We start from the raw sequence: 108,800 nt of genomic DNA, 5'->3' as shown, positions 1-108,800 counted from the left end.
CAGGCCGCGCCCGGTGCGCTCGAACAGCACCACGCCCAGCTGGGATTCCAGCTCTGCAATGTGGCGGCCAATGGTGGGCTGGCTGGCGTTGAGCACCCGGGCCGCGCCCAGCAGGCTGCCCTGGTCGAGCGCTGCGAGAAAGGACTGCACCAGGCTCCAGTCAAAGGTTTGATTCATGGCGATAGCGTGCCTGCAATGGGTCAGCAGCGGGGCGGTTGGTGATATTCATATTTGCATTGCTGTTATGAATGCTTAGCCAATTGTGTAACGGTGGCTGTGTTTTCACAATCGCTCCATCCCTTGTGAATGGAGCCCTGACATGACCACCCGCCCCCGTTTTTCACCCCGCACAGACAACCCATCCACCGTGTTGATCCTGGGCGCCCGGGGCCGACTAGGCCTGGCGGCGACCCGTGCCTTTGCGCAGGCAGGCTGGCAGGTGCTGGCCCAGGTACGCCCTGGTGCGCAGGGCGCAACATTGCCCGCCATTCCGGGCGTGTGGTGGATGCCCGTGGCGGTGGAGGACACCGCCGCGCTGGCAACCCAGGCGCAAGGCGCGCAGGTGGTTGTGCATGCGCTCAACCCCGCCTACACCCACAAGGCCTGGCGCGAGCAGGCCCCTGCGCTGATGGAGGCGGCCATTGCCATCACCCGCCAGTTGCGCGCCACGCTCATGCTGCCCGGCAACGTCTACAACTTTGGCGAAGGCATGCCGCCAGTGCTGCGGGAAGACTCGCCGCAGGCCGCCACAGGCTTCAAGGGCCGCATGCGGGTGCAACTGGAACAGCGCCTGCAGGCCGCCACCCAAGGGGGCGACCTGTGCGCCGTGGTGCTGCGCGCCGGGGATTTCTTTGGCAGTGGCACCGGCAGTTGGCTGGACCAGGCCATCGCCAAAGACCTGCCCCGGGGCCGCATCACCTGGCCCGGCCCGCTGGATGTGGCCACGCCCTGGGCTTACCTGCCGGACCTGGCCCGCAGCTTTGTGCGCGTGGCGCAAGAGCGTGACCGGCTGGCCGCGTTCGAGAGCCTGCATTTCGCTGGCCACCACGTCACTGCGCAGCAGTGGCTCCACAGCTTCACAGCCATTGCGGCAGAGCAGGGTTGGTTGCCCGAAACGGGCGGGTTGCGGTTGGGCCAGTTGCCATGGCCGCTGCTGCGCGTGGTGGGGCTGGTGGCCCCCACATTCGCTGCGCTGGCCGACATGCGCTACCTGTGGCGCACGCCCCACCGGCTGGACAACACCCGCCTGCGCGCGCTCATCGGCGACGAGCCCCACACCCCCTTCGACCAGGCCGTGCGCCAGGCGCTGGTCGATGTGGGACTGGTCCAGTCGCAGATGCCCCGCGCCGCACTGGCATGACCAAACAACCTTTGAACTACCGGAGCCTTCTCATGAACCGTCGCAACTTCATCCGTTTGGCAGGGGGTGGCACCATCGCCGCCACCACAGGCACGCTGGTCGCCTGTGGCGCCGTGGGCTCGCACTATCCCGCCGAGGCGGTGGAGGCCTGGAAGGGGCCGGTGGGCGAGACCGACGCGCGCCGCCGCGCCGTGGCCTACGCCATCACCGCGCCCAACCCGCACAACCTGCAGCCCTGGCTGGTGGACCTGCGCGAGGAGGGCGTGATCACCCTGCGCACCGACCGCGAGAGGGTGCTGCACCACACCGACCCGCTGGGGCGCCAGATACTCATCGGCCATGGCGCCTTTCTGGAGCTGCTGGTGATGGCGCTGGCCCAGCAGGGCGTGGTCAGCGAGGTGCTGTTGTGGCCACAGGGCGAGCTGCCCACGGCGCTGAAGGACTGGGACGACCGCCCCGTGGCGCGCATTACCCTCAAGCCTGGTGGCACGCCCGACCCGCTGTTCGCGCAGGTGCTGCTGCGCCGCACGCCCAAGACGGATTTCGATACCACCCGTGCCATTGCGCCCGAGCTGCTGGCCCGGTTGCTGGGCAGTGCCCCGGCTGGAGCCCCGCTCAGCGTCGGCGGCACCGTCAGCGCCGATCAGTTGCCTGCACTGCGCACGCTGTGCTGGGAGTCGGCCAAGGTCGAGCTGCTCACGCCGCGCACGATGATGGAAAGCATCCACCTCACCCGCGTCGGCCCGAGCGAAATCCTGCAGCACCGCGACGGTATCTCGATCAACTCGCCCTTTGTGCGCGCGGTGTCGGCCCTGGGCCTGTTCGACCGCTCTGCCCCGCCCGCCGAGGGCAGCGCGGCATACAAAAATGCCATGGGCCGTTTTGAAGGCCACAGCCGCACGGCCATGGGTTTTGTGTGGATCACCGGCCCCAATACGCGCAGCGACCAGATCCACACCGGGCGCCTGTATGTGCGCCAGCAGCTGCAAGCCACCGCGCTGGGTGTGGGCATGCACCCCATGAGCCAGGCCGTGCAGGAGTTTGCCGAAATGGCCCCGCACTTCGAGCGCGTGCACCAGCTGGTGCTGGGCCAGCCCGCGCCGCGCACACCACAAGACCCCACCGTGCAGATGTTCTGCCGCATTGGCTACCCGCAGGGCGAGGTGCCTGCCACGCCACGCAGGCCGATCGCGCGTTTTGTGCGGACTTGAGTCCGAGGAGGGCAGCCCCTGCGCAGGGGGCTGATGCAGATCAAACCCCGGCCACAAGCCGCCGTGCTTTGCCGGCTCTTCACACACCGTTCAGGTGGCGTTCATCGCGGTTTTCTATATTTGCTGCATTGCAACAAGTAGTGGGGCGGGTGATGTGGAAGAAGGTTTTGGGGGGCTCCCTGGCACTGGCGGCAGGGGTATGGCTAGCGGCACTGTGGGTGCCCCAGCCTGCGCCGCCTGCGTGGGGCGATGTCTGGTGGTGGCGCAACCAGTTGATCCTGCTCACCGGGGTGGCGGCCTGGGCGCTGATGTCGCTGATCATGGTGCTGGCCGTGCGGCCCGTATGGCTGGAAAAGCCGCTGAATGGCCTGGACAAAAGCTACCGCCTGCACAAGTGGGCGGGCATCGGCGCGATTGTGCTGGCGCTGCTGCACTACGGGCTGCAGCTGTCGCGCAGCCTGCTGGCAGCCTGGGTGGGCCGCCCGGTGCGCACGCCGCGCGCGGACTGGTGGCTCAACACCTTCCGCCACCTGGCCGAAGAGATGGGGGAGTGGGCCGTGTGGTTCCTCGCGGCCATGCTGGTCATCACGCTGTGGCAGCGGTTCCCGTACCACGTGTGGCGCTACCTGCACAAGCTGCTAGCCGTGGTGTACCTGGTGTTGGCCTTCCATTCCGTGGTGCTCACGCCGCCTGCCTGGTGGCAACAGCCTGCAGGCGTGCTGGTGGGGGTGTGCACGCTGGTGGGGGTGTTGTGCGCCGTGCGCTCGCTGGCCGGGGCCATTGGGCGCAGCCGCCGCCATGTGGCCCGTGTGGTGAGCGTGTTGCCACAGGGGGCTGGGGTGCTGGAAGTGACCTGCCAGGTCAGCCCCGCTAGTGGCTGGAAGCATGCGGCCGGTCAGTTTGCGTTTGTCACCTTTGGCCGTGCCGAGGGGGCGCACCCCTTCACTCTGCTCAATGCTGACCAGGGTGACGGCACACTGCGGTTTGCGATCAAGGCGCTGGGCGATCACACGGGGCAGTTGCCTTTACAAGTGCAGCCGGGTCAGCCGGTGGACATCGAGGGGCCCTATGGCTGCTTCGACTTTCGCAGCGACAGCGCGCCCGAGCAGGTGTGGGTGGCCGCTGGCATTGGCGCCACGCCGTTCATGGCTTGGCTGGAGTCGATGCAGTCCACGCCCGCGATGGCGCCCCAGGTGCACCTGCACTATTGCGTGCGCCATACCGGTGAGGCCGTTTTTGCCGAGCGTATGGCCGCCCTGTGCGCCCGCTTGCCCAGCGTGACGCTGGAGATTCACTACAGCGACGATGCAGGGCCCGTGACACCGGCAGCACTGCTGGCGGGCACCAGCCAGGCGGCGAGTGTGTGGTTCTGCGGGCCGCAAGGTTTTGCCGAGGCGGTTCGCCAGGGCATGCAGCAGCTGGGGCGCTCGCCTGCGCGCTTTCACCAGGAGCTGTTCCAGATGCGCTGAGGCGGGTTGCGCCCCGGCATCGTGCTACGTGGCGCTGGAGCGGTCCGTGGGCACCAGGTACTCGCGCACCAGCGCCCGCGCGCGGTGCAGGCGGCTTTTGGCCGCCTCACGCGTCACGCCCAGCCGCTGCGCCATTTCCTCAATGGTCAGCTCCTCGAAGTCGCGCATCAGCAAGGCCTCGCGGTAGATGGGCGGCAGCGAGTCAATCGCCAGTGCCAGGTCGTGGCGCAGTTCGTGGTCGGGCCGGTGCGACCAGGCGAGGTTGTCCTCCACCTGCGCCAGCGGCTCGGCCTTGAGCCAGGCCAGCATGGGCTGCATGCACAGCCGCTGCACGATGCGCACCACCCACCCGCCAAACGCCGCTACCTCGCGCAGCGCGCCCACGCGGCGGTACACGATGATGAGAGCCTCCTGCACCACGTCGTCCGTCGCCGTGGTGGCGGCGCAGTGGCGCAGCGCATAGCGGCGGATGTCGGGGCGGGTGAGGCGCAGCAGCTGCTCCATGGCCACGGCGTCGCCACTGCGCGCTGCGGGCAGCAGTTGGGCCACGGTGGGCGCTGGGGTGGTGGCGGCCATAGCAGGTCACTCGACAGGCTTGCGACCCACCATGGCGCAGGCGGGGCAGTAGCCAAAGGCGCCGCTCAGGATGCTGCCAACGCCCGAGGCGGCCAGTGCCAGGCCCAGGGGCGATGCGGACAGCCACCACAAGCCTGCAGCGATGAGGGCCACGCCCCCCACAACGCGCAACAGGCTTTCGGGGCGGGTGATGTTCTTGCGGTACAGCATGGTGAAAAGCTCCTGGATGGGGTGAAGGAGGGGCCAGCACAGGGCGCCTCCACCACCAAGAGCGCCGGGTTTCGCAAAAGGATTCATGGTTCGCGAAAAAAAGTCGCAGCCGGTCACTGCTGCCCGTTACCGGAAATGGTCAAACGAGGCGTAGCGGTGCTCCACGGGCTGGCCCTGCGCACCCACCAACTGCAGGCCGGGCTCGGCCAGCACCGTGCCAATGCGCGTGACGGGTGTGCCGCTGGCTTGCGACGCTGCAGCCACCGCGTCACGTCGGGCGGGCGGGGCCGTGAAGGCCAGCTCGTAGTCATCGCCACCTGCCAATGTGCATTGGTGGACTAGTTCAGCATCAAATTGGCTGCTAGCGCTTGATGAATAAGCGCTAGTAGCTATCATTTTTGAAGTGATGTGTGTGTTGATGCTCGCCCCGACGCCCGAGGCCTTGAGGATGTGCGACAGGTCGCCCAGCAGCCCGTCGCTCACATCCATGGCACTGCTGGCCACACCGCGCAGGGCAAGGCCCAGAGCCACGCGCGGGGTGGGGCGCTCCAGCCGCTGGCGCGCGTGGGCCAGCATGTCGGCGGGCAGGGCGATGTGGCCCAGCAGGGCTTCCAGTGCCAGCCGGGCGTCGCCGAGGGTGCCGCTCACATAAATGTCGTCGCCAGGCCGGGCGCCACTGCGCAGCAGGGCCTGGCCGGGGGGCACCTCGCCAAACACCGTGATGCAGATATTGAGCGGGCCCTGCGTGGTGTCGCCCCCCACCAGCTCGCAGCCGTGGGCATCGGCCAGCGCCAGCAGCCCGCGCGAGAAGCCCGCGAGCCAGGCTTCATCCACCCTGGGCAACGACAAGGCCAGGGTGAACGCCAGCGGGCGCGCACCACAGGCCGCCAGGTCCGACAGATTCACGGCCAGCGCCTTGTGGCCCAGGGCTTCGGGGTCCACGTCCGCAAAGAAGTGGCGGCCCTCCACCAGCATGTCGCTGGAGACGGCCAGCTGCATGCCGGGCGTGGGGCGCAGCAGTGCGCAGTCGTCGCCCACGCCCAGCGCAGCCTTGTGGATGGGGCGCGTGAAGTAGCGGGCGATCAGGTCGAACTCACCCATGGCGTCGCTCGGTGGTCCAAGAAAAGGTCAAAGGCATCAGGTACTGCTTTCTGTCTGAGAAAACCACGCTGCCCAGTGGTCGATGCAGGCCTGGATCTTGGGCAACCGGTGCCTGCGGGTGAGGGTGATGGCGTGGATGGGGCTGGGTTGCAGGTCCACGCAGTCGGCCAACACCGGTGCCAGCAGGCCCTGGCGCACCAGGGGCCCTGCAACCACCGTGGCCAGACGCGCAATGCCCAGGCCCTGCAGCGCCAAACGCGCGGTGATGGCCGTGCTGCCCGAGCGCCAGTGGCCCTCGGCCACCAGCACGTAGGGCTCTTCGTTGATTTGGAAGGGCCAGTGATTCAAAAACGCCACCGCGCTGTTGGTGATGAGCCGGTGCTGGCGCAGATCGTCGGGGTGCTGGGGCATGCCGTGCGCTTGCAGGTAGCCGGGTGTGGCGTACAGGGCGCGGGCCAGCGTGCCCAGCGGGCGCGCCACCACGGTGTCGGTCAGTGGCGTGCCTGTGCGGATGGCAATGTCGATGCCATCGCGCGCCATGTCGGCCATGCGGTCGTCCACCACCAGTTCCACGCGCAGTTGCGGGTGTTTTTGCTGCAGGCTGTCAAAGCTGGGGATCAGCAGGTGCTCGGCCACCACCGAGCTGGAGGCCACACGCACCCAGCCGCTGGGCTGGCTGCTTTGCTGGGCGAACTCGCCTTCGAGCTCGTCGAGTGCACCGGTGATGCGGCGGCAGTAGTCCAGAAAGGTCTGCCCCTCGGCCGTCATCGTGAGCCCGTGCGTGCTGCGGTGGACCAGCCGCGCGCCGCAGGATTGCTCGATGCGCGCCAGCGCGCGCGAGACTTGGCTCACTGGGGCATCGCGCTCGCGCGCCACGGCCGACAGCGAGCCCAAGTCGGCCACGCGGGCAAACAGGTGCATGTCTTCAAAGCGGATGTCGCGCATCGGGCAATGGTAACGGCGGGGCTTTGCAGTCCGCGCAAAGCCGTCTTGCACCACCGGCCGTTTCCGCCGCGCCCTGTGCTGCCTACAGTGGCTCCACCCCGAAAGGAATGCCATGAGTCCGTATCTGCCTCCCGACTTGCACCCCGACGACTACCAGCGCCTGCGCGATGCCGCCAAGTGTCACGCTCTGCAGTTGCGCCAGGAGGCGATCCGCGAAGCCCATGCCTGGGTGGCCCGGGGGCTTGTGCGCCTGACCCGACGGGTTCTTCATGCAATGCGGACCCCATACGCACCCTCCCACCTATCCACCCTGGAAGCGAATACGCCATGCCCACCCTTGTCCTGAAACTGACCCCGCTGCAAAACCCCGAGCGCTACGAGGCGCTGGCCAGTGCGCTGACGGACCTCACGGTCCAGCTATTGGGCAAACGCCGCGAGGTGACCGCCGTGGTCATCGACGACCTGCCTGCCGCGCGCTGGCACATCGGCGGTGCGCCCGTGGCGCAACCCACGGCCCTGCTGGAGATCAGCATCACGCAGGGCACGAACACCGAGGAGGAGAAGGCCGCTTTCATCGCCGCCGCGTTTGCCGAGTTGCAGCGCCAGCTGGCGGGTGATGGCGCGCTGGCTGCGGCCAGCTATGTGGTGGTGCGGGAGCTGCCAGCCAGCGACTGGGGCTATGGCGGGCGTACGCAGCAAGCGCGCAGATTGGCGCTGACTGCGTGAGCTGGCGAGCGCGTGAGGCGACCGGCTCGGGGCGTGCGGATCAGGCCGCTGCGCCGCGAAAGCGCTGTGCCGCCTGGCGGCTCACCTCGGCCAGTAGCTGCTCTTCACTTTGGCGCTGGCGCAGCCAGCGGGCATCGTTCTGCCCCGCCTCGACCTCGGTGCGCAGCATGTGCATGGCGCTCGACGCGCCCTGCACGGCCGCATGGCCAGCGATCTTGTCCATGGTGCGCAGGATGTGCTCGCGCAGCGGCATGTGGTCCCCCGTGGCCGGGTCCACATACACCGCGTCCATGCCAAAGCGGCAGGCCTGAAAGCGGTTGTAGGTGTACACGAGGTAGTCGTCCTCTTCGGGCATGAAGGGCTGGTCGGCCAGGAACCACGCGCCCAGCGACTGCACATAGCCCGCGAGGGCCGCAGCACGCTCGATGGTGAGCGGCGTGTCGAACACGCGGATCTCGATGGTGCCGAACTCGGGCTTGGGGCGGATGTCCCAGTAGAAGTCCTTCATGCTCTTGACCACGCCCGTGCGGGTCATCTTGTTGAAGTAGGTGGTGAAGTCGTCCCAGGTCAGCGCCATGGGGGCACGGCCCGACAAGGGGAACGCAAATACCGAGTTGAGCCGCGCCGAGTCAAACGCCGTGTCCTGCCCTTGTACATAGGGGCTGGACGCGGACAGCGCAATGAAATGCGGGATGTAGCGCGACATGCGGTGCAGCATCAGCAGCGCGGCATCCGCATCAGGGCAGCCGATATGCACATGCTGGCCGAAGATGGTGAACTGCTTGGACAGGTAGCCGTATAGCTCCGACAGCTCGCGAAAACGGGGCTTGTCGTAGATGCGGCGCTCGTGCCACTGCTGGAAGGGGTGCGTGCCACCGCCCACCACGGCAATGTTGAGCTTGTCGGCGCTTTTGACCAGCGCATCGCGGATGGGCGTGAGCTGGCCCAGCACCTCGCTGGCCGAGTGGCAGATGCCGGTGGAGATCTCGATCATGCTGTTCGTCATCTCGGGCACCACGCTGCCGGGCAGCGGGGTTTTCTTCATGAGGCGCAGCATGTCCTCGGCGTAGGGCGCCAGGTCGTAGTCGTTGGTGTTGACCAACTGGAGCTCCAGCTCGACGCCCAGCGTCAGCGGCTCGGAATGGTTGAAGGCTTCAAGACTCACGGCTGTTCTCTCCGTTGTTGCTGCGGGTCAGGGGCGCCCAGGGCTTGGAGCTTTCGCCCGCACGGTAAATGGCCACGGTGGCGATGACGGCGCCGAACACCTCCATCAGCAAGATGGCGGGCAGCGCCACACCGGCGATCACATGGCCGGTGGAAGGCGATGCAAGTACAAACTGCGAGGCAATCAGCAGGGCGATGGACGACATCGGCGTCATCGCGCAGCCCACCCACAGCGCCTGCTTCCAGCTGGCGCCGCTGCCCACATTGCCCAGCGCCACGCCCGTGGCCTTGGCCAGCAGGCGCACGGCGATCAGGGCCAGCACCACGCCAGCCACCGGCGCACTCCAGTCGGCCTGTGCCGCCACGGTGGACACCAGCACGAACATCAGCATGGTGAGCAGGGACGATGCATTGCCCAGCTGCCGTGGCCACGCCCAGGGGCGGGGGTTGAGCTGCTTGAGCAGCATGCCCCCCAGCAGTGCGGCCAGCGGCGCCGAGCCACCCATGTGCGCGGCCACCGCCGTGCCTGCAGCCACCAGGGCCAGAAACAGCATGGAGGTGTTTTCGCTGGTGGGGCTCATGAAGCGCAGCGCCATGCGCAGCGCCAGAGCCAGCACGGCGGCCACCACAATCGAAACGCCCAGCACCACCACCACGGGCGACACGGCCTCCAGCACCGTGAGGCTCTGGCGGTTGATGAGTTCTGCCTTCGCGCTGCCCAGCGTCAACGCATACAGCGTGGAGAGTGTGGTGAGCACAATGGCGCGTTCGGTCACCGGGCCGGCGGCGCGGGTGTCGGCCACTACGCGGGTCAGCACGGCAGGAGATGCCGCCAGTGCCACCAGGGCCAGCGGGCCCGCCGCCTGGGTGGGTAGCTGCAGCCACACCAGCACCCAGTACACGGCAAAGTAGGTCAGCATCGATTCGGCAATGCTCTGCACCAGCACCATGGGGTTGTGGCGGAACCAGCGCAGCGGGATGCGGCCGCCACATTCAAACAGCACGATGGCCACGCCCAGCTCCAGCAGGAACAGGCCAATGCCCTGCAGTGGCCAGACAGCGCCGCCAAAGCCCGCAAGGCCTGCCGCCGTGCCCACCAGCGAATAGCCCACGACCTTGGGCAGGCCGGTGTGGCGTTGGGTGAGATAGCCTGCCATGGCGGCCACCGCTAGCAGCAGTGACCATTGCACTGTGGGCAGCCCGGCCGAGGGGCGCAGCCACTGCGCCCAGAAGCTCAGGATTTCATTCATGTCATTGGACCTCAGCGTCAGACGGGCGCAGCCCGTCGGTGTGGAGACTCCGGCACACGGGCCGTCCGCAGGCGGGACGGGGTCGGCCGGAGCGTTGGTGCACCGAATTTACAGGCAGAAACACTCTGCCCGTGTAGGACAGAGGCGGCGGTTGCCGTTTCAACCCTGTGCCGGTGTGTGCACCGGGTGGTGCCGCTCGGGTACAAAAAAGCTCAGGGGCGCGGAGCGCAAGCGGGCGCGGATCGCTGCATAAATGCGCGCGCGGTCCACGCCGCTCACGTTCTGCGCGCGCAGCGCCAGACTGAAGGCCAGGTAAAAGCTCACCGACACATTCAGAGCGCCCAAAAACGGCAGCGATGCCATCGCCCACCAGAAGGTGGGCAACTGCAGCACTTGCAGGCCCAACGTAGCGCTGGCGGCGGCCATCTGGCCCGTGGACAGCGTGACGTGTCGCACATCCAGGCCCAGCCCAAAAAACGCTGCAAAAGCAGGCACCAGCCCCAGCATGAAGCCCAGAGAGATGTTGGCCGCAAAGCCCGACAGGTTCTCGCGCAGGAACCGAGCCCAGCGCGCAGCGCGCGCGGCACCCAGCAGCCCGGTGATGCGCGGGTTGTAGTGCAGGGCCGAGTCCATGCGGTGCAGCACAAACCAGTTCTCCGTCCAGCCCGCGATGATGCTGGACGCAAACAGCAGCACCCCGGTAAAGGCAGCAAAGAACAGCGAAGGCCCCAGCAGGTGCAGGGACTCGAACACATGCACGGCCTGCTTCTCGCTGATGGCCGGGCCGCCTGTGGCCAGCGCAATCAGTGCGGCCAGCGCCAGCACGGCCGGGAACACCACCAGCACGTTGCCCAGCACCGCAGCCACCTGCGAGCGCACCAGGTGGGTGATTTCGTCCACGAACGACTCGATGGCATCGCCAGCGCCCAGCTCCTTGAGCTTGGCCGCCATGGCGGGTGCCGTCATGGCGGGCTGTTTGGTGGCCACCGTGAAGTGCAGCAACTGGATCAACACAAAGCTCACGGCGTAGTTGATGCCCGCCATGAACCCGCCCCAGAAGGCCGACAACGCCAGCGCGTACAGGCCAAACTTGATCAGCGTGGTGAAGGCCATCAGCGCACCGCCCCCGGCCGCCTTGCGCAGCATGGAGTGGTATTCGGCGCTGGTGCGGGTGATGTAGTGCTCACCCGTCTCGGCGCTGCGCTCGGCCACCTTGGCCGCCAGCAGCGACGAGTTGGACGCCAGCAGCGCACGCAGGCTGCGCCGCTCCTGCCCCACCATCACCAACTGCGCCATGAGTTGCGCGGCTGTGGCGGCGGGCTGTGCCGACAGCAGGCAGTCGAGCAGCACCCGCACCCGCAAAATGCGCTCGCGCAGCTGCCGCAGGCGGAACACCAGCCCCACCGAGATACCGTTGTCCTCAAAATGGGTGTACACGGTGGCGGCCGCAGCGCGACACGACTCCAGCCGTTCGCGCAGGCGTTGGGCGGTTTCGTTGAGCCGGTCGGGGGTGCGCAGTGCGTGCAGCACTTCCACACGCAAGCTCTCCACATCGCGGATGAGCGCGTGGAAGGGCTGGGCCTCGCGTGCGGACTCGCTCATGCGCAGCCGCAGTTCGGGCGCGAAGCCGGTCGAGAGAATCTGCCCCGCGCAGTAGGTGATGGCGTCGAGCAAGGCTCTGTGCCAGCGTGTGGCGCCACCAGGGCTTTCGTCAGTGCCGTCCTGGGTCAGCAGCATCACCAGCCGGTTCAGGGTGACTTCGTCCAGTGCCGCGAGCCATTGGGCATCAAAGGCGCTGGGCAGGGCCAGCATGAAGAGCTCAGACGCGTCAATGGTCTCGGGGCTGCCCGGCAGCAGCTTGGTGCGCAGGCGCTCAGCGATCTCGCTCACCAGTGCAGTGCGGGGGGCAAAGCCAAAGTCGGCGAGCAACGTGGTGATATCCACCTGGTCCACCAACGTGGCCCACCAAGCCTGCAGCCGCTGTTGGATGTCGGGCCGTGCCGCGACCGCATCGATGAAAAGCTGCACCCGGCCCACGGCGGCGGACGCCGAGTCGCGCTCACCGCGCACCCAGTCCAGCAGGTGGATGAGCCACAGATGCCGATGTGCCAACGCAGCGGCCGGGTCCAGTGTCGCCAGCAGGCTGGCCAGGTCGGTATGGGCGCGGTTTTTCATCGCCGGGCCACCCCAAGATGAAAAACGGCCCCCTTGGGAGGCCGCGACCACACCAAGTGGGGGGCGCAGGGGCAATGGTTTTTCAATGCAGCACCCGACCGCTCAAAGGTTCGCCCGATGGGCCGTGGCTGATGGCCTCCAGCACGAACAGGGGCACCGGGGTGTTGAAGGGCTCGCCATCTTCGGCCACGCAATGGAAGGTGCCGTGCATGGTGCCACTGGAGGTGCGCAGCCGACAGCCGCTGGTGTACTGAAACGACTCCCCGGGCTTGAGCAGGGGCTGCTGACCGACCACGCCCAGGCCTTTGACCTCTTCGGTATGGCCGCGCGCATCGCTGATGATCCAGTGGCGCGAGATCAGCTGGGCGGGCGCGTCACCCGCGTTGGTCACGGTGATGGTGTAGGCGAAGCTGAACACCCCGGTGTCCGGCGCAGACTGCTCGGGCAGGTATTCGGGCAGCACTTCCACATCAAACTGGTACTTTGGCATGGGCCGCATGGTAACCGTGCCGCCCCATGGGTGGGCAACTCCCGGGTGTCAAAAACCCAGTGGTTCTGCGCTTTGCGACAATCGGGGGATGAGCCGCACCTTTCAAATCGCCCCCTCGATCCTCTCTGCCGACTTTGCCCGCCTGGGCGAAGAAGTGCGCAACGTCATTGCCGCTGGCGCGGACTGGATCCACTTCGACGTGATGGACAACCATTACGTGCCCAACCTCACTTTCGGCCCCATGGTGTGCCAGGCCTTGAAGCCCCATGCCAAAACGCCTGCGGGTGTGGCCGTGCCCATCGACGTGCACCTGATGATTCAGCCGGTGGACGCCCTGGCCGCTGCGTTTGCCGACGCGGGCGCGGACTACATCAGCTTCCATCCCGACGCCTCGGGCCATGTGCACCGCAGCATCCAGGCCATCCGCTCCAAGGGCGTCAAGCCTGGCCTGGTGTTCAACCCGGCCGCGCCGCTGGATGTGCTGGACTGGGTGATTGACGACATTGACCTCATCCTCATCATGAGCGTGAACCCCGGCTTTGGCGGCCAGAGCTTCATCGACTCGGCCCTGCGCAAGATCGAAGCCGTGCGTAAGCGCATCGACGCCTCGGGCAAGGACATCCGCCTGGAAGTGGACGGCGGCATCAAGGCCGACAACATTCGCCGCGTTGCCGATGCGGGCGCTGACACCTTTGTGGCGGGCAGCGCGATATTTGGCAAGCCTGATTACAAGGGCGTGATCGACGCCATGCGGGTGCAGTTGGCGGCTTGAGGGCTGCTTGAGGGCGGGATGGCCCACCACTGCCGGTGGGGCTACCCCAGCCGCTGAAACGTCAACACAAACGCTACGCCGCCCTCGGTGTTACGGGCGTTGATGGTGCCGCCCATCTTGGCCATGTAGGTCTTGGCCACAAACAGGCCCTGGCCCCGGTGTTCGCCCTCGCCCAGCGGGGTGGGGCTATCCGGGTCTGACACGCCCAACTCAAAAATCCGCTCCAGCAGGTCTTCGGCAATGGTCGAGCCCTGGTTGTGCAGCGTGGCGCTGGCGGTGGACTCTGACGCCGTGAGCGTCAGCGTGATCGGGCTGCCCGTAGGGCGGTAGCGGTCGGCATTGCGCAAGATGTGGGTCACCACGTCTTCGAGCGCAAACTCGTCGGCCCGCACGATGACCGGGCCGGTGTGGCCAGTGCTTGGTGCGTACACCACATCCAGAATGCCCGCAAAGTGCGCGTTGTCGGCCACGTTGCGCAAGAAGGCATCCAGGTCCAGCCGCCCCTCGGGCACATCGGCGGCCTGCAGTGCCTCGGCGGGCGATGCCGTGCCATACAGCACATGGATGGCCTGCTGCATGCGCTGCACATAGCGGTGGCCGGGGTCTTGTGGGCCGTTCAGCGCCATCAGCGACTGCAGGGGCGACATGATCTCGTGCCCTACGGCGTGCCACATGTCGCGCTCTTGCTGGGCGCGCAGTTGCTCGCGCTGCAGGTCGTCCTTCACGCGCTGCAGCAGGTCGGCCAGGCCCCCGGCCAGAATGCCCAGCTCGTCTGAGCCGCGCAGGTCCGACACATCCAGGTCGCCCAGCCGGGGTCCGGTGTGGCCGGGCTGCACGTTGTACGACACCGCAGCGGCGCGGCGGGTGAGGGCCGTCACGCGGCGGATCAGGCCCACCTCCACCACCAGCCAGGCCAGCGCAATGGCGCCCAGCATGGCGCCCAGGTACCACGACAGGCGCGTGGCCACAGCGGCCAGGCCTTGTTCCACGCCGCGCAGGTGGCCGGTGAAGTTCACCACGTAGTTGCCGGTGGGCGTGTCCAGAATGTCCAGGGCCGTGGGGGCGGCGGGCGTGGCTGCTGCCGGGCCCACGCCTGCGGCCTCTAGTGGCAGCCAGCGGATCAGGCGCAGCAGCCAGGGCGCTGACGGCTCTGCTTGCACGTCCAAACCTTTGAGGGTGATGGCGCTGGCCTCGTCACTGCCCAGCTTGCGGATCTGCACACGCTCGCCCGGCAACAGGCTGCGCGCGAGGTCGCCCAGCGATGCGGCCAGTTGCGCGCCGGGCGCGTCGCTGTCAAACAGCGCTGGGGTGTCTTCGCCCGGTGCCAGCATCTCTACCCGCACGCGCATCTGCCCCAAGTCCTCCGGCGGCCAGACCAGGCGCTCGTCTTTGCGGAACAGGGCCTCGCGGAACAGCTCGACGGGCAGTCGGATGGAGTAGTGGGTGCGGCGCAGGCAGTCCGGGGTGGTGACGGTGGTGGCCTCGCCAGCGGGCGAACTGGCCGATGGGGGTGGCAGGTCGCGGCACTGGCCGTTTTGCCACAGCCAGCCGCGAAAGTCGCGCACCGGCCGCGCGCGGGCGTCGAGCTGCGGCGTGCCGTTGTCCACAAACCCCGTCAGGCGCCCGCGCACCGCCGTGCTGCCTTGCGGCGGCATGGCCTCGTACGGCGCAATCCAGCGGTAGGTGGTGCCGCGCATGTCCAGGCTGATGCGCGCACGGTGTGATTCTGCAGGCACCAGCGCACCGCGCTCGCGGGGCGTCAGCTCGCCCGCATAAAAGCTGCCCACCAGGTAGATGAAGCCGCCCGCATAGGGGTTGTTGCCAATCGCGGCGCAGACCGAGGCGCCGTCGGGGTACTGCACCGAACAGCCCGCCATCTCTACCGCCTGCTGCGATTTTTGCGGGTCGTCAAAGTCGATGGCGGCGTAGGGCAGCAGCAGCGGCGCCAGCGGCGTCACGCTCTGGCCCAGGTGGCTGGCATTGAGCAGCGCCAACTGGCCCGAGGGGTGGCGCAGCCGCGCCATGACCTCGGCCTGGCTGCGCACAAAACCGTGCTGGTAGGCCTGCCAGGCGCGCTCCTTTTCGTCCTTGAGCACCACCACGCTCAGCGCCACCGTGGCCAGTGCCAGCAGCACGAACACCCCGCGCACCAGAATGCGCAGGCGGAACGCGGGCAAGCCCAGGCGGGGCATTTCCAGACGCGATATTTCAAGTGCGGGGTGCAGTAGGCGTTTCACTCCATTCCTCTCGCGTGAAAGTACCGTGCAGGGCTGCCAAAACTGGCGTGGCCCAGGCCAGGGCCGCCGCGCAAGGGCCGCCCCGCCGCGCTGGCGGCGTCCCCCTGCCCGCATCGCGCAGCAATGCGAGAGCGGGGGGAAGGCCCGCAGGGCCTCAGGGGGGTGTTCACCTTCCCGTCCAGCGGAAGCCGCGCATGGGCACGTTCTCTATTCCCTCAAACCCAGGATCGACTTCGCGCAGCGCCTCGCGGATGGTGCTCACATGCTTGCGCACGTTGTCACGGTTGCGGCCGCTTTTCACCACCTCGAACAGTTCGTCATACGACACCACCTCGCCACTGCGCTGGTGCAGCGTGGCCAGGATGCGCTGGGCCGTGAGCGGCAGGTTGATGCGCTCGCCGCGCCAGGTGGGGGTGCGCTGCCACAGCGGGTCCAGCACCAGCGCATCGCCCACCGGGGCGGGGGCTGCGCTGGCTGGGGTCTGTGCCTGCGTGGTGCGCAGGATGTCGAGAAAAGTCTCGATGAAATCGGCCTCTTCAAACGTGGTTTTCTGCAGGTAGTCCCACGCGTCCAGCGCCTTCATGATGCTGCGGTAAATGGCCGCAGGCATGGCCGACACCACCAGCACCGGCGTGCCCTGGCGCAGCTTGTTGATGGCGTTGATGAGGGCCACGCCCGCATGGCGCTCGCGGCCTAACTCGATGTCGAGCACCACCGCGTCGTAGTGCTCGCGGGCCAGCGCGGCCTCGGCCTCGTCGCGGGTGAACCACTGGTCGATGACGATGCCGCTCTTCGCACTGCGTATCCACCCGGCCAATTGGTTGCTGGTGGGCAGGTCGTCTTCGATCACGGCAATGCGGGTCATGGGCAGGGCGGGCAGTAAAGGGTGGGCAGATTATCCCGGTGGCCGGTTCTGGCCGGTGTGAGTTTTTCTTCCGGGGCCGGAAGGTTCGTGCGGGCGGTGTGAGCGCATTGGGGGCCGCGCTGCATTGTTGCTTCCGGGGTAGATCCGAACAATCGGTCCTCAATGAGCCAGCCACAGCGGCGGCTCAGAAGCGACAACAACATCGAACCAACCCGAGAGAGAAACACCATGAAAGCCACCTGGAACCGCATCGTGCAGACCCTGAAGGGCCGCTCGTCCACTCCGTTGCCCGAAGCGGGTACAGAACCCGTGCTGGATGCTGAATCGCAAAGCCCTGTGGCAGCCGAGGCACGCGGTGCTGATGCCCCTCGCCTGAACTGGGCCTACCTGCTGCCCACCGCCCGCACCGTGCGCTGGTTGGCCGTTGGCACCGTGGTGGTAGCCGCAGGCTTGATGGTGTATCGCAACCCCCCGGTGCAACACCTGGCGCAAGGTGATTTGGGTGTGCGCCTGAACCAGTTCACCGGTGCGGTGAGCCTGTGGCGCGATGGCAGCGTGTGGGTGGTGCCCGGCCTGCACACGGTGCGCGTGTTCTCGCTGCGCGATCAGAGCTACCGCCCCGAAGCCATGCGCCAGGCCACGGGCAGCGCACCGCTGCAGTCGGTGGAAGGCCTGTCGCTGGGGCTGGACCTGAGCGTGCGCTACGCCCTGGACCCCAACTCTCCCGCCGTCAAGGCCGGCAACCTGCCCGACAACGTGGGTGTCGACATCGTGGAGCCCGCCGTGCAGGGCCTGGTCTACAAGGTGTTTGCCCGCTACACGGTGCGCGAAATTTTTTCGTCCAAGCGCGCCGAGATTGCGCAAATCATCGAAACCGAACTCCGTACCCGTCTGGCTGCGGATGGTGTCACGCTGCGCAGCCTGCAGATCGGCAAGGTGGACCTGCCCGCCGAGTACCGCCGGGGCATGGACAGCCTGCTGGCCGAAGAGCTGGCGTCCGAAAAAATGCGCTACACGCTGGAGCTGAAAGACAAGCGTGTGCGTGAAACCGAGCTGGACGCCAACGCCGACAAGGTGCGCCGCGAAGTGGCCGCCGAGGCTGCTGCCCGCGAGCAGGTCATCGCCGCCAAGGCCCAGGAAGAAGCCATGAAGCATGTGCTGCCCTTCAAGCAGCGCCAGATCGAGCAGCGCCAGCTCGAAGCTGAAGCTGAACGTGTAGCCCGCGTCAAAGCCGCTGAAGGCAGCGCCCAGGCCCGCCGTATCGAAGCCAACGGCGAGGCCGACGCCCGCCAGAAACTGGCCGAAGCCGAGGCCTACCGCATGGACCGCGTGGGCAAAGTCAATGCCGAGCAAATGGCCCGCGAAGGTGCACTGGTGACCAAACACCCGCTGCTCATCCAGAAGACGCTGGCCGACAAGCTGTCGGACAAGATCCAGGTCATCATCGCGCCCCCGCCCACCAATGGCGACTTCATCGGTGCCGCGCTGCTGGGCGGCAACCGCAACGCCCAGGCCGGGGCCGCACAGGCAGCAGCCGTGGCCGACGACGCCATCACCACCCAAGCCGTGGAGCAGTGAACATGAACGCCACCTTCGCAACTTTGTTGGCAGCCGTGGCCAGCGCTGCAGTGACCGTGGCGGCTGAGGCCGCCCCCCAGCCATTGCCCGGCGCCCAGGGCAGCGCCATCGTGGTGCAAGACCAGGCCAGCCTGCGCGCCGCCCCGCGTGACGGCGCGCAGCAGCAAGCCAGCCTGTGGCAGGGCGAGGTGCTGGAAGTGCGTGGCGAGCGCCTCGACTATTTGCAGGTGTGGGACCACAAGCGCGAGCGCGGTGGCTTCATCCGCGCCAGCGACGTGCGTCGCGTGGCCCTGACCGAGGCCGAAGGCCCCGCGCTGCTGGCCGTGATGCGCTTTGTGCAAGACACGCCGGGCGCCGAGGCGCTGGGCATTGGCCTCACCGCAGCCTATCTGCAAGCCGCGCCCGCCAAGGCTCTGGCGGGTGTGGAGGGCTCCCAGGCTTTCGATGCCCTCGGCACCTTTGCCGACCGGCTGGCACGCCGTGCCTCGGTGGCCGTGCCGGGCAAGACCTCGGGCGCCACGCTGTCGGCTCACCTGGATGTGGCCAATGGCTACGGCGTGCGTTTTGCCACCTACGAGGTCGAAGGCCGTATGCAGGTCTGCTACGAGGGCGAGGCCTTTCGCCGCCTGCTGGCCATGCCCTTGGCCGATGCCGAGCAGCGCGCCCGTGCCGTCCTGGCGCTGACCCGTCCCGAGTGCATCAATCCCGATTTGCCCGCGCACGAACGCGCCAAGGTCACCACCTGGCAAGCCGAGGTGCTGGAGCGCGTGGACGTGGCGGGCCTGCCCGGCTACCTGCGCAACCGGGTGCAGATGCGCCGCGCCAGCGTGTGGGGCGCCGCAGCCTTTCAGCAGGCGCGCAAGAGCGCGGCCGACCCAGCGGTGGCCGCTGCCGCCGCACGCGCCTTGACGGAATTCACCGGCGTGAGCAAGCCCGACTTGTCCGACGAAGACCAGAGTGCCTACAACGACGCCGCCATGCGTGTGAGTGCCGTGCGCTGGGCGCTGGTACCGGCCGCGGCGCCCGCTGCATCTGCCGCCAGCACCCGCCCCACGCTACTCACCGAGCCCGGTGCTCCCGGCGAAACCTGCGTGTTGCTGGTGGACGCGCAACACAGCGCCAAGACCCCGCTGCTGCGCCGCTGTACCTATGGCGTGGTGTGGGTGGCATCGGCCAGCACCAACCGCGAAGGCACCGCTGTGGCCCTGGCCGTGCAGCCCCTGGAAGGCTGGCGCGAGCTGTGGGTGCTGCGCAAGACCGAAGGCGGCTGGCTGGCCGACGTGCTGCCACCCGCTGCTGCCACCCCCGAAACCGGCGTGGCCGAATGGGCGGGCTGGGTGCCCGGCGGCCAGCAGATGCTGGTGGCGCGCGAAACCCGGGGCCAGGGCCGCTACCGCAAGAGTTTTGAGGTGGTGCGGCTGGAGGGCCTGACCACCGAGCGCGTGACGGGCGATGTGTCGGCTCTGCCCCTGTTTCAGCGTTGGCAAGACCCGGCCTGGAAGCGGCAGACGCTGAGCCTGCGTTGAGTGAGGCACGGTGGGGCCGAGGAGGGCTTGATGGGTTCCGTAAACTTGGCCCCTCTTCGTCGTCCCTGAATGCCCGCGCCATGCCCCTCGCCGCTACCCCTTTGTTGTCCACGTTGCTGACTCGCGTGGACGCCGCCATCATCGACCTGGACGGCACCATGGTGGACACCATGGGGGACTTCAACGAGGCGCTCAACCGCATGCTGCGTGAACTGGCGCTGCCATCCATCGCAGCCCAGACGATCGAGCACATGGTGGGCAAGGGCTCGGAGCATTTGCTGCGTTCAGTGCTCCAACATGTGCTGGCGCAGGTAAATTATGCCTCTGTTGCTACTGAAATTGAAGCGTTGTATCCATTGGCCTGGGCCAGCTACCAGCGCCACTATCTGGCCGTCAATGGCCAGTACGCCGGGGTGTATGACGGTGTGCTGGCGGGGCTCCAGGCGCTGCAGGCCCGGGGTTTGCGGCTCGCCTGCCTGACCAACAAGCCCCGGGACTTTGCACTGCCCCTGTTGCAGTCCAAGGGGCTCGGCGGGTATTTCGAGAAAGTCTTCGGCGGCGACTCGTTCGAGCGCAAGAAGCCCGACCCGCTGCCGCTGCTCAAGACCTGCGAAGCCTTGGGCACGGACCCCGCGCGCACGCTGATGGTGGGCGACTCCAGCAACGATGCGCAGGCGGCGCGGGCCGCAGGGTGCCCTGTGGTGCTGGTCACCTATGGCTACAACCACGGCCAGCCTGTGCGGGCTGTCGATGCCGATGGTTTTGTGGATTCGCTCGCGCAGTTGGTGTAGCAGTCAGGCTGTCCGCCGACAGCCGTGCCCCCATCAGACCGTGAGCTGGCGTGGAGCCACGCTGCGGTAGTCCAGTCGGGATGCGCTGGGGGCACCGTTGCGCACATTCGCGGGGGCGGCGTTGCCAGGGTGTTCCGCCTGGCCCGACAGGCGGAACACCGCCACGGCGTCCACCAGCTGTCCGGCCTGGGTCTTGAGGCTGTCGGCGGCGGCGGCGCTTTGCTCCACCAGGGCGGCGTTCTGCTGGGTGGCCTGGTCCATCTGGGTGATCGCCTCGCCAACTTGCGAGACGCCCTGACTTTGTTCGCCGCTGGCGGCGCTGATCTCTCCCATGATGTCGGTCACGCGGCGGATGGCGCTGACCACTTCGGTCATCGTGGTGCCCGCCTTGTCCACCAGCGCCGTGCCGCGCTCCACACGCTCCACGCTGGTATCGATCAGGCCCTTGATCTCCTTAGCGGCCTCGGCACTGCGCTGGGCCAGGTTGCGCACCTCACCGGCCACCACGGCAAAGCCCCGGCCCTGCTCGCCCGCACGGGCGGCCTCCACGGCGGCGTTCAGCGCCAGGATGTTGGTCTGGAAGGCGATGCCGTCGATCACGCTGATGATGTCGGCGATCTTGCGGCTGCTGTCGTTGATACCCTTCATGGTGTCCACCACCTCGGCCACCACGTCGCCGCCCTGCTGGGCCACGGTGGATGCACTCATGGCCAACTGGTTGGCGGTGCGGGCGTTGTCGGCGTTCTGGCGCACGGTGGAGCCCAGCTCCTCCATGGACGCGGCGGTTTCTTCCAGCGCGCTGGCCTGCTGTTCAGTGCGGGCACTCAGGTCGTTGTTGCCCGATGCAATCTCAGCGCTGGCCGTGGCCACGCCCTCGGCGCTGTAGCGCACGTTGCCCACGATGGTGGCCAGGCGTGACTGCATGGTGGACAACGCCTGCAGCAGCTGGCCGGTTTCGTCGTTGCCGCTGGCGGCGATGGGGTGGGTCAGGTCACCGTCGGCAATGCTTTCTGCGGCCTGCTGGCCCTGCTGCAAGGGGCGCACGATGGAGCGGGTGACTGTCAGGCCCATCAATGCCCCCAGCGCCACAGCGACCAGCGTGCCCACGCCCAGCAGCACCTGGCTGGCCTTGGCCAGCGTGGATGTGTCCGCCTGGCTTTCGGCCAGTTGGGCGGCCATGGTCTTGCGCAGATCGTCGAGCGACTTCAGGTACTGGTCGGCCAGCGGGCGCAGGTCCTTGTCCACCAGGGTTGGCACGTTGGGTTCGCCACCACGGTGCAGTTCGCGGATTTCGGTGAGCTTGTCGTTGTACGCCTTGCGGGCCGCTGCAATGGCGGTGAGAAGGCCTTTTGCCTGATCGCTTTGCACCAGTGCCTCAATGCGCTTGACCTTGGCCTCCATGCCCGTGGCCGTGGCTTGGGTGTCGGCTGTGAGCTTATCCATGTAGTCGCGGTCGATGGCCTTGAGGAAGGCCTCCGTGCGCACCCAGTTCAGGCGGATGTCCGACGCCCAGTCTTCCACCAGCGTCTGTTGCTCTATTTCTTGTGTGGCCACACGTTCGCTGGCGTTTTGCAGGTTGGCAATGCGCCACATGCCGGTGGCGGCGATGAGGGCGGTAATGAGCAGGATGGCGCCAAAGGATGCGCCCAGGCGCAGGCCGACGGAGAGGTGGCTGAGTTTCATGGTGGTGTCTGGCGCGAAAGATGTCTGGGGACAGAAGAGGGGCGCGTTACAGACGGCTCGTTGCGTGGCGCGGGTAGCGCGAAAAGCTCGGTTCAGCCGTGGCCTTGCATGCTGTGGGTGGCGCGCAGTGCAAGGTTCGTTGTTGCGTCAAGAAAAAAGCGAGGAATGAAAAGCTGGGGGCAATGGGAAGGACGGTATGGGGTCGGCAAAGGCTACTCCCCGGTAGGAGACGCGTCTGTCGGGCGTGCGACAGCGCGGAGCCGGGGTGCGTCGCGGTTTGCCCTGCGCTCGGAATCAGGCGGGTTTGCCCAGCAGGGCGTCCTTGAGCTTCCAGTCCGCCGGCGCATTGCCCAGCCAGATGCCCAGCAGGGCGTTGAAGAACTCGGGTTCCTTGAACGGCTCTCCCTGCGGCTTGCCCTTGACGGTGATCACGGTGCCCGTGCCGGGAATCCAGTCGATCTGGAACTGGTCGCCCGCCACCAGCTTCTTGTGGTCCGAGAAGATCTGGCTCATGCGCAGCACACCGGGGATGAGCTTGGAGAACGCCGCGCGGTCCATGTTGTCCTCCATGCCGCGCGAGAACAGCTTGCCCAGCTCGGTGGAATCGATATCGCGCAGCATGGTGATGCTCATGCGCTTGGGGCCCTTCTGGGCCGCGATGTCGGCGAGTGTGCCGACTTTCTTTTCGAGATAAAGCCCTGCTGTGTACACCTTGAACACTGCCTTGTAGCGCACCCCTGCGCCGTTGAGCTGCAGGGTGCTGCCGCTCAGGCTGGCGGTTTCTTCGTATTTCACGTCGGCCACGGTAATGGGCTGGGCAATGGCACTGGCTGCCAACAAGCAGGCTCCGGCCATCACAGCGCATCGCGTCAGGAATTTCATGCGCAGCTCCTAAAAAAGAACGGTCGTTCGTTTCAAATTGTTGCAGCGCTCCTGTCGGGCCGCAACAGGGTTTTCGAGTGGTTGTGTGACCTCGTGCCGGATCGCTGGCACCGGGCTGCCAAAAAAGCTTTGCTACACTTTGCCCTATGTTCATTCATCACGTGTTCATCACAGGTTGCAGCGACCGGGGAGCCTGGCCCTGGCGTCAGCCTGTCCTTTTGAACGCCTGATGGCACCTGGGCAAACGCCCCAGCGTGCACCCGTGGCCTCTACCCCGATGCGGTGAGGCCGATTGAATGGACCGCAGCGCCCCTTTTTGTCATTGCACAGGGACACGCGCTGCGACAGCTGGGAGCCCTCCCCGTGATCACAGAACTTGAATTCAAAAGCCTGGCCAGCGAAGGCTACAACCGCATTCCGCTCATGGTCGAGGCCTTTGCGGACCTGGAAACCCCGCTCTCGCTCTACCTGAAGCTGGCGCACACCAAGGACGGCGGCAAGCACAGCTTTCTGCTCGAATCCGTGGTGGGCGGTGAGCGCTTCGGGCGCTACAGCTTCATCGGCCTGCCCGCGCGCACCCTGCTGCGCGCCAGCGGCTTTGGCTCTAAGGCCAAGACCGAGGTCGTGACCGACGGCCAGGTGGTAGAGACCGCGCAAGGCAACCCGCTCGACTTCATCGAGGCCTACCAAAAACGCTTCAAGGTGGCACTGCGCCCCGGCCTGCCGCGCTTTTGTGGTGGCCTGGCGGGCTACTTTGGCTACGACGCGGTGCGCTACATCGAAAAGAAGCTGGAGACCACCTGCCCACCCGACACGCTGGGTTGCCCCGACATCCTGCTGCTGCAGTGCGAGGAGCTGGCCGTCATCGACAACCTCTCGGGCAAGCTCTACCTCATTGTGTACGCCGACCCGGCCCAGCCCGAGGCGTACGCCAAGGCCAAGAAGCGCCTGCGCGAGTTGAAAGACCAGCTCAAGTATTCGGTGAGCGCCCCCGTGGTCAAGGCCACCGAAAGCCACCCCGCCCAGCGCGACTTTGCCAAGGCCGACTACCTGGCCGCCGTGGACCGCGCCAAGGAGCTGATTGCCGCCGGTGACTTTATGCAGGTGCAGGTCGGTCAACGCATCCACAAGCGCTACACCGAAAGCCCCCTCTCCCTGTACCGCGCGCTGCGTTCGCTGAACCCTTCGCCGTACATGTACTTCTACGACTTTGGCGACTTCCATGTGGTGGGCGCCAGCCCCGAGATCCTGGTGCGCCAGGAAAAGACCGAAGAGGGCACCAAGGTCACCATCCGCCCCCTGGCCGGAACCCGCCCGCGTGGCGCCACGCCCGAGAAGGACAAGGCCACCGAGGTCGAGCTCATCAACGACCCCAAGGAGCGCGCTGAGCACGTGATGCTGATCGACCTGGCGCGCAACGACATCGGCCGCATCGCCAAAACCGGCACCGTGAAGGTGACCGAGGCCTTTGCGGTGGAGCGCTACAGCCACGTGATGCACATCGTGAGCAACGTGGAAGGCATCCTGCACGACGGCATGACCAGCATGGACGTGCTCAAGGCCACGTTCCCCGCAGGCACGCTGACCGGTGCGCCCAAGGTGCACGCCATGGAACTGATTGATCAGCTCGAACCCACCAAGCGCGGCCTGTACGGCGGCGCCTGTGGTTACTTGAGCTACGCGGGTGACATGGATGTGGCCATTGCGATCCGTACCGGCATCATCAAGAACGGCACGCTCTATGTGCAGGCCGCCGCTGGCGTGGTGGCCGATTCGGTGCCCGAGCTGGAGTGGAAGGAGACCGAACACAAGGCCCGCGCCCTGCTGCGCGCCGCCGAGCTGGTCGAGGAGGGGCTGGAATGACAACCCGTGACCCCAAGGCCATTGCCAAAGTGAAGGCCTGCACCACCATGCAGGACGTGCGCCGCGAAGTGAACGCGCTGGACGACGTGCTGGTGCCCCTGCTGGTGGAGCGCGTGGGCTACATGACCCAGGCCGCCCGCATCAAGCAAGGTGTGGAACAGGTGCGCGATGAAGCGCGCATCGAAGCCATCGTGGCCCGCGTGCGTGAGCGCGCCCAGGCCGAAGGCGGCGACGCCGATGTGATGGAAGCCATCTACCGCAGCCTCATGGAAGCCTGCATTGCCTATGAACACCGCGAGTTCGCCCGTCTGCGCGAGCCCGCCCTTGCCGGGAGCGCCGCATGACAAAACTCTTGATGGTCGATAACTACGACAGCTTCACCTACAACATCGTCCAGTATTTTGGTGAACTGGGCGCCGATGTGGCCGTGTTCCGCAACGACGAGATCACCGTGGCGGAGATCGAGGCGCGACTGACTGCAGGCCAACTTGATCGTCTGGTCATCTCGCCCGGCCCTTGTTCACCGGCAGAGGCAGGTATCTCGGTGGCAGCGATTCAGCACTTTGCGGGCAAGTTGCCCATCCTGGGTGTGTGCCTGGGCCATCAGGCCATTGGTGCTGCGTTTGGCGGCAACATCATCCGCGCGCAGGAGCTGATGCACGGCAAGACCAGCGTCATCACCACCACGCAAAAGGGTGTGTTTGCGGGTTTGCCCGAGCAATTCACCGTCAACCGCTACCACTCGCTGGCCATCGAACGTGCCACTTGCCCTGATGTGTTGGAAGTGACGGCCTGGACGGAAGACGGCGAGATCATGGGCGTGCGCCACAAGACGCTGGCGATTGAGGGCGTGCAGTTCCACCCTGAAAGCATCCTTACCGAACACGGCCACGCCATGCTGAAGAACTTTCTGGAGCAGCGCGCATGAACTTCATCGACAGCCACCAACTGGTGATGTTCATCGCCGCAGGCTGGCTGCTGAATCTCACACCCGGGCCTGATGTGCTCTACATCGTGACCAACGCACTCAAGTCCGGCACACGTGCGGGCATCGTGGCGGGGCTGGGCATTACGGCCGGTTGTTTTGTGCACATCTTTGCGGCCGCTGTGGGCGTGGGCGCGCTCTTGGCCGCATCGGCTACGGCGTTCACCGTGCTCAAGTGGATCGGCGCGGCGTACCTGATGTGGATGGGCGTGCGCATGCTGCTGTCCAAGCCCGGCGCTGACGGGGGCAACAGTGCTGCCCTGGCGGCTGCGCAGGCGACCCCTGCGCAGCACACGCCGCTGCGCAAGGTGTTTCTGGGCGGCTTCTGGACCAATGTGCTCAACCCCAAGGTCGCCATCTTCTTTCTGGCCTTTGTGCCGCAGTTCATCGCGCCGGGTGCGGACAACAAGGCGCTGGCCTTTGTGCTGCTGGGCGTGCTGTTCAATGTGAACGCCATCCCCGTCAACGTGGGCTGGGCGCTGGCCGCGTCGTGGATGGCGCGGCGCGCCACGGTCATTCAGCGCAGCATGCACTGGCTGGACCGCGTGGCGGGTGCCATGTTCATCGGCTTCGGACTCAAGCTGGCCTTTACTGATCAACCGGCGGCTTGAACGCCACCCTAGGAGACACCGTTATGCCCATCACCCCCCAGGAAGCGCTGCAGCGCACCATCGAGCACCGCGAAATTTTCCACGACGAGATGCTGCACCTGATGCGGCTCATCATGCAGGGCGAACTCTCGCCGGTCATGACCGCATCCATCCTCACCGGCCTGCGCGTGAAGAAGGAAACCATCGGCGAGATCACCGCCGCCGCGCAGGTGATGCGCGAGTTCAGCACCAAGGTGCACGTCAAGGACGCGACCCACATGGTGGACATCGTGGGCACGGGCGGCGACGGTGCCAACACCTTCAACATCTCCACCTGCTCGATGTTCGTGGCCGCAGCAGCGGGCGCCAAGGTCAGCAAACATGGCGGACGCGGTGTGTCGAGCAAGAGCGGCAGTGCTGATGTGATGGAGGCCCTGGGCATCCACATCAACCTCAAGCCCGAGCAGATCGCCCAGTGCATTGCTGAAGTCGGCATCGGCTTCATGTTTGCGCCCAATCACCACCCCGCCATGAAGAACGTGGCCCCGGTGCGCAAGGAGCTGGGCGTGCGCACCATCTTCAACATCCTGGGCCCGCTCACCAACCCGGCGGGCGCACCCAACATCCTGATGGGCGTGTTCCACCCCGACCTCGTGGGCATCCAGGTGCGCGCGTTGCAGCGCCTGGGCGCTGAGCACGCGCTGGTGGTCTACGGCCGCGACGGCATGGACGAAGTCAGCCTGGGCGCTGCCACGCTGGTGGGCGAGCTGAAGAACGGCCAGATCACCGAATACGAAATCCACCCCGAAGACTTCGGCCTCCCCATGGCGAGCAACCGCGCGCTCAAGGTCGAAACGCCCGAGCAATCGCGCGAGATGCTGATCGGCGTGCTCAAGGGCGAGCCCGGCGCCGCGCAGGACATCGTCTGCTTGAACGCGGGTGTGGCGCTGTACGCGGCCAATGTGGTCGATTCCATCCCCGGCGGCATTGCCAAGGCACGTGCTGCCATTGCCTCTGGTGCCGCGCTGGCCAAGCTGGAGCAGATGGTCACGCGTACGCACGCGCTGGCCACGTAAGTGTTTTGAGCCTCTCGCGAGCCGCAGCTTGACCTATATGGCGTCCATACCCCGACAACGCAGTCTTGCGGGGTGGGTCGCAGCGATCGAGCAGCAGCCCAAAGTGTGGTTGCCCTTGAGCCTGGGAGGAATCAGCCTCCCTGACCTGACAACCCTCATCTCTTTCTCCGGCTTCGCTGTGCTGGTTCTCCTGGCCGTGCTATTGATGACTTTTGACGTGCGGGCTGAGAATCTCTGGTTAGTTTTTTGGTCGGTGGGTATGGTTGCGACCGTTTGTATGACGGTGATGCTACGGCGGAAATTTATCCGCAGGAAGTCGCAAGGGTGGGTCCTCGATTTTCATCAGCGTACGCTGACGCCTGTGGGCATGAATGAACAAAGCACGATCAAACTGGAGTCTGTTCACAGTCTTAGTTGGGCAATCTTGGACACAAGCGATACGAACGAAGTCTGGTTTAGCCTCGTACTGCATCGGGAGCCCACGGATGTCGATGTGACCTTGACTCAGGTTGCGGTGCAACGAGGATCTCGGCGAGAAACGGCATTGACCGACAGATGTTTGGACCGGTTGATTGGGCGTCTGGGGCTAAGGTATCCGAGTTCCTCGCGGATGAAACGAGCCTCTGCAAGACTATTTGGAGCCTGAATATCTTGCTCTTCAGGTCACGATGTAAGTGTCGGTTCGGCACAGTTTGTATTTCTATTTGAAGGTTCCCTATGAGCGACATCCTCAACAAGATCGTGGCCGTCAAACACGAAGAAGTGGCCGCTGCCAAAAAGCGCCTGCCGCTACCCGCCATGCGCGCCGATGCCGAGAGCCGCGTGCTCACGCGCGACTTTGAAGGCGCACTGCGGGCCAAGATCGCCAAGGGCCAGGCGGCAGTGATTGCCGAGATCAAGAAGGCCAGCCCCAGCAAGGGCGTGCTGCGCGCCGACTTCGAGCCCGCCGACATCGCCCAAAGCTACATGGAAGGCGACGGCAAGGTCAGCGCTGCCTGCCTGTCAGTGCTGACCGACCGGCAGTTCTTTCAGGGCCAGCCCGACTATCTGAAACAAGCCCGCGCCAGCACGTTGCTGCCTGTGCTGCGCAAGGATTTCATGGTGGACGCGTACCAGATCTACGAATCGCGCGCCATGGGCGCCGATGCCATCTTGCTGATTGCGGCCAGCCTGGACGACGCCCAGATGGCCGACTTCGAGGCCATTGCCCGTGGCCTGGACATGGCGGTGCTGGTGGAGGTGCATGACCGCCCCGAACTGGAGCGGGCGCTGAAGCTCAAGACCCCGCTGGTCGGCATCAACAACCGCAACCTGCGCACGTTCGAGGTGACGCTGGACACGACGCTCTCCATGTTGAAGGACGTACCGCCAGACCGTTTGCTGGTCACCGAGTCCGGCATCCTCAAGCCCCAGGACGTGAAGACCATGCGCGATGCGGGTGTGCACGCCTTCCTGGTGGGCGAGGCCTTCATGCGGGCGGATGACCCAGGCCTGGCGCTGGCCAAGTTGTTTGCTTGAGGTTGTTGTCGCTATTGTTTTTATAGCTGTTGGCGCTTATCCATAAAGCGCTTGAGGCCATTTTTGCCATGAATTTATCGGTTCAGCCCTCCACCCAGCTCCAAAGCGCCAACCCCGCCGACTGGCCTGTGGCGCCCGGCTGGCAGCCTTTGGTGGACGCCTTTTTTGACGGTGCCCGTGGGCAGGCGTTGCTCGCGTTCTTGCAAACACGGCTGCAGGCGGGCACGGCGATTTTTCCGCCCCAGCCGCTGCGCGCGCTGGAGCTGACGCCACCTGAGGATGTGCGCGTGGTCATCCTGGGGCAGGACCCATACCACGGTCGGGGCCAGGCCGAGGGGTTGGCGTTTTCGGTGGCGCCGGGCGTGCGCCTGCCGCCCTCGCTGCAGAACATCTTCAAGGAAATGCAGCGCGACCTGGGGGTGGCCTTCCCACCGTTTCCGAACCCAGGCGGCAGCCTGACCAAGTGGGCGAAAAACGGGGTGCTGCTGCTCAACACCGGCCTCACGGTAGAAGAAGGCCAGGCCGCCAGCCATGCGGGCAAGGGGTGGGAGGAGCTGACCGACGCCGTCATCCGCCATGTGGCTGAAGGCCCACGCCCGGTGGTGTTCATGCTTTGGGGCTCGCACGCACAGTCCAAACGCGCCTGGATTCCGTCAGACCGGGGGCACCTGGTGCTCACGTCCAACCACCCATCGCCGCTGTCGGCGCTGCGCCCGCCCGTGCCTTTCATTGGCAACGGGCATTTCAGCCAGGCGCGGGATTTCCGCCAGCAGCACGGCTACTGAGCGGCCTTCCCTTCACCCGAGCCCTGGCAGTTGCTCCTTGAGCAACTCCAGAAACGCCTGCGCCGCCACCGGCAGGCTGCGCCCCGCCAGGGTCTGGATCTCGATGTCGCGCAGGTCCATGCCGGGGTCGCTGATGGGCAGGGCCACGATGGTGCGGTCGGCCACCATGTGGCGCACTGCGATTTCGCTGGCCACCGACAGGCCACCCCCCAGTTGCACAAAGTTGACCACCGTCTTGGCATGGTTGCTGATGAGCACGGCCGTGAGCTGCAGGCCCTGGCGGCTGCAGACGATGTCGATCATCTGGCGCACCGTGGTTTCGGCGGGGGGCAGGGCCAGTGGGTACTCGGCCATCTGTGCCAGGGTCACGCTGTCTGCGTTGGCCAGCGGGTGGCCGGGCGGCAGCAGGGCCAGCACCGGTGCGCTCTGGCGGTAGGCCACCTCGATGTCCTTGTGCGGCGCGCGGCTGAAGCACAGGCCGATGTCGGCCGCGCCACTGCGCACGGCATCGGGCACCTGGGCTGTGGGCCGTGCGATCACGCTGAACTGCACGCCCACATGGGTGCGCTGGAATTCAACACACAGGCGCGGCACCAGTTCGTTGGCAAACGCGTCGGACGTGGCCAGCCGCACCTGCCCGGCGCGCAGGCCCTGCAATGCGCCGATCTCGCCCAGGGCGCGTTCGGCGTCCAGCACCGTGCGGCGCGCGTGCACGGCCAAAATCTCTCCCGCCGCCGTCAGCACCATGCCGCGCGGGTGGCGCTCGAACAGCGGCGTGCCCAGCTGGGCCTCCAGCCCCGCGATCTGGCGGCTCAGCGCCGAGGCGGCCACATGCAGCCGGGCCGATGCCTCGGTGAGCGAGCCGCTCTGCGCCACTTCCAGAAAGTAGCGCAGGGTGGTGTCTTGCAGCAGGTCAGGGCGCATGCGGGTGGTTCTGAGGGGGAAGCACTCAGTATCCTTCGGTTTGCCGCTATGGCAAAGCAGATTGCCAAAATGCTGGTGGTCAAGCAAGGCACAGATTCCTAAGATGGCCCCACTCTCTGTGGTTCGATTTCTTTGCTGGAGTGCTGTGTATGCGTCTACTTTCGTGGGGCCGTGGTGTCTGGGGCTTGGCCAGCCTGCTGGTGGTGGCGTCTGCCGCGCATGCGCAAGCCAACTGGCCTGACCGCCCCGTGCGGGTGATCGTGCCCTTCCCGGCCAGTGGCGCGACCGACCTGGTGGCCCGCGTGGTCACGCAGCGTGTGGCGGCCGACCTGGGGCAGCAGCTGGTGGTGGACAACAAGCCTGGCGCGGGCGGCACCCTGGGCACGGCCGAGGCGGCCAAAGCCCAGGCCGACGGCTACACCCTGCTGCTGACGACCAGCAGCACACACGCCATCTCGCCCCACCTGATGCCCAAGCTGGCCTACGACCCGCGCAAGGACTTCACCCCCGTGGCCCATGTGGCTGACGCACCCAGCGTGCTGCTGGTCACCAACTCGCTGCCGGTCAAGACCGTGGGCGAACTCATCGCCTACGCCAAGGCCCACCCTGGCAAGCTCAACTACGCCACCAGCGGCAACGGCACCATCGTGCACCTGAACACCGCCGCCTTCAGCGCCCAGGCGGGGGTGGAGATGACCCACATCCCCTACAAGGGCACGGCGCTGGCCATTCCAGACCTGATCGCCGGGCAGACGCATGTGCTGTTCGACTCCCTGCCCACCGGCATGCCCCACGCCAAGGCCGGCCGCCTGCGCGCCCTGGCCGTGACCAGCGAAAAGCGCAGCACGCTGGCGCCCGAGTTGCCCACGCTGGCCGAATCCGGCCTGCCCGGTTATTCGTCGGTGACCTGGTTCGGCGTGTACCTGCCTGCCGGGGCGCCGCCCGCGCTGGTCGAGAAGGTGCACAAGGCCTTCGCCAAGGCTGTGCAGGCGCCCGAAGTGGCCGAGAGCCTGGCCAAGCTGGGCGTGGAGCCCGCCGCGCCGCGCACGCCCGCGCAGTTCGCTGCGATGGTGCAGGCTGACAGCAACCGTTGGGCCACCGTGATCCGTCAACACAAGATAAGCATTGAATAATCCCCTTTGAGGCGCTGCGCGCCTTCTCCCCGCTCTCACACCGCTGCGCGATGCGGGCGAGGGGACGACGCCCTCGGTGCGGGGCGGCCCTTCCTCGGCGTCACTCGCTTTGCGCCGCGCCGGTGTCATACAGCCCGCCCTGTGCGGGGCAACAGAGTCAGAACGCCATGAATACCCCATCCCTCGACTGGTCCCTTCCTTATTCTTCGCACCGCAGTGCGGTCATGGGCCGCAACGTGGTCTCCACCTCGCAGCCGCTGGCCGCGCAGGCGGGCCTGCGCATGCTGCTGGCTGGCGGCAATGCGGTGGACGCTGCCCTGGCGGCCGCCATGGCGCTCACGGTGGTCGAGCCCACGGGCTGCGGCCTGGGTAGCGATGGGTTTGCCATCGTGTGGGACGGCAAGGAACTGCACGGCCTCAATGCCTCGGGGCGCTCGCCAGCGGCCTGGACGCCGGAGTATTTTGAAAAGCTGGGCGGCATCCCCGAAACGGGCTGGAACGCCGTCACCGTGCCAGGCGCTGTGTCGGCCTGGGTGGCACTGTCCAAGCGCTTGGGCAAGCTGCCGTTTGCGCAGCTGGCCCAGCCAGCCATCGACTACGCGCGCAACGGTTTTCCGGTGTCGCCCACCATTGCCCGCCTCTGGGCGTTGGGCGCGGCCAAGCTGGGGGCGCAGCCTGGGTTTGCCGAATGTTTCATGCCGAATGGTCGTGTTCCCCAGGCGGGGGAGATCTTCCGCAGCGAAGCCCACGCCCGCACGCTGGAGCTGATCGCCGAGACCGAGGGCGAGGCCTTCTACCGGGGCGTGATCGCCGAGCGCATCGTGGAGCATTCGCAGGCGAATGGCGGCGCCATGACGCTGCCCGATCTGGCCGGGCACCAGGCCGATTGGGTGGGCACCATTCACCAGCGCTTTGGTGATTCGGTGGTCCATGAGATCCCGCCCAACGGTCAGGGCATTGCAGCACTGATGGCGCTGGGCATGCTCGACGCGCATGGCATCGGGGCGCACCCGGTGGACGATGTGGAGACGGTGCACGCCAGCATCGAGGCCATGAAGCTCGCGTTTGCCGACCTGCACCAATACAACGCCGACATCGACGCCATGCAGGTGGCGCCGCGTGACCTGCTCGACGCCGACTACCTGCGCGGCCGCGCTGCCCTCATCGACCGCGAGCACGCGGGCGACCCAGGGCACGGCGCTCCCCGCCCTGGTGGCACGGTGTACCTGGCGGCGGCAGATAGCCAGGGCATGATGGTGTCGTTCATCCAGTCCAACTACATGGGCTTTGGTTCGGGTGTGGTGGTGCCGGGCACCGGCATCAGCCTGCAGAACCGGGGCCATGGCTTCAACCTCACGCCCGGCCACGCCAATCAGGTGGCGCCGCGCAAGCGCCCCTCGCACACCATCATCCCGGCCTTTGCCATGCATGCCGACGGCACGCCGCAGATGGCGTTCGGCGTGATGGGCGGCCCCATGCAAAGCCAGGGCCATACCCAGATGGCGCTGCGCGTGCTGCGCTACGGCCAGAACCCGCAGGCCGCTGCCGACGCGCCGCGCTGGCGCGTGACAGGCGGCAAGGGCGTGGCCGTGGAGTCGGGCTTCGACCCCGCCGTGATCGCCGCGCTGCGCGCGCGCGGGCACGAGGTGACGGTGGAAGAAGGCAACGGCGTGTTCGCCTTTGGCGGTGCTCAACTGGTGCTGCGCAATGGCAACAGCTACATCGCTGGCTCCGACCCGCGCAAGGATGGGCACGCGGTGGCGTTCTGACGAACGTTGGGCTCCGCGCCCTTTGTTGGGTTGAATTGCTATAAATTAAATAGCTATTAAGGCATGTTGTATAAGCGCTTCTGACTGTTTTGGCTCTTAACGTGTCTCGCGCACGGTCAGCCACGCGCTGGCCGCGCCGCTGAGCACGATGGCGGCAATGCCCGCCAGCGACCACGCGTCGGGCACGTGGCGGTACACCAGCCAGCCCGCCAGCATCGCAAAGCCGATCTGCGAATACAAAAACGGCGCAATCGTCACGGGTGTGGTGCGCGCATAAGCGTTGAGCAGCAGCATGTGGCCCACCGCGCTCGACAGGCCCATGGTGAACATGCCCACCCACAGCCATGGGTCGGTGATGGACTGCCACACAAACGGCACCCCCAGCGACACCAGCGCCGTGGCGATCCAGCTGGTGTAGAGCTGGGTGGTGGCGGGGCTCTCGTGCCCGGCCATCTTGCTGCTGATGACTTGGTAACCCGTGCCCGAGGCCAGCAGGCACAGCGGCCACAGCAGAGCCCAGGTGAAGGCGTCGCTGCCTGGGCGGATGATGGCCAGCGTGCCCGTGAGGCCCATCGCCACCAGCAGCCAGCGCCAGGCGCTCACACGCTGGTGCAGCCACAGCGCGGCCACCACCGTCACGCACAGCGGCGTGGTCGCCACCACGGCCGTGAACTCGGGCAGTGGCATGTGCATGATGCTGATGAAGCCAAACAGGCTGGTGGCCGTGAACAGCGCCCCGCGCAGGGCCTGAAAGCGCGGCTGTGTGGTGCGCAGTGCGGTCAGCCCCTCGCGGTGCAGCACAAAGGCCGTGGTCAGCACCGACTGGAACAGGTAGCGCATCCACAGCGCCATCAGCAGCGGCACGCCCACGCTCACCAGCTTGGTGGCGGTGTCCAGCAGCGCAAAACAGGCGCAGGCCACCACGGTCAGCACGATGCCCACCAGGGCTGAGCGCCGCCGGGTGCGGCGGGCCTGCAGGTCGTCGGCGGCGAGGGGCGGGGGGCTCACGGTGTGCTGCGCGCGCGCTCCAGCAGCATCGCGTCGCCATAGCTGAAGAATCGGTACTGCTGCGCCATCGCGTGGCGGTACAGGCCCATGATGTGGGCGTAGCCCGCGAAGGCGCTCACCAGCATCATCAGCGTGCTCTTGGGCAGGTGGAAGTTGGTGATCAGCACATCCACCACCTGGAAGCCAAAGCCCGGGGTGATGAAGATGTTGGTGTCGCCCGTGGCCTGGCCGGTTCTGGCCCAGGATTCGAGCGTGCGCACGGTGGTGGTGCCCACGGCCACCACGCGGCCACCGCGCTGGCGGCAGCGCTCCAGCGCGGCCAGCGTGGCCAGGGGCACTTCGTACCACTCGCTGTGCATCTGGTGCTCGGCCAGGTTTTCGGTCTTGCAGGGCTGGAAGGTGCCAGCGCCCACATGCAGGGTGACGCTGGCGCGCTCGATGCCGCGCGCGGCCAGGTCGGCCAACACGCCTTCGTCAAAGTGCAGTGCGGCGGTGGGGGCGGCCACGGCGCCGGGCGCGCGTGCGAACACCGTCTGGTAGCGCTGGCTGTCCTCGGCCTCGTCGGGGTCGTGGTCGGTGTTCTGGTGGCGTTCGATGTAGGGCGGCAGCGGCAGGTGGCCGTGGCGGTCCATCAGCGCCCAGGGCGATTCGCCTGCCGGGCCGTGCAACGCAAAGCGGAACAGCGGGCCGTCCTCGGTGGGCCAGCGGCCGAGCAGCTGCGCGTCAAAGCCCCCTGCCTTGCGGCCCCCGGCCATGTGCACCACGCTGCCGGGCAGGGGCTTTTTGCTGACCTTCATGTGGGCCACGACTTCGTTGCCGGGGTTGCCGGCCTCGGCGGGCAGCACGCGCTCGATCAGCAGCTCCAGCTTGCCGCCGCTGGCCTTCTCGCCAAAGATGCGCGCCTTGACCACGCGCGTGTCGTTGAACACCAGCAGGTCACCCGCGCGCAGCAGGCCGGGCAGCTCGCGAAAGATGCGGTCCACGGGCTGCATGGCGCGGCCGTCGAGCAGGCGCGAGGCGCTGCGCTCGGGGGCAGGGTGCTGGGCAATGAGTTCGGGGGGCAGCGAGAAGTCGAAGTCGCTGAGGGTGAACACGCGGGGTGTTGCGGGCGCACTGGCTGCGCCGCTGGAGAGATCAGTCATCGTGCTTGAGGGCCGAACGGGCCCGTGCCAAGGTAAAAATTGCGGAAGGCGCGATTGTCCCACGGGGCTGCGCGCCCTGCAGACTCCTGGGACTATGGCTGGGTTGTGAACGCCACGGGCTCTGGCACGCCGTGCACCAGCCGCTGCACGTCATCGGCCTGGGCCAGCGTGGTGCCCGGGTGCAGCAAGGCCGCAGCACCGGCTGCCACGCCCCAGCGCAGTGCCTCGGCAGGGGCATCGCCCCGGTCCAGCGCCCACACCAAGGCGGCCAGAAAACAGTCGCCCGCGCCTGTGGTGCCGGTGGTGGCGGGCACGTTGAGGGCTGGCGACTGCCACACGCCCTCGCGCGTGGCCAGCACGGCGCCTTGTTCACCCAGTGACAGAGCCACCGTCTCGGCCGCGCCGCTGTGAACCAACGACTGGGCGGCGGCGCACCAGTCGGCTGCGTGCTCCAGGGGCTGTTGCATCACATCGCGCAGCTCGCGCAGGCTGGGCTTGACCAGGGCCACACCGGCCTGCAGCGCGGCCGCCAGCGGCGGGCCCGACGTGTCGATGGCCACGCGCATGTTCCGCCCGCGCAGGGCCTGTGCCAGTTGGGCGTAGAAGTTGTCGGGTGTGCCTGGTGGCAGGCTGCCACTGGCAATGAGCCAGCGCGGCGGCGGGGTGTATGCCGTCAGTGCATCCAGGCAGGCCTGCCACTCGTTGGCTAGCAATGTGGGGCCGGGCAGCACAAACCGAAATTCCTGGCCCGTGCTGGTCTCGACCACCGAGAAGTTCTCGCGCGTGTCGCCCGCAATGCCCTGCAACCGCGTGGGTACGCCCTCATGGGCCAGCAACTGCTGCACCTGCGCGCCCGCCGCGCCACCCATCAATGCCCAGGCCAACACATCGGCGCCCAGCCGGTGCAGCACACGGGCCACGTTGATGCCACCACCACCCGCAAACCGCTGCACCGGGCCGCAGCGCAGCTTGTGGGTGGGCGCAATGTGGTCGGTGGTGGTTGCCAGGTCGAGGGCGGGGTTCAGCGTCAGGGTGATCAGTGCCGACATGGACTACCAGACTTTGTCAGTAAAGCCTGACCACAGTTCGTTCAGGTCTGGAAAGTGCCACTTCTCAGGGTCTTCGCGCGCCACGATTTTTTCATTGCAGTCCGGGGCGGCCAGATTCACCATCTCGGGCGGGATGCGCAGGTCGGACTTGGTCGAGAAGAACACCTTGACCATGGGAGTGGTGAGCGCCGTGGCGGACTGCTCCGTCACCACGCCAATGCGCCCCGAGGTCAGCCGCACCAGCGAGCCCACGGGGTAGATACCGATGCTTTTGACAAAGGCTTGGAAGATGCGGGCGTCAAAGTGGTCCTTGGTCCACTCGGCCATGCGGCGCAGCGACTCGGCCGGGTCCCAGCCGCGTTTGTAGGGCCGGTCGGAGGTGATGGCGTCGTACACGTCGCAGACGGCCGTCATGCGGGCGATCACGCTGATGCCTTCGCCCTGCAGCTTGTCGGGGTAGCCCGAGCCGTCCACCTTTTCATGGTGGTGCAGGCAGGCGTCCAGCACCGCATCAGGCACGTTGCCGCCCTCCTTGAGCATGTGGTAGCCCTCCACGGGGTGGCTGCGCACCACGGCGAACTCCTGGTCGGTGAGCTTGCCGGGCTTGTTGAGCACGGCCAGCGGGATGGCGGCCTTGCCCAGGTCGTGCAGCAGGCCCGCCATGCCGGCGAGCCGCTGCTGGTCTTCCTTGAGCTTGAGCTGCTTGGCCAGCGCCACCATGAGCGCGCACACGGCCACCGAATGCATGTAGGTGTAGTCGTCGGCGGTTTTGAGCCGCGCCAGGCTGATGAGCGCGCCGGGGTTGCGGGTGACGGAGTCCGAAATCTCCTCCACCAGGCTCTGTGCGCCTGCCGAGTCCACCGCGCGGCCCATGCGCGCTTCGTTGAACATGGAGACCACCGCCTCCTTGGACTTCACGCAGATGGCGGCAGCCATCTTGAGCTCGCTGTGCATGTCCGCCGGTCTGCGGTCCCGCTTGGGGGGCGGTGGGGGCGGCGGTAGCTTCACCTTGACGGGCGGCAGGTCCTCCAGGCGGCTGAAGTCGGTCTCGATCTGCGCATCGACTTCTTCGCGCGACATCGACGCGGTGCCCACGGCCACATCCAGGCCCTTGTCGGTGTCGATCCAGATTTCCTGGATGGCTGTGGCCTGAATGCGTTCCAAGTCCTTGGGGTCCTTGAGCAGGAACTTGGCCTTCCAGAAGGGGTGGTCCATCCACGAGCCGCAAAACTCGTGCAGGTACATGCCCAGGGTAAGGTGTTGGATGTGGATGCGTTTGAGCATGGCGATAACCCGGGACTCGAAAACACGCCGTGTTCAGGCGTTAGTGTTGGTAACCATGGTAGCCTTTTCGGGCTGCGATCTGCGCTCGTTTTCCCTAGCAATTTGCTCCACATGCCCGCCGCCACCCCTGCACCGACCAAAACCACTGCGCTCGCGGCCGCCCCGGCAGCGCGCAGCCAGGGCGCAGCCTCGGTGGCACAAAAGGCGCTGCAGAAACTGGGGCTGCGCCGCGACATCGACCTGGCCCTGCACCTGCCCCTGCGCTATGAGGATGAAACCCGCATCACCCCGCTGGCCAATGCACGCGACGGGCAGATGGTGCAGATCGAAGCCACGGTGATGGCCAGCGAGATTCAGCTACGCCCGCGTCGCCAGTTGCTGGTGCAGGTGCAGGACGACACGGGCAGCTGCGAGCTGCGCTTTTTCAGCTTCTACCCCTCGCACCAGAAGACCCTGGCGGTGGGGGCGCGCCTGCGCATCCGGGGCGAGGTCAAGGGCGGCTTCTGGGGCCGGCAGATGCTGCACCCGGCGTTTCGCGTGGCCGGGGGCGAGTTGCCTGCGGCACTGACGCCGGTGTACCCCACGACGGCGGGGCTGCCTCAGCCTTACCTGCGCCGTGCCGTGGTCAGTGCGCTGATGCGGGTGGATCTGTCAGACACCCTGCCACCCGGCGCGGAGCCGCCGCTGGCGCGGTTTTATGGCCCGAATGGCCTGCAGCGCTTATTCAGCTTGCGCGAGGCGCTCACTTTTTTGCACCACCCTACGCCCGATGTGGCGCTTTCCACGCTGGAGGACCACAGCCACCCCGCTTGGCAGCGCCTGAAGGCTGAGGAGCTGTTGGCCCAGCAGCTATCGCAGCAGCAGTCGCGGCGCGAACGCGACATGCTGCGCGCGCCGGTGCTGCGGCCCCGGCACGGCGCCGACGGTGCCTTGCCGCTGCATGAGCAGTTGCTGGCCGTGCTGCCGTTTGACCTGACCGCCGCCCAGCGCCGTGTGGGCGAGGAAATCGCAGCCGACCTGGCCCGCCAGGTGCCCATGCACCGCCTGCTGCAGGGCGATGTCGGGTCGGGCAAAACCGTGGTGTCGGCTCTGGCTGCTTGCCTGGCCATGGACGCGGGCTGGCAGTGCGCGCTGATGGCGCCCACCGAAATCCTGGCTGAGCAACATTTCGCCAAGATGATCGGCTGGCTCGAACCCTTGCTGGCCGCACGCGGCCGCAAAGTGGCCTGGCTGGTGGGTGGGCAGAAGAAGAAAGACCGCACCGCCATGCTGGCGCTGGTGGCCAGCGGCGAGGCCGCGCTGGTGGTGGGCACCCACGCCGTGATCCAGGAGCAGGTGCAGTTCAAGAACCTGGCGCTGGCCATCATCGACGAGCAGCACCGCTTTGGTGTGGCGCAGCGGCTGGCGCTGCGGCAAAAGCTCGCCGCCCATGGCATGGAGCCGCACATGCTCATGATGAGCGCCACGCCCATCCCGCGCACCCTGGCCATGAGCTACTACGCCGACCTGGATGTGTCCGTCATCGACGAGCTGCCCCCGGGCCGCACGCCCATCGTCACCAAGCTCATCGCCGACAGCCGCAAGGACGAGGTCATCGCACGCATCGGCGCGCAGGTGGAGGCCGGGCGGCAGGTGTACTGGGTGTGCCCGCTGATCGAAGAGAGCGAGGCGCTGGACCTGAGTAACGCCACCGCCACGCATGCCGATCTGAGCGAAGCCTTGCCGGGCTGCATGGTCGGCCTGCTGCACTCGCGCATGCCCACCGCCGAGAAGAAGGCGGTGATGGCGCTGTTCACCAGCGGCCAGATGGGCGTGCTGGTCAGCACCACCGTGATTGAAGTGGGGGTGGACGTGCCCAATGCCTCGCTCATGGTCATCGAACATGCCGAGCGGTTTGGCCTTTCCCAACTGCACCAGCTGCGCGGCCGGGTGGGGCGGGGTGCGGCGGCCTCGGCGTGTGTGCTGCTGTATGCCACCAACGACAGCGGCCGCGTGGGCGAAACCGCCAAGGAGCGCCTGCGCGCCATGGCCGAAACCAACGACGGCTTCGAGATCGCCCGGCGCGACCTGGAGATTCGCGGTCCCGGTGAGTTTCTGGGTGCCCGCCAGTCGGGCGATGCATTGCTGCGATTTGCCGACCTGGCGACCGACACGCATCTGCTCGAATGGGCGCGCGAACTGGCGCCGCAGATGCTGGACCGCTATCCTGAACTGGCGGCGAAACATGTGGCGCGCTGGTTGGGAGGAAAATCGGACTATCTCAAGGCATGAGACGCTCAGACCCACACTGACGTGGCCCGCAGGAACACACCATGACCCTCACCGAACTCAAGTACATCGTTGCGGTGGCCCGCGAGAAGCACTTTGGCCATGCGGCCGATGCCTGCTATGTGTCGCAACCCACACTCTCTGTGGCCATCAAGAAGCTGGAAGAAGAGCTGGACGTGAAGCTGTTCGAGCGCAGCGCGGGCGAGGTGACGGTGACGCCGCTGGGCGAAGACATCGTGCGCCAGGCGCAAAGCGTGCTGGAACAGGCAGCGGCCATCAAGGAAATCGCCAAGCGCGGCAAGGACCCGCTGGCCGGGCCGCTCACGCTGGGCGTGATCTACACCATTGGCCCTTATTTGTTGCCCGAGCTGGTGCGCCAGTCCATCACGCGCACGCCGCAAATGCCGCTGATGCTGCAGGAGAACTTCACCGTCAAGCTGCTGGAGATGCTGCGCACCGGCGAGATCGACTGCGCCATCCTGGCCGAGCCCTTCCCCGACACCGGCCTGGCCATGGCGCCGCTGTATGACGAGCCCTTCATGGCGGCTGTGCCCAGCACGCATCCGCTGGCGGCCAAGAAGTCGGTCACGGCCGCCGAGTTGAAAAACGAAACCATGCTGCTGCTGGGCGCGGGCCACTGCTTTCGCGACCATGTGCTGGAGGTCTGCCCCGAGTTTGCGCGTTTTGCGAGCAATGCCGAGGGCATCCGCAAGTCGTTCGAGGGCTCGTCGCTGGAGACCATCAAGCACATGGTGGCGGCTGGCATGGGGGTGACGCTGGTGCCACGCCTGTCGGTGCCGCGCGATGCGCTGCTCACGGTGTCGCGCCGCCGCAAGAGCGACGAGACCTACATCCGTTACCTGCCCATCCGCGAAGAGGACGGCGGCCCGCCACCCATGCGCCGCGTGGTGCTGGCCTGGCGCCGCAGCTTCACGCGCTACGAGGCCATTGCGGCCCTGCGCAATGCCATCTATGCGTGTGAGCTGCCAGGCGTGACACGGCTGTCCTGACCGGGCCGTCGGGCATCGATTGGCCACCGGGAATCGGCGCTACACTCCCGCCGCCCCTGCGCAGGTCCACCCGGCCTGGGCAGGCCATGCTCCACGGCGCCCTCTGCCCATCGGCGGTCGGTGCCTTTGCCCCCACAAGAGGTTCCTATGAAAATGCTTTGGCTCACCGCCACGCTGGTTGCCGCCCTGACGGCGTGCTCTACCCCCACCACCCCACCCGCAGCCCAGACGCTGAAGAAGCCTGCGCTCGACCGCATTGCAGCGGCGCCTGCCGCCGCTGCCGCAGTGGACTTCCGCCAGTTCCTGGCGCTGGCCGCACAGATGCAGCCGCAGTTGCAGACCGCCGTGTCGGCTTATCTGGCCCACAAGCCCTTGGCGGGTGATGACCTAGTCAATATCAGCCGCTTGCTGGGCCTGCACAACCGCTTGCGCAACCAGGCGGCGGTGATCGCCGCCACGGCGAAGATGGTGGCCATTCCCACGGTGCGCGCCGACAAGGTGCCACCGCACGAAGACAAACACATCATCGCCTTCGGTGCCTTGGTCGAAGGGATGGCCAAGGACTTTGGCCTGCAATACCGCAACGTGGACAACCGCATCTTTGAAGTGAAGTTGCCCGGCAGCGGCCCCGAAGAGTTCGGCATCCTGACCCACGCCGACGTGGTGCCCGTGGTGGCCGACGAATGGGTGCTGGACGACGGCACCAAGCTCGACCCCTTCAAGCTGACCCGCGTGGGTGGCAACCTGTACGGCAGGGGCTCCATTGACGACAAGGGCTCCATCGCCACCGTGCTGTACGCCATGAAGGCGGTGAAGGAAAGCGGTCTGCCGCTGGCCCGCACCATCCGCCTCATGATCGAGACCACCGAAGAAACCGGTGGTGACGCGATGAAGTACTACCGTGCCAAGACGTCGCTGCCTGAGTACAACATCGTGCTCGACAGCAAATACCCCGCCGTGGTGGCTGAGAAGGGGTCTGGCGCGCTGCGCACCACCTTCGCCCTGGGTGCCGCAGCTGGTAGCCAGCCCACCATCGTGGCCATGGCTGGCGCCGCATCGGCCAATGCTGTGCCCCAGACAGCCACGGCCCGCCTGCGTGGCGGCAATGCCGACGCCACCGCCCGCCAGCTCAGCGCTGCCAAGGACGCCTTTATCGGCAAATACACCGGCCAGGGCGGCAAGTTCAGCATCGATGTGGCGCGTGAAGGCGCAGACGTGCTGGTCAAGGTCACGGGCGTCTCGGCCCACGGCTCGCGCCCTGAAGAAGGCGTGAACCCGCTGCCGCGTCTGGCGCTGTTCCTGCAGCAATCGGGCATTTCGGTGGCGGCCAATGGCTATGCCCAGGCAGCGAAATACATCGCTGACCTGTATGGCGTGGACTACCTGGGCCGCACCATCGGCCTGGCCTACAGCGACGACTTCATGGGCCCGCTGACCATGTCGCCCAACCTGATCCGTGAGAAAGACGGCAAGGTCGATGTGCTGGTGAACGTGCGCATGCCCCGTGGCAACACGCCCGAGGCCCTGGCCAAGGCCACCACCGAACGCATCAAGGCCTGGGGCACCCAGGCTGGCGTGGCGGTCGAGGTGGAGCACAACCAAGGCAACTGGATGGCCCGCGACCCCAAGGGCGCCTGGCTGGCCACGCTGCTCAACACCTTTGGCGACACCACGGGCTTGCCTGCGCAGCCTGTGCCCACCGCTGGCAGCACCACGGCCAAGCTGATGCCCAACGCCATCAACTTTGGTCCCGCCATGCCCGGCAAAAAGTACACGGCCCACAACGCCAAGGAGTTCAAGGAAGTGGTGGACCTGGACGCGGACATGCAGATGTTCACCGAGATGCTGGTGCGCATCGGCAACCTGCCGCAAATGCAGTGAGCCTGCGGGTGGGGGCCACCCGTGTGTTTTCTGGGCTCCGGTTCTTGATCCAGGTGCAAGACATCGGCATCGGCTGACAGGCGATGCCGATGTCTTGAGCTACAGTGGCTAAGGACTCCGCGCGCAGCGCTCATACGGGCCAGCCAGCGCGGGGCGTTTCATGTTTCAGCACGGAAGGACCCCCATGGCCAAAGCTCCTGGCAAAGCCGCAACCGGCAAAACCTCTGCCCCCAGCATCAACATCGGCATCAGCGACAAGGATCGCGCTGCCATCGCCCAGGGCCTGTCGCGCCTGCTGGCCGACACGTACACCCTGTACCTCACCACCCACAACTTCCACTGGAACGTGACGGGCCCCATGTTCAACACGCTGCACACCATGTTCATGGCGCAGTACACCGAGCTGTGGAACGCGGTGGACCCGATTGCCGAGCGCATCCGTTCTCTGGGCCATGTGGCGCCCGGCTCGTATGCCGAGTTTGGCAAGCTGGCGACGGTGCCCGACGCGCCCGCCAAGCCGCCCAAGGCGCTGGACATGGTGCGTGTGCTGGTCGAAGGCCACGAGGCCGTGGCCCGTACTGCGCGCAGCCTGTTTCCTCTGGCCGACAAGGCCAGCGACGAGCCCACGGCCGACCTGCTGACCCAGCGCCTGACGGTGCACGAGCAGACAGCGTGGATGCTGCGCTCGCTGCTCGAAGAGTAAACACTCACCGCGAGGTGAACCCAACGCCCGGTGGCTGCAAGGCCCCGGGCGTTTTTCTTGCCGGGCCTGCATCTGGGAAAATTCCGCCCCATGACCGCTACCACCACAGCTTCCCGCAGCCGCTTTTCGCTCTACCTCGATCTGATCCGCTGGGACCGCCCCGCCGGCTGGCTGGTGTGCCTGTGGCCCACGCTCAGTGCTCTGTGGATTGCGGCCGACGGGTTTCCGGGCTGGCACCTGCTGTTGGTGTTTGTGCTGGGCACCTTCCTCATGCGCAGCGCAGGCTGCTGCGTGAACGACGTGGCCGACCGCGACTTTGACAAACACGTCAAGCGCACGGCGCAGCGCCCGGTCACGACCGGTGCGGTGTCGGTGAAAGAGGCGCTGGGCCTGGGGGTGGTGCTCGCGCTCGTGTCGTTTGGCCTGGTGCTCACCACCAACACCGCCGCCATTGCCTGGTCGGTGCCCGCCGTGCTGGTGGCCATTGCCTACCCGTTCACCAAACGCATCATTTCCATGCCCCAGGCGGTGCTGGGTATTGCGTTCAACTTCGGCATCGTCATTGCGTTTGCCGCCGTGCAGGGCCAGGTGCCTGCGGTGGCCTGGTGGATGTGGCTGGGCAACATGTTCTGGGTGCTGGCCTATGACACTGAATACGCCATGGTGGACCGCGACGACGACCTGAAGATCGGCATCAAAACCTCGGCCATCACCCTCGGGCGGTTGGATGTGGCCGCCATCACGGCCTTTTATCTGCTTTTTTTGGGTATTTGGGCTGTGGCGCTACAACCATATGCATTGGGTGCTATTTTTTATATAGCGTTGGCAGTGGCGCTGGCCCAGGCCGTGTGGCACTTCACACTGATCCGCACCCGCACCCGCGAGGGTTGCTTCAAGGCGTTTCGCATCAACCACTGGCTGGGTGCCACGGTGTTTGCGGGTATAGCGGGCAGCTACCTGGTGCGGTCGATACTCACAAATTGATAGCTTCTAGTGCTTGATGGATAAGCGCTGAGGGCCCAAAAGGCTTGAAATATTGTTCACGACCCCGGGTGGAGTCGTGAACCGGGGCCAAAGGCAGGGGGTCAGGCGCCGAACTCGTTCCCGAGTTCGTTGGCGCGCTTTTCGGCGGCGCGCATGGCGGCCTCGAACGCCTGCGACACGCCGCTGGCCTCCATCGACTGCAGGGCCGCATAGGTGGTGCCGCCCTTGGACGTGACGCGTTCGCGCAGCACGGCTGGGGGCTCGTCGGAGCGGCGGGCCAGCTCCGAGGCGCCCACAAACGTACCCACGGCCAGCTGGTGCGCCTGCTGCTCGGACAGGCCCATGCCCACCCCCGCACGCGTCATGGCTTCGAGGAAATAGAACACATAGGCCGGGCCCGAGCCCGAGAGGGCGGTGACGGCGTCGAGCTGGGTTTCGCTATCGACCCACAGGAACTCGCCCGTGGACGCCATGATGGCTTCCACACTCTGGCGCTCGGCGCTGGTCACGGCGGGGCGCGCGTAGATCGCGCTCATGCCCTTGCCCACCAGCGCGGGCGTGTTGGGCATGGTGCGCACGATGCGCTCGGTACCCAGCCACTGGGCAATGCTGTCCGAGCGGATGCCGGCGGCCACGCTCAGGTGCAGGGCCTGCTGCGTGTGGGCCTTGGCCTGTGCGGCGGCGTCCTTGAATGTCTGGGGCTTGACCGCCCAGACCACGATGCTGGCGCGCTGCAGCGTGGGGCCCGCCTCGGGTTGCGCCGTGAGGCCAAAGTTCTTGAGCAGCGCCTCGCGTGTGGGGGCATAGGGCTCGACCACTTCGATCTGGCTGGCCGGGTGGCCCTGGTGGATCAGTCCACCAATGATGGCGCTGGCCATGTTGCCGCCGCCGATGAAGGCGATGGTGGGGAGGGAGGAGTTTGCTGTGGCTGGAGCGGGGGAGGTCATTTTGCGGGCAGGCTGGAAAGGGAGAGCTGATGGTAGCGCCGCTAGACCTATGAGTTGCTCGAAGACTCGTGCAACTGGCGCGGCCAAAGCCAGTGCTCCCGCGCAAGGGCCGCCCCGCCGCGCTGGGAGCGTCCCCCTCCGCGAGCAAAGCGAAGCAGAGAGGGGGAAGGCGCGCAGCGCCTCAGGGGGAGCTACTCAGCTACTGTTTGCCGCACCGCGTGTTCCCAGTGGGCCATCAGCTCCTGCGCGCGGGCGCTGCTCAGCGTGGGCACAAAACGGCGGTCGGCACGCCACAGGTGGGAGAGCTCGCTGGTGCTGGCGTACACGCCGCTCGACAGCCCCGCCAGGTAGGCAGCGCCCAGCGCCGTGGTTTCGATGACGGCGGGGCGCACCACCGGGATGCCCAGCAGGTCGGCCTGAAACTGCATCAGCAGATCGTTGATACAGGCGCCGCCATCCACGCGCAGTTCGCTGACCGGGGCGCCACCTGCGGCCACGGCATCGCGGCTCATGGCCAGCAGCAGGGCGGCGCTTTGGTACGCAATGCTCTCCAGCGCCGCGCGGGCGATGTGGCCCAGCGTGGTGCCGCGCGTGAGGCCCGTGATGGTGCCGCGCGAGTCGGGCTTCCAGTACGGGGCGCCCAGGCCGGTGAAGGCGGGCACCATCATCACGCCGCCCGAGTCGGGCACGCTTTGCGCCAGCGACTCGACCTCGTTGCTGGTGGAGATGGCCCGCAGACCATCGCGCAGCCACTGCACCACGGCCCCGCCGACAAAGACGCTGCCTTCCATGGCGAACTCGGGCTGTGCCGTGGCCTGCGCTGCACTGGTGGTGAGCAGGCCGTTCTGCGAGGTTTGGAACGTGCCGCCCGTGTGCATCAGCATGAAGCAGCCCGTGCCATAGGTGTTCTTGGCCATACCGGCGGTAAAGCACGCCTGGCCGAACAGCGCGCTTTGCTGGTCGCCCGCCACACCGCCGATGCGGATGCTGTGGCCGAGCAGGTCGGCCGCCGTGTCGCCAAAGTGGGCGGCCGAGGGCAGTACCTCGGGCAGCAGCGCCTTGGGGATGCGCAGCAACGCCAGCAGCTCATCGTCCCACTGGTTGGTATGCACATTGAACAGCATGGTGCGCGAGGCATTGCTCACATCCGTCACATGCACCTGGCCGTGGGTGAGCTTCCACATCAGCCAGCTGTCCACCGTGCCAAAGGCCAGCTCGCCGCGCTCGGCTGCGTCGCGCGCACCGGGCACGTGGTCCAGCATCCATTGCAGCTTGGTGCCCGAGAAGTAGGCGTCCACCAGCAAGCCCGTCTTGGCCTGGATGGTGGCGGCATGGCCCTGTTCGCGCAGCTGGGCGCAGGCGGGCTCGGCGCGCCTGTCTTGCCACACGATGGCGTGGTGCACTGGCTGGCCGGTTTGGCGGTTCCACAGCACGGTGGTCTCGCGCTGGTTGGTGATGCCCACGGCGCGTATGGCGCTGGCCGAGATACCTGCCTTGGCCAACGCATCGCGCGCGGTGGCGAGCTGGGTGCGCCAGATATCCAGCGGGTCGTGCTCCACCCAGCCGGGCTGGGGGTAGATCTGTGGCAATTCGAGCTGCGCCTGCGCCACGATGTGGCCGCCTTCGTCAAAAACGATGCTGCGGGAGCTGGAGGTGCCTTGGTCGAGGGCGAGCAGGTAGGTCATGAGGGCAAAGGATAGGGGAAGCTACGCAGCGACCGTGCAGATGACTTCAGCATCTTGCAACAGCGCCGGGAAGGGTTCTGGTGGCGGTGCATCGGTGAACAGGCGGTCGATCTGCGCCAGCGTGGCCAGTTGCACCATGGCCGGGCGGTTGAACTTGCTGTGGTCGGCCGCCAGCCAGACCTCGCGCGACTGCTCGATGATGGTTTGCGCCACCTTCACTTCGCGGTAGTCGAAGTCGCGCAGCGATCCATCGGGCTCGATGCCCGAGATGCCGATGAGCGCAATGTCCACCTTGAACTGGCGGATGAAGTCCACAGCGGCTTCGCCCACGATGCCCCGGTCGCGGGCACGCACCACGCCACCAGCCACGATCACCTCGCACTCGGGGTTGCCGCTCAGGATGGCCGCCACGTTCAGGTTGTTGGTGATCACGCGCAGGCCCCGGTGGTGCAGCAGCGCCTTGGCAATGGCTTCGGTGGTGGTGCCGATGTTCAGGATCAGCGAGCAGTCGTTGGGCACTTGTTCGGCCACGGCACGCGCAATGCGCGCCTTGCCTTCGGCATGCAGGGTCTCTCGCTGGGTGTGGGCCAGGTTCTCCACGGTGGAGCTGGGCACGCGCACGCCACCATGAAAGCGCGTGAGCAGGCCGGACTCTGCCAGGCGCTGCACATCACGGCGCACGGTCTGCAGGGTCACGCCCAGGGTGTCTGCCAGTTGTTCCACCGTGGCGGACTTGCGCGCGCGGACTTCTTCGAGAAGCAGCAGTTGTCGGGGGTTCGTATTCACGCGAATCAATCGGCTTATGGGGTGGAGATACTTTAAATCGAACAAAAAGGAACCTGTTAAGGGTAAACCTTGATTCAATACGATCAAAAAAGAACAAAAATGAACGAAATCGAAAACGAGAGGGCCTGCTGTGTCTGATGAGGCGGCAGCGCCCCATTCATCAGGCCCTCGGGCGACAAAGAAAGGTTGCGTGATGCAGCTGGCATTGGACAGCATCAGCAAGAAGGTGGGGGCGCAGACCTGGCTGTATGACATGAGCCTGGCGCTCCAGAGTGGCGCCGTCACGGTGCTGCTGGGCGCCACGCAGGCGGGCAAGACCAGCCTCATGCGCATCATGGCCGGGCTGGATACGCCCACCTCGGGCACCGTCAAGGTCGATGGCGTGGATGTGACCGGCATGCCCGTGCGCGACCGCAATGTGGCCATGGTGTACCAGCAATTCATCAACTACCCCTCGATGAAGGTGGCGGCCAACATTGCGTCGCCCCTGAAGCTGCGCGGCGAAAAGAACATCGACGCCCGGGTGCGCGAGATCGCCAGCCGTTTGCACATCGACATGTTTCTGGACCGCTACCCGGCCGAACTTTCGGGCGGGCAGCAGCAGCGCGTGGCACTGGCCCGTGCCTTGGCCAAGGGCGCGCCGCTGATGTTGCTGGACGAACCCCTGGTGAACCTGGACTACAAGCTGCGCGAAGAGCTGCGCGAGGAACTGACCCAGCTGTTTGCAGCCGGTCAGTCCACCGTGGTCTATGCCACCACCGAGCCGGGCGAGGCGCTGCTGCTGGGCGGCTACACCGCTGTGCTCGACGAAGGTCAGTTGCTGCAGTACGGCCCCACGGCCGAGGTGTTCCATGCGCCCAACTCGCTGCGTGTGGCGCGTGCCTTCAGCGACCCGCCCATGAATCTCATTGCCGCATCGGCGGTCCCAGGGGGTGTGCGCTTGGAGGGCGACGCAGAACTGGCCGTGCCCCTGTCCCAAGGTGTGGCCACGGCGGCAGGGCTCACGGTGGGTGTGCGCGCCAGTGCGCTGCGCGTGGTGGCGCGCCCGGGCGACATCAGCGTGGGCGGAGTGGTCGAGCTGGCTGAAATTTCGGGCTCGGACACCTTTGTGCACGCGGCCACGCCCTGGGGCGACCTGGTGGCGCAGTTGACCGGGGTGCATTACTTTGAACTGGGCACGCCCATCACGCTGCACCTGGACCCGGCCCAGGCCTATGTGTTTGGTGCTGACGGCCGACTGGCATGGGCGCCCGCGCGCCCGAACGCTGTACAAGGAGGGCGTTGAGATGGCCCGCATCAGTCTGGACTTGGCGCATTCGTACAAGCCGAACCCGCAGCAGGACAGCGACTACGCGCTGCTGCCCCTGAAGATGGAGTTCGAGGATGGCGGTGCCTATGCGTTGCTGGGCCCCTCGGGCTGCGGCAAGACGACCATGCTCAACATCATGTCGGGGCTGCTCGTGCCCTCGCACGGCAAGGTGCTGTTTGATGGCCGCGACGTGACCCGTGCCAGCCCGCAGGAGCGCAACATTGCGCAGGTGTTTCAGTTCCCGGTGATCTACGACACCATGACGGTGGCCGAGAATCTGGCGTTTCCGCTGAAGAACCGCAAGGTGCCCGAGGCGCAAATCAAGCAGCGCGTGGGCGTGATTGCCGAGATGCTGGAGATGAGCCATCAGCTGAACCTGCGGGCCGCAGGGCTGTCGGCAGACCAGAAACAGAAGATTTCACTGGGCCGTGGCCTGGTGCGCGCCGATGTGGCGGCGGTGCTGTTCGACGAGCCGCTCACGGTGATCGACCCGCACCTCAAGTGGCAACTGCGGCGCAAGCTCAAGCAGATCCACCACGAGCTCAAGCTCACGCTGATCTATGTGACCCACGACCAGGTGGAGGCGCTGACCTTTGCCGACCAGGTGGTGGTGATGACGCGTGGCAAGGCGGTGCAGGTGGGCTCGGCCGACGCGCTGTTCGAGCGGCCCGCACACACCTTCGTGGGGCACTTCATTGGCTCGCCAGGCATGAACTTTCTGCCCGCCCAGAGCGATGGTGCCACTTTGTCGGTGGCCGGCCACCGCCTGGCCGCGCCGGTAGACCGTGCCCTGCCAAAAGGTGCGTTGCAAGTGGGTGTACGACCCGAGTACCTGGCCCTGGCCGAGCCCAACCGTGCAGGCGCGCTGCCTTGCACGGTGTCGCAGGTGCAGGACATCGGCACCTACCTGATGCTGACTGCCAAGGTGGGCGAACACACGCTCAAGGCGCGCTTCAGCCCGGAAACACGGCTTCCTTCTGCAGGGGATGCCGTCTGGTTGCAGGTGCTTGGTGAGCACACCTGCTTCTATCAAAACGAGGAGCTGCTGGCATGAGCACCACCACCAAACCCGTGAACCAGAAGGCCTGGTTCCTGATCCTGCCGGTCATCATCTGCGTGGCCTTCTCGGCCATCCTGCCGCTGATGACCGTGGTGAATTATTCGGTGCAAGACATCATCAGCCCCGAGCGCCGCGTGTTTGTGGGCACCGAGTGGTTCGCCGCCGTGATGCGCGATGAAGAGCTGCACGCCGCGCTGTTGCGTCAGATCACCTTCTCGTTGGCCGTGCTGGCGGTGGAAATTCCGCTGGGTATCCTGCTGGCGCTGTCCATGCCTGCACAGGGCTGGAAGTCGTCTGCCGTGCTGGTGGTGGTGGCGCTGTCGCTGCTGATCCCCTGGAACGTGGTGGGCACCATCTGGCAGATCTATGGCCGGGCCGACATCGGCCTGATGGGCCGCATGCTGCAGGAGATGGGCATTGAATACAGCTACACCGGCAACGCCACGCAGGCGTGGCTGACGGTGCTGCTGATGGATGTGTGGCACTGGACGCCGCTGGTGGCGCTGCTGGCCTTTGCCGGGCTGCGCTCCATCCCCGATGCGTACTACCAGGCGGCCCGCATCGACGGTGCGAGCAAGTTGGCGGTGTTCCGCTATATCCAGCTGCCCAAGATGCGCGGTGTGCTGATGATTGCGGTGCTGCTGCGCTTCATGGACAGCTTCATGATCTACACCGAGCCCTTTGTGCTCACAGGCGGCGGGCCGGGCAATGCGACCACCTTCCTCAGCCAGTACCTCACCACCAAGGCCGTGGGCCAGTTCGACCTGGGCCCTGCCGCAGCGTTCTCGCTGATCTATTTCTTCATCATCTTGCTGCTGTGTTTCATCCTCTACAACTGGATGCAGCGCGTGGGCACCGTCAGCGACGAAGGGGCTGGCCATGAATGAAAAACGCTTCCAAAAACGCACGCTGTTCCTGATTGCGTACCTGCTGTTTGCGCTGTTGCCCATCTACTGGATGGTCAACATGAGTTTCAAGACGAACGAAGAAATCCTGTCGAGCTTCTCGTTCTTTCCGCAGCACTTCACCTGGGCCAACTACAAGACCATCTTCACCGATGCGTCCTGGTACTCGGGCTACATCAACAGCCTGATCTACGTGGCCATCAACACGGTGATCTCGCTCACCGTGGCCTTGCCTGCAGCCTACGCGTTCAGCCGCTACCAGTTCATGGGCGACAAGCATGTGTTCTTCTGGCTGCTGACCAACCGCATGACGCCACCGGCCGTGTTCCTGCTGCCGTTCTTTCAGCTCTACACCACCGTGGGGCTCATGGACACGCACATCGCCGTGGCGCTGGCGCATCTGTTGTTCAACGTGCCGCTGGCGGTGTGGATTCTGGAAGGCTTCATGAGCGGCATTCCCCGTGAGATCGACGAGACGGCCTACATCGACGGCTACAGCTTTCCGCGCTTTTTCATGACCATCTTCCTGCCGCTCATCAAGGCGGGCGTGGGCGTGGCGGCGTTCTTCTGCTTCATGTTCAGCTGGGTGGAGCTGCTACTGGCCCGCACGCTGACCAGCGTGAATGCCAAGCCCATCGTGGCCACCATGACGCGCACCGTGAGTGCCTCGGGCATGGACTGGGCGACGCTGGCGGCTGCCGGGGTGCTGACCATCGTGCCCGGCGCCATCGTGATCTGGTTTGTGCGCCACTACATCGCCAAGGGTTTCGCGATGGGCCGTGTTTGAGGAGCTTGCAACATGTTTGACTGGATGGCCTGGACGCTGCCCGTGGCGGTGTTCTTCATTTGTATCGTGCTCATGCTGATCGGCATGACGGTGTGGGAGATCCAATCTCCCACGACGATGCGCAAGGGCTTTTTGCCGCTGGAGACTACGCGCGGCGATCGGCTGTTTATCGGCCTGCTGTCAGCGGCCTATGTGAATCTGATTTTTGTGGGCATCAGCGGCAAGTTGGCCCAGTGGTTCAGCTTGCAGGGCGATCCGTCGATCTGGATCAGCTTTGTGCTGTCGATGGCCCTGCTGGCGCTCATCCTGCGCAAGGGGTGAGGTGCCCGCAGGCAGTCTTGATTTCAATGGTTCCCGTCACGCGGCTCAACCCTTCCCCGGAGCCGCGTGACCCTTGCATCCAAAGGGGAGATGACTATGAGGAGACAGGCACTATGAAGACGCGGTACACAGCGCTGGCATTGGCAGTGGCGGTCATGACGGGTCAGGCCGCCATGGCGGGCGAGGCGGAGGCCAAAAAATGGGTCGACACCGAGTTCCAGCCCTCCACGCTGAGCAAAGACCAGCAGATGGCCGAGATGAAGTGGTTCATGGACGCGGCCAAGAAATTGCAGGCCAAGGGTGTGAAAGAAATTTCGGTAGTGTCCGAAACCATCACCACCCACGAATACGAATCCAAGACCCTCGCCAAGGCGTTTGAAGAAATCACCGGCATCAAGGTCAAGCACGACCTGATCCAAGAGGGTGATGTGGTCGAGAAACTGCAGACGTCCATGCAGTCGGGCAAGTCCATCTATGACGGCTGGATCTCGGATTCGGACCTGATCGGTACGCACTACCGCTACGGCAAGATCATGAACCTGACCGACTATATGGGCGGTGCAGGCAAGGAGTGGACCAACCCCGGCATCGACATCAAGGACTACATCGGCACCAAGTTCACGACCGGTCCGGACGGCAAGCTGTACCAGCTGCCCGACCAGCAGTTCGCCAACCTGTACTGGTTCCGTGCCGACCTGTTCGACCGCAAGGACATCAAGGACAAGTTCAAGGCCAAGTACGGCTATGACCTGGGCGTGCCGCTGAACTGGAGCGCCTATGAAGACATCGCTGAGTTCTTCACCAACGACGTGAAGAACATCGACGGCAAGCCGATCTATGGCCACATGGACTACGGCAAGAAGGATCCGTCGCTGGGCTGGCGCTTCACCGATGCCTGGCTGTCCATGGCGGGTACAGCCGACATCGGCGCGCCCAATGGCCTGCCGATTGACGAATGGGGCATCCGCGTGGCCGACGACAAGTGCACGCCCGTGGGCGCCAGCGTGGCCCGTGGCGGTGCGACCAACTCGCCCGCAGCCGTCTACGCCCTCACCAAGTACGTGGACTGGATGAAGAAATACGCGCCCAAGGAAGCCACGGGCATGACCTTTGGCGAGGCCGGCCCCGTGCCCGCCCAGGGCCAGATCGCGCAGCAGATCTTCTGGTACACCGCCTTCACGGCCGATATGACCAAGCCCGGCCTGCCCGTGGTGAATGCCGACGGCACGCCCAAGTGGCGCATGGCGCCCGGCCCGAACGGCCCGTACTGGAAGCAAGGCATGCAAAACGGCTACCAGGACGTGGGCAGCTGGACCTTCTTCAAGGACCACGACGCCAACAAGACGGCTGCCGCCTGGCTCTACGCACAGTTCGTGACGGCCAAGACCACGTCGCTGAAGAAGACCATGGTGGGCCTGACGCCGATCCGCGAGTCGGACATCCAGTCCAAGGCCATGACCGACATGGCGCCCAAGCTGGGTGGTCTGGTGGAGTTCTACCGCAGCCCTGCCCGTGTGGCGTGGTCGCCCACTGGCACCAATGTGCCTGACTACCCCAAGCTGGCCCAGCTCTGGTGGAAGAACGTAGCCCAGGCCGTGACGGGTGAAAAGACGCCCCAAGGCGCCATGGACACCCTGGCTGACGAGATGGACCAGGTGATGGCACGTCTGGAGCGTGCGGGCATGGCCCATTGCGCACCCAAGTTGAACCCCAAGAGCGACCCTGCCAAGTGGCTGAGCGACAAGCAGGCGCCCTGGGCCAAGCTGGCCAATGAGAAGCCAAAGGGCCAGACGATTGCCTACAACACGCTGCTGCAGGCATGGAAGGACGGCAAGACGCGCTGATCCACAGATCAAGGTGTTGCTGTAACCACCATTGATCGGCAGCCAGGGCTCACAAGGTCTCTGGCTGCCTTTTTTGCTCCATACCGTTCTCGGCACCTGCGCGGCCGCAGAGCGGGTTTTCACCCCGGGAGTGTCGGGAATTCAAGGGTAAACCCTTGGTCTTCCACTCCGCCCATGGACAATCACCCCATGACCATTGCCACCGCTCCCCTTCCCACACGGCGCGCCGACCTCCTGGCCCGCCTCGCCCAGCCGCACCACTATGACCTCGCCGTGATCGGCGGGGGCGCGACGGGTCTGGGGGTGGCGCTGGATGCTGCGGCGCGTGGCTTCAGCGTGGTCTTGGTGGATTCACACGACTTCGCTAAAGGGACTTCGTCCCGCGCCACCAAGCTGGTGCATGGCGGGGTGCGTTACCTAGCACAGGGCAACATTGCGCTGGTGCGCGAGGCGCTGCATGAGCGCACCACGCTGCTGCACAATGCGCCCCATCTGGCGCAACCTCTGCCCTTCGTGATGCCGTCGTACCGTTTCTGGGAGACCCCCTTTTATGGCATCGGACTCATGATGTACGACGCGCTCGCAGGCAAAGCCGGCCTGGGCGCCACAGAATTTCTGGGGCGCGAACGCACCCTGCAATGCCTGCCAACCGCCCGCACTGAGGGCCTCAAGGGGGGCGTCAAATATTGGGACGGGCAGTTTGATGACGCCCGTCTGGCCTTGGCGCTGGCCCGTACGGCTGCCAGCCTGGGCGCTTTGGTTGTCAATTACTGCCCTGCCCGGTCGCTGGTTCACGAGGCCGGCAAGGTCGTGGGGTTTGTCTGTGAAGACACGGACAGTGGCCAGCAGTTCACGGTGCGTGCCCGGTCGGTGGTGAATGCCACGGGCGTGTGGGTGGACACCCTGCGCCAGATGGACGGCGAAGCCATTGGGAGGCCCGTCAAGCCCATGGTGGCGCCCAGCCAGGGCGTGCACATTGTGGTGGACCGGGAGTTCCTTCCGTCCGACCACGCGCTGATGGTGCCCAAGACCGCCGATGGCCGCGTGTTGTTTGCGGTGCCATGGCTCGGCAAGCTCATTTTGGGGACCACCGACAGCCCGCGCCAGGATGTGGTTCGTGAGCCCGAGCCCTTCCGGGAGGAGGTGCGATTCATCCTGGAGGAGTCCGCGCGTTACCTGACCCGCGCGCCCCGCGTCGAGGACATCCGCAGTATCTGGGTGGGCTTGCGTCCGTTGGTCAAGCCGCAGGACGACGATGGCGACAACACCAAGAAGATCAGTCGGGAGCACACCGTATTGGCCAGCCGCAGTGGCCTGATCACCGTGACCGGTGGCAAATGGACCACCTACCGGGCGATGGCCGAAGATGTGTTGCAAAAATGCTTCACCACGGGGCTGCTGCCTGAAAAACCAGCTGGTGTGACCAACCATCTGCCGCTGGTGGGAACTCCCCAGGAGCCTGTGCAGCACCGCATTAGCGATGCCCAGGGACTGCACTCCTACGGCAGTGAAGCGGCCGCTGTGCAGGCAACGCCAGGAGCACAGGCGGATCTGGGCGGTGGCCTGACGGAGGCTATGGTGCGCTTTGCGGCACGCTACGAATATGCCTGCACGGTGGAAGACGTGCTGGCGCGACGCTCGCGCCTGCTGTTTCTGGATGCCCGCAAGGCCATAGAGTTGGCGCCGGTCGTCGCTGGCATCCTGCGCGAGGAGCTGGGGGGCGACCCGCAACTGGAGGTCTTTCTGGTCCTGGCGCAACAGTATCTGCATGTGCCTGAGTGACACGCACTTGACTTTCCAAAAGTCCTTTGCAATAATCGAGGGCTTCGCGTTTCCTACGTGAAGTTTCTGCCCAGCGGGAAGTGCTGCAAATGGTTTGCGGTGCGGACGACGGGCCCAAGACTGACTGGCTGATCTGCGGCCCTTGAGAAGTTCTCTGGGGCTGTTGTCTTCTGGTGCAAGTTGGGAATATTGAAATGATCCAGACAGAATCTCGGTTAGAGGTTGCCGACAATACCGGCGCCAAGTCCGTCCTTTGCATTAAGGTGCTGGGTGGCTCGAAGCGTCGCTATGCAAGCGTTGGCGACATCATCAAGGTGAGCATCAAAGAAGCCGCTCCACGTGGCCGCGTCAAAAAAGGCGAGGTTTACAGTGCAGTGGTGGTTCGCACGGCGAAGGGTATTCGTCGCGGCGATGGTTCGCTCGTTAAATTCGATGGCAACGCCGCAGTGTTGCTGAATGCAAAGTTGGAGCCTATCGGCACCCGCATCTTTGGACCCGTGACGCGTGAACTGCGTACCGAGAAGTTCATGAAGATCGTGTCCCTGGCTCCTGAAGTTCTCTAAGGACGCGCCATGAACAAGATTCGCAAGGGCGACGAAGTCATCGTGCTGACCGGCCGTGACAAGGGCAAGCGCGGCACGGTGTCGCTGCGCAAGGATGACTCCCATCTGGTCATCGACGGTATCAATCTGGTCAAGAAGCACGCCAAGCCGAACCCCATGAAGGGTACGACCGGCGGCATCATCGAAAAGGCCATGCCGATTCACCAGTCCAACGTGGCCATCTTCAATGCCGCTACCGGCAAGGCTGATCGCGTGGGCATCAAGGTGCAGGCTGACGGCACGCGTGTCCGCGTGTTCAAGTCCAGCGGCGCTGAAATCAAGGCGGCCTAAGGGGTAAACATGGCACGACTCCAAGAAATTTACCGCGACAAGATCGCTCCCGAGCTGACCAAACAGTTCGGTTACACCTCGCCGATGCAGGTTCCTCGTCTGACCAAGATCACCCTGAACATGGGCGTGAGCGAGGCAGTCTCGGACAAGAAGGTGATGGATAACGCCGTGGCCGACCTGACCAAGATTGCTGGTCAGAAGCCTGTGGTGACCAAGGCCAAGAAGGCTATCGCTGGTTTCAAGATCCGCGAAGGCCAGGCTATTGGTTGCATGGTCACGCTGCGTGGCGTGCAGATGTATGAGTTCCTGGACCGTTTCGTGACCGTGGCTCTGCCCCGCGTTCGTGACTTCCGTGGTATCTCTGGTCGCGCCTTTGATGGCCGTGGCAACTACAACATCGGCGTCAAAGAACAGATCATCTTCCCTGAAATTGAGTACGACAAGGTTGACGCCCTGCGCGGTCTCAATATCAGCATCACCACAACGGCCAAGTCCGACGAAGAAGCCAAGGCGCTTCTCGCTGGTTTCCGTTTCCCGTTCAAGAACTGAGGCGAAGCATGGCTAAAGTAGCTTTGATCCAGCGCGAACTGAAGCGCGAAAAACTGGCAGCCAAGTACGCAACCAAGTATGCGGAACTGAAGGCAATCGCTGGCGATGCCAAGCGCAGCGACGAAGAGCGTGATGCAGCCCGCCTTGGCCTGCAAAAGCTCCCGCGCAACGCCAACCCCACGCGTCAACGCAACCGTTGCGAAATCACCGGTCGTCCACGTGGCACCTTCCGTCAATTCGGTCTGGCTCGCGCCAAGATCCGCGAACTGGCTTTCAATGGCGACATCCCCGGTGTCACCAAGGCCAGCTGGTAAGCAGGCAGGAGAGATTAAACATGAGCATGAGTGATCCCATCGCTGACTTGCTGACCCGCATCCGTAATGCACAGATGGTCTCCAAGGCCACGGTTCTGGTGCCTTCTTCCAAAGTGAAGATTGCCATCGCCCAGGTGCTGAAGGACGAAGGTTATATCGACGGCTTCCAGGTCAAGACCGAAGCTGGCAAGTCCGAACTCGAAATTGCCCTGAAGTATTACGCAGGCCGTCCCGTGATTGAGCGCATCGAGCGCGTCAGCCGCCCTGGTCTGCGTGTGTACAAAGGCCGTGATTCCATTCCACAAGTCATGAACGGTCTGGGTGTGGCAATTGTCACGACGCCCAAGGGCGTGATGACCGATCGCAAGGCGCGCGCTACCGGTGTCGGTGGCGAAGTGCTCTGCTATGTGGCCTAACCCGCGGCATTGAGGAGAAACTGAAATGTCCCGAGTAGGAAAAATGCCCGTGACCATCCCCGCAGGTGTGGATGTGTCCGTGAAAAGCGACCAGATCTCTGTCAAGGGTTCTGGTGGTACTCTGTCGCTGGCGCAAAACGCGCTGGTGAAAGTGTCAAGCACTGAAGGCAAGCTCAGCTTTGAGCCTGCCAATGATTCCCGCGAAGCCAATGCCATGAGTGGCACGATTCGCCAGTTGGTCAACAACATGGTGGTCGGCGTCAGCAAGGGCTTTGAGAAGAAGCTGAGTTTGGTCGGTGTGGGTTACAAGGCTGCTGCCTCTGGCTCCAAGCTGAACCTGGCTGTCGGTTATTCGCACCCGGTCAATATCGATATGCCTGCCGGCATCACGGTGGCTACCCCTACCCCCACTGAAGTGGTGATCAAGGGTGCCGACCGTCAGCGTGTTGGCCAGATCGCTGCTGAGATCCGTGCTGTTCGTCCACCCGAGCCCTACAAGGGCAAGGGCATCCGCTACGCGGACGAAAAGATCACGATCAAAGAGACCAAGAAGAAATAAGGAGCTGCAACATGTTGACCAAGAAAGAGCAGCGTCTTCGTCGTTCGCGTCAGACCCGCATCCGCATTGCACAGCAAGGCGTGGCGCGTCTCACCGTGAACCGTACGAACCTCCATATCTACGCCAGTGTGATCTCCGGCGACGGCAGCAAGGTGCTGGCAAGCGCTTCGACGGCAGAAGCCGATGTGCGCAAGTCGCTCGGCGGTTCGGGCAAGGGTGGCAATGCCGCTGCAGCCCAGATCATCGGCAAGCGTATCGCTGAAAAGGCGAAAGCTGCAGGTGTCGAGAAGGTTGCATTTGATCGCGCAGGCTTTGCCTACCACGGTCGCGTTAAGGCTCTGGCCGACGCAGCCCGTGAAGCCGGCCTGCAGTTCTAAGCGGAGCGGAATAAAAAATGGCTAAATTTCAACCCAAAGTGCAGAACGAAGGTCAAGACGACGGTCTGCGCGAAAAAATGATCGCGGTCAACCGCGTGACCAAAGTCGTGAAGGGCGGCCGTATTCTCGGCTTCGCCGCACTGACTGTGGTTGGCGACGGTGATGGCCGCGTGGGCATGGGTAAGGGCAAGTCCAAGGAAGTGCCTGCTGCCGTGCAAAAAGCGATGGAAGAAGCCCGCCGCAACATGGTCAAGGTGTCCTTGAAGAACGGCACCATCTATCACAACGTAACCGGCCATCACGGCGCGGCTGTGGTGATGATGGCACCGGCTCCCAAGGGTACCGGTATCATTGCCGGTGGTCCGATGCGCGCAGTCTTTGAAGTGCTGGGTGTGACCGACATTGTGGCCAAGAGCCACGGTTCGTCCAATCCCTACAACATGGTCCGTGCTACCTTTGACGCGCTCGTCAATTCGACGACTCCGTCGAACGTGGCGGCCAAGCGCGGCAAGACGGTCGAAGACATCTTCGCCTGAACCGGAGCCTGAATATGACAACGCAACAAACCGTCAAGATTCAACTGGTGCGTAGCCCGATCGGCACCAAGGAATCGCACCGCGCCACCGTTCGTGGCCTGGGTCTGCGCAAGCTGAACAGCGTCAGCGAATTGAAGGATTCGCCCGAAGTTCGCGGCATGATTAACAAGATCAGCTACCTGGTCAAAATCGTCTGAGAGATAGATCATGGAACTCAATAGCATCAAGCCCGCAGACGGCGCCAAGCATGCCAAGCGCCGCGTAGGCCGTGGTATCGGCTCCGGCCTGGGCAAGACCGCTGGCCGTGGTCACAAGGGCCAAAAGTCCCGTTCTGGTGGCTACCACAAGGTGGGCTTCGAGGGCGGTCAAATGCCTCTGCAACGTCGCTTGCCCAAGCGCGGCTTCAAGTCGCACCTGCTCAAGTTCAATGCGGAAGTCACGCTGACGGCGCTGGACCAACTCGGTTTGGCCGAAGTGGACGTGCTGGCATTGAAGCAAGCCGGTCTGGTGGGTGAGCTGGCCAAGGTGGTCAAGGTCATCAAGAGCGGCTCCCTTAGCAAGGCAGTCAAGCTGTCTGGCGTGGGTGCTACGGCTGGTGCCAAGGCGGCCATCGAAGCTGCTGGCGGCAGCGTCGCCTGAGTGTGGCACTGAAGGAAGGCATCTGTGGCTACTAGCGCGGCTCAAATTGCAAAGACCGGAAAATTCGGCGACCTGCGTCGGCGTCTGGTTTTTCTGTTGCTGGCGCTGGTCGTATACCGTATCGGGGCTCATATCCCTGTGCCTGGTATCGATCCAGCCCAACTTCAGCAGCTGTTCAGTGGCCAGCAGGGTGGCATCCTGAACCTGTTCAACATGTTCTCGGGTGGTGCGCTGTCGCGTTTCACGGTGTTCGCTCTGGGGATCATGCCGTACATCTCGGCATCGATCATCATGCAGCTGATGACCTACGTGCTGCCCGCTTTTGAGCAGTTGAAGAAAGAAGGCGAAGCTGGTCGCAGGAAGATCACTCAATACACCCGCTATGGAACCTTGGGCTTGGCCTTGTTCCAGTCTCTGGGTATCGCAGTGGCTCTCGAAAGCTCTGCCGGTCTAGTGCTGAGCCCTGGTTTCGGCTTTCGCCTGACCGCAGTGGTCAGCCTGACGGCTGGCACCATGTTTCTGATGTGGCTGGGTGAGCAGATCACTGAGCGTGGTCTGGGTAATGGGATCTCGATCCTGATCTTCGGCGGTATCGCTGCCGGGTTGCCTAGTTCGATCGGGGGCCTTCTGGAGCTGGTCCGTACTGGCGCCATGAGCATCCTTGCCGCCATCTTCATCGTCATCGTGGTGGGTCTGGTGACTTACTTCGTGGTGTTCGTGGAGCGTGGTCAGCGCAAGATCTTGGTGAATTACGCACGGCGACAAGTCGGCAACAAGGTGTACGGCGGCCAATCGTCGCACTTGCCTCTGAAGCTGAACATGGCCGGTGTGATTCCTCCGATCTTCGCATCGTCGATCATCTTGCTGCCTGCTACCGTTGTGAACTGGTTTAGTGCCGGTGAATCGATGCGTTGGCTCAAGGACATCTCGGGTGCATTGACCCCGGGTCAGCCGATCTACGTGATGTTCTACGCTGCTGCGATCATCTTCTTCTGCTTTTTCTATACGGCGCTGGTGTTCAATAGCCGCGAGACCGCAGATAACCTGAAGAAGAGTGGTGCGTTCATCCCAGGCATTCGTCCAGGTGAGCAAACTGCGCGCTACATCGACAAGATCCTGGTTCGCCTGACCTTGGCCGGTGCTGTGTATATCACCTTTGTGTGTCTGCTGCCAGAGTTTCTGATCCTGAAGTACAACGTACCGTTTTACTTTGGCGGAACCTCTCTGCTGATCATTGTGGTGGTGACCATGGACTTCATGGCCCAGGTTCAGAACTACATGATGTCGCAACAGTATGAATCGCTGCTCAAGAAGGCAAACTTCAAAGGCAGTGCAGCCGGGTAACGGAATAAAGGCAGCGCCCAGCGCTGCCTGCAAAGAGTTGGATATCGGTTGAGTTGGCGCCCCACGATTTTTCGCGGGCACAAATTGTGTTCCGTGCGAAACAGCCGGGACGGATGGAAAAGTTTTAGGAGAATGCAATGAGAGTTTCGGCTTCGGTCAAAAAAATCTGCCGCAACTGCAAGATCATCCGCCGCAAGGGTGTGGTGCGCGTGATCTGCACGGATCTGCGTCACAAGCAGCGCCAAGGTTGATTGGAAAGTATTAGAGGACGCATATGGCACGTATCGCTGGCATTAACATTCCGCCGCACAAGCACGCGGAAATCGGTTTGACCGCCATTTTTGGCATTGGTCGCACCCGCGCTCGCAAGATCTGCGAAGCAACTGGTATCGCTTACTCCAAGAAGATCAAGGATCTGACGGATGGCGATCTAGAAAAAATTCGCGAGCAAATCGAGCAGTTCACCATTGAAGGTGACCTGCGCCGCGAAACCACGATGAACATCAAGCGTTTGATGGACATCGGCTGCTATCGTGGCTTCCGCCATCGCCGCGGTCTGCCAATGCGTGGTCAGCGCACCCGTACCAATGCTCGCACTCGCAAGGGTCCGCGCAAGGGTGCAGCTGCACTGAAGAAATAAAGATTGAAAGATCATCATGGCTAAGTCTCCTGCCAATAACGCAGCTCAGCGCGTTCGCAAGAAGGTCCGGAAGAACGTTTCGGACGGCATTGCACACGTGCACGCCTCGTTCAACAACACCATCATCACGATCACCGATCGCCAGGGCAACGCCCTGTCGTGGGCTTCGTCCGGTGGCCAAGGTTTCAAGGGCTCGCGTAAGTCCACCCCATTCGCAGCCCAGGTGGCTTCGGAAGTGGCTGGCCGCGCTGCCATCGATCAAGGTATCAAGAATCTTGACGTTGAGATCAAGGGCCCAGGTCCTGGTCGCGAATCGTCGGTGCGCGCACTGGGCGCACTGGGCATCCGCATCACATCGATCTCCGATGTGACTCCGGTGCCGCACAACGGTTGCCGCCCTCAAAAGCGCCGTCGTATCTAATCTCTCTAAGCCCACCGCCGCCTGTGAACGCGAAAGCGCCTCAGGCGGCTCCCGCAATGGTTTGCGGTAGATGACACAAAGGAAGCTCAAGTGGCACGTTACCTCGGCCCCAAGGCCAAACTCTCCCGCCGTGAAGGCACGGACCTGTTCCTGAAGAGCGCACGCCGCTCGATCGCCGACAAGTCCAAGTTCGATTCCAAGCCTGGTCAGCACGGCCGCACCTCGGGTGCCCGTACCTCTGACTACGGTCTGCAACTGCGTGAAAAGCAGAAGGTCAAGCGCATGTACGGCGTGCTGGAAAAGCAATTCCGCCGTTACTTCGAAGCCGCTGAAGGCAAGAAGGGCAACACCGGCGCCAACCTGCTGTTCCTGCTGGAATCCCGTCTCGACAACGTCGTGTACCGCATGGGTTTCGGTTCGACCCGCGCTGAAGCACGCCAGCTGGTGTCGCACAAGGCGATTACCGTGAACGGCAAGTCCGTGAACATCGCTTCGTACCTCGTGAAGACGGGTGACGTGGTTGCAGTGCGCGAAAAGTCCAAGAAGCAAAATCGCGTGGTGGAAGCCCTGCAACTGGCCGCACAAGTGGGTATGCCTGCCTGGGTGGAAGTGAATGCCGAGAAGGCTGAAGGCATCTTCAAGAAGGTGCCAGACCGTGATGAGTTTGGCGCCGACATCAACGAATCCCTGATCGTTGAGTTGTACTCGCGCTAATCGCTCGGTACATATTTCGAGAAAACCGTCCCTGAACCGCGAGGCATCGCGGTTTAGGCGCTTCACCAGCCTTACCGGTGTAACGAGCTGGGGGTATTGAGAGGAAGTCTGAATGCAAACCAATTTGCTGAAACCCAAGGCGATCAATGTCGAGCAGCTTGGCCACAATCGTGCCAAGGTCGCACTGGAGCCGTTCGAGCGTGGGTACGGCCACACGCTGGGCAATGCCATTCGGCGCGTCCTGCTCTCGTCCATGGTGGGTTACGCAGCGACGGAAGTCACGATAGCAGGGGTGCTGCACGAGTATTCGTCCATTGACGGCGTTCAAGAAGACGTAGTCAACATTCTGTTGAATCTCAAGGGTGTGGTGTTCAAGCTCCACAACCGTGACGAAGTGACGTTGAGCCTGCGCAAGGATGGCGAGGGCGTAGTCACTGCCCGTGACATCCAGACCCCTCACGACGTGGAAATCGTCAACCCTGATCATGTGATTGCCAACCTTTCGGCAGGCGGCAAGCTGGACATGCAGATCAAGGTCGAGAAGGGCCGCGGCTATGTACCTGGTAGCCTGCGCCGCTATGCTGACGAATCGACCAAGTCGATTGGCCGCATTGTGCTGGACGCATCGTTCTCCCCAGTGAAGCGCGTGAGCTACACCGTGGAAAGCGCTCGCGTGGAGCAGCGTACCGACTTGGACAAGCTGGTTGTTGAAATCGAGACCAACGGTGCGATCACCGCTGAAGATGCAGTGCGCGCCTCCGCCAAGATTTTGGTGGAACAACTGGCTGTGTTTGCACAGCTGGAAGGTGGCGAGTTGGCTGCGTTTGACGCACCGGCAGGCCCACGCGGCAACGCCACATTCGATCCAATCCTGCTGCGCCCAGTGGACGAGTTGGAGTTGACCGTGCGTTCCGCCAACTGCTTGAAGGCTGAGAACATTTACTACATCGGTGATCTGATTCAGCGCACCGAGAACGAGTTGCTCAAGACGCCTAATCTGGGTCGCAAGTCGCTCAACGAGATCAAGGAAGTGCTCGCATCGCGTGGTCTCACGCTGGGCATGAAGCTTGAGAACTGGCCGCCAGCTGGCCTGGACAAGCGCTAAGCAAACGTTATAATCATGGGCTCCCCGAAAAGGGGACCCATTTTTCAGTCCTCCGCAAGGGGGACTTTTTTGTTCCCTGTTGTGGGGGACAGTGCCTCGAGTAGTACCTGATACGGCTGCCCGATCTAATTACATAGACAGTAGAAGGAAAGCACCATGCGCCACGGACACGGCCTCCGCAAACTCAACCGCACCAGCTCGCACCGCCTCGCGATGCTGCAGAACATGATGAACTCGCTCATCGAGCATGAAGTCATCAAGACCACGGTTCCTAAGGCCAAGGAACTGCGCCGCGTGATCGAGCCCATGATCACCCTGGCCAAGGAAGATTCCGTCGCCAACCGCCGCCTGGCATTCAATCGCCTGCGCGACCGTGACAGCGTGACCAAGCTGTTCAACGATCTGGGCCCCCGTTTCAAGGTGCGTCCTGGCGGCTACACCCGTATTCTGAAGATGGGCTTCCGCGTGGGTGACAATGCGCCCATGGCTCTGGTCGAATTGGTCGATCGTGCTGCAGAAACCGAAAATAATTCGGCAGCAGCTGAATAATAGGGTATAATTTATTTCTTACCGCGCGATGGAGCAGTCTGGTAGCTCGTTGGGCTCATAACCCAAAGGTCGGAGGTTCAAATCCTTCTCGCGCAACCAAAACATAGCAAAACTTGCTAAAGCGAAAAGCCCACTTTTTAGTGGGCTTTTTTGTTTGTGCATTGTGCTTGATCCTCCGTGGGAGGCGGGCCTGCCCGGCGGCAATTGGTTCGTCCTGCGCAAGGCAGTGTCACACCACGGCGGGCTTCATTCGGTGCGCAAACAGGTCCGCCTTGGCGGCCTTGGTGATGGCGACCACACAGGGGTGTGTGATCCGCCTTTCGATGGAGATCGCAAAAAACTCCTCCACCAGGTCTGAGGACCGTCCAATGATCTCCACCCCAAACTGCGCGGTCGTCTCCTCATCGAGCACGGACGGGGATGTGAAGATGCCGCGGCCTTCTCTGCCAAATGCGTTCATCAGCGCGCTGTCGTCGAACTCACCAACCAGACGGGGCTGCAGGTGGTGCTTGTTCAGCCAGTGGTCGAGTTGCTGGCGTACGGACGACATAGGTCCCTGAATCAGCATCGGGGCGCCGTGCAGGCATTGTGGAAACGGTCCTTCCAGCTGAGCTCTCAATGCGGGAGCACACAGAAAACTCATACCGCTGGTTCCCAAGGGGTGGTTGAACGCCTTGACGCCAATTTTTTTGGACACGGGTTCGTCGGCCAGCACAAGGTCCAGCCGATGCAGGCTCAGCTGCGCAATCAGTTCGGGAAACTTGCCTTCGTGGCAGATCATGTGCACGCGCGGGGCCATGCCCAGCGCGGGCTCCAGAAGGTGGTAGGCCACAGACTTGGCAATCGAGTCGGCCACGCCGACCCGGAACTCCAGCGGCTTCTCCTGCCCGCGCGCCAGCCGGATGGACTTTTCCAGTTCGTCCCCCAGCGCAAAAATTTGCTCTGCATACCCCAGGGCAATGCGGCCTTCGCTGGTCAGCTCCAGGCCCCGCCCCCGCTTGCGGAACAGGTTGTGGCCCAGCCATTCTTCCAACTGCTTGATCTGGCCCGACAGGGTTTGCGGGGTGGTGTTGAGCTGCTCACCCGCACGCATCACGCCGCCAGCCTTGGCCACCGTCCAGAAATAACGCAGGTGCTTGAAATTCATGGCGCCCTCAACACTTCGAGTAAATCGAAGAATAAAACTCGATAAAACGAATATACGCGAAGTGTGAATCTCTCTACATTGACGTTTGGCGGCTTCCGTGGCGATCTACGCCCCGGCCTGGAGCTGCCTGTGTTTGCAAGGAGTAGCAACGATGCGTATCACGACCCGAGGACAGCTGGCGGTGTCCGCCATGACCGACCTGGCCCTGCGCCAGAAGATGCGGCCCGTGCCCTTGTCCACCATCAGCGCGCGGCAGGGGATTTCTCTGTCTTACCTTGAACAGCTGTTCAGCGCCCTGCGCCGTGCCGGCCTGGTGGACAGCACTCGGGGGCCCGGCGGTGGCTACACGCTGGCGCGGCGCGCAGACCAGGTATCGGTGGCAGAAATCATCCTGGCGGTGGAGAACCTCAAGGCCGACGAACTGCAGAATCTGGGGCCCAGCCAGGCTGCTCAGGTCAAATCTATGACGGGGGAGCTGTGGACCAGCTTCAACTCCCGGGTGATGGAATACCTGCAGTCGGTGACGTTGCAGGATCTGGTCACTCAGGCGCTGGAGCAGGGCACCGTTGTGGAAGACACGGCGCCCGTTGCGCGGACCAAGCTGCCTCTCGCGCCAAAGCCCCGCCCGCTGATGGCACGGGTCAATGTGCCCAATTCGGTGTTTGCTCTGGGGTCCATGCCGATCCTGCAGCGCCGCTGAACCGGTAGCCGCGGTAGCGGGGTGGGGCTGAGCGCTGGCCGACGGTGCCACCGCATGCCATTGCCGTGGCGTGCGGCCTGAGTCCTTTGTTCGTGCCTACAACTGGTGCGCCAGCTGCTTGATCCCCCGGATCAGCATCTCCACCGAGATGGCGACCAGGATCAGGCCCATCAGGCGTTCAAATGCCATCACCACGCGTTCGCCCACCAGGCGCTGGATGCGTTCGGCCATCAGCAGCACCACGGCGCACACAGCCATGGTGACGCACAGTGCGCCCACCCATTCCCAGCGGCGTTCCGGCGCCTGGGCCACCAGCAGCATGACGGTGGCCAGTGCCGAGGGGCCGGCCAGCGCCGGAATGGCGAGCGGCACGATCAATGGCTCGCCCGGCAGCTCCGCCTGCGGTCCGTCCGCCGAGGGAAAGATCATGCGCAGCGCGATCAAAAACAACACCACCGCGCCTGCAATCTGTAGCGACAGATCGCTCAGATTCATCACCCGCAGAAACTCTGCGCCGAAGAACAGGAACACCAGCAGCAGCGCAAACGCGATCAACACCTCGCGCAGGATCACCCGCGCCCTGCGCTCAGGGGGCACGCCACGGAGGGCGTTGGCGAAGATGGGGATGTTGCCCAGCGGATCGGTGATCAGCAAAAGCAGGATGGTGGCGGACGCGAAGGTGTAGCTCACGCTGCGTACACCGTGTCCAGAGAGCGAAAGCCCTTGATCTCGATCGGATTGCCACTGGGGTCGTGGAAGAACATCGTCCACTGCTCGCCGGGCTGGCCTTCAAAACGCACTTGTGGTGCTAGTACAAAGGCGGTGTCGGCGGCTTTGAGCCGCGCGGCCAGTGCGTGCCAGTCGGGCAGTTCCAGAATGGCTCCGAAGTGCGGCATGGGCACCAGGTGGTCGCCCACATGCCCGGTGCGGGCGCTGGCAAACGGGGTGCCCAGGTGCAACGAGATCTGGTGGCCAAAAAAATCGAAGTCCACCCAGGTGTCGGTGCTTCGGCCTTCCTGGCAGCCCAGCACACCGCCGTAAAAGCGGCGGGCGGCATCCAGGTCGGTGACGTGAAAAGCGAGGTGAAAGAGGCTGCGCATCCCGCAAAGGATAGCAGCCAGGGCCACGCGGGGGATACCGCCTGGGGGATGTCAGACGACCGATGGATCGGCCGCCATGTTGTCAAACTTCTTGAAATACTGGCGCGCCATGGCCACCAGCTGGGCGTCGGTCGGGTGGTCGGCCGCTACGGAGTCGACCACCACGCCCGCCACGGCGGCATGGTGCTTGGCCGTCCAGTCGCGGAACTGGTTGCGCACCAGGCCCGGACCGGCCAGCAGCACCTCGCGGGTGTGGGCCAGAGCCTGGGCCACGTCGGCAAAAAACGGTGTGAGGTCGTCGGCCTTGCCCTGGTGCTTGTGGTGGCTGCGCGACTTGATGCGCTGGGCTTCGGCGTGTTCGCGGTCGAACATCACCACATGGGCTTCGGATTGGTCCATCCAGACAACGGCGTGAAAAGTGCTCATGAATCGGCTTTCTTGAAGTAGTGACAAAAACGGGAAGAGAAGTGGACTGAATGCGCGAACCTGCTCACGCAGCCCGCCGGTGGTGCTCGACCTTTTCCTGGCAGTGCACGCAGCGTGCAGCCTCGGGGGTAGCGTGTAGGCGCGCTGCGGTGATGTGGGTGCCACAGTCCATGCACTCGCCATAAGTGCCCGCTTCGATGCGGGCCAGGGCGGCTTCGACGGCCGCCAGGTGCGCGGTCTCGCGTTCGTCGAGGGCGAATTCCAACTCACGCTCGGTGGCGACCTGGGCGCGCGGGTCTTCGGGCCGTCCGAAGTGGTCGGCGGCGGCCTCGGCGCGGCCGATGACACCACCGCGCTGTGCGGCCAGTTGTGCCCGCAGCTCGGATTGCTGGGCCAGCAACTGCTGGCGGAACGGTGCGGCTTGGGTCTTGTCCATGCGGGGTCTCCTCGGGGTGATCGGATACCTGCATGGTGCGCCTGCGCGCGATGCCCTGGGTTGACCAGGGTCAAGGGATGGCGTGCGGTGTGCCCGCTACCTATCCTGGGAGGGCTCAGCGCTTGGGCGGGCGGGCGAGCATCTCTGCGGTGTTGGTCTTGCGATCGGCGTTCACGCGCTGCACATGGGGGCGCTCGGCCATGCGGGCCAGGTACTCGCGCACGGGCAGGTCGGCCAGATAGTCGCGGCCATAGATGATCTTGGTGGCCGAGCTGACCAGCGGCAGGTGCACGATGGCCGTGCAGTCGGCCATCGTGAAGGTGTCGCCACCCACGTAGGGGCTGAATTGGGCCAATTGGCCGAAAGCGGCGATGTTCTTCTCCAGTTGCGCGCCCACCTTTTCCTTGGCGGTTTCGCTCACCGTGCCGCCAAAGAACGCCTGCGGGTACAGGTTGCGCGCCACCAGCTCCAGATGCAGTTCCAGAAAGGTGATCAGCTCGCGCACCTTGGCGGCCTGGTAGGGGTCGGCGGGGATCAGCGCGGGCTCGGTGTGGGCCGCCTCGATGTAGTCGGCGATCACGGCCGATTCGCACAGCGCCCCTTGCGGCGTGCGCAGGTAGGGCACCTTGCCCAGCGGGCTGGCGCTGCGGTCGGTCTCGCCCACCCAGGCCAGTTCTTCGGTGAAGGGCAGGCCTTTTTCGAGCAGAGCGAGTTTGACCTTGTTGTAGTAGTTGCTGGCTGAAAAGCCGCAGAGTGTCAGCATGGTGATGTCTCCAATGTGGGGGGTAAAAGCAGCACGCATCCTAGGTGCGGGCGGGGGCGCAGTCCGTCGCGCAGATGACCCCGGTCAAGGAGCGCGCACCTAGGCCCCCTACAATCCGCAGCTATGCCATCCCTGCAAACCATCCGCAGCCTTCGCTGGCTCGCTCGCCTTGTGCTGGCGTGGTTTGTGTTGTCCATGGGGGTGGCCGTGGCGTCGCCCCTGGTACACCCGCAGGCGATGGAGCTGATCTGCTCGGGCTCGGGCGCCATCAAGGTGCTGGTCAAGAGCGACGACGGCGCCAAGGAGCTGTCCAGCCACACGCTGGATTGCCCGCTGTGCGCGCATGTGGGCGCTCCCCCTCCCGCATCGCAGGCCCAGCTGCCTGTGGTCCACCCCCTGGCGCATGCTCTGCGCCCCATCCCCGCCGCGCACATTGCTGCGCGCACCGCCGCGCCGCTGCCGCCGCGCGGGCCCCCTGCGTTCTCCTGATTTTGCTATTTATTTGATAGCTGTTCGCGCTTGATGGATAAGCGCTAGCAGCCTATTTGGCTTGAAATTCAGGAGTTCCCATGCGCAAAAGCCGCATGGCGCTGGCCGTGGCCAGTGCCTTTCCCCTCGCACTCTGCGCGGGTGTTTCCGCGTTCGCCCAGACCGCCGACAGTGCCAACGCCCCCGTCAAGGAGCTGGGCGTGGTCACCATCACCGGCGGCCAGCCCACCTCGCTGCCCACGCAGATCCCCACCACCATCGAGGGCGTGACGCGCGAGCAGATCGAGCATTCGATCAACGCGACCGACAGCGAAGACGCCCTCAAGTACCTGCCCAGCCTGCTGGTGCGCAAGCGCTACATCGGCGACTACAACCACGCCGTGCTGTCCACCCGCGCCTCGGGCACGGGCAACCCGGCGCGGTCCATGGTGTTTGCCGACGGCATTTTGCTGAGCAACTACCTGGGCAACGGCCCCACCAATGCGCCACGCTGGATGCTGGTCACGCCCGAGGAGATCGAGCGGGTGGACGTGCTCTACGGCCCATTCTCTGCCGCCTATGCAGGCAACTCGGTGGGCGCGGTGGTGGACTACGTCACCCGCATGCCGACAAAGTTTGAGGCCCACGGGCAGGTCAGCTATCAGCACCAGCCCTTTGACCTGTACAACACCAACGGCACCTACGGGGGCAAGCAGGTCAGCGCCTCAGTGGGTAATAAGAACGGTGACTGGTCGTGGTTCCTCAACTTCAACAAGACCGACAACGAAGGCCAGCCGCTCACCTTCCCCACGCGCCTCGCGTCTGCAGGTACCGTGGGCAATGCGGGGACGCCGGTATCGGGCGCCGTGCTGGGCAACAACCGCAGCAACCAGCCTTGGTACTTGCTGGGCACGGCTACGCAGTACCACACGCAGCAAGACCACATCAAGGCCAAGATCGCCTACGACTTCTCGCCCACCGTGCGGGCCGCCTACACCTTTGGCTGGTGGCACAACGAATCTGAAGGGCGGCCCACCAGCTACCTGCGCGATGCCAATGGCAACGCGGTGTACAGCGGCACGGTCAACATCAATGGTCGCTCGTTTGCGCTCGCGCCTACGGACTTCAATGTTTCCAACGAAGACCTCACGCATTTCATGCACGGCCTGTCGGTCAAGAGCCGCACCCAAGGCACGTTCGACTGGGAGGTGGCAGCCAGCCTGTATGACTACCAGACCGACACCCTGCGTGCCGCCACCGTGGCGCTGCCTGCCGCTTTGAATGGTGGCGTAGGCCGCATCGTCAACAGCAAGGGCACGGGCTGGAACACCCTGGCCGCCAAAGGCACCTGGCGGCCCGATGGGTTGCAGGGCGCGCACATTGTGGACTTTGGCCTGCAGCGCGACAGCTACCAGCTGCGCACCGTGGAGAACGCCACGACGAACTGGATCAACGGCGCAGCAGGTGCCCGCAACCAGGCCTTCAACGGTGACACCCAACTGCTGGGTCTGTGGGCGCAAGACACCTGGAAGATCGCGCCCCTATGGAAGGCAGTGCTGGGCGCCCGCGCCGAACGCTGGAGCGCCAGCAACGGCCAGACCGGCAACGCCACCACCACGGTGAACCACCCCGAACGCAACGAAACCTACGTCTCGCCCAAGGCTGCCGTGGCCTACCAGGCCAGCGACCTGTGGGTGCTCAAGGCCTCCACCGGCCGCGCCGTGCGCATGCCCACCGTGGCCGAGCTGTACCAGGGTGGCATCAACGGCAGTGGCACGCTCATCAACAACGACCCCAATCTGAAACCCGAGAAGAGCTGGACCACCGAGCTGACCGCCGAGCGGGACATGGGCAACGGGCTGCTGCGCCTCACGGCCTTCTTTGAGCGCACCAAAGACGCGCTGTACTCGCAGACCAATGTGCTCGTCACCCCCAATGTGACCAACGTGCAGAACGTGGATGCGATCCGCACCAAGGGCATCGAGCTGGCTTACCAGGCCACCAACGTTTTTGTGCGTGGACTGGATTTGGGCTGCAGCCTGACCTGGACGGATTCCAAGATCACGAAGAACGACAAGTTCCCCGCCAGCGTGGGCAAATGGCAGCCGCGCATCCCCGAGTGGCGCGCCAGCGCCGTGGCCACGTACCGGCCTGACGACAAGTGGTCATACACCCTGGGCGCACGCTACAGCGGCAAGCAGTACAGCACGCTGGACAACACCGATGTGAACGGTTTTGCCTACCAGGGCGCCAGCCGCTACTTCACCACCGACGTGCGCGTGCGCTACCAGATCACCAAGCAGGTGAGCGCTGCAGTCGGCATCGACAACCTCAACAACTACCAGTTCTGGAACTTCCACCCCTACCCACAGCGCAGCTACATGGCGGAACTAAAGATAACCCCCTGAGCGGCTTCGCCGCATCCCCCAAGGGGGACGCCTCCAGCGGCCCGGCAAAGCCGGTTCCGCGGTGGCACTCGCCTCGGGCGCGCCAGTGTTGAAGGCAATGAATCGTTGAAACAAAAGGTCTGAATATGAAGTTGGATACTGTGAAAAATATAGCTGTTACCGCTTTTCTGATGAGCGCTGGAAGTCTTTTTGGCTCTGCATCCGCTCACGTGGTTCTCGAATACCAGGTAGCCCCGGCGGGCGCCAGCTACAAGGCGAGCTTCAAGGTCGGCCACGGCTGCGGCGCGTCGCCCACGCGGCAGGTCGTGGTGGACATCCCGGCCGGCATGCGCGGTGCGCGCCCCATGCCCAAGCCGGGTTGGACGCTGGATGTGCAGCGCGACAAGCTGGCCCAGCCCTACATCAGCCACGGCCGCAGCATCACCGAAGACGTGGTGCGCATCACCTGGACGGCCAAGACGCCCGAAGACATGCTGCAGAGCGCCCACTACGACGAGTTTGTGCTTGTCGCCCAGGCGCCAGAGCAGGCCGGCACCGTGTACTGGCCGGTGCGCCAGGTCTGCGCCGAGGGCCGCAACGACTGGACCGAGGTGCCCACGGCGGGCCAGCAGCTGTCGGACCTGAAGTCCCCTGCGGCAGCGCTGGAGATTCTGCCCACCGGTGGCGCTGCTGCCCACAATCATTGACAGTCGGGCCTACGGGCCTGCTCTCACTTCCGCTTATCTTGCCAACCGAAAGACATTCATCATGAAAAAACTGCTTCACACCGCCACTCTGGTTTCCACACTGGCCGCAGCACTGGTCAGCACCCCCACATGGGCGCAGACCGCTGCCGTCAAGGTTGAAGGCGCCTGGGCGCGCGCCAGTGTGCAGGGCCAGAAGGCCACAGGCGCGTTCATGCGCCTCACCGCCAAGGACGGCGCTCGCCTGGTGCGCGCCGAGTCGCCCGCCGCAGGCATCACCGAAGTGCACGAGATGAAGATGGAAGGCGACATCATGAAGATGCGCGCCGTGCCCACGCTGGACCTGCCCGCAGGCAAGACGGTGGAACTCAAGCCCGGTGGCTACCACGTCATGCTGCTGGACCTGAAGGCTCCGCTGGCCAAGGACAGCTCGGTGCCCATCACCCTGGTGTTCCAGGACGCCAAGGGCGTGGAAAGCAAGCTCCACCTCACGGTGCCCGTGGGCACCGCAGCCCCGGGTGGCGCCATGGCAGGCGGCATGATGGATGGGCATAAACACTGAGGACCGCCCCGCCGCAGCGCCTTCGCGGGCGCAACGCATTGGAGTAAGCTGTGACCCCACCACAGACCCACCTCTTGCGGAGCGGCCATGAGCGACACATCCAACTTCGGTTTCGGCAAATTCGTCCCCGGTTTTGACTTTTTGCAAAGCCTGGCCAAGGGGGCGTCCAGCAGCATTCCGCAGTTGCCCAACCTCAGCAACTGGGTGGCGCCCACCATCAGCGTCGAAGAGCTGGAAAAGCGTATCGACGAACTCAAGGCCGTGCAGTTCTGGCTGGAGCAGAACTCGCGCGCGCTGGCCGCCACCATCCAGGCGCTGGAGGTGCAGAAGATGACCCTGGCCACGCTCAAGGGCATGAACTTCAGCATGGGCGACGTGGCCAACGCCTTCAAGCTCAAGACCGCCGACACGGTGATGAGCGGCGTGCAGAAAGCCGCAGACACCGTGACCGGCGCCGCTGAGGCCGTGGCCGGTGCTGCTGCCCGTGTGACGGGCCGCGCCAGCGCCGCTGAGGAGCCCGAGGACGAAGCCGCCGACGCAGAGCCCGCCGCTCAACCCGCCAAAGGCAAAGCCAAGGGCAAGGCAACGGCGGCAGATGAGCCTGCCGTGGTGGACCCGATGCAATGGTGGGGTGCGCTCACCAGCCAGTTCCAGCAGATCGCCACCAATGCCATGAAGGACGCGGCCAAGCAGACCGCCATCGACACCACCAAGAACATGGCCACGGGCCTGGCCAAGGAGGCCCTGAAAACGGCGACCGGCATGGCCAGCCAGTTCGCGGCCAAAGGCATGCAGACCATGCAGGGCGGTGCCAAGCGCGCCGCAGCCTCGGGTGCTACCGCTAAGAAGGCCCCTGCAACCAAGAAGCCTGCGGCCCGCAAGGCCGCTGCCAAGCCCGCCGCCAAAAAAGCCAGCAGCACCCGCAGCCCCGCAGCCCGCAAGCGAGCGGGCTGACGCCCACGCGGGCGGGTGTGGCAACCCGCAGGTGGCGCAACACGCGCCCACCACCGCCTTGGCATGGAGATCACCACCATGAAACTATTTCCCACTGGCCACGCCACCCACCCGCAGTGGCGCATGGCTGCCGCGCTGGTGCTGGCGCAGTTGCGCGCCCAGATGGCGCTGCCCGACTACGCATCGGCACCCACCCTGGGCCTGCTCTACATCACCGACCACTACGCCAATGAGGCCCAGGCGCTTCTTGACTACCTGAGCGGCGAACTGCCCGAGGTGACCGACTGGAGCGGCACCGTGGGCGTGGGGGTGTCGGCCAACAACGCCGAATACTTTGACGAGCCTGCGCTGTCGGTGATGCTGCTGGATGTGCCCGCCGACCAGTACCGCGTGTTTTCTGGCGTGGCGCCGCTGCCCGCCCATGCGCCCCACGCCGGTGATGGCTTTGTGGCCCATACGGCGCTGGTGCACGCCGACGGCCACACGCCAGAACTGGCCGAACTGCTGACCGAGATGGCTGCACGCACCGACACCGGCTACTTGTTTGGAGGCCTCTCCGCCAGCCGCACGGCCAGCGTGCAGTTTGCCGTGGGCGGCGACGGCAACATGGCCGGGCAGGGCGGTGCCAGCGGGGTGTTTGACGGGGGCCTCTCGGGCGTGGCGTTTGGTGCTGGCGTGTCGCTGGTGTCGCGTGTCACGCAAGGCTGCCAGCCTGTGGGCGCGTTGCACACCATCACGGCCGCACAGGACAACGTGGTGCTGGCGCTCGACGGCGAGCCTGCGCTGGATGTACTGCTCGATACGCTGCAGGTGTCGCTGGACAATGGCGACCCCCAGCCTGCCCTGCGCAAGGTGCGCGCCACGCTGGCCGGGCTGGTCAGCGCGGGCGAGCAGCCGCAGGGCCAGCGCCGCACGGGCCACTTTGGCACCGACACGCGCGTGCGCCACATTCTGGGGTTGGACGGATCCCGCCGAGGCGTGGCCCTGGCCGACCATGTGGAGCCCGGCATGCACCTGGCGTTTTGCCAGCGCAACGTGGCGGCCGCGCGGGCCGACCTCATGCGCATCTGCGCCGAGATCCGTGAGGAGCTATCGCCCGAAGAGCTGGAGCCCGCGCCGATGGTGTCGTCCGACACCCAGGGCGACCTGGCCGCCGCACCGGGCGTCGCCGGACATGTTGGAGCGCAACCCCAGATGGGACGGCGCATTTGCGGCGCGATCTATGTGAGCTGCTCGGGCCGGGGCGGCCCGCATTTTGGTGGACCCAGTGCCGAGCTGCAGATCGTGCGCCACGCGCTGGGCGACGTGCCGCTGGCCGGGTTTTTTGCCGGGGGGGAGATTGCCCACCACCACCTGTACGGCTACACCGGCGTGCTCACGGTGTTTGTGGACAGCCAATAGCCAATAGGGCTGCCTCAATAGGGCTGTTCGCGCTCAGGCCACCGGGCCATCCTCGGCGTCGGCCTTTTCCTCGGGCGTCAGGCGCGTGGCGAGGATCTTGTCGATGGTCTTGCCATCCATGTCGACCACTTCGAGCTTCCAGTCCTCCCACTGCACCGTATCGGTCACCTTGGGCAGGCGGCCGGTCAGCAGCATGATCATGCCGCTGAGCGTGTGGTAGCGGCCGCGCTCCTCTTCGGGCACGGTGTCCAGGTTCAGGCGGTCTTTCAGTTCGGGCACGGGGATGTGGCCGTCCAGCAGCCAGCTGCCGTCCTCGCGCTGCAGCGCCCAGGAGGTCTCCGGGTCGCGCGGCTGGAACTCGCCCGTGATGGCCTCGATGAGGTCTTGCAGCGTCACGATGCCCTGCACCTCGCCGTATTCGTCGATGACAAAAGCCATGTGCACGTCCGACAGGCGGAAGTTGTCCAGCAGCTCCATGCCCGTGATGGTCTCGGGCACATACAGCGCCGTCTGCAGCGGCTGGTCTGCCAGGCCGCCACGGGCCTTGTCGCGCAAGGTGCGCGACAGCCACTGGCGCGCATTGATCACGCCCAGGATGTTGTCCATGCCACCGCGCACCACCGGAAAGCGTGCGTGATCGGACTCTTCGATGCATTGGAGGTTTTCCTCAAACGGCGCATCGATGTCCAGGCACACCACGTCCCCACGCGGCACCATCAGAGAGCCGATCTGGCGGTCGTCCAGCCGGAACACATTGCGCACCATGGTGTGCTCGTGCGACTCGATCACCCCGGCGGTAGTGCCTTCGACCAGCATGGCGTGGATCTCTTCCTCGGTCACCGGACTGCCGCTGGTTTCCTTTACACCCAAGAGGCGCAGCAGCGTGCGCGTGGATGTGGACAGCAGCAACACAAACGGCTTGGTGGCCAGCGCCAGAAAGTTGATGGGCCGTGCCACCAGGCGGGCAAAGGTCTCTGGGTACGACTGGCCGATGCGCTTGGGCACCAGTTCGCCCACCACGATGGAGAAGTACGTGATCAGCACCACCACCAGGCCAGTGGCGGCATAGCCCCCGTAAGGCTGCGGCACGCCCATGCGTTCGAGCCACGCGGCCAGCGGTGCGGCCAGCGCAGCCTCACCCACGATACCGTTCAAGACGCCGATCGACGTGATGCCGATCTGGATGGTGGAGAGAAAACGCGTGGGGTCTTCGCCCAGCTTCACGGCAGCGGCGGCACCGCTATCGCCCTCATCAATCAGCTTTTGCAACCGCACCTTGCGGGCCGTGACCAGAGCGATCTCTGACATGGCAAACAGGCCGTTGAGGCAGATGAGAGCGAACAGTATTGCTATTTCCATACAAAGGGCGCCTGGCATGCCCTTGGGTGTTGAGATGCAAGCGATTGTACGGAAGGGCGTTGTGGATATTCTGTCCGCATGTGCCAGCGTCACCCGCCTTCGGTGGGCAGGCCGGTTGTATCCCACTCGGGCAAGCCTCCGCGCAGCCAGTACACCGATTTGAATCCCTTGGCCGCCGCGACCTTGGCGGCCTTGTAGGACTTCCAGCATTCCGCGCCGTTGCACGCGAAGATCACGGGCTGGTTTTTGTCGAGGTTCTGGAGCTTGTCCAGTGCCTGGAAATCATCTTGCGCAGCATTGAACGCGACGTCCTTGAGGCTTTTCTCCACATAGGCCGCAAATACGGCGCCCCGGATGCGTTTGGTCTTGAATTCCTTTTCGGTGCGCGTGTCCACCAAGGTGGCGCCCTGCGCTTGCAGCGTCTGAGCCTCGCGTGCGGTGACGCGGCTTACTCCGGGCAGACTGGTGGGGGTGAACAATCCCAGCTCTGCCACCCTGCGGTACTCGACCGCTTCCGACCGGACGACGACCGGTGGCAGGCCACTGGCGTATGACGAAGCGCCGAACCATTGCGCCAGCCGACTGCGCACATCGGCGGGCAGATCTTTCTTCACCACAACAGAGAAACCTCCGGGGACAGGCTGCGAGGTGGCCAGCACGCGTGCTGCCCCTTGGTGAACGGCAGACCATTCTGCCCAGTCGTCCTCGCGCACTACGGTGGCGTCTGCCGTTCCCAAGATCAGGGCTGTGAGGCCCGCTTGTGGAAACTTCTCGTACTGCACAGCGCGCAGATCCTGAAACGACAGCCCGGCCTCGTTGAGCATGCCGCGCGCCATGTAGGTGTACAGCGAATCTTGCTGCGGCAGATAGAGCCTGCGCCCTTTCATGGCCGCCACGTCGTTGATTGGCGGCAGTCCCACCAGCAAGTAGGTGTCAGACTTCTGCGTGGCCCCCACCAGTTCGTAGCCACGTTGCAGCGCAGAGGCGGCCACTTGGGCGGGCCCGATAAAGATGTCGTGCCCAGCGCTGCGGGTGGCCCGCATCACGTCGGCCAGATCCTCGCTGGTGGTCAGCGCCACACTCTGCCCGGCGGCTTTGGACAGGCCTGTTTCTGCAGAGCTGCGCAAGATGGAGTGGGCCGCTTTGCGCGCCGTGGGTTCCACGGCCACGAGTGCCGTGAGCTGGGCTTGTGCCGGGCCCGATGCCATGCACATCCAACAAAGCACCATCGCCAGCGCGCGGCTCAGGGTGGGCATGTACGTGGTCATTGCGGCTCCTTTTCTCTGCTGGAAAGAGCCAATATGCCCACGCCTTCCTATATGCGTGTGGATGTTTCCGATGTTTTGTATTTGTTACTTTTGTTAACGCAGTGTTGCGTGTGCTGTGAAAAAACGCCCGCACAGAATGCGGGCTGGTCTCGCCTGCTGGTTCACCCATCTACTATTTCGGAGATGTTCCCATGAAAGATTCCTCGACTTTGCCGCGCCGTCACGTTCTGGTTGGAAGTGCCGCCGCTTTGAGCGCGCTGGGCCTTGCCGGATGGACGGGTAGCGCGGGGGCCCAGCAAGCGGCAGCCGTCACCAAGCCCTTGCCTGCCTATGCGGGCTGGAAATCCTCCGATGCGCTGATCGTGCACAGCAGCGGCACCCTCGAAACCCGTCGCTCCGCCTTTGGCACCAGCGTCATCACGCCGTCCAACCAGCTGTATGTGCGCAACAACCTGCCCGCGCCCGACGCAGCCATCCTGGACAACCGCGATGCCTGGAGCGTGACCGTCGAAGGGGTGAAGAACCCGCGCAGCCTGACGCTGGCCGAACTCAAGACCCTGGGCGTGGAAACCGTGGCCACCGTGCTGCAGTGCTCGGGCAATGGCCGAGGCTTTTTCCCCAGCAAACCCAGTGGCACACCCTGGTCGGTGGGAGCCGCTGGTTGTGTGGTCTGGAGCGGCGTGCCGCTGCGCAATGTGGTGGCCGCCCTGGGTGGACTGACCGATGGCGCTGCCTACCTGACCGGCACGGGCGGCGAGAAACTGCCCGAGGGCGTGGACCCGCTGTCGGTGCTGGTGGAGCGCTCGGTGCCCGTGAAGGCCATGGACGATGCGCTGCTGGCCTGGGAGATGAATGGCGAGCCGCTGTCGCTGGCGCATGGCGGCCCGCTGCGGTTGGTGGTGCCCGGTTACCAGGGCGTGAACAACATCAAGTACGTCAAACGCGTGGCGTTTACCAGCGCGCAGTCGCAGGCGCGCATCATGTCGCACGGCTACCGCATGTCGCCGCCCGGCTCCAAGGCCAGCCCCGACCAGCCTTCGGTGTGGGAGATGGGCGTGAAGTCGTGGATCAACGGCCCGCTGCCCGACAAGGGCGCACTCAAGCCCGGCCAGGTGCAGGTACACGGCGTGGCCTTTGGCGGCACGCGCGGCATCAAAGGCGTGGAGGTGTCGGTCGATGGGGGCAAGACCTGGCAGGCGGCCAAGCTCATCGGTCCGGACCTGGGCCCCTTTGCGTGGCGGCAGTTTGCGCTGCCCGTGCGCCTGGAGGCGGGCACCCATGTGCTGGCCAGCCGCGCCACCGACACGGCGGGCAATGTGCAGGCCGAGCAGCGCGAGGAAAACCTGGGCGGCTACAACAACGCCAGCTGGCGCGACCATGCCGTTACGGTGACCGTGGCCTGACATGGGGCGGTTGGACCAAGTGCGCCGCCTTGCGGTGGTGTTGTGGGCCGTCGGCGCCTGTGCGGCGGCCTGGGCCGCCGACCCTGCCGAACTGGCGCGCGGCAAGGAGCTGTTCACCAAGATCCAGCCCGCCTGCGCCGTGTGCCACACGCTGCAGGCTGCGGGTGCCGAGGGCCAGGTGGGCCCGGTGCTGGATGAACTCAAGCCCGACGCGGGCCGCGTGCTGCGCGCGCTGAAGGCGGGCATCGGCGTGATGCCCTCGTATGCCGAGCGCATGAGCGAGAAAGACATGTTGGCCGTAGCGCAGTTTGTGGCGCACGCCACAGGCGCAGCCAAGTAGGCGCAGCCTTTCGCGGCGGTTGCAGCAGCCTTGCCTCGCTGCAACCGCGCGCGGCTTCAGGCAGCCGTGCGCGATGGCACGAGCGCTGCCCCCATTGCACGTCCCTGCAGACCCCCCTGGAACGCAAAGTCCACCTCGGGCACCCGGCCGCTCACGATGTCGGCCAGCGCCTTGCCCGAGCCGCAGGCGTGCGTCCAGCCCAGCGTGCCGTGGCCGGTGTTGAGGAACAGGTTGCCCACTTTCGTCTTGCCGATCAGCGGCACGTTGCTGGGGGTGGCGGGGCGCAGGCCGGTCCAGAACTGCGCCTGGGTGGTGTCGCCCGCGCCGGGGAAGAGCTGCTCCACGCGGCGCACGATGGCGTCGCAGCGCACTTGATTCAGGTGGCGGTCATAGCCGTTCAACTCAGCGGTTCCGGCAATGCGCAGGCGGTCGCCGCCGCGTTCGCTGGTGTAGCGCGAGAACACGAGCTTGAACTCGTCGTCCGTCAGGCTCACCTGGTGCGCCTTGCTGGCGTCCTTGACCGGCATGGTCACCGAGTAGCCCTTGGCCGGGTAGATAGGCAGCTGGATGCCCAGCGGCTGCGCGAGCAGCGGGCTGAACGACCCCATGGCCAGCACAAACGCATCGCCGCGCACGCGCTCGAAGCGGCCTTCGGCATTGGTCACTTCCACATGGTCGATGTGCCCCCCGGCCTCGCGCAGCGCGGTGATGTGGTGGCCCATGCGGAACTGCACGCCTGCCGCCTCACATAATTTGGCCAGTTCGCGTGTGAACTGGTTGGCATCACCGGATTCGTCCTCTGCCGTGAACGTGGCGCCCGCCAGTTGTGGGCGGATGTGGGCCAGGGCAGGCTCGATGCGCACGGCTTCGTCGGCGCTGATGACCTGGCGCTCGCAGCCCAGGGCGCGCATTTGCTCGGCCGGGGCCAGGGCGCCGTCGAACTCCTTGGCGTTGGTATAGAAGTGCAGGATGCCCTGTGTGCGCTGGTCGTAATGGATGCCGGTGGCGGCGCGCAGCTGCTGCAATGTGTCGCGGCTGTAGGTGCCCAGGCGCACGATTTGCTCGATGTTGTGGCGCGTGCGCGCTGGCGTGCAGTTGCGCAGGAAGGACAGGCCCCACAGCCACTGCCGCATGTCGGCGCGCAAGCGGAACAGCAGGGGGGCGTCTTCTTTGCCCAACCACTGCAGCACCTTGAGGGGCGCACTGGGGTTGGCCCAGGGCTCGGCATGACTCACCGAGATCTGGCCACCGTTGGCAAAGCTGGTCTCGGCACCGGGCGCACCCTGGCGGTCGATGACGGTCACTTCGTGGCCGAGTTGTTGCAGGAAATAAGCCGAAGTCACGCCGAGCAAGCCGGCACCCAAAACGATCACGCGCATGATTTTCAAAGCCTTTCTGGGCTCTGGCGCTTGATGGATATGCGCTAACGGCTATTAATTTAATAGCAAGCAGTTGGCGCGCGTCCGCCAAGCTGCCGCTCCCCCTGTCCTTGGTACCTGAGAGATTCACCGCCATCCCACCCGGGCTGCGGCTTGCTCCTTCGGTGCGCTTCGCGTTGCGCGAAGCGGCTCTCCAGACGGCTTTGATGAATGGTGCAGTACGGGACCTGAGCGTGTATGGGAGTTTGCGCCTTCGGTGCAGCGGCGGCCTGTGGCTGCCGTGCTCTCCTGCGAGGCCGATTCTAGGGGCCAAGCCTGCGCGCAAGATCAACTCCGGCTGCTAATGGGGCGCAATCGTTGCTGATGCAGCGGGGCGGGGCCGCTGGTGAAGGTGCCGATAATCCGCCGACCCCTTGTCCCACTGAGAGTTTTGCCATGCCCCCCGCTACTTTGGACCCTGTCGCCAGCGCCGCCGTCATCACCCAGGCCAGGGAAGGGCGCATGCCCCGCCCGCTGGACTTTCCCGCAGGGCTTCGCCCACGCGATGCTGCCGAGGCCTACGCGGTGCAGGACGCCGTGGTGCGTGCGCGTGGTGACATCGCAGGCTGGAAGGTCGGCGCCGCGTCGCCCCAGGCGCAACCCGCGCGGGCCGCGCTCACGCGCGATTCGGTGTGGGTGGCCGCAGCGGGTGAGACGGTTGCTCTGCCTGCAGCGGGTTTTGCCGTGATGGGGGTGGAGGCCGAGCTGGTGTACGAACTGGGGGCCGACCTGCCCGCCCGCGGCACACCCTACAGCGCGGCCGAGGTGTTGGCGGCGGTGGTGTCGGTGCGTGCCGCCATCGAGGTGTGCGACACGCGCTTTGCCGCCTGGGCGCAGCAGGGCGAATGGAGCCGTCTGGCCGACCAGGCCTGCCATGGGGCATTGATCGTGGGGGGCGGGGTGACCGATGTCGCCGCCGTGCAGCCGCTGTCGCAAGCGGTGACCTTGTCTGTGAACGGGGCGGTGGCCGTGCAGCACGCCACCTGGGGCAACCCGGCGGGCGACCCGCTGCGGCTGCTGGCGTGGCTGGCCAACGAAGGCACGCGCAGCCTGGGTGGGCTGCGCGCGGGGCAGTGGGTGACCACGGGGTCGTGCACCGGCACCGTGCTGGTGGCACCGGGTACCGACGTGGTGGCGGACTTTCCGGGGCTGGGGCAGGCTGCGTTGTTGCTGCGATAGCAGAGATCGCTGCTGCCGCTGGGACGGGGCCTGCTCAGCACCCTGGTCGCGGCGGGAGCTGATCCATCAATTACGGCGCGGGTTGTCCGGCTGGCTGTCGTGGCGGTTGGGCACCCCGTCGCCATCGCGGTCTCGGTCGTTGCGGTTGGAGATACCGTCACCGTCCCGATCCCAGCCGCCGCGCTGCATCTCCCACCGGCCTTCGCGCTCGATCCATTGGGGTTGACGGTATTGGTAGCCGTTGCGCGCCTGCACCCAGTGGCCGCGCACCCAGTGGTGGCGGTTGCCACGCCATTCCCAATGGCCTTCTTCCCATACCTGGCCTCGGCGAGGGCGGGGCATGGCTTCGTTGCGCGGAGGGGGCGGCGCGGGGATCACCTGGTACGTGGACGCAGTCTGGTAGCCGCGCTCGGGTTGGCCTGACTGGATGATGACGGTGCCCTGAGTGGCGGCCTGCGCAGGAGCGAAGGCCAAAAACGCCATCAGGGCGAGGGAGGCTGCGGTGAGTGGGTGGCGGGCCATGAGTGTCTCCTGTGGATGGTTCGATACGGAACCGGGTGTGTCGATGGTGGACGGGTGTCGGGCGCCGCGCTGTAGGCGCGAGACCGCCCCAGGCGTAGGCGCAAGGGTGCGGTCTGGGGCTTGCTTGTGCGCTACCGGGAGTGGCTGCCCCAGGGGTTAGCGGCGGTATGGGTTGTCCGGGCGGTGGTCGTGGCGGTTGGGCACGCCGTCCCCGTCGCGATCCCGGTCATGGCGGTTGGGTACGCCGTCGCCATCGCGGTCCCAGCCGCCGGGCTGCATGTTCCAGCGGCCACCGTGTTCGACCCAGTGGGGCTCGCGGTAGTGGTGGCCCGGCCGGGCCTTGACCCAGTAGCCCTGCATCCACACATGGCGGTGGCCGCGCCATTCCCAGTGGCCGGGCACCCACGCCATGCCACGGCGCGGGTGGGGCTCCACCTCGTAGCGGGGTGGGGGTGGCGCCTGGTACTGCACCATCATCGGCGCAGGGTGCTGGTAGCGGGGCGAGCCAGCCAGGATGACAACAGTGGCGTTGGTCTGTGCCTGCGCCGCCGTGACGGCGCCCAGCGACAGCAGTGCGATAGAAACAGCGGCGAGTGCATTGCGGGCCATGGTGATGATCTCCTCAGAAAAGCTCCTTGCGGAACCGGAGATTTCATGGTGCGGACGCTGCGTCAAGCCGGTGTAGGCGAATTGCGAAGTCTTGTGAAGTTGTGTTTCCTGCTGCGGGACGCATGGGGGTTTTCGTGATGTTTCCCACACACCCGGCGGGCCGCCTCAGGCTTCTGCGGGTGCTGCCGTCAGCGCCACCACACCAAGGCAGCCACCACCAGAAAGGCAATCCAACCGGGGTGTCGCCCCTTGGTGGCATACAGCACCAGCACACCGCTGGCCAGCATGGCAGCACCTGCCACATCGGCCACCCAGGCGCCCAGAGCGGGGTCTGCCGGCACCGTACCCAGGTGCCAGAGCAATGCACTCAGCGCCCAGCCGAGCACTGTGGCCAGGTGCCATGTCCCCCACAGAATGCGCACCTGGTGTTCGCGCAGCACAGGCTGGCCCCCAGTAGGCACCAGGCCCCGCTTGCGCAGTGTGCGAAACACCATGAATTCACCCAGCACTGAGTGCACAACACCCACCAGGGCGAGGCCCCCGGCCGCCAGAACCAGCGCAGTATTTGTAGACATTTTTTTGTGAATCAGAATGACAGGGAATGGTGCAAATACCCAAGACCAAAGGCCAAAGACCAATCAGTAAGTCGTTGGGCGCATGAACGGCGTGTGGGGTCCGCCTTCACTACCGAGGGCTCCAGCACAGGGCCAGCGCGGGCGGTAGCACCAGCCAGAAACCTGAGCTGGGCATGAGCACAATGCCCAGCAGCGTGAGCGCCAGCAGCCCGACACCCAGCCCGCGCAACGAGACGGGATCAGGTGCAGCGCTGCGTTCGATGCGCAGGATGGCCCAGCCCAGCAACGCGAACACGCCGCCAAACAATACAAACCAGGCCACGGCGCCAGCCATCGGGTCTGTGCCAACGCTGTTGAACACACCGCGCCGCGCGATCTCGCGCAGTTGGGGCTCGAAAACGACGGCTGCAAAAATGGTGTGCACCACCGCCACGGCCATTAGCCACAGGCCTTTCCAGGGAGAGGCGAGACGGCGTCGTTGCGCGGAGTGGTGAGGGGCGGGCAAGGTGGTCATGCTCAAAAGATCTGTGGAGCTGCTCCGTGCAAAAGAGCGGGGTTGTGGGTGCGCACGCGCGCACCCAGCTGCGTCAGCAGGTGCATGAGGCCCATCCACATGCGCTCGAATGCGGGCATTTCGCCAGGCACCTGCATGAGGTGCTCGCCCAGCACGCGCTGGTGTCGACCGGCGGTGATGGGCGGTGGTGTCTTGGTGCCAAAGTCAAACACCGGCTGGGTGAAGGGCTCCATTTGCCAGGCCTGCATCTCGGCCAGTGCGGGGGCGAGTTCGGCGGCGTAGGCCTGCACAGTGAGGTCGGCCTTGACGAGCCCTAGCCCCTGGTAAGCCTGCAGCACCAGCGCGTCGCGCTGCGGGTCGGTGGGAAGGCGCAGCAGTGCGGACCACGCCTGTGCCACTTGCGCTCGAAACTCGCCGGAGAGGCTGCGTGTGCAGCCAAAGTCGAGCACGCCCACCGTGCCATCGGGCGCGAACAGAAAGTTGCCGGGGTGTGGGTCGGCATGCACCCGCCCCAGCACAAAGATGCAGTGCATGAACCAGTCCCACAGATGCTGCCCGGCCTGGTCGCGCAGCGCCTGCGAAGGTTGCGTGGCCAGCCAGGCTGGCAGCGGCAGGCCTGGCAGAAGCTGCTGCGTGAGCACCTGGGCCCGCGTGTGCGAGAGGATGGGCTGCGCCATCACCACGCCCGGCCGCGCCGCGTGCTGGGCAAACCACTGCAGTTGCTCGGCCTCCTGCAGGTAGTCCACCTCGCGCAGCAGCGTGGCCTCGATCTCGGCCATCACGCTGTCCAGCACGGTATCGGCGGGCAGCGGCATGTCGGTGTGGGCCAGTGCGCGCAGCGCGGCGCGCATCAGCTGCATGTCGCTGGTGATGGTGGCGGCAATGCCGGGGTACTGCACCTTGACGGCCACGGTGCCGTGGCCCGCAAGCTGTGCGCGGTGCACCTGGCCCAGGCTGGCCGCAGCAAACGCGGTGGGCTCGAAGTGGTCGAACAGCGCCTCGGGCTCCTGCCCGAACGCCTGGCGGAACACGCGCCCCACCAGCGCGCGGTTGAGCGGCGGGGCCTGGTGGTGGGCGCGCGCCAGTTCGCGGCGCACACCGTCGGGCAACAGGCCCGGGTGCATGCTGAGCAGTTGCGATACCTTGAGCGCCGAACCCCGCAGCTGGCCCAGTGCGCCAAACAGGATGCGGCCCAGCGCCGCCTCGTGCTCGGCCTGCGCCTGGGCAGACGGCGTGCGCACGCGGTGCCCCAGCTCGGCCATGCCGATGCGCGCCGCCGCCAGGCCCGTGATGGCGCTGCGGGCCAGCTTGCCGGTGCGCGGTGCCTCAGCCTTGGCCATGTTCTGCCAGGCGCTGCGCCGTGCCGCGCGCAATGACGCGGTGGATTGGTGTGATCACCGCCATGTACGCATGGCCCAGTGTGTTGTGGATGTGCACCACCGTGCTCAGCACCACCCGGGGCGTGGTGCCTGGGGCGGCGGGCTGTTTGCAGATGGAGACCTGCACGTCCAGGTGCTTGTCGTCCTGGCCCATCACCACCTCGGTGTCGCTCAGGTGGCGGATGCGGAAGATGCCCACGCGGTCGCCCACACGGTAGCTGCGTGCGTCGCGCAGGGGTTGGCCGCTGGCGGGCGGATGGCCATCGTGCAACTGGCCCAGGTCCTTCAGGCCCATCAGGCGCACGGCCTTGTTGCGCACAAACATGAGGGCGCGCGTCCAGGCCGGGGTGCGGCTCGCTATGTCGAGCCATGACTGCAGGGCTGAGCGCGTGGGGTGCTGGTCGGCCACTTCGTAGGCGTCAAAAAAATAGGCGCCGGGCAGGGTGGCATGGATGGCCGTGCCTGTGGGCACAGGGGTCTCGTGCACGGTGGGGGCGGTGGTCATACGGACTTCCTCTTGCGTGGTGTGGCTGCAGGCTTTGCGACGGGCTCGGGGCTGGCAGAGGCGCGGGTTGCGCGTGTAGCGCGTGGCTGGCGTGGCGCACTGGGCTTGCGGGGCGGCTCGGAAGGCGCTGACGTGGTGGATGGCGCGGCGGTTGCGGTGTGGGTGTCGGCGCGTCCCCTCGGTGCACTGGCCATGGCGTGTTGGGCCATTTGCAGCATGCCCATCAAGCCGCTGCCGTGTTGCACCATGCGCGCCATCTGGCTGCGCAGCACAAAGCCGCCCAGTTGCAGCACGCGGTTGACCAGCCCGCCGCGCAGCGCCTGCACCAGCACACCCAGCGACAGGTCCACCAGCTGCGTTGTGTCGGCAAACTCATCCGAGGTGTCGGCCAGCCAATACGTCACCACACCAGCCAGATAGTCGGTGTACAGCCCGCCCGCCAGCCCCTTGAAGTCACAGGGCTCGATCTCGCCGCTGGCCTCTGCCGCCTCCAGAAAGCTCGTCACCGCCTCGCGCAGGCTTTTGCGCGCCGCCAGGGGCTCGGCCAGCATCGACAGCGGCGAGCGCCGCGCCAGGCCGCGCACCTGGGCCACAAACTCGCGGTCGGCCAGCAGGCGCTCCAGCACGGCATCGGTCAGGCGCTGCAGTTTTTCTTGCAGGGCGTAGCCCACAAAGCCTGGCGTCTGCAGCGTGTCGGCCAGCGCCTGGTGGGCCACGTCGTCCAGGTAGCCCAGCACGATGCGGTCCTTGGTGGGGAAGTATTTGTAGATCGTGGCGTCGCCAATCCCTGCGGTGCGGGCGATGTCCTTCATCGTCGTGCCGTCAAAGCCCTGGCGGGTCATGAGGTCCACCGCGCTGGCCACGATCTGGCGGCGCGTGGCGTCTTGTTGTTGGCGGGTGGTTTTCATTTGACTATCTTTAAATAAAAGAAATTTGTTATTTAAAGAATAGTATTTTCTGTTTGTGACGTCAAGCAGGCACAGATCAGCGCGCCGCTGGTGCCGTGTTTCAGCCGCGAAATTGATGGTGTTTTGGCTACTGGCGCTTGATGTAAAAGCGCTGGCTGCTATTAAAAAATGAGCAAATCAGCGGCGCATGACCGCAAACGCCTCGAACTCCCAGCTGCGCATGGCCAGCAGCAGGGTGTAGCCCTCGCGTTCGCGGTCGGGCAGTTTCTGGTCGGCCAGGTGCTGCTGGGCAAAGTCCTGCGCCACGCGCTGCATGCGCTCCATGAAGGCAGGCGCCAGGCTGCGGCTGATGTTGCCGTGCACCAGCAGCACGCCTTCGCCCAGGCCATCAAAGCCACCCGCAAAGTAGTCCAGCAGCGCATGGTCGCGGAAGTAGTTCATCACCGGGCCATGCGGGCGCCAGCGAAAGGTCTTGGCCAGCTTGAGGCGGTAGCGGTTCAGCGGCCGCAGCTCGATGATGCCGATGCGGTCGAGCTGCGCCAGGTATTTGATGCCTTCGGCCTCGGTCAACCGGTAGTAGCCGGTCACCTGTTCCAGCGTCCACTGGCTCAGCACACAAATCGCCATCAATAGCAGCTTCTTGTCCGCCACCACGGCTTTTTCCTGCTCCTGGGTCAGCTCTTTCAGCAGGGGCTGTTCATCGGCCACGCGCCGCGCCAGGTCGGCAAAGTCCAGCGCCAGCGCGCGGCAGATGGCGTCGATGCGTGACAGCGGCATGTCGCCCTTGGCCAGCATGCGCTTGACGCTGGACTCGGCCATGCCCAGCGCCTGCGCCAGGTCGGCGTAGGTCATCTGCGCGGTCTTGAGTTCCTTTTTCAGGGCGGTGACGAGGTCGGCAGTCGTGCTCATGGGGTGGGGCTCCTGGGTATCGATTATCAATACCCAAGGGTGCATGGGTAGCCCTTTGAGCGACTTTTTGCGGGGGCGGCCGCCACTGCTCCCCACACTGCGCGGCATCGTTCACTTTCTACGGTGTGTGTGATGTCTTCTTCCCCTGTGATTCCCCCTCGTTCTCGTGGCCTGCCAAGGCCGCTGCGCCTGTCGTATGCCGAAACAGGCCTGCTGGTGGGCGCGGCCGCGCTGTTGGCGCTGGCACTGTTCGGCCCGTCCCTGCCTGCCAGCGAACACCAGCACGGGTTTGCCGACCAGCGCACGCTGTGGGGCATCCCCTGCGCGCTGGATGTATTGAGCAACCTGGCCTTTGTGCTGGCGGGTGCATGGGGCCTGTCTGCGCTGCGCAGTGTGGCGCCGAGCGCGCTGGACGCCACATCCCGTGCGCTGGCCGCCTTGTTTTTTGGCGGACTGCTGTGCACCGCCGCAGGCTCGGCGCTGTACCACTGGCAGCCGCAGGACGCGGGCCTGCTGTGGGACCGTCTGGGCATGGTCCTGCCCTTTGCGGGGCTGCTGGGCCTGGCGGCTGCCAGCCGGGTGAGCGCGCGGGCGGGCGTGGCCGCCGCTGGCACCGTGCTGCTGGCGGGGCCGCTGGCCGTGTGGGTGTGGGCGCACACCGGCAACCTGCTGCCCTGGGCCGTGGTGCAGCTAGGCGGCCTGCTGGTGGTGCTGGTGTTGGCATGCCTGCCGCGCCGGGTCGATGGCCTGGCACTGCACCTGGGCGTGGTGGTGGTGCTGTATGCCCTGGCCAAGCTGCTGGAGGCGGCAGACCACTCGGTGTTCGAGGCCACGGGCGGATGGGTTTCGGGCCACAGCCTCAAGCATGTGCTGGCGGCGGCCGCCGCCTGGCCGGTGCTGTCGGCACTGTGGCCCCTGGTGGCTTTGCGCCACAGTGACGCGGCGGTGATGCCGCTGGTCATGCCGTCCGGGCAGAATGGCGCCCACGCCGTGGGTGTCGCCCGCAGATCCGGCGCATGAAGCGCAGGTCCGGAAAATTCCAACAAGCCAACCCATCGGAAACGAGGAGAAACGCATGAGCCCCGACACCCCGTCCACAAGCGTGGCCCCCGCGCCAACGCACGAGGACCCGAACCAGTTTGCCCTGCTGCGCCAGCGTCGGTTTGCGCCGTTCTTCTGGACGCAGTTTTCCGGCGCGGCCAATGACAACCTCTTCAAGTTCGCCTTCACGGTGATGGTGACCTACCAGCTCAGTGTGGACTGGCTGCCGCCCGCCATGGCGGGGCTGGTGATTGGTGCGCTGTTCATCCTGCCGTTTTTGCTGTTCTCGGCCACGTCGGGCCAGCTCACGGACAAGTACGACAAGACGAAGATGATCCGCTTCGTGAAGAACCTGGAGATCGCCATCATGCTGGTGGCGGCCGTGGGTTTCATCGCGGGCAATATTCCCATCCTGCTGCTGTGCACCTTCTTCATGGGCGTGCACTCCACACTGTTCGGCCCGGTCAAGTTTGCGTACATGCCCCAGGTGCTCAACGAGCGAGAACTGACGGGCGGCAACGGCATGGTCGAGATGGGCACGTTTGTGGCCATCTTGCTGGGCAATGTGGCGGGCGGCCTGCTGGTGGCACTGCCCGGCATCGGCCACACCACCGTGGCTGTGGCCTGTGTGGTGGCAGCACTGGTGGGGCGCGTGGTGGCGCAATTCATTCCCTCGGTGCCCGCCACTGACCCAGGCCTCACCATCAACTGGAATCCCTTCACCGAAACCTGGCGCAACCTCAAGCTCGCGCACGAGAACATCGTGGTGTTCCGCTCGCTGCTGGGTATCAGCTGGATGTGGTTCTTTGGCGCGGTGTTCCTGAGTCAGTTCCCCAGCCTTGCCAAGAACGTGCTGCACGGCAACGAGCAGGTGGCCTCGCTGCTGCTGGTGGTGTTCTCCATCGGCATCGGCATCGGTTCGCTGCTGTGCGAGGTGCTCTCGCGTCGCCATGTGGAGATCGGCCTGGTGCCGCTGGGCGCCATCGGCATGAGCGTGTTCTCCATCGACCTGTACTTTGCCTCGCGCAGCCTGCCGCCGTCCGAGATCATGGGCCTGGCCGCCTTTGTGGCCCAGGGCGCCCACTGGCGTGTGATGCTGGACCTGGCGCTGCTCAGCCTGTTTGCCGGCCTGTACAGCGTGCCCATGTACGCGCTGATCCAGATGCGCAGCCAGCCCACGCACCGGGCGCGCATCATTGCGGCCAACAACATCCTGAACGCGCTGTTCATGATCGGCAGCTCGCTCATCGCGGGCGCTTTGCTGGGCGCGGGTTTCACGGTGCCGCAGATCTTCCTGTTCACCGGCCTGGCCAACGCGGTGGTGGCGTTCTACATCTTCATGCTGGTGCCCGAGTACCTGCTGCGCTTTGTGGCCTGGGTGTCGTCGCGGTTTGTGTACCGCTTCAAGGTGCAGGGCGATGAGAACCTGCCTTCGAGCGGCGCGGCCATCCTGGCGTGCAACCACGTGAGTTTTGTCGATGCCGTGTTGCTCATGGCCGCTAGCCCGCGCCCCATCTACTTCGTGATGGACCACCGCATCTTCCGCGTGCCCGTGCTGGGCTGGCTGTTCCGCCTGGCCAAGGCGATCCCCATTGCGCCGTACAAGGAAGACCCCAAGACCTACGAAGCGGCTTTCGACCGCGCCGCCCAGGTGTTGCGCGAAGGCGACCTGCTGGCCATCTTCCCCGAAGGGGGCATCACCAAGGACGGACAGCTGCAGGAGTTCAAGGGCGGCATCATGAAGATCATCGAGCGCGCCCGCGAAGAAGGCATCGAAGCCCCCGTCATTCCCATGGCGCTGACCAATCTGTGGGGCTCGTACTTCAGCCGCATTGAGCAGGGTGGTGCGATGGTGCGGCCGTTCCGCCGGGGGTTCTACAGCCGGGTGGGGCTCAACGTGGGCCGTCCTGTGGCACCGCAGGTGGTGCAGCCCGCGCTGCTGCGCAGCCAGGTGGCGGAGTTGCTTCAGGCATGACCAGCGCAGACAGCAACACCGTGCCCCCATCGGCCGCAGTCAGCGCAGCAGATCCGGCCGACGTGGCAGTGCGGGAGCGTATTCTGGGATTTCTGCGCGAAATCGGCTTGCAGGTGCACGAGGCAGAGGTTCCGCCAGACAGCTTTCTGCCCGGCGTGCGCATTGAGCGCGGTGGTTTGCGGGTGGATGCCGCGCGACTGCGCTGGCCAGGCGATCTGTTGCACGAGGCGGGGCACCTGGCGGTGGTGCCATCCGCTCTGCGGCCCGCGATGGACGATGCACTGCAGGACCTGCCCGCCGTGCCGCATGGCGGCGAGATCGAGGCCACCGCCTGGGCCTGGGCGGCAACGTGCCACCTGGGGCTGGACTCTGCGGTGCTATTCCATGACGGGGGCTACCACGGGCGCAGTGCGGGGCTGCGGACCACCTTCGAGCTGGGTGTTTACCTGGGAGCCTCGGGGCTGGCAGCGACTGGGCTCACGGTACTGCCTTCGCAGGCGCAACCCGGTGGGCCAGCCCCCTATCCACATATGCTGGCCTGGTTGCGGGACTGAGGCGCCGGAAAAGCGCAGCGCTCACTCCGCGCGAATCTGCGCCCGTTGCGCTATCGCCCGCATGCGCGGTAACTCTTCTTCGATCTGCGTCAGCACGGCATCGCCCGTGGCGTAAGACGGCTCCAGCCCTGCGGCGATGAGTTTGCTGCGGATTTCGGCGTCCGCCAGGGTCTCGGCCAGTGCCTTGTGCAATTTGGCCTTGGCTTCGGCGGGCAGGCCGCGCGGCGCGACCACGGCCAGCCAGGAATCGGCTGAGAACCCCGGAAAGCCACTCTCTGCCACCGTTGGCACGTCGGGCAGCTGCGTGGCCCGCGTGGCGCCCGTGACGGCAATGGCCTTGATCTTGCCCGCCTTGAGCTGTGGCAGTGCTGCCGCCACGGTGTCGATGGTGAAGGGGATCTGCCCGCCCATCAGGTCGGCCATGGCGGGGGCGCTGCCCCGGTAAGGCACGTGCATCAGCTTGATGCCCGCGGCCGACCAGGTCAGCTCGGCTGCGAAATGCCCCGTGGTGCCGTTGCCGAACGAGCCGTAGGAGAACTTGTCGGGCGTGCGCTGCACGGCGGCGATCAGCTGCCGGAGGTTGTTGACCGGCACATCGCGGTGGGCCAACAGAATCAGGGGCACACGAGCGACCAAGCCGACGGGTTCGTAGCTTTTGACGGGGTCGTAGGGCAGCTTGGCGTTCAGCGCGGGGTTTACGGTGAAGGTGGAGCCGGAGCTGATCAGCAGCGTGTAGCCATCGGCAGGTGCATTGGCCACATACGCCGCGCCGACCACGGTGCCCGCGCCCGCCTTATTCTCGACCACGATGGGCTGGCCCAGGCGGTCGCCCAGCTTCTTGCTGATGGTGCGGCCCACGATGTCCACGGCGCCCCCGGGTGGGAAGGGCACGACAAGCTGTACCGGTTTGGCGGGATATCCGTCGGCATGGGCCAGCCGCAAAGGGCCGATTCCCAGCCCCGCGACGGCTGCCGCCACGAGGATCACGCTACGGCGGCTGGCAAGCTGCAAACACTTCATGGGAGTCTCCTTGGGACGGGGAAGCGGGTAGGACCCGCCTTGCTGCCAGGGCCCCTTCGAACAGGCGCTCAGATCAACGACAGCCCGGCCAGCTGCGCCAGCCGTTGCTGCTCTGTGGACGCATCAGCCGTTGCGAAAAAGAAAGCTGTAGGCGTTCAACGCCGGCACCCCTCCTAGGTGCGCATACAGTACGCGCGAGCCTTCGGGGAACTCGCCCTTGCGCACCATGTCGATCATTCCGTGCATGGACTTGCCTTCGTACACCGGGTCGGTCAGCATGCCTTCCTGGCGCGCACACAAGCGAATGGCTTCGAGCGTGCCCTCGTTGGGCAGGCCGTACTCGGGGCCGCCATAGCGGGTGTCTAGCACCACGTCCTCGGCGGTCAACTCCTGGCCCAGCTCGACGAGCTTGGCGGTGTTCTGCGCAATGCGCAGGATCTGCGCGTGCGTCTTCTCAGGCTTGGCCGAGGCGTCGATGCCGATCACCTTGCGCGCCCGGCCGTCGGCCGCAAAACCCACCACCATGCCGGCCTGCGTGCTGCCGGTCACCGAGCAGACCACGATGTAGTCAAACTGAAAGCCCAGCTCCTTCTCCTGCTGGAGCACCTCTTCGGCAAAGCCCACGAAGCCCAGGCCGCCATATGGGTGCTCGGAGCAGCCTGCGGGGATGGGGAAGGGCTTGCCACCGGCCTTCTTCACGTCCTCCATGGCCTGCTCCCAGCTGGGGCGGATGCCGATGTCAAAACCCGCAGCGTCCAGGCGCACGTCGGCCCCCATGATGCGGCTCATCTCGATGTTGCCCACGCGGTCGTACACCGCGTCGGAGTAGTTGACCCAGTTCTCCTGCACCAGCACGCACTTCATGCCCAGGTGGGCGGCCACGGCGGCCACCTGACGCGTCTGGTTGGACTGGATGCCGCCAATCGACACCAGCGTGTCGTAGCCGCCTGCGATGGCCTCGGGGATCAGGTATTCGAGCTTGCGCGTCTTGTTGCCGCCAAAGGCCAGGCCCGAGTTGCAGTCCTCGCGCTTGGCGTACAGGTGCACCTTGCCGCCCAGATGGGCCGACAGGCGCGGCAGCGGTGTGATGGGCGAGGGGCCGAAGGTGAGCGGGTGGCGGGCAAATTTCTGCAGGTTCATGGCGGTGTTCCGGTCGATGAAGAGAAGGCGCAAGCACGGGGCTTGCAGTGCCTTCATCGTAGAAAAACACGCGCATCAAGTGGTTGCAAAATTTGTCTGAATTTCAGCGTTTAAGTTTTATGAAAGAGAATAGAAGCCAAAAATATTTCTCTAAATAAAAGATGTGCGCAACAAAAGTTCGTGTCAAGAATGTGCCGCAAGCCGATGTCTCGGCCGAGCTGGACCGCACCGACAAAACCATCTTGCGCCAGCTGCAGCGCGACGCGTCGCTGTCGAACGTGGCATTGGCCGAGAAGGTGCACCTGAGTCCTCCCGCCTGCCTGCGCCGGGTGGAGCGCCTCAAGCGCCTGGGGCTCATCGACAAAGTGGTGGCGCTGCTCAACCCCCAGGCCGTGGGTGCGGGCATGCTGGTGATGATTGGCGTGGTGCTGGACCGCTCCACGCCCGAATCGTTTGCCGAATTTGAAAAGGCGGCTGCCAAGGTATCCGGCTGCATGGAATGCCATGTGGTCACCGGCGAGTTCGACTACTTCATGCTGGTGCGCACGCGCGACAACGATAGTTTCAACCGCCTGCATGCCGAGCAGCTGCTCTACCTGCCGGGCGTGCGGCAGGTGCGCTCGTTCATGGTGTTGCGCAACGTGCTATCGACCACCGAGTTGCCGCTGGCGGTGTAGCGCACCGCCAGCCTTTCACTGAGCCCCGCGCAGCCGACCCATCACGGCTGCCCAGGCCGGGCCGCCAAACACATTGACCACCAGGCCCGCCATCAGCAGCCCGGCGCCCGCAAAGTGCACGGGCAGCAACTGCTCGCCAAACGCCCACCAGCCCGTGGTCAGGCCCACCACAGGCACCAGCAAAGTGAAGGGCGCCACGCGGTTCACGGGGTAGCGTGACATGAGGTAGGTCCACAGCCCGAAGCCCAGCAGGGTCGAAATCCACGCGATGTAGGCCACGGCGGCCATGGATTGGAGCGACAGGTGCTGCACGGCTGCCCACACCGTGGCGGGCCCGTCCAACAACAAAGACAGCGCCACAAACGGCAGCGGCGCCACCACGCTGGACCAAACGATGAAGGCAAACTGGTTCATCGGCCCATACCTCCCCACGGCACGGGTGACGATGTTGCCGCAGCCCCACATGGCCGCCGCTGCCACGGTCAGCGCAAAGCCTGCCAGCGGCATGGAGGCTCCATGGGCGCTGCCGATCAGCACCAGCCCGCAGCCGGCCAGCGCCAGGCCCGCCACCTGGTTGCCCTGCCATTTCTCGCGCAGCCACCAGGCCGCCAGCAGCAGGGTGAAGAACGACTGCGACTGCAGCACCAGCGAGGCCAGGCCCGAAGGCATGCCGATGTGGATGGCGGTGAACAGCAGCGCAAACTGGCCCACCGCCATGGTCATGCCGTACAGCAGGTACAGCTTGAGGGGCACCTTGGGCGGCTTGACGAACAGCAGCGCCGGAAACGCCGCCAACAGGTAGCGCAGCGCGCCCAGCAGCATCGGCGGGATGTCGGCCACGCCCACCTTGATGACGGCGAAATTGAGGCCCCAGACCACGATGACGAGCAGGGCCAGGGCAAGGTCGCGGGGGCGCAGGGCAGTGTTCATGCCCCGCATTCTCGGGGATGGAGTGGGGCGATGGCCGGACGTTTCAGGACCAGGGGGGTGCGAAAACAGACCAAACCGTGGAGAAATTCCGGGGCGTTACGTCGGCTCGACCGCGAAGCTCAGCCCGGCATTCGCTTGCAGGCGCGCGATCAGCTTGTCACCCAGCGCGGGCGCCGTGGTCCAGATACCGCCGGGAGTTTCGGTGGCGTCCTGCAGCAGGCACACCGCAGCCTCGGTGATCATTTTGGAGGTGGAGCCGTAGCCAGGGTCGCGGTCGCCCTTTACGCCCACGCGCAAGGTGTTGCCTGCGGCGTCGGTGCCCAAAAACAGCACATCGTAAAAGCCGTTCTCGCGTTCCTCGCGCGAAGGGCCTTCGCCGGGCTTGGGGCCTTTGTCCGAGCCCAGTGACTTGTCGCTCGCCACGGCATTGGCCATGGCTTCGCCCTTTTCGCCGGGGCCGGTAATGAGCATTTCGTCGTACACAAAGTCGGCGCCGTAGGCGTGCTGCAGCAGGAAGTTGGAGCGGTGCACATTGCGCGTGTTGATGGCCGCCATCACGAATGGGGCGACCCAGACACCGTCGCCCAGGGCTTCGTCCACCATGGGCTTGTGACCAGAGGGCTGGCGCGGGCCTTCAAAACCGGGCGTGAGCGAGAACGGGTTTTTCAGCAGGTCCAGCACCGCAGGGTTGGTGGCTGCAGCGGCCATGGTGGCCTTCAGGCTGGCGGCGGTGCCACCCGAGAACGTGCCCTTCATCTTGCGCACTCGGCCGCGCACGCTGGGGGCTGCGTGGCCAAAGCGCTGGGCAAACTCCTTTTGCAGCAGGAACACGCCCAGATCGAACGGGATGGAGTCAAACCCGCACGAGAACACGATGCGCGCGCCGCTGGCCTTGGCCGCAGCTTCGTGCGCGTCGATCATCTGGCGCATCCAGGCGGGCTCGCCACACAGGTCCACATAGTCCACACCGGCCTTAGCGCAGGCGGCCACCAGCTCGTTGCCATACAGCTGGTAGGGGCCCACGGTGGTCAGCACCAGGCGTGTGGCGTCCATCAGTGCCAGCAGGCTGGCGGGGTTGCTGGTGTCGGTGACGACCAGCGGGGTGTCGGCCGGGGCGCCCAGCTCGTCGCGGATTGCTGCCAGCTTGTCGGCATTGCGCCCGCCCATGGCCCAGCGCAGGCCGCTGCCGGCGGGGTAGCGCTGGAGCAGGTATTCGACCACCAGGCGGCCGGTGAAGCCGGTGGCGCCGTGGACGACGAGGTCAAAGGGTTTGGTCATGGTGTGGGTCTCCGTCCATCAAAAGGGCAAGTGCGCGTAGCAGGCTGGCATTGCCGCGCTCGGGGTGGCCGCCATTCTCTTTGGCCGTGCCTGCTGCCTCTGTCGCGCAGGTGCACGGTTGGGGTGGCGTAGGGCCGAAACAACGGCTTTTAGCGGGTTTGTTGAGAAAAAGTACCGAAAAACGATACCGGATGGCCTGTGGGTGGCCACTGTTACGGTTCAATGCAGACACGCAAGTTACGTCTGGGCACCATTCGTTCCGTGTTCAACCAACGCCCCTCGGGGCACCACAGCAATGTCTTCTTCTCCCATCGTTGTTCAGCGTGACACCAAGGCCTGGCAGCTGCAGGTGTGGGTCTCGTTCGGCATCGCGGTTTTTCTGTGTGCCGTGGGCCTGGCCTGGCTGCCTGGCGAGCAACTGGAGCAGGCCTTCATGGTGATGGGCTACGTGTTCTGCCTCTCGGCCGCGTTTGTGCTGGCCAAGTTTGTGCGGGACAACGAAAGCGCTTCGCGCCGTGGCGGTGGTGACACCCCCATGTGGAAGCTGGTGGTGTGGGGCGGCTTTGCGGTGGCCATGGGCCTGACCGGATGGGGCCTGATGACCATGGACGTCAACGTGACCTACAAGGCGTTTCTGGGCGTGAGCTGGCTGTACCTGATCACCACCGCCTTCACGCTGGCCAAGATGCTGCGCGACCGCCACGAGGCCGACCTGCTCGAAGCCCGCCTGCAAGGCCGCCGCGAAGCCGCTCAGGCCGCTGCCCAGAACAGCAGCGCGAACTGATCGCACCCGGTGTGCGCAGGGCGGCAACCTGCCGCCCGTTTGGACGAATTTTCTTTCTGGTCGTTCGACCCGGTCTGTCCCGCACCTGGGGTGTGGGCGGGCCGTACCTTGAGGAGTGAGTGATGATGAATGCCATGTTTTCTTCGTGGGGCGCTGCCCGCCTGCCCCGCGCCCTGCTGGCGGCTGGCGTTGTGTGTGCCGCCCTGGTGGCTGCACCGGCCCATGCCCAGAGTGAGGTGTCTGCCGCGCTGTCGCTCTTGCCCGTGGCCTCGGTGGTGGGCACGGCCTCGGTGGCATCGGCCGCCGCAGGTGCAGTGGTAACGGTGCCGGCCGCGTTGTCGGTGGGCGGCGCGGTGCTGACGGTGCGGGCAGTCGAAGCCTCTGCCGTAGGCACGGTGTATTTGCTGGAGCGTGCCTCGGACTGTGCGCAGGTCAGTGTGGAGGTGGTCGGCCGTGGTGTGGCGGGCTCGGCCTACGCGGTGGGCACCGTGGTGACCTGCAGCGTGATCGGCACGGGCGTGATCTTGTCGGCGGCCGGTGAGGCCATTGCCTTTGTGCCCAACGCCATCGGCCGCGCCTTGCTGCACAACGAGCGCCTGTGAATATGAAATACAACCCCCTGAGCCGCAATATCGCTCGGTGCTGGCCGCCGCAGGCGGCAGCTCTTCAGGCCGTCCAAGCCTGCGCAGGCAGGCTTGGAGCCGCTGCCTTCAGCCCCTTCTCTCTACGCGCTGCGCGCTACGGGAAGGGGGACGATGCCCTCACTGCGGGGCGGCCCTTGCTCGGCATCCCTCGCTTTGGTCGCGCCAGTTTCATGGGCCATGGGCTCGCGGTACTGACAGCTGTTGTCTCGATTACGGCAACCGTCCCTGCCCAGGCGGGCCGCTCGTGCGAATCGCGCAAGCCCGTGCCCCCGCAGGTGATTGAGCGTGGCATGAAGCTGGCCGAGCAGACCTCGTCCGCGCTCGACGCCGAGCACGCCAAGTCGGGCGCGCAGGTGGTGGCCCTGGCGCGCGCGGGGCAAGATCTGAGCAAATACGGCCTGCGTTATTCGCACATGGGCTGGGCCTACAAGACGGCCGAGGGCCCGTGGCGCGTGGCGCACAAGCTCAACGAATGTGGCACGGCGGTGGGGCATCTGTACCGCCAGGGCCTGGGCGAGTTCTTTCTGGACGACCTGTGGCGCTACGAGGCTGTGTACGCCGTGCCCACGCCCGAGGTGCAGCAGCGCCTGCTGGCCGTGCTGCAGGACAAGGGCCGCACCAAGGCGCTGCAGCACCAGCCCTACAGCATGGTCAGCTACGCGTGGGGGCGCAAGTATCAGCAGTCCAACCAGTGGGCGCTGGAGACCCTGGCCCTGGCCATGGAGCCCGCCACCGTGCGCTCGCGTGATCAGGCGCAGGCCTGGCTGCAATTCAAGGGCTACGAGCCCACCACGCTCAGGCTGGGCCCGCTCACGCGCATGGGCGGACGGGTGGGGTCGGCCAACATCGCGTTTGACGACCATCCGAATGAAAAACGGTTTTCGGACCGCATCGAGACCGTGACCGTCGATTCGGTGTTGGCCTGGATGCAGCGCACCCAGCTGGCAGCCACACCCGTGGTGCTGATGATCAAAAATTGAATCAAAATGCCAGCAGGTGCAATGAATATAAGCGCTGATAGCTATAAAAATAAGAGCATTTTGTGGTGCGCTCCATGGCGCACTCAACCCCGGCGCCCGACGCCAACGAGGAGAAGAGCATGAGCAAGTCCCTGAGACTGTCCGAAAAATGGTTCCGCCGTGGCCTGTGGCTGGTGGCGCTGGTGTTTGCCAGCTTCCTCATCGGGCTGGGCGGCACCATCGTGGGCGATCTGCCCAAGGTCGAGACCCCGCTGCGGGTGGACGACTTTCTGGACAAGGCCGCAGCCGACAAGCTGCGTGCCGAGGTCAAAACGGCGCGCCAGGCCGAACAGGACGCGCAGACCGCGCTGGAGCAAGCCCAGCTGCAGCGCAGCAAGGTGCGCAGCGAGGTGCAGGCCGAGAGGGAGAGCTTCAACAACTGGCTGTCCACGCGCAGTGCCACGCAGCGCGCCGACCAGGACCCGGAGGTGATCGCGCGCACCCAGGCGCTCGACGCCCTCAAGCTGGTGGAGCGCAAGGCCCAGCAGGCGGTGGAGACGCAGCAGCAGGCCGCACTCGATGCCCGCCAGGCGGCGGCCGCCCGCCAGGAGCAGCTCAATCAGATGGAGTCCGACGGCTACGTGAAGCTCGCGGACGAGCGCCGCAAGGTCGAGCTGCGCGTGTTCCTGTACCGCCTGGCCCTCACGCTGCCGCTGCTGGCTGCGGCGGGCTGGCTGTTCGTCAAGAAGCGCAAGAGCACCTACTGGCCGTTTGTGTGGGGCTTCATCTTCTTTGCGCTGTTTGCGTTTTTTGTGGAGCTGGTGCCCTACCTGCCCAGCTACGGCGGCTACGTGCGCTACGTGGTGGGCATTGCCCTGACAGCCGTGGTGGGGCGCTACGCCATCCAGGCCCTCAACCGCTACCTGGAGCGCCAGAAGCTGGCCGAGGCTTTGCCCGACCAGGAGCGCCGCAAGGAACTGAGTTACGACGTGGCCCTGGCCCGCCTGGCCAAAAGTGTGTGCCCCGGCTGTGAGCGGCCGGTGGACCTGAAGAACGAGAAGATCGACTTTTGCCCGCACTGCGGCATCGGCCTGTTCGACCACTGTGGCCATTGCAGCACCCGCAAGAGTGCGTTTGCGCGGTTCTGCCATGCCTGCGGCACCGGGGCGGGGGTGAAACTGGCGCAGGAGTGAGGGGGCCGCGCAGCGGCCCAGAGGGTGCTCGCCCTATCCCACCATCACCCGGTTGTGGCCCTCAGCCTTTGCGCGGTACAGCGCCGCGTCGGCCGCTAGCAGCAGAGTGTCCATGTCGGCGTCCGAGCCCATGGTGGCGCTGTGCACCAGGCCGATGCTGACGGTGGCGCGTTGAGGTCCGCCGTGCACCGCGTCCAGCGTCTGGCGCTCCACGGCGCTGCGCACGCGCTCGGCAATGGCGTGGGCCTCGGTGGGTGACACGCCGGGCAGCACGGCGGCAAATTCTTCGCCCCCCATGCGGCCCAGGGCGTCTTGGGCACGCAGCGCGTGCGCCATGGTCTGGGCAATGCTGACCAGCAGCCGGTCGCCCGCGCCATGCCCGTGCTGGTCATTGACCTGCTTGAAATGGTCCACGTCCACCATCATCACCGCCAGCCCGGTGGACTCGCGCTGGTAGCGCTCCAGCAGGCGGTCGCCCTGCTTGAGCAGTGCGCGGCGCGCCAGCACGCCGGTCAGGTCGTCGTGCTGCACCGCATGGTCCAGTCGCCGCAGAGCCTCGGCGCGTGCGGCGCTGGCGCAGGCCACGGCCAGGGGCCCCAGAGCCAGCAGCGTGACCCCCACGCGCAGCGAGAACACATCGCCCGCATGGGCGGGCGTGAAGTTGAGCACACCGGTGGCCACGCCCGCCATGGTCCACAGGCACACCACCAGCGACAGCAGGCTGGAGGTGAAGGCGCTGTAGCTCAGCGCGCACCACAGCAGCCCTGGCACCACAAAGGCCAGCATGCCCGGCCCGCCGATGAGCGTGCGGATGCCCTCGGCCAGCACCAGCGAACTGACGGGCGCCACGCGCCAGAACAGCGGCGTGTCTGACGTGAACGATGGCGGGTCTGCCGCATGGGGTGCGGCCAGCACCACGGGCACGATGAGCATGTAGTTCATGAGATCGGTGCTGAACCACAGGGACAACAGGTCCGTCCACGGGGAGTCGAAATACACCGGTGCCGCGCCGCAGCCTGCCAGCGCGCCCACCGTACTGGCAACCAGCGCTGCCACCAGCAGGTACAGCGCCGCCACCGTGCGCTGCAGCCGCAGGATGCGTTCGTCCAGTCCCCGCAGCACCAGCCAGCCGGCCGTGGCGCCCAACAGGTTGGCGGCGTTGAGCCACAAGGCCATGCCCCAGGCGCTGCCGGTAGCAAGGTCGGCCGCCACATAGCCCACTGCCGCCGCCACCCAGGCGGGCGGCCGGGCCAGGTGCGGGTAGCGCACCAGCAGCCCCAGCAGCAGCGCGTTGGCGGGCCAGAACGCCGACAAAAAACCGATGGGCCGCGCAAAGATGCCCACCAGGCACGCTGCAAAGATCAGCAGCGCCAGGGCGGCCCAGGCCAGGGGCGGGGGCACGGTCCGGGCGGTGGCAAAAAGGCGGGGCAGGGTGGGCGGCATGTCGGCTGCAGAGGCGTGCGGGCCCCGATTGTCCTCGGTGTCAGGGCATGCCCAGCAGCAGGGCCACCAATTCGCCCGTGCTGGTGGCCCCCAGCTTGCGCATGATCCGCCCACGGTGGGCCTCTACCGTGCGGTGGCTGATGTGGAGGTGGCGTGCGATCTGCTTGCTGGTGGCGCCGGTGACGATGTGCTGGGCCACCTCGCGTTCGCGCACCGTCAGCGGCGTGCTGACCACGCGGCGGTGCGAGATGTCCTCAAACATCCATACCGCGCGCGCAAACGGGTCGGCGCGGTCCAGCGCGCGGCCCACCACATGGCACCAGAACAGCGTGCCGTCGCGGCGGCGCATGACACGCTCGTCGCTGTAGCTGCCGGTGTCCATCATGGCGGGTAGGCCCAGGTTGCCCGTGTGGGTGAATTCGTCCAGTGACGGATACAGCGGCGCCAGCGGCTGGTTCAGCAGCTCGGCCTGCTCGTAGCCAAACATGCGGGCAAAGGCGTCGTTGCAGATTTCGATGCGGCGCTCGCGCGTCACGCACATGCCCACAGGGGCCAGGTTGAAGGCCAGTTCCAGCGCTTCACTCAGGGGGGCCGATGATGCGGGTGGGACGGTGGTCATGGGGCGGATTTTGCAGCAGTCCGCCGGAGCAACCTGGTCGATCAGCGCTTGCGCCAGCGCAGCCGCCACTGCCTTCGGATCACGCGTGCCACGCGCCAGGCCCACGATGCGCGGGCACGCTCCAGCACAGCGTGCTTGAGCTGCATCCAGTGCGCGTGGGTCCAGGCAAACCAGCGCAATTGCATCAGCGCGGGCTGCGTGAGGGTGAACAGCCGCGCCACCACCGCCGTGCCCACCACCTTGGCCAGCACGATCACCAGCATGCCCAGCACCACATGCCCGTGCCCTATGGCCCACAACGCCAGCAGCTTGATGGGCAGCAGCATGGCCGTGGGCAGCGCAAACAGCGCCACCGCAGCCCAGGGCGACAGGGCGCGCACCCTGCCCTCGATCCAGCGCAGCCCCGGCCAGCGGCCGATGCGGGCTAGCAGGCGTTGCAGTGGCTCCCAGCCCCATTCCTCGAACAGGATCAGCAGCGCCAGCAGGCCGCTGCCCAGGCCCGTGAGGGCCCGCAGGGGCCAGTGCAGCAGGTGACGCAGGAGTTTTGGAATGATTTGGGCCCGATGCGCTAGTCAATCATGCCTGGGGTGCTATGCAAAACATAGCATTCTAGTGGGAAGGGCATCTGCGGTTTACACGCCGCGTGCGCGGTCGGTCTTGAACTGCACGCGGAACTGGGCAAAGGTGCCCGCCTCCAGCGACTCGCGCACCTCGCGCATGAGGTTCAGGTAGTAATGCAGGTTGTGCACGGTGGTGAGCATGGGGCCCAGCATTTCGCCGCAGCGGTCCAGGTGGTGCAGGTAGGCACGTGAGAAGCCTTCGCGCCCACCGTCGTCCCACGACACGCCCGAGCTGCCCGCGCAGGCGTAGCAGGTGCAGCTGGTGTCCATCGGCTTGTGGTCGGCCTTGTGGCGGGCGTTGCGGATTTTGAGGTCGCCAAAGCGCGTGAACATCGTGCCGTTGCGTGCGTTGCGCGTGGGCATCACGCAGTCGAACATGTCCACACCGTCGGCCACGCCTTGCACCAGGTCTTCAGGTGTGCCCACGCCCATCAGATAGCGCGGCTTGTGCGCGGGCAGGCGGTGGGGCGTATGGGCCATGATGTCCAGCATCTCGTCCTTGGGCTCGCCCACGCTCACGCCGCCCACGGCGTAGCCGGGGAAGTCCATCTCGACCAGGCGCTCCAGCGACTCCTGGCGCAGGTTTTTGAACATGCCGCCCTGCACGATGCCAAAGAGGGCGTTCGGATTGTTCAGGCGGTGGAACTCGTCCTGGCTGCGTTGGGCCCAGCGCAGGCTCATTTCCATGGATTTGCGCGCCTCGGCCTCTGTGGTGAGGTGGCCCTTGGTCTCGTACGGCGTGCACTCGTCGAGCTGCATCACGATGTCAGAGTTGAGCGTGGTCTGGATCTGCATGCTCACCTCGGGCGACATGAAGAGCTTGTCGCCGTTGACGGGGCTGGCAAAGGTCACGCCTTCTTCGGTGATCTTGCGCATGGCGCCCAGGCTCCAGACCTGGAAGCCGCCCGAGTCGGTGAGGATGGGCTTGTCCCATTTTTCAAAGCCGTGCAGGCCGCCAAAGCTCTGCATCACATCGAGGCCTGGGCGCATCCACAGGTGGAAGGTGTTGCCCAGGATGATCTGCGCGCCCATGTCGTGCAGGCTGCGCGGCATCACGCCCTTGACGGTGCCATAGGTGCCCACGGGCATGAAGATGGGGGTTTGCACCACGCCGTGGTTGAGCGTGAGCTGGCCACGGCGTGCGTGGCTGGTGGGGTCGGTTTTAAGAAGATCGAACTGCAGCATGATGGGGCGCATTGTCCCAGACGGGCCGGGCTGACCTGCCGCAAGGGATTGGACTGGCGCTGGCCGATGGCGTCGCTACACTGGTCTTCACTGACTCAAGGAGAACCCCATGCTCAAGATACTCATCGCCGTGGACGGCTCCGAACTCTCCCTGGACGGCGTGCACCACGCATTGGCCCTGGTGCGCCAGGGGCTCCAGGCCACGATGGTGCTGGCCAACGTGCAGGAGCCCGCCACGCTGTACGAACTGGTCACCACCCGCGACCCCGACCTGATTGCCGCCGCCAGCCTGGAGGCAGGTGAGCACCTGATGGCATCGGCGCGGGCGTTGCTCGACGCAGCCGGGGTGGTTTACGAAACCGATGTGGGCGTGGGTGATGTGGCGCACACGCTGGTGGACATGATCGAGCGCTCGGGCTGCGACATGGTCATCATCGGCGCCAAGGGCCAGGGCGCCATCTCCAGCGCGCTGCTGGGGTCGGTGTCGCAAGAGGTGGCCCACGCCAGCCCGGTGCCCGTAACCATCGTCAAACACGCCGAGGTGCTGGAGAGCGCAAGCAGCGACGTGGCCGAGGACACAGAGGCCTGAGCCCTTTGGGGGGCGCTCCCAGAAAAGAAAAGGGCCGCTGCGTGCGGCCCTGAGGGGAGTCTTTGAGAAAGGCTGCCCGGTTCAGGCCGCCTTGCGAAACGGTTCCGAGGGTCGCTGCAGCTTGCCATGGGGCAGGGTGGCTAGGCGCGAGAACATGCGGCGCACATAGCCGCGCACCCACAGGCATTTGTTGAGCTCGTCCACCGGCAACGGGCCTGACACCACCACGATGTCGTTGGCCACGTCTTGCGCTCCTGCGGCCCGCAGGCGGCGGCGCGTGTTGTTGGCCCACGACTGGATGCGCGTGGGGCTGCCGTGCTGGTGCACCTCACCCGTGTGCACATCGAACGCAATGGCCACCGTGTCGGTCTTGAGCTTGAAGCGGCGTTCACCCGTCACGGCGCTGGGCGTCTCGCGCATGTCATACAGGTAGTAGCTGCCTGCCTTGAGCTGGTATTGCATGTCCATGGGTGTGTTCCTCTTTGTCGGCATTGTCGAGGGGCACGCGGCAGGCAATGGCAGGTAAAACGGTGGGAAAGGGGCTCTTTTTGAACGCCTCCCACTGGGGCCACGCCGGTTTTGGTGCGCGTGCCATTGTGGCGGCCTGTCGGCGCCATCTCGCCGAACTTGAGGATGATGTCGTAACTAATTGTGATTAAGAGCCCGGGCTTTGAGCCTGCGCAGATCAACATCGGCCGCTGCGCCCAAAACTGGTGCGGCCGAGACGCGAGGGACGCCAAGCCAGGGCCGCCCCGCAGCGAGGGCGTCGTCCCCCTTCCCGAATGGCGCAGCCATTCGAGAGAAGGGGTGAAGGCGCGCAGCGCCTCAGGGGGATGTCCCTGCTAGAAGTCCACCAGACTCAACCCCACGCTGAACACGGTGCGCTTGCGGTTGTAGTCGATCATGCTGTCGCCATAGCCGCTGAACAGCGAGGTGTGCAGGCGCAGGTTGCTCTTGCTGCCGAAAAGACCGGTGCCCAGGGCCTGCAGCCACTCCACGCGCACCGAGCCCCGGTCGCTGCTGGCCAGCGTGTGGCGCACCGTGGCACCCAGGGTGTTGTCCTTGTTCACGTTCCACAGCAGCGACAGCTCGCCCCGGCCGATGTAGTCGCTGATGCCGGGGTTGTCGTCGCTGCCCGCGCTCTCGGGGATGCGCTTCCAGATGCGGGCAGTCACGCTGAAGCGGTTGTCCAGCTCCATGCCGGTCATCAGGTAGGCGCGGTTCCAGCTGCGCGACAGGGGCTTGCTCTGGCCGTTGGACTGGTGCACCAGGCCGATGCCGCTGTAGCGCCACTTCCAGCCCAACGGCAGTTGCGCCGTGGTGGGGTAGACGTACATCAGCTCGGGCTCGTGGTCGGTGGCGCGGAAGGGGCGCGAGATCTCGGGCGTGAACAGCTGCCAGTACGACTGCTGCGTGTAGCCAAACCACAGCGAGTCCTTGAGCGTGGGGTGGCCCTGCGTGAGCAGGCCCTGGGCCACCTTGGTGCGCACGGACAGCTGGATGCGGTTTTCGGTGCGGCGGTAAGGGGTGGACTCGGTGGCCGAGTTGCCGTCGGCATCCGACGTGGGCTGGCGGTTCACGTTGCTCGATGCCACCACCGACACCGTGATGGGCCGGTAGCCCCGGAAGCTGAACGTGCCGCAGTCCGAGCCGGTCTCCAGCTCCCAAAAGCGCGACAGGTCGCTGTACTGCGGGTCGCGGCAGCCCTCGGTGCGCGCCACGTCGATGACGCGGGTGGCGGGCAACGTGGTGTCCACGGGCGGTGGCATGGCCGACGAGGAGGCCGTGCTGCTGGCGTTGGCCGATGCCGATGCTGCCGGGGCTTGCCAGGCTTGCGCACTGGCCGGGGTGGTCTGGGCCTGTTCGGCCGCCCAGGCATCAAAGCAGGCCAGGCGCGCCTGGTTGTCGCTCGACAGTGCCGTGCAGCGGCGCAGGGCGGCGTCGGGGCTCACCGCTGCGCCGGTGGCTGCAGGTGCGGATGATTGCGCCAGGGCTGCACCGGCCGGGGCCAGCGCCGCCAGCAGCAGTGCCAGGGTGTGTTGCAGCCGGGGCGTGGAGGCGGCCCGAGCCACGGAGGTCATTGCCAGGCCGCCTGTTTGCGCAACACAAACGGTGCCGACGGTGTGGTGGGGGTGGGGTGGGCGTTGTTCCATGTTCCGCGTATTTCCTTGCCGCAACTTCCATCGACCACCTGGCCTGTCCAGGTGGCGCTGATGTTGGTGCCGTTGATCGATTCTTCCAGGGTCAGGTCGCCGCCATCGACGTCACCACTGACCTGGGCGGTGGTGCCGCTGCGCACCACGGTGCCCCGCACGCTCTGCGTCAGCTCGGGGTGCGGGCCCAGTTGCAGCGTGGCCGTAGTGGGCTTGTCTCCCGGCGCAGGGGCCTGCAGCTCGGCGCGCCACTGGCCCTGCAGGTGCTGGTGGCCCATGTCTGCCGCAACCGGGCACGCCGTTGTGGATTGTGGGTTGTTTTGGCTTGTGGCGCTTGTAGGATAAGCGCTGATAGCTGCAAAAAACATAGCAAACCACCAGGCGCTGCGGGCAAGCGGTGCTGTAGGGCGGGGCGCGGAGTGGGTGGTGGCGGGGTGTGTTGCCATGGTGCGCGCCCTCTCAGGCCGTGGGCGCCGGGTTGTTGGTCGCAGCCGCATTGGCAGCGGTGGTGGCCTGGGCCTTGGCGGCAAATTCGGCGCGCAGGGCCTTGAGCTTTGCGCGCGGGTCTTCGCGGGCGGTGGTTTTGTCCAGGCCC

At 65.3% G+C, this 108,800-nt stretch carries 115 protein-coding genes, 1 tRNA gene and 1 riboswitch (2 of these 117 running past the window's edge); of the genes, 66 read left to right on the top strand and 50 right to left on the bottom strand.

What is annotated here, in order from left to right; genetic code table 11:
• Positions 1-177, bottom strand: the 5' portion of a protein-coding gene (locus OIN59_RS14805; protein ID WP_274111600.1) for a LysR family transcriptional regulator. It extends 708 nt beyond the left edge of the window; the window shows 177 of its 885 coding nt (coding positions 1-177); it begins with the start codon at positions 175-177; its stop codon lies off the left edge, out of view.
• Positions 178-319: 142 nt separating this feature from the next.
• Between OIN59_RS14805 and OIN59_RS14800 the strand changes: the two genes are divergently transcribed.
• The 3 genes from OIN59_RS14800 to OIN59_RS14790 all read left to right on the top strand — a co-directional run bounded on the left by OIN59_RS14800 (position 320) and on the right by OIN59_RS14790 (position 4,040).
• Positions 320-1,360 (top strand): NAD-dependent epimerase/dehydratase family protein, encoded by a 1,041-nt coding sequence (locus tag OIN59_RS14800; RefSeq protein ID WP_274111598.1) that lies wholly within the window; start codon positions 320-322, stop codon positions 1,358-1,360.
• Positions 1,361-1,392: 32 nt separating this feature from the next.
• On the top strand, positions 1,393-2,571 hold the full coding sequence (locus tag OIN59_RS14795; RefSeq protein ID WP_274111596.1) for an Acg family FMN-binding oxidoreductase: 1,179 nt from the start codon (positions 1,393-1,395) through the stop codon (positions 2,569-2,571).
• Positions 2,572-2,699: 128 nt separating this feature from the next.
• Positions 2,700-4,040, top strand: coding sequence for a ferredoxin reductase family protein (locus OIN59_RS14790; protein ID WP_274111594.1), 1,341 nt, complete (start codon positions 2,700-2,702; stop codon positions 4,038-4,040).
• A gap of 24 nt (positions 4,041-4,064) precedes the next feature.
• Here the strand turns inward: OIN59_RS14790 and OIN59_RS14785 are convergent, their stop codons facing one another.
• The 4 genes from OIN59_RS14785 to OIN59_RS14770 form a co-directional block, all read right to left on the bottom strand.
• Positions 4,065-4,616, bottom strand: a complete 552-nt coding sequence (locus OIN59_RS14785) for an RNA polymerase sigma factor (RefSeq protein WP_274111592.1) — start codon at positions 4,614-4,616, stop codon at positions 4,065-4,067.
• A 6-nt stretch (positions 4,617-4,622) separates the two neighbouring features.
• Positions 4,623-4,826, bottom strand: coding sequence for a YgaP family membrane protein (locus tag OIN59_RS14780; RefSeq protein WP_063462336.1), 204 nt, complete (start codon positions 4,824-4,826; stop codon positions 4,623-4,625).
• Positions 4,827-4,952: 126 nt separating this feature from the next.
• Complete coding sequence (thiL, locus tag OIN59_RS14775; protein ID WP_274111590.1) at positions 4,953-5,927, bottom strand: thiamine-phosphate kinase; 975 nt, start codon at positions 5,925-5,927, stop codon at positions 4,953-4,955.
• Positions 5,928-5,963: 36 nt separating this feature from the next.
• The gene (locus tag OIN59_RS14770) at positions 5,964-6,872 is read right to left on the bottom strand and encodes a LysR family transcriptional regulator (protein ID WP_274111588.1); all 909 of its coding nucleotides are present in this window, start codon (positions 6,870-6,872) and stop codon (positions 5,964-5,966) included.
• Positions 6,873-7,199: 327 nt separating this feature from the next.
• On the opposite strand from OIN59_RS14770, the gene OIN59_RS14765 reads away from it, so the two are divergent.
• Entirely contained in the window at positions 7,200-7,598 is a 399-nt protein-coding gene (locus OIN59_RS14765) for a tautomerase family protein (protein ID WP_274111586.1), read from the top strand.
• Positions 7,599-7,638: 40 nt separating this feature from the next.
• Here the strand turns inward: OIN59_RS14765 and OIN59_RS14760 are convergent, their stop codons facing one another.
• From OIN59_RS14760 to apaG, 4 genes are all read right to left on the bottom strand, one after another.
• Positions 7,639-8,763, bottom strand: coding sequence for a YbdK family carboxylate-amine ligase (locus tag OIN59_RS14760; protein ID WP_274111585.1), 1,125 nt, complete (start codon positions 8,761-8,763; stop codon positions 7,639-7,641).
• Positions 8,753-10,012 carry a cation:proton antiporter gene (locus OIN59_RS14755; RefSeq protein ID WP_274111584.1) on the bottom strand — a complete coding sequence of 420 codons (1,260 nt, stop codon included), beginning with the start codon at positions 10,010-10,012 and terminating at the stop codon, positions 8,753-8,755. Before OIN59_RS14755 ends, OIN59_RS14760 begins: the two co-directional genes overlap by 11 nt.
• 159 nt (positions 10,013-10,171) lie before the next feature.
• Positions 10,172-12,187, bottom strand: coding sequence for a site-specific recombinase (locus OIN59_RS14750; RefSeq protein ID WP_274111582.1), 2,016 nt, complete (start codon positions 12,185-12,187; stop codon positions 10,172-10,174).
• 82 nt (positions 12,188-12,269) lie between these two features.
• Positions 12,270-12,677, bottom strand: coding sequence for a Co2+/Mg2+ efflux protein ApaG (apaG, locus tag OIN59_RS14745; protein ID WP_274111580.1), 408 nt, complete (start codon positions 12,675-12,677; stop codon positions 12,270-12,272).
• Positions 12,678-12,765: 88 nt separating this feature from the next.
• Here apaG and rpe point away from each other — a divergent pair, with 88 nt between their 5' ends.
• Positions 12,766-13,449 (top strand): ribulose-phosphate 3-epimerase, encoded by a 684-nt coding sequence (gene rpe / locus OIN59_RS14740; RefSeq protein ID WP_094290388.1) that lies wholly within the window; start codon positions 12,766-12,768, stop codon positions 13,447-13,449.
• A gap of 41 nt (positions 13,450-13,490) precedes the next feature.
• Here rpe and OIN59_RS14735 read toward each other — a convergent pair whose 3' ends face one another.
• Positions 13,491-15,686: a sensor histidine kinase gene (locus OIN59_RS14735; RefSeq protein ID WP_274111577.1), complete on the bottom strand. Its 2,196-nt coding sequence runs from the start codon at positions 15,684-15,686 to the stop codon at positions 13,491-13,493.
• A 166-nt stretch (positions 15,687-15,852) separates the two neighbouring features.
• A complete protein-coding gene (locus OIN59_RS14730) occupies positions 15,853-16,551 on the bottom strand; it encodes a response regulator transcription factor (RefSeq protein ID WP_121727901.1) in 699 nt (232 codons plus the stop codon).
• Between the two features lie 228 nt (positions 16,552-16,779).
• Between OIN59_RS14730 and OIN59_RS14725 the strand changes: the two genes are divergently transcribed.
• The 3 genes from OIN59_RS14725 to gph all read left to right on the top strand — a co-directional run bounded on the left by OIN59_RS14725 (position 16,780) and on the right by gph (position 20,446).
• On the top strand, positions 16,780-18,129 hold the full coding sequence (locus OIN59_RS14725; RefSeq protein ID WP_274111576.1) for an SPFH domain-containing protein: 1,350 nt from the start codon (positions 16,780-16,782) through the stop codon (positions 18,127-18,129).
• Between the two features lie 2 nt (positions 18,130-18,131).
• Positions 18,132-19,655, top strand: coding sequence for a hypothetical protein (locus OIN59_RS14720; protein ID WP_274111574.1), 1,524 nt, complete (start codon positions 18,132-18,134; stop codon positions 19,653-19,655).
• 80 nt (positions 19,656-19,735) lie between these two features.
• Positions 19,736-20,446, top strand: a complete 711-nt coding sequence (gene gph, locus OIN59_RS14715; RefSeq protein WP_274111572.1) for a phosphoglycolate phosphatase — start codon at positions 19,736-19,738, stop codon at positions 20,444-20,446.
• A 33-nt stretch (positions 20,447-20,479) separates the two neighbouring features.
• On the opposite strand, the gene OIN59_RS14710 is transcribed toward gph, so the two are convergent.
• Positions 20,480-22,129: a methyl-accepting chemotaxis protein gene (locus tag OIN59_RS14710; protein WP_274111570.1), complete on the bottom strand. Its 1,650-nt coding sequence runs from the start codon at positions 22,127-22,129 to the stop codon at positions 20,480-20,482.
• Positions 22,130-22,423: 294 nt separating this feature from the next.
• Positions 22,424-23,011 (bottom strand): chalcone isomerase family protein, encoded by a 588-nt coding sequence (locus tag OIN59_RS14705; protein ID WP_274111568.1) that lies wholly within the window; start codon positions 23,009-23,011, stop codon positions 22,424-22,426.
• 363 nt (positions 23,012-23,374) lie between these two features.
• Between OIN59_RS14705 and trpE the strand changes: the two genes are divergently transcribed.
• From trpE to OIN59_RS14670, 7 genes are all read left to right on the top strand, one after another.
• Positions 23,375-24,874, top strand: a complete 1,500-nt coding sequence (trpE, locus tag OIN59_RS14700; RefSeq protein WP_274111566.1) for an anthranilate synthase component I — start codon at positions 23,375-23,377, stop codon at positions 24,872-24,874.
• A complete protein-coding gene (locus tag OIN59_RS14695; protein ID WP_274111564.1) occupies positions 24,871-25,218 on the top strand; it encodes a chorismate mutase in 348 nt (115 codons plus the stop codon). Before trpE ends, OIN59_RS14695 begins: the two co-directional genes overlap by 4 nt.
• Positions 25,215-25,802 carry an aminodeoxychorismate/anthranilate synthase component II gene (locus OIN59_RS14690; protein WP_274111562.1) on the top strand — a complete coding sequence of 196 codons (588 nt, stop codon included), beginning with the start codon at positions 25,215-25,217 and terminating at the stop codon, positions 25,800-25,802. The genes OIN59_RS14695 and OIN59_RS14690 overlap by 4 nt, the downstream gene beginning before the upstream one ends.
• Entirely contained in the window at positions 25,799-26,470 is a 672-nt protein-coding gene (locus OIN59_RS14685; RefSeq protein WP_274111560.1) for a LysE family translocator, read from the top strand. Before OIN59_RS14690 ends, OIN59_RS14685 begins: the two co-directional genes overlap by 4 nt.
• A gap of 23 nt (positions 26,471-26,493) precedes the next feature.
• A complete protein-coding gene (trpD, locus tag OIN59_RS14680) occupies positions 26,494-27,525 on the top strand; it encodes an anthranilate phosphoribosyltransferase (protein WP_274111558.1) in 1,032 nt (343 codons plus the stop codon).
• A gap of 717 nt (positions 27,526-28,242) precedes the next feature.
• Positions 28,243-29,043, top strand: coding sequence for an indole-3-glycerol phosphate synthase TrpC (gene trpC, locus OIN59_RS14675; RefSeq protein WP_274111556.1), 801 nt, complete (start codon positions 28,243-28,245; stop codon positions 29,041-29,043).
• Positions 29,044-29,111: 68 nt separating this feature from the next.
• The gene (locus tag OIN59_RS14670) at positions 29,112-29,828 is read left to right on the top strand and encodes a uracil-DNA glycosylase (RefSeq protein WP_274111554.1); all 717 of its coding nucleotides are present in this window, start codon (positions 29,112-29,114) and stop codon (positions 29,826-29,828) included.
• A gap of 12 nt (positions 29,829-29,840) precedes the next feature.
• Here the strand turns inward: OIN59_RS14670 and OIN59_RS14665 are convergent, their stop codons facing one another.
• Entirely contained in the window at positions 29,841-30,752 is a 912-nt protein-coding gene (locus tag OIN59_RS14665) for a LysR family transcriptional regulator (RefSeq protein WP_274111552.1), read from the bottom strand.
• A gap of 149 nt (positions 30,753-30,901) precedes the next feature.
• Here OIN59_RS14665 and OIN59_RS14660 point away from each other — a divergent pair, with 149 nt between their 5' ends.
• Both OIN59_RS14660 and OIN59_RS14655 read left to right on the top strand, forming a co-directional pair.
• Complete coding sequence (locus OIN59_RS14660; protein WP_274111550.1) at positions 30,902-31,885, top strand: Bug family tripartite tricarboxylate transporter substrate binding protein; 984 nt, start codon at positions 30,902-30,904, stop codon at positions 31,883-31,885.
• A gap of 167 nt (positions 31,886-32,052) precedes the next feature.
• Positions 32,053-33,654, top strand: a complete 1,602-nt coding sequence (locus tag OIN59_RS14655; RefSeq protein ID WP_274111548.1) for a gamma-glutamyltransferase family protein — start codon at positions 32,053-32,055, stop codon at positions 33,652-33,654.
• 96 nt (positions 33,655-33,750) lie between these two features.
• Here the strand turns inward: OIN59_RS14655 and OIN59_RS14650 are convergent, their stop codons facing one another.
• The 4 genes from OIN59_RS14650 to OIN59_RS14635 form a co-directional block, all read right to left on the bottom strand.
• The gene (locus OIN59_RS14650) at positions 33,751-34,662 is read right to left on the bottom strand and encodes a DMT family transporter (RefSeq protein WP_274111546.1); all 912 of its coding nucleotides are present in this window, start codon (positions 34,660-34,662) and stop codon (positions 33,751-33,753) included.
• Entirely contained in the window at positions 34,659-35,804 is a 1,146-nt protein-coding gene (gene queA / locus OIN59_RS14645) for a tRNA preQ1(34) S-adenosylmethionine ribosyltransferase-isomerase QueA (protein WP_274111544.1), read from the bottom strand. Before queA ends, OIN59_RS14650 begins: the two co-directional genes overlap by 4 nt.
• A gap of 92 nt (positions 35,805-35,896) precedes the next feature.
• Entirely contained in the window at positions 35,897-36,853 is a 957-nt protein-coding gene (locus OIN59_RS14640; RefSeq protein WP_274111542.1) for a 1-phosphofructokinase family hexose kinase, read from the bottom strand.
• 3 nt (positions 36,854-36,856) lie between these two features.
• Positions 36,857-38,137: an HD-GYP domain-containing protein gene (locus OIN59_RS14635; RefSeq protein WP_274111540.1), complete on the bottom strand. Its 1,281-nt coding sequence runs from the start codon at positions 38,135-38,137 to the stop codon at positions 36,857-36,859.
• A gap of 111 nt (positions 38,138-38,248) precedes the next feature.
• Here OIN59_RS14635 and recG point away from each other — a divergent pair, with 111 nt between their 5' ends.
• From recG to ubiA, 5 genes are all read left to right on the top strand, one after another.
• On the top strand, positions 38,249-40,408 hold the full coding sequence (recG, locus tag OIN59_RS14630; protein WP_274111538.1) for an ATP-dependent DNA helicase RecG: 2,160 nt from the start codon (positions 38,249-38,251) through the stop codon (positions 40,406-40,408).
• A 41-nt stretch (positions 40,409-40,449) separates the two neighbouring features.
• Positions 40,450-41,415 carry a LysR substrate-binding domain-containing protein gene (locus OIN59_RS14625; protein WP_274111536.1) on the top strand — a complete coding sequence of 322 codons (966 nt, stop codon included), beginning with the start codon at positions 40,450-40,452 and terminating at the stop codon, positions 41,413-41,415.
• 147 nt (positions 41,416-41,562) lie between these two features.
• Positions 41,563-43,296, top strand: a complete 1,734-nt coding sequence (locus tag OIN59_RS14620) for a dipeptidase (RefSeq protein WP_274111534.1) — start codon at positions 41,563-41,565, stop codon at positions 43,294-43,296.
• A gap of 184 nt (positions 43,297-43,480) precedes the next feature.
• Complete coding sequence (locus OIN59_RS14615) at positions 43,481-43,999, top strand: Dps family protein (protein WP_274111532.1); 519 nt, start codon at positions 43,481-43,483, stop codon at positions 43,997-43,999.
• A gap of 90 nt (positions 44,000-44,089) precedes the next feature.
• Positions 44,090-44,983 carry a 4-hydroxybenzoate octaprenyltransferase gene (gene ubiA / locus OIN59_RS14610; protein ID WP_274111531.1) on the top strand — a complete coding sequence of 298 codons (894 nt, stop codon included), beginning with the start codon at positions 44,090-44,092 and terminating at the stop codon, positions 44,981-44,983.
• Between the two features lie 101 nt (positions 44,984-45,084).
• Here ubiA and proC read toward each other — a convergent pair whose 3' ends face one another.
• The 3 genes from proC to OIN59_RS14595 form a co-directional block, all read right to left on the bottom strand.
• Complete coding sequence (gene proC / locus OIN59_RS14605) at positions 45,085-45,930, bottom strand: pyrroline-5-carboxylate reductase (RefSeq protein WP_274111528.1); 846 nt, start codon at positions 45,928-45,930, stop codon at positions 45,085-45,087.
• A 191-nt stretch (positions 45,931-46,121) separates the two neighbouring features.
• Complete coding sequence (glpK, locus tag OIN59_RS14600; RefSeq protein WP_274111526.1) at positions 46,122-47,615, bottom strand: glycerol kinase GlpK; 1,494 nt, start codon at positions 47,613-47,615, stop codon at positions 46,122-46,124.
• Positions 47,616-47,636: 21 nt separating this feature from the next.
• A complete protein-coding gene (locus tag OIN59_RS14595) occupies positions 47,637-48,401 on the bottom strand; it encodes a DeoR/GlpR family DNA-binding transcription regulator (RefSeq protein ID WP_274111524.1) in 765 nt (254 codons plus the stop codon).
• A gap of 193 nt (positions 48,402-48,594) precedes the next feature.
• On the opposite strand from OIN59_RS14595, the gene OIN59_RS14590 reads away from it, so the two are divergent.
• The 25 genes from OIN59_RS14590 (at position 48,595) to OIN59_RS14470 (ending at position 65,564) form a co-directional block, all read left to right on the top strand.
• Positions 48,595-49,686: an ABC transporter ATP-binding protein gene (locus OIN59_RS14590; protein WP_274111522.1), complete on the top strand. Its 1,092-nt coding sequence runs from the start codon at positions 48,595-48,597 to the stop codon at positions 49,684-49,686.
• Between the two features lies 1 nt (position 49,687).
• A complete protein-coding gene (locus OIN59_RS14585; protein WP_274111520.1) occupies positions 49,688-50,764 on the top strand; it encodes an ABC transporter ATP-binding protein in 1,077 nt (358 codons plus the stop codon).
• The gene (locus OIN59_RS14580; RefSeq protein ID WP_274111518.1) at positions 50,761-51,657 is read left to right on the top strand and encodes a carbohydrate ABC transporter permease; all 897 of its coding nucleotides are present in this window, start codon (positions 50,761-50,763) and stop codon (positions 51,655-51,657) included. The genes OIN59_RS14585 and OIN59_RS14580 overlap by 4 nt, the downstream gene beginning before the upstream one ends.
• Positions 51,650-52,462, top strand: a complete 813-nt coding sequence (locus OIN59_RS14575; RefSeq protein WP_274111516.1) for a carbohydrate ABC transporter permease — start codon at positions 51,650-51,652, stop codon at positions 52,460-52,462. Before OIN59_RS14580 ends, OIN59_RS14575 begins: the two co-directional genes overlap by 8 nt.
• A 12-nt stretch (positions 52,463-52,474) precedes the next feature.
• Complete coding sequence (locus OIN59_RS14570) at positions 52,475-52,783, top strand: DUF2160 domain-containing protein (protein WP_274111514.1); 309 nt, start codon at positions 52,475-52,477, stop codon at positions 52,781-52,783.
• A gap of 113 nt (positions 52,784-52,896) precedes the next feature.
• Complete coding sequence (locus OIN59_RS14565; RefSeq protein WP_274111512.1) at positions 52,897-54,627, top strand: ABC transporter substrate-binding protein; 1,731 nt, start codon at positions 52,897-52,899, stop codon at positions 54,625-54,627.
• Positions 54,628-54,816: 189 nt separating this feature from the next.
• On the top strand, positions 54,817-56,409 hold the full coding sequence (locus tag OIN59_RS14560; RefSeq protein ID WP_274111510.1) for a glycerol-3-phosphate dehydrogenase/oxidase: 1,593 nt from the start codon (positions 54,817-54,819) through the stop codon (positions 56,407-56,409).
• 194 nt (positions 56,410-56,603) lie between these two features.
• A complete protein-coding gene (rplN, locus tag OIN59_RS14555) occupies positions 56,604-56,972 on the top strand; it encodes a 50S ribosomal protein L14 (RefSeq protein ID WP_007861702.1) in 369 nt (122 codons plus the stop codon).
• A gap of 9 nt (positions 56,973-56,981) precedes the next feature.
• On the top strand, positions 56,982-57,302 hold the full coding sequence (rplX, locus tag OIN59_RS14550; RefSeq protein WP_008906524.1) for a 50S ribosomal protein L24: 321 nt from the start codon (positions 56,982-56,984) through the stop codon (positions 57,300-57,302).
• A 9-nt stretch (positions 57,303-57,311) separates the two neighbouring features.
• Positions 57,312-57,851, top strand: a complete 540-nt coding sequence (gene rplE / locus OIN59_RS14545) for a 50S ribosomal protein L5 (protein WP_005793632.1) — start codon at positions 57,312-57,314, stop codon at positions 57,849-57,851.
• Between the two features lie 8 nt (positions 57,852-57,859).
• Positions 57,860-58,165, top strand: a complete 306-nt coding sequence (gene rpsN / locus OIN59_RS14540) for a 30S ribosomal protein S14 (protein WP_015016017.1) — start codon at positions 57,860-57,862, stop codon at positions 58,163-58,165.
• Between the two features lie 20 nt (positions 58,166-58,185).
• A complete protein-coding gene (gene rpsH / locus OIN59_RS14535; RefSeq protein ID WP_005793636.1) occupies positions 58,186-58,581 on the top strand; it encodes a 30S ribosomal protein S8 in 396 nt (131 codons plus the stop codon).
• Positions 58,582-58,606: 25 nt separating this feature from the next.
• Positions 58,607-59,140 (top strand): 50S ribosomal protein L6, encoded by a 534-nt coding sequence (gene rplF / locus OIN59_RS14530; RefSeq protein WP_274111504.1) that lies wholly within the window; start codon positions 58,607-58,609, stop codon positions 59,138-59,140.
• An 11-nt stretch (positions 59,141-59,151) separates the two neighbouring features.
• On the top strand, positions 59,152-59,517 hold the full coding sequence (gene rplR, locus OIN59_RS14525) for a 50S ribosomal protein L18 (RefSeq protein WP_005793639.1): 366 nt from the start codon (positions 59,152-59,154) through the stop codon (positions 59,515-59,517).
• Between the two features lie 17 nt (positions 59,518-59,534).
• Positions 59,535-60,053: a 30S ribosomal protein S5 gene (gene rpsE, locus OIN59_RS14520; RefSeq protein ID WP_274111501.1), complete on the top strand. Its 519-nt coding sequence runs from the start codon at positions 59,535-59,537 to the stop codon at positions 60,051-60,053.
• A gap of 14 nt (positions 60,054-60,067) precedes the next feature.
• On the top strand, positions 60,068-60,250 hold the full coding sequence (rpmD, locus tag OIN59_RS14515) for a 50S ribosomal protein L30 (protein WP_005793644.1): 183 nt from the start codon (positions 60,068-60,070) through the stop codon (positions 60,248-60,250).
• A gap of 10 nt (positions 60,251-60,260) precedes the next feature.
• Positions 60,261-60,692, top strand: a complete 432-nt coding sequence (rplO, locus tag OIN59_RS14510; protein WP_056065387.1) for a 50S ribosomal protein L15 — start codon at positions 60,261-60,263, stop codon at positions 60,690-60,692.
• 24 nt (positions 60,693-60,716) lie between these two features.
• Entirely contained in the window at positions 60,717-62,036 is a 1,320-nt protein-coding gene (gene secY / locus OIN59_RS14505) for a preprotein translocase subunit SecY (RefSeq protein WP_274111497.1), read from the top strand.
• 137 nt (positions 62,037-62,173) lie between these two features.
• Entirely contained in the window at positions 62,174-62,287 is a 114-nt protein-coding gene (gene rpmJ, locus OIN59_RS14500; RefSeq protein ID WP_005793651.1) for a 50S ribosomal protein L36, read from the top strand.
• A 23-nt stretch (positions 62,288-62,310) separates the two neighbouring features.
• Positions 62,311-62,676 carry a 30S ribosomal protein S13 gene (gene rpsM, locus OIN59_RS14495; RefSeq protein WP_008906516.1) on the top strand — a complete coding sequence of 122 codons (366 nt, stop codon included), beginning with the start codon at positions 62,311-62,313 and terminating at the stop codon, positions 62,674-62,676.
• A gap of 16 nt (positions 62,677-62,692) precedes the next feature.
• A complete protein-coding gene (rpsK, locus tag OIN59_RS14490; RefSeq protein WP_005793662.1) occupies positions 62,693-63,097 on the top strand; it encodes a 30S ribosomal protein S11 in 405 nt (134 codons plus the stop codon).
• Positions 63,098-63,187: 90 nt separating this feature from the next.
• Positions 63,188-63,811, top strand: a complete 624-nt coding sequence (gene rpsD, locus OIN59_RS14485; protein WP_008906515.1) for a 30S ribosomal protein S4 — start codon at positions 63,188-63,190, stop codon at positions 63,809-63,811.
• A 112-nt stretch (positions 63,812-63,923) separates the two neighbouring features.
• On the top strand, positions 63,924-64,916 hold the full coding sequence (locus tag OIN59_RS14480; protein WP_008906514.1) for a DNA-directed RNA polymerase subunit alpha: 993 nt from the start codon (positions 63,924-63,926) through the stop codon (positions 64,914-64,916).
• Positions 64,917-65,072: 156 nt separating this feature from the next.
• Positions 65,073-65,465: a 50S ribosomal protein L17 gene (gene rplQ / locus OIN59_RS14475; protein ID WP_008906513.1), complete on the top strand. Its 393-nt coding sequence runs from the start codon at positions 65,073-65,075 to the stop codon at positions 65,463-65,465.
• Positions 65,466-65,487: 22 nt separating this feature from the next.
• Positions 65,488-65,564, top strand: a tRNA-Met gene (locus tag OIN59_RS14470).
• A 130-nt stretch (positions 65,565-65,694) separates the two neighbouring features.
• Here OIN59_RS14470 and nhaR read toward each other — a convergent pair.
• Positions 65,695-66,612: a transcriptional activator NhaR gene (nhaR, locus tag OIN59_RS14465; RefSeq protein WP_274111490.1), complete on the bottom strand. Its 918-nt coding sequence runs from the start codon at positions 66,610-66,612 to the stop codon at positions 65,695-65,697.
• 151 nt (positions 66,613-66,763) lie between these two features.
• Here nhaR and OIN59_RS14460 point away from each other — a divergent pair, with 151 nt between their 5' ends.
• On the top strand, positions 66,764-67,312 hold the full coding sequence (locus OIN59_RS14460) for an Rrf2 family transcriptional regulator (protein WP_274111488.1): 549 nt from the start codon (positions 66,764-66,766) through the stop codon (positions 67,310-67,312).
• A 96-nt stretch (positions 67,313-67,408) separates the two neighbouring features.
• Here the strand turns inward: OIN59_RS14460 and OIN59_RS14455 are convergent, their stop codons facing one another.
• From OIN59_RS14455 to OIN59_RS14435, 5 genes are all read right to left on the bottom strand, one after another.
• Complete coding sequence (locus OIN59_RS14455) at positions 67,409-68,002, bottom strand: MarC family protein (protein ID WP_274111486.1); 594 nt, start codon at positions 68,000-68,002, stop codon at positions 67,409-67,411.
• A complete protein-coding gene (locus OIN59_RS14450) occupies positions 67,999-68,412 on the bottom strand; it encodes a VOC family protein (RefSeq protein WP_274111484.1) in 414 nt (137 codons plus the stop codon). Before OIN59_RS14450 ends, OIN59_RS14455 begins: the two co-directional genes overlap by 4 nt.
• 51 nt (positions 68,413-68,463) lie before the next feature.
• A complete protein-coding gene (locus OIN59_RS14445; protein WP_274111482.1) occupies positions 68,464-68,838 on the bottom strand; it encodes a hypothetical protein in 375 nt (124 codons plus the stop codon).
• A 64-nt stretch (positions 68,839-68,902) separates the two neighbouring features.
• Positions 68,903-69,274 (bottom strand): TraR/DksA family transcriptional regulator, encoded by a 372-nt coding sequence (locus OIN59_RS14440; protein ID WP_274111480.1) that lies wholly within the window; start codon positions 69,272-69,274, stop codon positions 68,903-68,905.
• Positions 69,275-69,389: 115 nt separating this feature from the next.
• Positions 69,390-70,037 (bottom strand): glutathione S-transferase, encoded by a 648-nt coding sequence (locus OIN59_RS14435; RefSeq protein ID WP_274111478.1) that lies wholly within the window; start codon positions 70,035-70,037, stop codon positions 69,390-69,392.
• A gap of 123 nt (positions 70,038-70,160) precedes the next feature.
• Between OIN59_RS14435 and OIN59_RS14430 the strand changes: the two genes are divergently transcribed.
• The 6 genes from OIN59_RS14430 (at position 70,161) to OIN59_RS14405 (ending at position 76,513) form a co-directional block, all read left to right on the top strand.
• Complete coding sequence (locus OIN59_RS14430; protein WP_274111476.1) at positions 70,161-70,526, top strand: DUF2946 family protein; 366 nt, start codon at positions 70,161-70,163, stop codon at positions 70,524-70,526.
• Between the two features lie 80 nt (positions 70,527-70,606).
• Positions 70,607-72,913 carry a TonB-dependent receptor gene (locus OIN59_RS14425; RefSeq protein WP_274111474.1) on the top strand — a complete coding sequence of 769 codons (2,307 nt, stop codon included), beginning with the start codon at positions 70,607-70,609 and terminating at the stop codon, positions 72,911-72,913.
• Positions 72,914-73,122: 209 nt separating this feature from the next.
• Positions 73,123-73,599 (top strand): YcnI family copper-binding membrane protein, encoded by a 477-nt coding sequence (locus OIN59_RS14420; protein WP_407655102.1) that lies wholly within the window; start codon positions 73,123-73,125, stop codon positions 73,597-73,599.
• 61 nt (positions 73,600-73,660) lie between these two features.
• A complete protein-coding gene (locus tag OIN59_RS14415; protein ID WP_274111470.1) occupies positions 73,661-74,158 on the top strand; it encodes a copper chaperone PCu(A)C in 498 nt (165 codons plus the stop codon).
• Positions 74,159-74,245: 87 nt separating this feature from the next.
• On the top strand, positions 74,246-75,112 hold the full coding sequence (locus OIN59_RS14410; protein ID WP_274111468.1) for a PhaM family polyhydroxyalkanoate granule multifunctional regulatory protein: 867 nt from the start codon (positions 74,246-74,248) through the stop codon (positions 75,110-75,112).
• A gap of 78 nt (positions 75,113-75,190) precedes the next feature.
• Positions 75,191-76,513: an FIST signal transduction protein gene (locus OIN59_RS14405; RefSeq protein WP_274111466.1), complete on the top strand. Its 1,323-nt coding sequence runs from the start codon at positions 75,191-75,193 to the stop codon at positions 76,511-76,513.
• Positions 76,514-76,546: 33 nt separating this feature from the next.
• Here the strand turns inward: OIN59_RS14405 and OIN59_RS14400 are convergent, their stop codons facing one another.
• A complete protein-coding gene (locus tag OIN59_RS14400; protein ID WP_274111464.1) occupies positions 76,547-77,872 on the bottom strand; it encodes a hemolysin family protein in 1,326 nt (441 codons plus the stop codon).
• An 89-nt stretch (positions 77,873-77,961) separates the two neighbouring features.
• Positions 77,962-79,140, bottom strand: coding sequence for a rhodanese-like domain-containing protein (locus OIN59_RS14395; protein WP_274111462.1), 1,179 nt, complete (start codon positions 79,138-79,140; stop codon positions 77,962-77,964).
• Between the two features lie 191 nt (positions 79,141-79,331).
• Here OIN59_RS14395 and sorT point away from each other — a divergent pair, with 191 nt between their 5' ends.
• Positions 79,332-80,543 carry a SorT family sulfite dehydrogenase catalytic subunit gene (gene sorT, locus OIN59_RS14390; protein ID WP_274111460.1) on the top strand — a complete coding sequence of 404 codons (1,212 nt, stop codon included), beginning with the start codon at positions 79,332-79,334 and terminating at the stop codon, positions 80,541-80,543.
• Between the two features lies 1 nt (position 80,544).
• Positions 80,545-80,883 carry a SorU family sulfite dehydrogenase c-type cytochrome subunit gene (sorU, locus tag OIN59_RS14385; RefSeq protein WP_274111458.1) on the top strand — a complete coding sequence of 113 codons (339 nt, stop codon included), beginning with the start codon at positions 80,545-80,547 and terminating at the stop codon, positions 80,881-80,883.
• A gap of 56 nt (positions 80,884-80,939) precedes the next feature.
• Here the strand turns inward: sorU and OIN59_RS14380 are convergent, their stop codons facing one another.
• Entirely contained in the window at positions 80,940-82,262 is a 1,323-nt protein-coding gene (locus tag OIN59_RS14380; protein ID WP_274111456.1) for a D-amino acid dehydrogenase, read from the bottom strand.
• A gap of 94 nt (positions 82,263-82,356) precedes the next feature.
• Positions 82,357-82,469: riboswitch (glycine riboswitch) on the bottom strand.
• A 228-nt stretch (positions 82,470-82,697) separates the two neighbouring features.
• Between OIN59_RS14380 and OIN59_RS14375 the strand changes: the two genes are divergently transcribed.
• The gene (locus OIN59_RS14375; RefSeq protein ID WP_274111454.1) at positions 82,698-83,480 is read left to right on the top strand and encodes a 2-keto-4-pentenoate hydratase; all 783 of its coding nucleotides are present in this window, start codon (positions 82,698-82,700) and stop codon (positions 83,478-83,480) included.
• A gap of 66 nt (positions 83,481-83,546) precedes the next feature.
• Here OIN59_RS14375 and OIN59_RS14370 read toward each other — a convergent pair whose 3' ends face one another.
• The 8 genes from OIN59_RS14370 to OIN59_RS14335 form a co-directional block, all read right to left on the bottom strand.
• Positions 83,547-84,002 carry a hypothetical protein gene (locus tag OIN59_RS14370; protein ID WP_274111452.1) on the bottom strand — a complete coding sequence of 152 codons (456 nt, stop codon included), beginning with the start codon at positions 84,000-84,002 and terminating at the stop codon, positions 83,547-83,549.
• Between the two features lie 156 nt (positions 84,003-84,158).
• Positions 84,159-84,611 (bottom strand): hypothetical protein, encoded by a 453-nt coding sequence (locus OIN59_RS14365; RefSeq protein WP_274111450.1) that lies wholly within the window; start codon positions 84,609-84,611, stop codon positions 84,159-84,161.
• A 188-nt stretch (positions 84,612-84,799) separates the two neighbouring features.
• Entirely contained in the window at positions 84,800-85,186 is a 387-nt protein-coding gene (locus OIN59_RS14360; protein WP_274111448.1) for a hypothetical protein, read from the bottom strand.
• Between the two features lie 109 nt (positions 85,187-85,295).
• Positions 85,296-85,700, bottom strand: a complete 405-nt coding sequence (locus OIN59_RS14355; RefSeq protein WP_274111446.1) for a DUF6463 family protein — start codon at positions 85,698-85,700, stop codon at positions 85,296-85,298.
• A gap of 2 nt (positions 85,701-85,702) precedes the next feature.
• Complete coding sequence (locus OIN59_RS14350; RefSeq protein ID WP_274111444.1) at positions 85,703-87,040, bottom strand: ABC1 kinase family protein; 1,338 nt, start codon at positions 87,038-87,040, stop codon at positions 85,703-85,705.
• The gene (locus tag OIN59_RS14345) at positions 87,027-87,584 is read right to left on the bottom strand and encodes a DUF2867 domain-containing protein (RefSeq protein ID WP_274111443.1); all 558 of its coding nucleotides are present in this window, start codon (positions 87,582-87,584) and stop codon (positions 87,027-87,029) included. Before OIN59_RS14345 ends, OIN59_RS14350 begins: the two co-directional genes overlap by 14 nt.
• Entirely contained in the window at positions 87,581-88,492 is a 912-nt protein-coding gene (locus tag OIN59_RS14340) for a TetR/AcrR family transcriptional regulator (RefSeq protein WP_274111441.1), read from the bottom strand. The genes OIN59_RS14345 and OIN59_RS14340 overlap by 4 nt, the downstream gene beginning before the upstream one ends.
• A gap of 177 nt (positions 88,493-88,669) precedes the next feature.
• Positions 88,670-89,401 carry a helix-turn-helix domain-containing protein gene (locus tag OIN59_RS14335; protein WP_274111439.1) on the bottom strand — a complete coding sequence of 244 codons (732 nt, stop codon included), beginning with the start codon at positions 89,399-89,401 and terminating at the stop codon, positions 88,670-88,672.
• A 132-nt stretch (positions 89,402-89,533) separates the two neighbouring features.
• Between OIN59_RS14335 and OIN59_RS14330 the strand changes: the two genes are divergently transcribed.
• Genes OIN59_RS14330 through OIN59_RS14320 form a run of 3 tightly spaced genes read left to right on the top strand, consistent with a single transcriptional unit; the run spans position 89,534 to position 92,971 of the window.
• On the top strand, positions 89,534-90,421 hold the full coding sequence (locus OIN59_RS14330) for a hypothetical protein (RefSeq protein ID WP_274111437.1): 888 nt from the start codon (positions 89,534-89,536) through the stop codon (positions 90,419-90,421).
• Positions 90,422-90,476: 55 nt separating this feature from the next.
• Positions 90,477-92,417, top strand: coding sequence for an MFS transporter (locus OIN59_RS14325; RefSeq protein WP_274111435.1), 1,941 nt, complete (start codon positions 90,477-90,479; stop codon positions 92,415-92,417).
• Positions 92,414-92,971 (top strand): hypothetical protein, encoded by a 558-nt coding sequence (locus OIN59_RS14320; protein ID WP_274111433.1) that lies wholly within the window; start codon positions 92,414-92,416, stop codon positions 92,969-92,971. Before OIN59_RS14325 ends, OIN59_RS14320 begins: the two co-directional genes overlap by 4 nt.
• 21 nt (positions 92,972-92,992) lie before the next feature.
• Here the strand turns inward: OIN59_RS14320 and OIN59_RS14315 are convergent, their stop codons facing one another.
• Positions 92,993-93,991 carry a Bug family tripartite tricarboxylate transporter substrate binding protein gene (locus OIN59_RS14315; protein ID WP_274111431.1) on the bottom strand — a complete coding sequence of 333 codons (999 nt, stop codon included), beginning with the start codon at positions 93,989-93,991 and terminating at the stop codon, positions 92,993-92,995.
• A gap of 123 nt (positions 93,992-94,114) precedes the next feature.
• Positions 94,115-95,131: a 1-aminocyclopropane-1-carboxylate deaminase gene (locus OIN59_RS14310; RefSeq protein WP_274111428.1), complete on the bottom strand. Its 1,017-nt coding sequence runs from the start codon at positions 95,129-95,131 to the stop codon at positions 94,115-94,117.
• A 161-nt stretch (positions 95,132-95,292) separates the two neighbouring features.
• On the opposite strand from OIN59_RS14310, the gene OIN59_RS14305 reads away from it, so the two are divergent.
• Positions 95,293-95,808, top strand: coding sequence for an Lrp/AsnC family transcriptional regulator (locus OIN59_RS14305; protein WP_274111426.1), 516 nt, complete (start codon positions 95,293-95,295; stop codon positions 95,806-95,808).
• A 15-nt stretch (positions 95,809-95,823) separates the two neighbouring features.
• Here the strand turns inward: OIN59_RS14305 and OIN59_RS14300 are convergent, their stop codons facing one another.
• On the bottom strand, positions 95,824-96,726 hold the full coding sequence (locus OIN59_RS14300) for an EamA family transporter (protein ID WP_456057492.1): 903 nt from the start codon (positions 96,724-96,726) through the stop codon (positions 95,824-95,826).
• Between the two features lie 108 nt (positions 96,727-96,834).
• Complete coding sequence (locus OIN59_RS14295) at positions 96,835-98,016, bottom strand: saccharopine dehydrogenase family protein (RefSeq protein ID WP_274111422.1); 1,182 nt, start codon at positions 98,014-98,016, stop codon at positions 96,835-96,837.
• A 295-nt stretch (positions 98,017-98,311) separates the two neighbouring features.
• On the opposite strand from OIN59_RS14295, the gene OIN59_RS14290 reads away from it, so the two are divergent.
• From OIN59_RS14290 to OIN59_RS14275, 4 genes are all read left to right on the top strand, one after another.
• Positions 98,312-98,800 carry a YiaA/YiaB family inner membrane protein gene (locus OIN59_RS14290; RefSeq protein ID WP_274111420.1) on the top strand — a complete coding sequence of 163 codons (489 nt, stop codon included), beginning with the start codon at positions 98,312-98,314 and terminating at the stop codon, positions 98,798-98,800.
• Between the two features lie 122 nt (positions 98,801-98,922).
• Entirely contained in the window at positions 98,923-99,402 is a 480-nt protein-coding gene (locus tag OIN59_RS14285) for a hypothetical protein (protein WP_274111418.1), read from the top strand.
• Between the two features lie 212 nt (positions 99,403-99,614).
• On the top strand, positions 99,615-100,424 hold the full coding sequence (locus OIN59_RS14280) for a DUF2145 domain-containing protein (protein ID WP_274111672.1): 810 nt from the start codon (positions 99,615-99,617) through the stop codon (positions 100,422-100,424).
• A gap of 119 nt (positions 100,425-100,543) precedes the next feature.
• Positions 100,544-101,596, top strand: a complete 1,053-nt coding sequence (locus tag OIN59_RS14275; RefSeq protein WP_274111416.1) for a zinc ribbon domain-containing protein — start codon at positions 100,544-100,546, stop codon at positions 101,594-101,596.
• Between the two features lie 33 nt (positions 101,597-101,629).
• Here OIN59_RS14275 and OIN59_RS14270 read toward each other — a convergent pair whose 3' ends face one another.
• From OIN59_RS14270 to tgt, 4 genes are all read right to left on the bottom strand, one after another.
• On the bottom strand, positions 101,630-103,039 hold the full coding sequence (locus tag OIN59_RS14270) for a GGDEF domain-containing protein (RefSeq protein ID WP_274111415.1): 1,410 nt from the start codon (positions 103,037-103,039) through the stop codon (positions 101,630-101,632).
• Between the two features lie 40 nt (positions 103,040-103,079).
• Entirely contained in the window at positions 103,080-103,658 is a 579-nt protein-coding gene (locus OIN59_RS14265) for a PAS and helix-turn-helix domain-containing protein (protein WP_274111414.1), read from the bottom strand.
• A gap of 41 nt (positions 103,659-103,699) precedes the next feature.
• Positions 103,700-104,038: a hypothetical protein gene (locus tag OIN59_RS14260; RefSeq protein ID WP_274111413.1), complete on the bottom strand. Its 339-nt coding sequence runs from the start codon at positions 104,036-104,038 to the stop codon at positions 103,700-103,702.
• A gap of 252 nt (positions 104,039-104,290) precedes the next feature.
• A complete protein-coding gene (gene tgt, locus OIN59_RS14255) occupies positions 104,291-105,463 on the bottom strand; it encodes a tRNA guanosine(34) transglycosylase Tgt (protein ID WP_274111670.1) in 1,173 nt (390 codons plus the stop codon).
• A 109-nt stretch (positions 105,464-105,572) separates the two neighbouring features.
• Here tgt and OIN59_RS14250 point away from each other — a divergent pair, with 109 nt between their 5' ends.
• A complete protein-coding gene (locus tag OIN59_RS14250; protein WP_274111412.1) occupies positions 105,573-106,052 on the top strand; it encodes a universal stress protein in 480 nt (159 codons plus the stop codon).
• An 81-nt stretch (positions 106,053-106,133) separates the two neighbouring features.
• On the opposite strand, the gene OIN59_RS14245 is transcribed toward OIN59_RS14250, so the two are convergent.
• The 4 genes from OIN59_RS14245 to OIN59_RS14230 all read right to left on the bottom strand — a co-directional run.
• Positions 106,134-106,520, bottom strand: a complete 387-nt coding sequence (locus tag OIN59_RS14245; RefSeq protein ID WP_274111411.1) for a hypothetical protein — start codon at positions 106,518-106,520, stop codon at positions 106,134-106,136.
• 374 nt (positions 106,521-106,894) lie between these two features.
• A complete protein-coding gene (locus OIN59_RS14240) occupies positions 106,895-108,133 on the bottom strand; it encodes a phospholipase A (RefSeq protein ID WP_274111410.1) in 1,239 nt (412 codons plus the stop codon).
• Positions 108,130-108,483: a hypothetical protein gene (locus OIN59_RS14235; protein ID WP_274111401.1), complete on the bottom strand. Its 354-nt coding sequence runs from the start codon at positions 108,481-108,483 to the stop codon at positions 108,130-108,132. Before OIN59_RS14235 ends, OIN59_RS14240 begins: the two co-directional genes overlap by 4 nt.
• 181 nt (positions 108,484-108,664) lie before the next feature.
• Positions 108,665-108,800: the end of an ATP-dependent helicase gene (locus tag OIN59_RS14230; RefSeq protein ID WP_274111399.1), read on the bottom strand. The gene runs 1,964 nt beyond the window's last position; only the last 136 of its 2,100 coding nucleotides appear in the window; its start codon lies off the right edge, out of view — the gene reads right to left on this strand; its stop codon occupies positions 108,665-108,667.

Source organism: Acidovorax benzenivorans (genome assembly GCF_028680575.1).
GTDB classification, from domain to species: Bacteria; Pseudomonadota; Gammaproteobacteria; order Burkholderiales; family Burkholderiaceae_C; genus Acidovorax; species Acidovorax benzenivorans.
Note: the sequence above shows the minus strand (reverse complement) of the source record. Positions and strands in the feature narration are given on the sequence as shown.

What these genes read in the sequence shown, in the direction of transcription:
- OIN59_RS14770 (WP_274111588.1), bottom strand. Translation starts at nt 6,872, where the DNA reads ATGCGCGACATCCGCTTTGAAGACATGCACCTGTTTGCCCGCGTGGCC.
- rpsK (WP_005793662.1), top strand. Translation starts at nt 62,693, where the DNA reads ATGGCTAAGTCTCCTGCCAATAACGCAGCTCAGCGCGTTCGCAAGAAG.
- OIN59_RS14560 (WP_274111510.1), top strand. Translation starts at nt 54,817, where the DNA reads ATGACCATTGCCACCGCTCCCCTTCCCACACGGCGCGCCGACCTCCTG.
- apaG (WP_274111580.1), bottom strand. Translation starts at nt 12,677, where the DNA reads ATGCCAAAGTACCAGTTTGATGTGGAAGTGCTGCCCGAATACCTGCCC.
- trpD (WP_274111558.1), top strand. Translation starts at nt 26,494, where the DNA reads ATGCCCATCACCCCCCAGGAAGCGCTGCAGCGCACCATCGAGCACCGC.
- OIN59_RS14320 (WP_274111433.1), top strand. Translation starts at nt 92,414, where the DNA reads ATGACCAGCGCAGACAGCAACACCGTGCCCCCATCGGCCGCAGTCAGC.
- OIN59_RS14765 (WP_274111586.1), top strand. Translation starts at nt 7,200, where the DNA reads ATGCCCACCCTTGTCCTGAAACTGACCCCGCTGCAAAACCCCGAGCGC.
- rplE (WP_005793632.1), top strand. Translation starts at nt 57,312, where the DNA reads ATGGCACGACTCCAAGAAATTTACCGCGACAAGATCGCTCCCGAGCTG.
- rplX (WP_008906524.1), top strand. Translation starts at nt 56,982, where the DNA reads ATGAACAAGATTCGCAAGGGCGACGAAGTCATCGTGCTGACCGGCCGT.
- OIN59_RS14640 (WP_274111542.1), bottom strand. Translation starts at nt 36,853, where the DNA reads ATGTCGGCACTGATCACCCTGACGCTGAACCCCGCCCTCGACCTGGCA.
- OIN59_RS14410 (WP_274111468.1), top strand. Translation starts at nt 74,246, where the DNA reads ATGAGCGACACATCCAACTTCGGTTTCGGCAAATTCGTCCCCGGTTTT.
- trpC (WP_274111556.1), top strand. Translation starts at nt 28,243, where the DNA reads ATGAGCGACATCCTCAACAAGATCGTGGCCGTCAAACACGAAGAAGTG.
- sorT (WP_274111460.1), top strand. Translation starts at nt 79,332, where the DNA reads ATGAAAGATTCCTCGACTTTGCCGCGCCGTCACGTTCTGGTTGGAAGT.
- OIN59_RS14720 (WP_274111574.1), top strand. Translation starts at nt 18,132, where the DNA reads ATGAACGCCACCTTCGCAACTTTGTTGGCAGCCGTGGCCAGCGCTGCA.
- rpsE (WP_274111501.1), top strand. Translation starts at nt 59,535, where the DNA reads ATGGCTAAATTTCAACCCAAAGTGCAGAACGAAGGTCAAGACGACGGT.
- OIN59_RS14625 (WP_274111536.1), top strand. Translation starts at nt 40,450, where the DNA reads ATGACCCTCACCGAACTCAAGTACATCGTTGCGGTGGCCCGCGAGAAG.
- OIN59_RS14800 (WP_274111598.1), top strand. Translation starts at nt 320, where the DNA reads ATGACCACCCGCCCCCGTTTTTCACCCCGCACAGACAACCCATCCACC.
- OIN59_RS14295 (WP_274111422.1), bottom strand. Translation starts at nt 98,016, where the DNA reads ATGACCAAACCCTTTGACCTCGTCGTCCACGGCGCCACCGGCTTCACC.
- OIN59_RS14285 (WP_274111418.1), top strand. Translation starts at nt 98,923, where the DNA reads ATGATGAATGCCATGTTTTCTTCGTGGGGCGCTGCCCGCCTGCCCCGC.
- OIN59_RS14450 (WP_274111484.1), bottom strand. Translation starts at nt 68,412, where the DNA reads ATGCGCAGCCTCTTTCACCTCGCTTTTCACGTCACCGACCTGGATGCC.
- proC (WP_274111528.1), bottom strand. Translation starts at nt 45,930, where the DNA reads ATGACCTCCCCCGCTCCAGCCACAGCAAACTCCTCCCTCCCCACCATC.
- rplF (WP_274111504.1), top strand. Translation starts at nt 58,607, where the DNA reads ATGTCCCGAGTAGGAAAAATGCCCGTGACCATCCCCGCAGGTGTGGAT.
- rpsN (WP_015016017.1), top strand. Translation starts at nt 57,860, where the DNA reads ATGGCTAAAGTAGCTTTGATCCAGCGCGAACTGAAGCGCGAAAAACTG.
- OIN59_RS14480 (WP_008906514.1), top strand. Translation starts at nt 63,924, where the DNA reads ATGCAAACCAATTTGCTGAAACCCAAGGCGATCAATGTCGAGCAGCTT.
- OIN59_RS14375 (WP_274111454.1), top strand. Translation starts at nt 82,698, where the DNA reads ATGCCCCCCGCTACTTTGGACCCTGTCGCCAGCGCCGCCGTCATCACC.
- OIN59_RS14750 (WP_274111582.1), bottom strand. Translation starts at nt 12,187, where the DNA reads ATGAAAAACCGCGCCCATACCGACCTGGCCAGCCTGCTGGCGACACTG.
- rpe (WP_094290388.1), top strand. Translation starts at nt 12,766, where the DNA reads ATGAGCCGCACCTTTCAAATCGCCCCCTCGATCCTCTCTGCCGACTTT.
- OIN59_RS14400 (WP_274111464.1), bottom strand. Translation starts at nt 77,872, where the DNA reads ATGGAAATAGCAATACTGTTCGCTCTCATCTGCCTCAACGGCCTGTTT.
- OIN59_RS14325 (WP_274111435.1), top strand. Translation starts at nt 90,477, where the DNA reads ATGAGCCCCGACACCCCGTCCACAAGCGTGGCCCCCGCGCCAACGCAC.
- OIN59_RS14580 (WP_274111518.1), top strand. Translation starts at nt 50,761, where the DNA reads ATGAGCACCACCACCAAACCCGTGAACCAGAAGGCCTGGTTCCTGATC.
- OIN59_RS14275 (WP_274111416.1), top strand. Translation starts at nt 100,544, where the DNA reads ATGAGCAAGTCCCTGAGACTGTCCGAAAAATGGTTCCGCCGTGGCCTG.
- sorU (WP_274111458.1), top strand. Translation starts at nt 80,545, where the DNA reads ATGGGGCGGTTGGACCAAGTGCGCCGCCTTGCGGTGGTGTTGTGGGCC.
- OIN59_RS14710 (WP_274111570.1), bottom strand. Translation starts at nt 22,129, where the DNA reads ATGAAACTCAGCCACCTCTCCGTCGGCCTGCGCCTGGGCGCATCCTTT.
- OIN59_RS14570 (WP_274111514.1), top strand. Translation starts at nt 52,475, where the DNA reads ATGTTTGACTGGATGGCCTGGACGCTGCCCGTGGCGGTGTTCTTCATT.
- queA (WP_274111544.1), bottom strand. Translation starts at nt 35,804, where the DNA reads ATGACTGATCTCTCCAGCGGCGCAGCCAGTGCGCCCGCAACACCCCGC.
- OIN59_RS14705 (WP_274111568.1), bottom strand. Translation starts at nt 23,011, where the DNA reads ATGAAATTCCTGACGCGATGCGCTGTGATGGCCGGAGCCTGCTTGTTG.
- OIN59_RS14340 (WP_274111441.1), bottom strand. Translation starts at nt 88,492, where the DNA reads ATGAAAACCACCCGCCAACAACAAGACGCCACGCGCCGCCAGATCGTG.
- OIN59_RS14415 (WP_274111470.1), top strand. Translation starts at nt 73,661, where the DNA reads ATGAAAAAACTGCTTCACACCGCCACTCTGGTTTCCACACTGGCCGCA.
- nhaR (WP_274111490.1), bottom strand. Translation starts at nt 66,612, where the DNA reads ATGAATTTCAAGCACCTGCGTTATTTCTGGACGGTGGCCAAGGCTGGC.
- OIN59_RS14380 (WP_274111456.1), bottom strand. Translation starts at nt 82,262, where the DNA reads ATGCGCGTGATCGTTTTGGGTGCCGGCTTGCTCGGCGTGACTTCGGCT.
- OIN59_RS14440 (WP_274111480.1), bottom strand. Translation starts at nt 69,274, where the DNA reads ATGGACAAGACCCAAGCCGCACCGTTCCGCCAGCAGTTGCTGGCCCAG.
- OIN59_RS14335 (WP_274111439.1), bottom strand. Translation starts at nt 89,401, where the DNA reads ATGAGCACGACTGCCGACCTCGTCACCGCCCTGAAAAAGGAACTCAAG.
- OIN59_RS14330 (WP_274111437.1), top strand. Translation starts at nt 89,534, where the DNA reads ATGTCTTCTTCCCCTGTGATTCCCCCTCGTTCTCGTGGCCTGCCAAGG.
- OIN59_RS14460 (WP_274111488.1), top strand. Translation starts at nt 66,764, where the DNA reads ATGCGTATCACGACCCGAGGACAGCTGGCGGTGTCCGCCATGACCGAC.
- OIN59_RS14305 (WP_274111426.1), top strand. Translation starts at nt 95,293, where the DNA reads ATGTGCGCAACAAAAGTTCGTGTCAAGAATGTGCCGCAAGCCGATGTC.
- rpmD (WP_005793644.1), top strand. Translation starts at nt 60,068, where the DNA reads ATGACAACGCAACAAACCGTCAAGATTCAACTGGTGCGTAGCCCGATC.
- rpsM (WP_008906516.1), top strand. Translation starts at nt 62,311, where the DNA reads ATGGCACGTATCGCTGGCATTAACATTCCGCCGCACAAGCACGCGGAA.
- OIN59_RS14670 (WP_274111554.1), top strand. Translation starts at nt 29,112, where the DNA reads ATGAATTTATCGGTTCAGCCCTCCACCCAGCTCCAAAGCGCCAACCCC.
- OIN59_RS14445 (WP_274111482.1), bottom strand. Translation starts at nt 68,838, where the DNA reads ATGAGCACTTTTCACGCCGTTGTCTGGATGGACCAATCCGAAGCCCAT.
- OIN59_RS14395 (WP_274111462.1), bottom strand. Translation starts at nt 79,140, where the DNA reads ATGACCACGTACATGCCCACCCTGAGCCGCGCGCTGGCGATGGTGCTT.
- OIN59_RS14780 (WP_063462336.1), bottom strand. Translation starts at nt 4,826, where the DNA reads ATGCTGTACCGCAAGAACATCACCCGCCCCGAAAGCCTGTTGCGCGTT.
- OIN59_RS14370 (WP_274111452.1), bottom strand. Translation starts at nt 84,002, where the DNA reads ATGGCCCGCCACCCACTCACCGCAGCCTCCCTCGCCCTGATGGCGTTT.
- OIN59_RS14785 (WP_274111592.1), bottom strand. Translation starts at nt 4,616, where the DNA reads ATGGCCGCCACCACCCCAGCGCCCACCGTGGCCCAACTGCTGCCCGCA.
- OIN59_RS14250 (WP_274111412.1), top strand. Translation starts at nt 105,573, where the DNA reads ATGCTCAAGATACTCATCGCCGTGGACGGCTCCGAACTCTCCCTGGAC.
- glpK (WP_274111526.1), bottom strand. Translation starts at nt 47,615, where the DNA reads ATGACCTACCTGCTCGCCCTCGACCAAGGCACCTCCAGCTCCCGCAGC.
- OIN59_RS14665 (WP_274111552.1), bottom strand. Translation starts at nt 30,752, where the DNA reads ATGCGCCCTGACCTGCTGCAAGACACCACCCTGCGCTACTTTCTGGAA.
- OIN59_RS14315 (WP_274111431.1), bottom strand. Translation starts at nt 93,991, where the DNA reads ATGAAGTGTTTGCAGCTTGCCAGCCGCCGTAGCGTGATCCTCGTGGCG.
- OIN59_RS14635 (WP_274111540.1), bottom strand. Translation starts at nt 38,137, where the DNA reads ATGCTCAAACGCATCCACATCCAACACCTTACCCTGGGCATGTACCTG.
- rpsH (WP_005793636.1), top strand. Translation starts at nt 58,186, where the DNA reads ATGAGCATGAGTGATCCCATCGCTGACTTGCTGACCCGCATCCGTAAT.
- OIN59_RS14240 (WP_274111410.1), bottom strand. Translation starts at nt 108,133, where the DNA reads ATGACCTCCGTGGCTCGGGCCGCCTCCACGCCCCGGCTGCAACACACC.
- OIN59_RS14310 (WP_274111428.1), bottom strand. Translation starts at nt 95,131, where the DNA reads ATGAACCTGCAGAAATTTGCCCGCCACCCGCTCACCTTCGGCCCCTCG.
- OIN59_RS14245 (WP_274111411.1), bottom strand. Translation starts at nt 106,520, where the DNA reads ATGGACATGCAATACCAGCTCAAGGCAGGCAGCTACTACCTGTATGAC.
- OIN59_RS14265 (WP_274111414.1), bottom strand. Translation starts at nt 103,658, where the DNA reads ATGACCACCGTCCCACCCGCATCATCGGCCCCCCTGAGTGAAGCGCTG.
- OIN59_RS14660 (WP_274111550.1), top strand. Translation starts at nt 30,902, where the DNA reads ATGCGTCTACTTTCGTGGGGCCGTGGTGTCTGGGGCTTGGCCAGCCTG.
- OIN59_RS14685 (WP_274111560.1), top strand. Translation starts at nt 25,799, where the DNA reads ATGAACTTCATCGACAGCCACCAACTGGTGATGTTCATCGCCGCAGGC.
- OIN59_RS14345 (WP_274111443.1), bottom strand. Translation starts at nt 87,584, where the DNA reads ATGACCACCGCCCCCACCGTGCACGAGACCCCTGTGCCCACAGGCACG.
- OIN59_RS14425 (WP_274111474.1), top strand. Translation starts at nt 70,607, where the DNA reads ATGCGCAAAAGCCGCATGGCGCTGGCCGTGGCCAGTGCCTTTCCCCTC.
- thiL (WP_274111590.1), bottom strand. Translation starts at nt 5,927, where the DNA reads ATGGGTGAGTTCGACCTGATCGCCCGCTACTTCACGCGCCCCATCCAC.
- OIN59_RS14795 (WP_274111596.1), top strand. Translation starts at nt 1,393, where the DNA reads ATGAACCGTCGCAACTTCATCCGTTTGGCAGGGGGTGGCACCATCGCC.
- OIN59_RS14405 (WP_274111466.1), top strand. Translation starts at nt 75,191, where the DNA reads ATGAAACTATTTCCCACTGGCCACGCCACCCACCCGCAGTGGCGCATG.
- OIN59_RS14365 (WP_274111450.1), bottom strand. Translation starts at nt 84,611, where the DNA reads ATGGCCCGCAATGCACTCGCCGCTGTTTCTATCGCACTGCTGTCGCTG.
- OIN59_RS14585 (WP_274111520.1), top strand. Translation starts at nt 49,688, where the DNA reads ATGGCCCGCATCAGTCTGGACTTGGCGCATTCGTACAAGCCGAACCCG.
- OIN59_RS14565 (WP_274111512.1), top strand. Translation starts at nt 52,897, where the DNA reads ATGAAGACGCGGTACACAGCGCTGGCATTGGCAGTGGCGGTCATGACG.
- OIN59_RS14290 (WP_274111420.1), top strand. Translation starts at nt 98,312, where the DNA reads ATGTCTTCTTCTCCCATCGTTGTTCAGCGTGACACCAAGGCCTGGCAG.
- OIN59_RS14355 (WP_274111446.1), bottom strand. Translation starts at nt 85,700, where the DNA reads ATGACCACCTTGCCCGCCCCTCACCACTCCGCGCAACGACGCCGTCTC.
- OIN59_RS14590 (WP_274111522.1), top strand. Translation starts at nt 48,595, where the DNA reads ATGCAGCTGGCATTGGACAGCATCAGCAAGAAGGTGGGGGCGCAGACC.
- OIN59_RS14430 (WP_274111476.1), top strand. Translation starts at nt 70,161, where the DNA reads ATGCCATCCCTGCAAACCATCCGCAGCCTTCGCTGGCTCGCTCGCCTT.
- OIN59_RS14725 (WP_274111576.1), top strand. Translation starts at nt 16,780, where the DNA reads ATGAAAGCCACCTGGAACCGCATCGTGCAGACCCTGAAGGGCCGCTCG.
- OIN59_RS14575 (WP_274111516.1), top strand. Translation starts at nt 51,650, where the DNA reads ATGAATGAAAAACGCTTCCAAAAACGCACGCTGTTCCTGATTGCGTAC.
- rplO (WP_056065387.1), top strand. Translation starts at nt 60,261, where the DNA reads ATGGAACTCAATAGCATCAAGCCCGCAGACGGCGCCAAGCATGCCAAG.
- recG (WP_274111538.1), top strand. Translation starts at nt 38,249, where the DNA reads ATGCCCGCCGCCACCCCTGCACCGACCAAAACCACTGCGCTCGCGGCC.
- gph (WP_274111572.1), top strand. Translation starts at nt 19,736, where the DNA reads ATGCCCCTCGCCGCTACCCCTTTGTTGTCCACGTTGCTGACTCGCGTG.
- OIN59_RS14435 (WP_274111478.1), bottom strand. Translation starts at nt 70,037, where the DNA reads ATGCTGACACTCTGCGGCTTTTCAGCCAGCAACTACTACAACAAGGTC.
- OIN59_RS14360 (WP_274111448.1), bottom strand. Translation starts at nt 85,186, where the DNA reads ATGTCTACAAATACTGCGCTGGTTCTGGCGGCCGGGGGCCTCGCCCTG.
- OIN59_RS14730 (WP_121727901.1), bottom strand. Translation starts at nt 16,551, where the DNA reads ATGACCCGCATTGCCGTGATCGAAGACGACCTGCCCACCAGCAACCAA.
- OIN59_RS14615 (WP_274111532.1), top strand. Translation starts at nt 43,481, where the DNA reads ATGGCCAAAGCTCCTGGCAAAGCCGCAACCGGCAAAACCTCTGCCCCC.
- ubiA (WP_274111531.1), top strand. Translation starts at nt 44,090, where the DNA reads ATGACCGCTACCACCACAGCTTCCCGCAGCCGCTTTTCGCTCTACCTC.
- OIN59_RS14620 (WP_274111534.1), top strand. Translation starts at nt 41,563, where the DNA reads ATGAAAATGCTTTGGCTCACCGCCACGCTGGTTGCCGCCCTGACGGCG.
- OIN59_RS14655 (WP_274111548.1), top strand. Translation starts at nt 32,053, where the DNA reads ATGAATACCCCATCCCTCGACTGGTCCCTTCCTTATTCTTCGCACCGC.
- rplN (WP_007861702.1), top strand. Translation starts at nt 56,604, where the DNA reads ATGATCCAGACAGAATCTCGGTTAGAGGTTGCCGACAATACCGGCGCC.
- OIN59_RS14350 (WP_274111444.1), bottom strand. Translation starts at nt 87,040, where the DNA reads ATGGCCAAGGCTGAGGCACCGCGCACCGGCAAGCTGGCCCGCAGCGCC.
- rplQ (WP_008906513.1), top strand. Translation starts at nt 65,073, where the DNA reads ATGCGCCACGGACACGGCCTCCGCAAACTCAACCGCACCAGCTCGCAC.
- OIN59_RS14695 (WP_274111564.1), top strand. Translation starts at nt 24,871, where the DNA reads ATGACAACCCGTGACCCCAAGGCCATTGCCAAAGTGAAGGCCTGCACC.
- OIN59_RS14755 (WP_274111584.1), bottom strand. Translation starts at nt 10,012, where the DNA reads ATGAATGAAATCCTGAGCTTCTGGGCGCAGTGGCTGCGCCCCTCGGCC.
- tgt (WP_274111670.1), bottom strand. Translation starts at nt 105,463, where the DNA reads ATGCTGCAGTTCGATCTTCTTAAAACCGACCCCACCAGCCACGCACGC.
- rpmJ (WP_005793651.1), top strand. Translation starts at nt 62,174, where the DNA reads ATGAGAGTTTCGGCTTCGGTCAAAAAAATCTGCCGCAACTGCAAGATC.
- OIN59_RS14270 (WP_274111415.1), bottom strand. Translation starts at nt 103,039, where the DNA reads ATGCCGCCCACCCTGCCCCGCCTTTTTGCCACCGCCCGGACCGTGCCC.
- OIN59_RS14690 (WP_274111562.1), top strand. Translation starts at nt 25,215, where the DNA reads ATGACAAAACTCTTGATGGTCGATAACTACGACAGCTTCACCTACAAC.
- OIN59_RS14280 (WP_274111672.1), top strand. Translation starts at nt 99,615, where the DNA reads ATGGGCCATGGGCTCGCGGTACTGACAGCTGTTGTCTCGATTACGGCA.
- rplR (WP_005793639.1), top strand. Translation starts at nt 59,152, where the DNA reads ATGTTGACCAAGAAAGAGCAGCGTCTTCGTCGTTCGCGTCAGACCCGC.
- OIN59_RS14235 (WP_274111401.1), bottom strand. Translation starts at nt 108,483, where the DNA reads ATGGGCCACCAGCACCTGCAGGGCCAGTGGCGCGCCGAGCTGCAGGCC.